103 protein-coding genes (1 of these 103 running past the window's edge) are annotated in these 114,290 nt (G+C 63.2%); 60 read left to right on the top strand and 43 right to left on the bottom strand.

Annotation, left to right across the window (positions count from 1 at the left end):
* The 5 genes from G3N94_RS02935 to G3N94_RS02915 form a co-directional block, all read left to right on the top strand.
* A protein-coding gene (locus tag G3N94_RS02935) for a DUF1330 domain-containing protein (RefSeq protein WP_346778635.1) crosses the window boundary here: on the top strand, nt 1-106 show its end. The gene continues 131 nt to the left of window position 1, outside the view; 106 of the gene's 237 nt are visible here — the last part of the coding sequence; the start codon falls outside the window, past its left edge; its stop codon occupies nt 104-106.
* Between the two features lie 219 nt (nt 107-325).
* Nucleotides 326-997, top strand: a complete 672-nt coding sequence (gene nthA, locus G3N94_RS02930) for a nitrile hydratase subunit alpha (RefSeq protein ID WP_205790585.1) — start codon at nt 326-328, stop codon at nt 995-997.
* On the top strand, nt 994-1,665 hold the full coding sequence (gene nthB, locus G3N94_RS02925; RefSeq protein WP_205790584.1) for a nitrile hydratase subunit beta: 672 nt from the start codon (nt 994-996) through the stop codon (nt 1,663-1,665). The genes nthA and nthB overlap by 4 nt, the downstream gene beginning before the upstream one ends.
* 1 nt (nt 1,666) lies before the next feature.
* On the top strand, nt 1,667-2,035 hold the full coding sequence (locus G3N94_RS02920) for a nitrile hydratase accessory protein (protein ID WP_205790583.1): 369 nt from the start codon (nt 1,667-1,669) through the stop codon (nt 2,033-2,035).
* A 237-nt stretch (nt 2,036-2,272) separates the two neighbouring features.
* Nucleotides 2,273-3,133 (top strand): PhzF family phenazine biosynthesis protein, encoded by an 861-nt coding sequence (locus tag G3N94_RS02915; protein WP_205790582.1) that lies wholly within the window; start codon nt 2,273-2,275, stop codon nt 3,131-3,133.
* Nucleotides 3,134-3,166: 33 nt separating this feature from the next.
* On the opposite strand, the gene G3N94_RS02910 is transcribed toward G3N94_RS02915, so the two are convergent.
* Complete coding sequence (locus tag G3N94_RS02910) at nt 3,167-4,483, bottom strand: diguanylate cyclase (protein ID WP_205790581.1); 1,317 nt, start codon at nt 4,481-4,483, stop codon at nt 3,167-3,169.
* Nucleotides 4,484-4,820: 337 nt separating this feature from the next.
* On the opposite strand from G3N94_RS02910, the gene G3N94_RS02905 reads away from it, so the two are divergent.
* Together G3N94_RS02905 and G3N94_RS02900 are read left to right on the top strand one after the other, a co-directional pair.
* Complete coding sequence (locus tag G3N94_RS02905) at nt 4,821-5,009, top strand: hypothetical protein (protein ID WP_205790626.1); 189 nt, start codon at nt 4,821-4,823, stop codon at nt 5,007-5,009.
* Nucleotides 5,010-5,279: 270 nt separating this feature from the next.
* Nucleotides 5,280-5,585 carry a panthothenate synthetase gene (locus G3N94_RS02900; RefSeq protein ID WP_205790580.1) on the top strand — a complete coding sequence of 102 codons (306 nt, stop codon included), beginning with the start codon at nt 5,280-5,282 and terminating at the stop codon, nt 5,583-5,585.
* Nucleotides 5,586-5,662: 77 nt separating this feature from the next.
* On the opposite strand, the gene G3N94_RS02895 is transcribed toward G3N94_RS02900, so the two are convergent.
* Nucleotides 5,663-6,286, bottom strand: a complete 624-nt coding sequence (locus tag G3N94_RS02895; RefSeq protein WP_205790579.1) for an ABC transporter ATP-binding protein — start codon at nt 6,284-6,286, stop codon at nt 5,663-5,665.
* A gap of 304 nt (nt 6,287-6,590) precedes the next feature.
* Complete coding sequence (gene glyA, locus G3N94_RS02890; RefSeq protein ID WP_205790578.1) at nt 6,591-7,838, bottom strand: serine hydroxymethyltransferase; 1,248 nt, start codon at nt 7,836-7,838, stop codon at nt 6,591-6,593.
* Nucleotides 7,839-8,546: 708 nt separating this feature from the next.
* Here glyA (G3N94_RS02890) and G3N94_RS02885 point away from each other — a divergent pair.
* From G3N94_RS02885 to G3N94_RS02845, 9 genes are all read left to right on the top strand, one after another.
* Nucleotides 8,547-9,836, top strand: a complete 1,290-nt coding sequence (locus G3N94_RS02885; RefSeq protein ID WP_205790577.1) for a glycine betaine/L-proline ABC transporter ATP-binding protein — start codon at nt 8,547-8,549, stop codon at nt 9,834-9,836.
* Nucleotides 9,833-10,714 carry a proline/glycine betaine ABC transporter permease gene (locus tag G3N94_RS02880; RefSeq protein WP_205790576.1) on the top strand — a complete coding sequence of 294 codons (882 nt, stop codon included), beginning with the start codon at nt 9,833-9,835 and terminating at the stop codon, nt 10,712-10,714. Before G3N94_RS02885 ends, G3N94_RS02880 begins: the two co-directional genes overlap by 4 nt.
* A 196-nt stretch (nt 10,715-10,910) precedes the next feature.
* Nucleotides 10,911-11,792, top strand: coding sequence for a glycine betaine ABC transporter substrate-binding protein (locus tag G3N94_RS02875; protein ID WP_205790575.1), 882 nt, complete (start codon nt 10,911-10,913; stop codon nt 11,790-11,792).
* Between the two features lie 24 nt (nt 11,793-11,816).
* Complete coding sequence (gene glyA / locus G3N94_RS02870; protein ID WP_205790574.1) at nt 11,817-13,112, top strand: serine hydroxymethyltransferase; 1,296 nt, start codon at nt 11,817-11,819, stop codon at nt 13,110-13,112.
* 191 nt (nt 13,113-13,303) lie between these two features.
* Entirely contained in the window at nt 13,304-14,191 is an 888-nt protein-coding gene (locus G3N94_RS02865) for a dihydrodipicolinate synthase family protein (protein ID WP_205790573.1), read from the top strand.
* 6 nt (nt 14,192-14,197) lie between these two features.
* Nucleotides 14,198-15,529, top strand: a complete 1,332-nt coding sequence (locus G3N94_RS02860; protein ID WP_205790572.1) for an FAD-binding oxidoreductase — start codon at nt 14,198-14,200, stop codon at nt 15,527-15,529.
* Between the two features lie 16 nt (nt 15,530-15,545).
* Nucleotides 15,546-17,039 (top strand): aldehyde dehydrogenase, encoded by a 1,494-nt coding sequence (locus G3N94_RS02855; RefSeq protein WP_205790571.1) that lies wholly within the window; start codon nt 15,546-15,548, stop codon nt 17,037-17,039.
* Nucleotides 17,040-17,240: 201 nt separating this feature from the next.
* Nucleotides 17,241-18,242: a LysR substrate-binding domain-containing protein gene (locus tag G3N94_RS02850; RefSeq protein WP_205790570.1), complete on the top strand. Its 1,002-nt coding sequence runs from the start codon at nt 17,241-17,243 to the stop codon at nt 18,240-18,242.
* A 92-nt stretch (nt 18,243-18,334) separates the two neighbouring features.
* The gene (locus G3N94_RS02845; RefSeq protein ID WP_205790569.1) at nt 18,335-19,369 is read left to right on the top strand and encodes a GlxA family transcriptional regulator; all 1,035 of its coding nucleotides are present in this window, start codon (nt 18,335-18,337) and stop codon (nt 19,367-19,369) included.
* A 45-nt stretch (nt 19,370-19,414) separates the two neighbouring features.
* Here the strand turns inward: G3N94_RS02845 and G3N94_RS02840 are convergent, their stop codons facing one another.
* Entirely contained in the window at nt 19,415-20,005 is a 591-nt protein-coding gene (locus G3N94_RS02840; protein ID WP_205790568.1) for a dimethylsulfonioproprionate lyase family protein, read from the bottom strand.
* Nucleotides 20,006-20,385: 380 nt separating this feature from the next.
* Here G3N94_RS02840 and G3N94_RS02835 point away from each other — a divergent pair, with 380 nt between their 5' ends.
* Together G3N94_RS02835 and G3N94_RS02830 are read left to right on the top strand one after the other, a co-directional pair.
* Nucleotides 20,386-21,438 carry a proline racemase family protein gene (locus G3N94_RS02835; RefSeq protein WP_205790567.1) on the top strand — a complete coding sequence of 351 codons (1,053 nt, stop codon included), beginning with the start codon at nt 20,386-20,388 and terminating at the stop codon, nt 21,436-21,438.
* A 79-nt stretch (nt 21,439-21,517) separates the two neighbouring features.
* Nucleotides 21,518-22,489: an Ldh family oxidoreductase gene (locus G3N94_RS02830; protein ID WP_205790566.1), complete on the top strand. Its 972-nt coding sequence runs from the start codon at nt 21,518-21,520 to the stop codon at nt 22,487-22,489.
* A 107-nt stretch (nt 22,490-22,596) separates the two neighbouring features.
* On the opposite strand, the gene G3N94_RS02825 is transcribed toward G3N94_RS02830, so the two are convergent.
* The 3 genes from G3N94_RS02825 to G3N94_RS02815 all read right to left on the bottom strand — a co-directional run bounded on the left by G3N94_RS02825 (nt 22,597) and on the right by G3N94_RS02815 (nt 25,991).
* On the bottom strand, nt 22,597-23,523 hold the full coding sequence (locus G3N94_RS02825) for a DMT family transporter (protein ID WP_241021537.1): 927 nt from the start codon (nt 23,521-23,523) through the stop codon (nt 22,597-22,599).
* A 53-nt stretch (nt 23,524-23,576) separates the two neighbouring features.
* The gene (locus G3N94_RS02820) at nt 23,577-24,818 is read right to left on the bottom strand and encodes a Xaa-Pro peptidase family protein (RefSeq protein ID WP_205790564.1); all 1,242 of its coding nucleotides are present in this window, start codon (nt 24,816-24,818) and stop codon (nt 23,577-23,579) included.
* 252 nt (nt 24,819-25,070) lie between these two features.
* The gene (locus G3N94_RS02815) at nt 25,071-25,991 is read right to left on the bottom strand and encodes a LysR substrate-binding domain-containing protein (protein ID WP_205790563.1); all 921 of its coding nucleotides are present in this window, start codon (nt 25,989-25,991) and stop codon (nt 25,071-25,073) included.
* A gap of 222 nt (nt 25,992-26,213) precedes the next feature.
* Here G3N94_RS02815 and G3N94_RS02810 point away from each other — a divergent pair, with 222 nt between their 5' ends.
* From G3N94_RS02810 to G3N94_RS02800, 3 genes are all read left to right on the top strand, one after another.
* Nucleotides 26,214-27,473, top strand: coding sequence for an aromatic ring-hydroxylating dioxygenase subunit alpha (locus G3N94_RS02810; protein ID WP_205790562.1), 1,260 nt, complete (start codon nt 26,214-26,216; stop codon nt 27,471-27,473).
* Between the two features lie 8 nt (nt 27,474-27,481).
* Nucleotides 27,482-28,633 (top strand): hybrid-cluster NAD(P)-dependent oxidoreductase, encoded by a 1,152-nt coding sequence (locus tag G3N94_RS02805; RefSeq protein WP_205790561.1) that lies wholly within the window; start codon nt 27,482-27,484, stop codon nt 28,631-28,633.
* Between the two features lie 145 nt (nt 28,634-28,778).
* Nucleotides 28,779-29,708: a GlxA family transcriptional regulator gene (locus G3N94_RS02800; RefSeq protein WP_205790560.1), complete on the top strand. Its 930-nt coding sequence runs from the start codon at nt 28,779-28,781 to the stop codon at nt 29,706-29,708.
* A 97-nt stretch (nt 29,709-29,805) separates the two neighbouring features.
* Here G3N94_RS02800 and G3N94_RS02795 read toward each other — a convergent pair whose 3' ends face one another.
* Nucleotides 29,806-30,870: an ABC transporter substrate-binding protein gene (locus G3N94_RS02795; protein WP_205790559.1), complete on the bottom strand. Its 1,065-nt coding sequence runs from the start codon at nt 30,868-30,870 to the stop codon at nt 29,806-29,808.
* 249 nt (nt 30,871-31,119) lie between these two features.
* Here G3N94_RS02795 and G3N94_RS02790 point away from each other — a divergent pair, with 249 nt between their 5' ends.
* Together G3N94_RS02790 and G3N94_RS02785 are read left to right on the top strand one after the other, a co-directional pair.
* Nucleotides 31,120-31,923: an N-formylglutamate amidohydrolase gene (locus tag G3N94_RS02790; RefSeq protein ID WP_205790558.1), complete on the top strand. Its 804-nt coding sequence runs from the start codon at nt 31,120-31,122 to the stop codon at nt 31,921-31,923.
* A gap of 80 nt (nt 31,924-32,003) precedes the next feature.
* Nucleotides 32,004-33,014: a LysR family transcriptional regulator gene (locus tag G3N94_RS02785; RefSeq protein ID WP_205790625.1), complete on the top strand. Its 1,011-nt coding sequence runs from the start codon at nt 32,004-32,006 to the stop codon at nt 33,012-33,014.
* Here G3N94_RS02785 and G3N94_RS02780 read toward each other — a convergent pair.
* Nucleotides 32,993-33,700, bottom strand: a complete 708-nt coding sequence (locus tag G3N94_RS02780) for a TetR family transcriptional regulator C-terminal domain-containing protein (RefSeq protein WP_205790557.1) — start codon at nt 33,698-33,700, stop codon at nt 32,993-32,995. The two genes, G3N94_RS02785 and G3N94_RS02780, sit on opposite strands and share 22 nt — an antisense overlap.
* A 416-nt stretch (nt 33,701-34,116) precedes the next feature.
* Here G3N94_RS02780 and G3N94_RS02775 point away from each other — a divergent pair, with 416 nt between their 5' ends.
* The 8 genes from G3N94_RS02775 (at nt 34,117) to hutG (ending at nt 45,328) form a co-directional block, all read left to right on the top strand.
* On the top strand, nt 34,117-35,265 hold the full coding sequence (locus G3N94_RS02775) for a branched-chain amino acid ABC transporter substrate-binding protein (RefSeq protein ID WP_205790556.1): 1,149 nt from the start codon (nt 34,117-34,119) through the stop codon (nt 35,263-35,265).
* Between the two features lie 46 nt (nt 35,266-35,311).
* Nucleotides 35,312-35,458 (top strand): hypothetical protein, encoded by a 147-nt coding sequence (locus G3N94_RS02770; protein WP_205790555.1) that lies wholly within the window; start codon nt 35,312-35,314, stop codon nt 35,456-35,458.
* Between the two features lie 12 nt (nt 35,459-35,470).
* Nucleotides 35,471-37,081, top strand: coding sequence for an L-glutamate gamma-semialdehyde dehydrogenase (gene pruA / locus G3N94_RS02765; RefSeq protein WP_205790554.1), 1,611 nt, complete (start codon nt 35,471-35,473; stop codon nt 37,079-37,081).
* Between the two features lie 77 nt (nt 37,082-37,158).
* Nucleotides 37,159-38,232: an ABC transporter ATP-binding protein gene (locus tag G3N94_RS02760; protein WP_205790553.1), complete on the top strand. Its 1,074-nt coding sequence runs from the start codon at nt 37,159-37,161 to the stop codon at nt 38,230-38,232.
* A gap of 215 nt (nt 38,233-38,447) precedes the next feature.
* The gene (locus G3N94_RS02755) at nt 38,448-39,749 is read left to right on the top strand and encodes an ABC transporter permease (protein WP_241021527.1); all 1,302 of its coding nucleotides are present in this window, start codon (nt 38,448-38,450) and stop codon (nt 39,747-39,749) included.
* A 4-nt stretch (nt 39,750-39,753) separates the two neighbouring features.
* Nucleotides 39,754-40,584 carry an ABC transporter permease gene (locus G3N94_RS02750; RefSeq protein ID WP_205790552.1) on the top strand — a complete coding sequence of 277 codons (831 nt, stop codon included), beginning with the start codon at nt 39,754-39,756 and terminating at the stop codon, nt 40,582-40,584.
* A gap of 86 nt (nt 40,585-40,670) precedes the next feature.
* A complete protein-coding gene (gene putA / locus G3N94_RS02745) occupies nt 40,671-44,414 on the top strand; it encodes a bifunctional proline dehydrogenase/L-glutamate gamma-semialdehyde dehydrogenase PutA (protein ID WP_205790551.1) in 3,744 nt (1,247 codons plus the stop codon).
* 110 nt (nt 44,415-44,524) lie between these two features.
* Nucleotides 44,525-45,328: an N-formylglutamate deformylase gene (gene hutG, locus G3N94_RS02740; protein WP_205790550.1), complete on the top strand. Its 804-nt coding sequence runs from the start codon at nt 44,525-44,527 to the stop codon at nt 45,326-45,328.
* Between the two features lie 71 nt (nt 45,329-45,399).
* Here hutG and G3N94_RS02735 read toward each other — a convergent pair whose 3' ends face one another.
* From G3N94_RS02735 to G3N94_RS02715, 5 genes are all read right to left on the bottom strand, one after another.
* Nucleotides 45,400-46,641 carry an RNA-guided endonuclease TnpB family protein gene (locus tag G3N94_RS02735; protein ID WP_205790549.1) on the bottom strand — a complete coding sequence of 414 codons (1,242 nt, stop codon included), beginning with the start codon at nt 46,639-46,641 and terminating at the stop codon, nt 45,400-45,402.
* Between the two features lie 226 nt (nt 46,642-46,867).
* Nucleotides 46,868-47,797, bottom strand: coding sequence for an electron transfer flavoprotein subunit alpha/FixB family protein (locus G3N94_RS02730; protein WP_205790548.1), 930 nt, complete (start codon nt 47,795-47,797; stop codon nt 46,868-46,870).
* Complete coding sequence (locus G3N94_RS02725) at nt 47,798-48,547, bottom strand: electron transfer flavoprotein subunit beta/FixA family protein (RefSeq protein ID WP_205790547.1); 750 nt, start codon at nt 48,545-48,547, stop codon at nt 47,798-47,800.
* Nucleotides 48,548-48,563: 16 nt separating this feature from the next.
* Complete coding sequence (locus G3N94_RS02720; RefSeq protein WP_241021526.1) at nt 48,564-49,172, bottom strand: HutD family protein; 609 nt, start codon at nt 49,170-49,172, stop codon at nt 48,564-48,566.
* Nucleotides 49,173-49,179: 7 nt separating this feature from the next.
* Nucleotides 49,180-50,367 (bottom strand): FAD-binding oxidoreductase, encoded by a 1,188-nt coding sequence (locus G3N94_RS02715; RefSeq protein WP_205790546.1) that lies wholly within the window; start codon nt 50,365-50,367, stop codon nt 49,180-49,182.
* Nucleotides 50,368-50,773: 406 nt separating this feature from the next.
* Here G3N94_RS02715 and G3N94_RS02710 point away from each other — a divergent pair, with 406 nt between their 5' ends.
* Both G3N94_RS02710 and G3N94_RS02705 read left to right on the top strand, forming a co-directional pair.
* Nucleotides 50,774-52,447, top strand: a complete 1,674-nt coding sequence (locus G3N94_RS02710; protein WP_205790622.1) for an electron transfer flavoprotein-ubiquinone oxidoreductase — start codon at nt 50,774-50,776, stop codon at nt 52,445-52,447.
* A gap of 768 nt (nt 52,448-53,215) precedes the next feature.
* Nucleotides 53,216-53,629: a DoxX family protein gene (locus tag G3N94_RS02705; RefSeq protein ID WP_205790545.1), complete on the top strand. Its 414-nt coding sequence runs from the start codon at nt 53,216-53,218 to the stop codon at nt 53,627-53,629.
* Nucleotides 53,630-53,936: 307 nt separating this feature from the next.
* Here G3N94_RS02705 and G3N94_RS02700 read toward each other — a convergent pair whose 3' ends face one another.
* From G3N94_RS02700 to G3N94_RS02675, 6 genes are all read right to left on the bottom strand, one after another.
* Entirely contained in the window at nt 53,937-54,080 is a 144-nt protein-coding gene (locus G3N94_RS02700; protein WP_205790544.1) for a hypothetical protein, read from the bottom strand.
* A gap of 31 nt (nt 54,081-54,111) precedes the next feature.
* Nucleotides 54,112-54,438, bottom strand: a complete 327-nt coding sequence (locus G3N94_RS02695; protein ID WP_205790543.1) for an H-NS histone family protein — start codon at nt 54,436-54,438, stop codon at nt 54,112-54,114.
* A 560-nt stretch (nt 54,439-54,998) separates the two neighbouring features.
* Nucleotides 54,999-55,820: a TlpA disulfide reductase family protein gene (locus G3N94_RS02690; RefSeq protein WP_205790542.1), complete on the bottom strand. Its 822-nt coding sequence runs from the start codon at nt 55,818-55,820 to the stop codon at nt 54,999-55,001.
* 37 nt (nt 55,821-55,857) lie between these two features.
* A complete protein-coding gene (locus tag G3N94_RS02685; RefSeq protein WP_205790541.1) occupies nt 55,858-56,727 on the bottom strand; it encodes a mechanosensitive ion channel family protein in 870 nt (289 codons plus the stop codon).
* 86 nt (nt 56,728-56,813) lie between these two features.
* Nucleotides 56,814-57,938, bottom strand: a complete 1,125-nt coding sequence (locus tag G3N94_RS02680; RefSeq protein ID WP_205790540.1) for a succinylglutamate desuccinylase/aspartoacylase family protein — start codon at nt 57,936-57,938, stop codon at nt 56,814-56,816.
* 46 nt (nt 57,939-57,984) lie between these two features.
* Nucleotides 57,985-59,130, bottom strand: a complete 1,146-nt coding sequence (locus G3N94_RS02675) for a succinylglutamate desuccinylase/aspartoacylase family protein (RefSeq protein WP_205790539.1) — start codon at nt 59,128-59,130, stop codon at nt 57,985-57,987.
* Nucleotides 59,131-59,531: 401 nt separating this feature from the next.
* Between G3N94_RS02675 and G3N94_RS02670 the strand changes: the two genes are divergently transcribed.
* Nucleotides 59,532-60,656, top strand: coding sequence for an aminotransferase (locus tag G3N94_RS02670; protein ID WP_205790538.1), 1,125 nt, complete (start codon nt 59,532-59,534; stop codon nt 60,654-60,656).
* A 195-nt stretch (nt 60,657-60,851) separates the two neighbouring features.
* Here the strand turns inward: G3N94_RS02670 and G3N94_RS02665 are convergent, their stop codons facing one another.
* Entirely contained in the window at nt 60,852-61,856 is a 1,005-nt protein-coding gene (locus tag G3N94_RS02665; RefSeq protein ID WP_205790537.1) for a succinylglutamate desuccinylase/aspartoacylase family protein, read from the bottom strand.
* Between the two features lie 271 nt (nt 61,857-62,127).
* On the opposite strand from G3N94_RS02665, the gene G3N94_RS02660 reads away from it, so the two are divergent.
* The 4 genes from G3N94_RS02660 to G3N94_RS02645 are packed head-to-tail and all read left to right on the top strand — an operon-like array spanning nt 62,128 to nt 65,609.
* Entirely contained in the window at nt 62,128-62,934 is an 807-nt protein-coding gene (locus G3N94_RS02660; protein WP_241021525.1) for an ABC transporter substrate-binding protein, read from the top strand.
* 52 nt (nt 62,935-62,986) lie between these two features.
* Nucleotides 62,987-63,694 carry a PAS domain-containing protein gene (locus G3N94_RS02655; RefSeq protein WP_205790536.1) on the top strand — a complete coding sequence of 236 codons (708 nt, stop codon included), beginning with the start codon at nt 62,987-62,989 and terminating at the stop codon, nt 63,692-63,694.
* Nucleotides 63,695-63,702: 8 nt separating this feature from the next.
* Nucleotides 63,703-64,662, top strand: coding sequence for a threonine/serine dehydratase (locus G3N94_RS02650; protein ID WP_241021524.1), 960 nt, complete (start codon nt 63,703-63,705; stop codon nt 64,660-64,662).
* Nucleotides 64,659-65,609 (top strand): ornithine cyclodeaminase family protein, encoded by a 951-nt coding sequence (locus G3N94_RS02645; protein ID WP_205790534.1) that lies wholly within the window; start codon nt 64,659-64,661, stop codon nt 65,607-65,609. Before G3N94_RS02650 ends, G3N94_RS02645 begins: the two co-directional genes overlap by 4 nt.
* Nucleotides 65,610-65,625: 16 nt before the next feature.
* Here G3N94_RS02645 and G3N94_RS02640 read toward each other — a convergent pair whose 3' ends face one another.
* Both G3N94_RS02640 and fusA read right to left on the bottom strand, forming a co-directional pair.
* Nucleotides 65,626-66,090 carry a YbhB/YbcL family Raf kinase inhibitor-like protein gene (locus G3N94_RS02640; protein ID WP_241021534.1) on the bottom strand — a complete coding sequence of 155 codons (465 nt, stop codon included), beginning with the start codon at nt 66,088-66,090 and terminating at the stop codon, nt 65,626-65,628.
* Nucleotides 66,091-66,193: 103 nt separating this feature from the next.
* Entirely contained in the window at nt 66,194-68,242 is a 2,049-nt protein-coding gene (fusA, locus tag G3N94_RS02635; RefSeq protein WP_205790532.1) for an elongation factor G, read from the bottom strand.
* A 397-nt stretch (nt 68,243-68,639) separates the two neighbouring features.
* On the opposite strand from fusA, the gene G3N94_RS02630 reads away from it, so the two are divergent.
* Complete coding sequence (locus G3N94_RS02630) at nt 68,640-70,331, top strand: AMP-binding protein (protein WP_205790531.1); 1,692 nt, start codon at nt 68,640-68,642, stop codon at nt 70,329-70,331.
* Between the two features lie 71 nt (nt 70,332-70,402).
* On the opposite strand, the gene G3N94_RS02625 is transcribed toward G3N94_RS02630, so the two are convergent.
* Nucleotides 70,403-70,822 (bottom strand): DUF1810 domain-containing protein, encoded by a 420-nt coding sequence (locus tag G3N94_RS02625; protein WP_205790530.1) that lies wholly within the window; start codon nt 70,820-70,822, stop codon nt 70,403-70,405.
* Nucleotides 70,823-71,150: 328 nt separating this feature from the next.
* On the opposite strand from G3N94_RS02625, the gene G3N94_RS02620 reads away from it, so the two are divergent.
* On the top strand, nt 71,151-73,910 hold the full coding sequence (locus G3N94_RS02620) for a UPF0182 family protein (protein WP_205790529.1): 2,760 nt from the start codon (nt 71,151-71,153) through the stop codon (nt 73,908-73,910).
* Nucleotides 73,911-73,973: 63 nt separating this feature from the next.
* Here the strand turns inward: G3N94_RS02620 and G3N94_RS02615 are convergent, their stop codons facing one another.
* Together G3N94_RS02615 and G3N94_RS02610 are read right to left on the bottom strand one after the other, a co-directional pair.
* Entirely contained in the window at nt 73,974-74,429 is a 456-nt protein-coding gene (locus G3N94_RS02615; protein WP_205790528.1) for a CHRD domain-containing protein, read from the bottom strand.
* Nucleotides 74,430-74,507: 78 nt separating this feature from the next.
* A complete protein-coding gene (locus G3N94_RS02610; protein WP_205790527.1) occupies nt 74,508-74,810 on the bottom strand; it encodes an acylphosphatase in 303 nt (100 codons plus the stop codon).
* A 126-nt stretch (nt 74,811-74,936) separates the two neighbouring features.
* Between G3N94_RS02610 and G3N94_RS02605 the strand changes: the two genes are divergently transcribed.
* The 3 genes from G3N94_RS02605 to glnA all read left to right on the top strand — a co-directional run bounded on the left by G3N94_RS02605 (nt 74,937) and on the right by glnA (nt 77,511).
* Nucleotides 74,937-75,536, top strand: coding sequence for a short chain dehydrogenase (locus tag G3N94_RS02605; protein WP_205790526.1), 600 nt, complete (start codon nt 74,937-74,939; stop codon nt 75,534-75,536).
* Nucleotides 75,537-75,709: 173 nt separating this feature from the next.
* The gene (locus tag G3N94_RS02600; RefSeq protein WP_205790525.1) at nt 75,710-75,913 is read left to right on the top strand and encodes a hypothetical protein; all 204 of its coding nucleotides are present in this window, start codon (nt 75,710-75,712) and stop codon (nt 75,911-75,913) included.
* Between the two features lie 92 nt (nt 75,914-76,005).
* Complete coding sequence (gene glnA / locus G3N94_RS02595) at nt 76,006-77,511, top strand: type I glutamate--ammonia ligase (protein ID WP_205790524.1); 1,506 nt, start codon at nt 76,006-76,008, stop codon at nt 77,509-77,511.
* Here glnA and arcC read toward each other — a convergent pair.
* The 6 genes from arcC to G3N94_RS02565 form a co-directional block, all read right to left on the bottom strand.
* The gene (gene arcC / locus G3N94_RS02590; RefSeq protein ID WP_205790523.1) at nt 77,496-78,449 is read right to left on the bottom strand and encodes a carbamate kinase; all 954 of its coding nucleotides are present in this window, start codon (nt 78,447-78,449) and stop codon (nt 77,496-77,498) included. The two genes, glnA and arcC, sit on opposite strands and share 16 nt — an antisense overlap.
* 59 nt (nt 78,450-78,508) lie before the next feature.
* Nucleotides 78,509-79,519, bottom strand: coding sequence for an ornithine carbamoyltransferase (locus G3N94_RS02585; RefSeq protein ID WP_205790522.1), 1,011 nt, complete (start codon nt 79,517-79,519; stop codon nt 78,509-78,511).
* 56 nt (nt 79,520-79,575) lie between these two features.
* Nucleotides 79,576-80,832 carry an arginine deiminase gene (gene arcA / locus G3N94_RS02580; RefSeq protein ID WP_205790521.1) on the bottom strand — a complete coding sequence of 419 codons (1,257 nt, stop codon included), beginning with the start codon at nt 80,830-80,832 and terminating at the stop codon, nt 79,576-79,578.
* A gap of 17 nt (nt 80,833-80,849) precedes the next feature.
* Nucleotides 80,850-82,313, bottom strand: coding sequence for an arginine-ornithine antiporter (gene arcD, locus G3N94_RS02575; RefSeq protein WP_205790520.1), 1,464 nt, complete (start codon nt 82,311-82,313; stop codon nt 80,850-80,852).
* 157 nt (nt 82,314-82,470) lie between these two features.
* On the bottom strand, nt 82,471-82,803 hold the full coding sequence (locus G3N94_RS02570) for an RNA-binding protein (protein ID WP_205790620.1): 333 nt from the start codon (nt 82,801-82,803) through the stop codon (nt 82,471-82,473).
* 479 nt (nt 82,804-83,282) lie between these two features.
* Nucleotides 83,283-83,555, bottom strand: coding sequence for a hypothetical protein (locus G3N94_RS02565; protein ID WP_205790519.1), 273 nt, complete (start codon nt 83,553-83,555; stop codon nt 83,283-83,285).
* Nucleotides 83,556-83,884: 329 nt separating this feature from the next.
* On the opposite strand from G3N94_RS02565, the gene amrS reads away from it, so the two are divergent.
* The 3 genes from amrS to G3N94_RS02550 all read left to right on the top strand — a co-directional run bounded on the left by amrS (nt 83,885) and on the right by G3N94_RS02550 (nt 86,028).
* On the top strand, nt 83,885-85,054 hold the full coding sequence (gene amrS / locus G3N94_RS02560; protein ID WP_346778632.1) for an AmmeMemoRadiSam system radical SAM enzyme: 1,170 nt from the start codon (nt 83,885-83,887) through the stop codon (nt 85,052-85,054).
* Nucleotides 85,055-85,056: 2 nt separating this feature from the next.
* The gene (locus G3N94_RS02555) at nt 85,057-85,416 is read left to right on the top strand and encodes an MTH938/NDUFAF3 family protein (RefSeq protein WP_346778634.1); all 360 of its coding nucleotides are present in this window, start codon (nt 85,057-85,059) and stop codon (nt 85,414-85,416) included.
* A gap of 177 nt (nt 85,417-85,593) precedes the next feature.
* Nucleotides 85,594-86,028 carry a hypothetical protein gene (locus tag G3N94_RS02550; RefSeq protein ID WP_205790617.1) on the top strand — a complete coding sequence of 145 codons (435 nt, stop codon included), beginning with the start codon at nt 85,594-85,596 and terminating at the stop codon, nt 86,026-86,028.
* A 61-nt stretch (nt 86,029-86,089) separates the two neighbouring features.
* Here the strand turns inward: G3N94_RS02550 and G3N94_RS02545 are convergent, their stop codons facing one another.
* Nucleotides 86,090-86,728: a hypothetical protein gene (locus G3N94_RS02545; protein ID WP_205790518.1), complete on the bottom strand. Its 639-nt coding sequence runs from the start codon at nt 86,726-86,728 to the stop codon at nt 86,090-86,092.
* A gap of 346 nt (nt 86,729-87,074) precedes the next feature.
* Here G3N94_RS02545 and G3N94_RS02540 point away from each other — a divergent pair, with 346 nt between their 5' ends.
* Both G3N94_RS02540 and G3N94_RS02535 read left to right on the top strand, forming a co-directional pair.
* Nucleotides 87,075-87,428, top strand: coding sequence for a cupin domain-containing protein (locus tag G3N94_RS02540; protein ID WP_205790517.1), 354 nt, complete (start codon nt 87,075-87,077; stop codon nt 87,426-87,428).
* A 47-nt stretch (nt 87,429-87,475) separates the two neighbouring features.
* Complete coding sequence (locus tag G3N94_RS02535) at nt 87,476-88,375, top strand: DUF4922 domain-containing protein (RefSeq protein ID WP_205790616.1); 900 nt, start codon at nt 87,476-87,478, stop codon at nt 88,373-88,375.
* Nucleotides 88,376-88,402: 27 nt separating this feature from the next.
* Here G3N94_RS02535 and G3N94_RS42130 read toward each other — a convergent pair whose 3' ends face one another.
* Complete coding sequence (locus G3N94_RS42130; protein ID WP_346778631.1) at nt 88,403-88,699, bottom strand: hypothetical protein; 297 nt, start codon at nt 88,697-88,699, stop codon at nt 88,403-88,405.
* 472 nt (nt 88,700-89,171) lie between these two features.
* Nucleotides 89,172-89,759 carry a hypothetical protein gene (locus tag G3N94_RS02525; RefSeq protein WP_241021521.1) on the bottom strand — a complete coding sequence of 196 codons (588 nt, stop codon included), beginning with the start codon at nt 89,757-89,759 and terminating at the stop codon, nt 89,172-89,174.
* Nucleotides 89,760-90,688: 929 nt separating this feature from the next.
* On the opposite strand from G3N94_RS02525, the gene G3N94_RS02520 reads away from it, so the two are divergent.
* Nucleotides 90,689-91,984, top strand: a complete 1,296-nt coding sequence (locus tag G3N94_RS02520; protein WP_205790514.1) for an NAD(P)-binding domain-containing protein — start codon at nt 90,689-90,691, stop codon at nt 91,982-91,984.
* Here G3N94_RS02520 and G3N94_RS02515 read toward each other — a convergent pair.
* Nucleotides 91,978-92,505 carry a hypothetical protein gene (locus G3N94_RS02515; RefSeq protein ID WP_205790513.1) on the bottom strand — a complete coding sequence of 176 codons (528 nt, stop codon included), beginning with the start codon at nt 92,503-92,505 and terminating at the stop codon, nt 91,978-91,980. The two genes, G3N94_RS02520 and G3N94_RS02515, sit on opposite strands and share 7 nt — an antisense overlap.
* 85 nt (nt 92,506-92,590) lie before the next feature.
* Nucleotides 92,591-93,442: a class I SAM-dependent methyltransferase gene (locus G3N94_RS02510; protein ID WP_205790615.1), complete on the bottom strand. Its 852-nt coding sequence runs from the start codon at nt 93,440-93,442 to the stop codon at nt 92,591-92,593.
* 85 nt (nt 93,443-93,527) lie between these two features.
* Here G3N94_RS02510 and G3N94_RS02505 point away from each other — a divergent pair, with 85 nt between their 5' ends.
* A complete protein-coding gene (locus tag G3N94_RS02505; protein WP_205790512.1) occupies nt 93,528-94,496 on the top strand; it encodes a LysR family transcriptional regulator in 969 nt (322 codons plus the stop codon).
* Between the two features lie 66 nt (nt 94,497-94,562).
* Here G3N94_RS02505 and G3N94_RS02500 read toward each other — a convergent pair whose 3' ends face one another.
* The gene (locus G3N94_RS02500; protein WP_205790614.1) at nt 94,563-95,333 is read right to left on the bottom strand and encodes an alpha/beta hydrolase; all 771 of its coding nucleotides are present in this window, start codon (nt 95,331-95,333) and stop codon (nt 94,563-94,565) included.
* A 169-nt stretch (nt 95,334-95,502) separates the two neighbouring features.
* On the opposite strand from G3N94_RS02500, the gene G3N94_RS02495 reads away from it, so the two are divergent.
* Nucleotides 95,503-96,108, top strand: a complete 606-nt coding sequence (locus G3N94_RS02495) for a TetR/AcrR family transcriptional regulator (RefSeq protein ID WP_205790511.1) — start codon at nt 95,503-95,505, stop codon at nt 96,106-96,108.
* 122 nt (nt 96,109-96,230) lie between these two features.
* Here G3N94_RS02495 and G3N94_RS02490 read toward each other — a convergent pair whose 3' ends face one another.
* Complete coding sequence (locus tag G3N94_RS02490) at nt 96,231-96,686, bottom strand: GNAT family N-acetyltransferase (protein WP_205790510.1); 456 nt, start codon at nt 96,684-96,686, stop codon at nt 96,231-96,233.
* Between the two features lie 268 nt (nt 96,687-96,954).
* Nucleotides 96,955-99,540, bottom strand: coding sequence for a bifunctional aconitate hydratase 2/2-methylisocitrate dehydratase (gene acnB, locus G3N94_RS02485; protein WP_205790509.1), 2,586 nt, complete (start codon nt 99,538-99,540; stop codon nt 96,955-96,957).
* A gap of 472 nt (nt 99,541-100,012) precedes the next feature.
* On the opposite strand from acnB, the gene G3N94_RS02480 reads away from it, so the two are divergent.
* Nucleotides 100,013-100,702 (top strand): isochorismatase family cysteine hydrolase, encoded by a 690-nt coding sequence (locus G3N94_RS02480; RefSeq protein ID WP_205790613.1) that lies wholly within the window; start codon nt 100,013-100,015, stop codon nt 100,700-100,702.
* 24 nt (nt 100,703-100,726) lie between these two features.
* Here the strand turns inward: G3N94_RS02480 and G3N94_RS02475 are convergent, their stop codons facing one another.
* Together G3N94_RS02475 and G3N94_RS02470 are read right to left on the bottom strand one after the other, a co-directional pair.
* Nucleotides 100,727-101,194: a YaiI/YqxD family protein gene (locus G3N94_RS02475; protein WP_205790508.1), complete on the bottom strand. Its 468-nt coding sequence runs from the start codon at nt 101,192-101,194 to the stop codon at nt 100,727-100,729.
* Between the two features lie 134 nt (nt 101,195-101,328).
* Entirely contained in the window at nt 101,329-102,315 is a 987-nt protein-coding gene (locus G3N94_RS02470; RefSeq protein ID WP_205790507.1) for a helix-turn-helix domain-containing protein, read from the bottom strand.
* 86 nt (nt 102,316-102,401) lie between these two features.
* On the opposite strand from G3N94_RS02470, the gene G3N94_RS02465 reads away from it, so the two are divergent.
* Nucleotides 102,402-103,601, top strand: a complete 1,200-nt coding sequence (locus G3N94_RS02465; protein WP_241021520.1) for a DJ-1/PfpI family protein — start codon at nt 102,402-102,404, stop codon at nt 103,599-103,601.
* 46 nt (nt 103,602-103,647) lie between these two features.
* On the opposite strand, the gene G3N94_RS02460 is transcribed toward G3N94_RS02465, so the two are convergent.
* The gene (locus G3N94_RS02460) at nt 103,648-104,010 is read right to left on the bottom strand and encodes a hypothetical protein (protein WP_205790506.1); all 363 of its coding nucleotides are present in this window, start codon (nt 104,008-104,010) and stop codon (nt 103,648-103,650) included.
* A 694-nt stretch (nt 104,011-104,704) separates the two neighbouring features.
* Between G3N94_RS02460 and G3N94_RS02455 the strand changes: the two genes are divergently transcribed.
* From G3N94_RS02455 to G3N94_RS02425, 7 genes are read left to right on the top strand one after another with little or no spacing between them, the layout of a single operon-like run.
* Nucleotides 104,705-105,970, top strand: coding sequence for a toxic anion resistance protein (locus G3N94_RS02455; protein WP_205790505.1), 1,266 nt, complete (start codon nt 104,705-104,707; stop codon nt 105,968-105,970).
* A gap of 17 nt (nt 105,971-105,987) precedes the next feature.
* Nucleotides 105,988-107,271, top strand: a complete 1,284-nt coding sequence (locus G3N94_RS02450; protein WP_205790504.1) for a VWA domain-containing protein — start codon at nt 105,988-105,990, stop codon at nt 107,269-107,271.
* Nucleotides 107,272-107,284: 13 nt separating this feature from the next.
* Nucleotides 107,285-108,103: an FHA domain-containing protein gene (locus tag G3N94_RS02445; protein WP_205790503.1), complete on the top strand. Its 819-nt coding sequence runs from the start codon at nt 107,285-107,287 to the stop codon at nt 108,101-108,103.
* Between the two features lie 44 nt (nt 108,104-108,147).
* Entirely contained in the window at nt 108,148-109,512 is a 1,365-nt protein-coding gene (locus tag G3N94_RS02440; protein WP_205790502.1) for an MCP four helix bundle domain-containing protein, read from the top strand.
* Nucleotides 109,509-110,693: a hypothetical protein gene (locus tag G3N94_RS02435; protein WP_205790501.1), complete on the top strand. Its 1,185-nt coding sequence runs from the start codon at nt 109,509-109,511 to the stop codon at nt 110,691-110,693. Before G3N94_RS02440 ends, G3N94_RS02435 begins: the two co-directional genes overlap by 4 nt.
* A 33-nt stretch (nt 110,694-110,726) precedes the next feature.
* The gene (locus tag G3N94_RS02430; RefSeq protein ID WP_205790500.1) at nt 110,727-112,958 is read left to right on the top strand and encodes a serine/threonine-protein kinase; all 2,232 of its coding nucleotides are present in this window, start codon (nt 110,727-110,729) and stop codon (nt 112,956-112,958) included.
* Nucleotides 112,959-112,988: 30 nt separating this feature from the next.
* Nucleotides 112,989-113,990, top strand: a complete 1,002-nt coding sequence (locus G3N94_RS02425; RefSeq protein ID WP_277398497.1) for a protein phosphatase 2C domain-containing protein — start codon at nt 112,989-112,991, stop codon at nt 113,988-113,990.
* Nucleotides 113,991-114,290 lie beyond the last annotated feature (300 nt).

The following is a 114,290-nucleotide window of genomic DNA, read 5'->3' as shown; positions in this document are numbered from 1 at the left end:
TGCAGAAGCCAAGCGCTTCTACGAGAGCCCCGCATACGAAGCGGCCAAGGCACTCCGCGCCGGGGTAGCGACCGGAACCTTTGTTATTCTCGAAGGAACTTCATAACTCTGACCCCGAAGCGCTCGAACACTGGACCCCTCGTTTTGATCTGGTGCGACGCATGTTCACAGGCGAGCGACTCTTGCGCCTCGGAAATTCGGGCGTCGGCTCCGCTCTTGGAAACGGCCATTCGTTGCTTTGCTCCGCGCCCCGCATCCGGCGTTTGCATTTGCGCGATTCGCCAACCATACTGGATTCGATTCATCTCCTCCGGGACGAGCGTCGATGAGCCACGACGATCATCATGAAGACGAGCCGGCCCGGCACCACGCTGGCGCTCACGATCACGAGGGCAGCGCGTTGTCGGAGATGGACTTGCGCGTGCGCGCGCTCGAATCCCTTCTGATAGAAAAGGGGTATGTCGATCCCGCTGCGCTCGACATCCTCATCGAGACATACGAGCACAAGGTCGGGCCGCACAACGGCGCGCGCGTCGTAGCAAGGGCCTGGAGCGATCCTGCGTACAGGCAATGGCTTCTCGACGACGCCACTGCAGCAATTGCATCGCTCGGCTACACGGGCCGGCAGGGCGAACACATGGTGGCTCTGGAGAACACACCGGCCGTGCACAACATGGTGGTTTGTACCCTGTGCTCGTGCTATCCGTGGCCTGTGCTCGGGCTGCCGCCTGTCTGGTACAAATCGGCGCCATACCGGTCGCGCGCGGTCATCGACCCGCGCGGGGTATTGAAGGAATTCGGCTTCGACCTGCCACCCGACGTGGAAATTCGCGTGTGGGATTCCACCGCCGAGGTCCGTTATCTGGTGTTGCCAATGCGTCCGCCCGGTACCGACGGCATGAGCGAGAACACGCTCGCTGAACTCGTCACGCGCGATTCGATGATCGGCACCGGGTTGCCGAAGACGCCTGACGCCGGGAAACAGGATTCCATATGAACGGTGCACAGGACCTTGGAGGCATGCAGGCCTTCGGCCCGGTCCAGCCCGAGGCCGATGAGCCACCATTTCATGCCAACTGGCAACGTCGCGTGTTCGCGCTGACGCTCGCCATGGGCGCGACCGGCAAATGGAATATCGACATGTCCCGCGCCGCTCGCGAGAGCCTTCCGCCAGCACAATACCTCGCGAGCAGTTACTACGAGATCTGGTTCGAGGGCCTCAGGAAACTGCTGCTGGCGAGCGGCCTCGCTACTGCAGAAGAAATCGATACTGGCGCGTCGATGGCCGCTTCGGCACCCATTCCACGCGTGTTGACGGCCGATCAGGTGTCCACCGCGCTTTCGCGAGGCAGTCCGGTCGATCGGCCGGCACCCGGCGAAGCACGCTTTGCGATCGGCGACGTCGTGCAGACCCGTCAGTTGCATCCGCTCACGCACACCCGGCTGCCGCGATATTGCCGCGGCAAACGCGGCCAGATCGTCGCGCGGCATGGCGCGCATGTCTGCCCCGACACCAACGCAACAGGCCAGGGCGAACAACCTCAATGGCTGTATACCGTGCGCTTCGACGCTGCCGAGCTGTGGGGTGCGGATACGACCGCGTCGTCGGTATGCGTCGACTGCTGGGAACCGTATCTCGAGACCCCGGACGCGCAGGCAGGCTGACATGACTTCGGCCGAAAAACCCCTGTCCGAATATCACCTCAGCATGCCGGAAACGACGCGCGAAGATGCCGAGCCCGCCTTCGGCGCACCTTGGCAGGCAGCGGCCTTCGCGATGACGCTTGCGCTGCACGAGCGCGGTCTGTTCACGTGGACCGAATGGGCGGCATATCTGAACCGCGCGATCCTGGACGCGCAAGCGTCTGGTGACCCGGACCGCGGCGACACGTACTACGCGCATTGGCTGACGGCGCTCGAACGGATCGCAACGGCGAAGGGGTGGGTGACGACGGACGCGTTGTCGAATTGCCGGAACGCATGGGATGAGGCTGCCCGCCGAACACCGCACGGCACGCCGATCCAACTGCGGTGAGCGCGGTCTGTGCCGAGACTGGCACACCTCGCCACCGACCGCATCCACACATACTGGTGTGACTGGCACCTGCGATCCAGAACCGATCGGCAGCGGAGCGCATGCATCGGACGGAAACCGGCCAAAAGCAGGCTGCAATCATTCAGCCGTAAATCGGCGACAATCTACGCCTCGCTGCGAACGGCCTTTCGACACTCCCTGAACGTTCGTTGATCGTCAATCCAACACGGGATTCAAATGACCACGTATGCCTTCCGCCTGTTGAACGTATTCGCCGAATCGACGTTTGGCGGCAACCCGCTTTGTGTGTTCGAAGATGCACGCGGCATGGACGAAGCAACCATGCAGGCACTGGCCGTTCAGTTCAACCTGTCCGAAACGACATTTGTGTTGCCATCGGACCGCGCGCAGGCGCGCGTACGTATTTTCACGCCGGGTTATGAGATGGCCTTTGCGGGCCATCCCACACTCGGTACGGCTCATGTCGTGCGAGACCTGCTTGATGCAGGCAACGATCTCGCACTTGAATTCAAGGCAGGCGTTGTCAACGTCAATGCATGCGATGACGTGTGGACGTTCACCGCGCCGCATGTGGGCATGCCGAAAACAGCCGCTTGCGAGTTGTCCGATGCCAGAACTGCGGCGCTGCTAGGACTGACAAAGGACGATTTGCTCGCGCCACCGATCTGGGTCGACACCGGCGCGGATCAATTACTGGTCGCACTCAAGGACACTGCTGCCGTGCGCCGCGCGCGGCCCGATAGTGCATGTCTCGATATCTGGCCGCAAAGCAGTCTCGGTCGCAAGACGGCCTATGTGTTCGCGTTCGACTCCGAACGCCCGGGGAAGGTGGTCTCCCGCTATTTCTTCGCGAAGCAGGGGGGCGGCATTTCGGAGGATCCGGGTACCGGGTCGGCCTGTGCGAATTTGGGTGGTTGGCTGCTTGCCACCAACCAGAAACTGCCTGCCGTCCTTCAGGTCGAGCAGGGCGAAGCGGTCGGCCGGCCTTGTCTGCTTCGGCTGTCGGTCAGCGCAAATGGCGAAATCGGCGTTGGCGGCCGCGTGATAGAACTCGGACGCGGCGTAATCAACGTTTAGAAACGTTGATGCGGGCCGACGCAACGGGGTTCTTCAGCGATTCTCAAGACCATCACCGGATGTGGAGACGTAATTCCCCATCCCTGAGATGCCCATGCTTCGTGCCCGGCTTTCGCCCTGAAAATGGCGGTCGGCCACGACGCGGTCGAGGCTCACAACGTTCGCAGGCCGCTGGCGCTCATAAAAGTGGTAACGGCAACGCCCGGCTTGCTTCGCGACATACATCGCGCTGTCGGCCCCCGCCAGCAAGTCGTGCGGATCTGCGATCCGATCGGGATACGTTGCAATTCCGATGGTGACGCCAATAGGAAAACGCCCGTTGTGCATCTTTCGACCGAGATCCTGTGCCACTGCAACGAGTCGCTTCGCGATGGTGTGAAGCTCGTCGTCCGAATCGATGCCTGGAAGGACGACGACGAATTCGTCTCCACCTATCCTGGCCAGGCAGTCGTTTTCCCGAACACACATCGCGAAAGTGGTGCCGGCCGCGCGGAGGACATCGTCCCCGGCCGCATGTCCGAGTGCGTCGTTGACCGATTTGAACCCGTCAAGGTCCAGGTACATCAATCCGATCCGGCGCGCGTCTATCGTCGCTGATTCGCACTTTGCCTGGAGGTAAGTCAGCAAGCCGCGGCGGTTGGCCAGTCCGGTCAGCGCGTCCTGGGTCGACGCGGCATCGAGCGCGGCCACGTGAGAGGAGATTGCAGACATCGCTCGGCGCTGCAGACGAGCTGTCACCAACAGCAACGCGACGAAAAGCAGGCCGAAAGCCGAAAACGCTGCTCCCGTCTTCATCAGGCGCCAATTGAGATCGACGAACGCGTCCTCTCGCAGGTTGAACCAATGGCTGATCAGCACGGCCATGTCCGCACGGAAGCGGTCCATCACGTGTTGGCCCACGTTGGTACGTACGACGGCGAGCGCAGCGTCGCGGCTTACTTCATCACGCAGTGCGATCGTCTGCGCCATTTCAGCGAGCTTCCCGTCCCGGTCGCGCATCAATTGTTCAAGCACGGGTTCACTTGCGGTTTCGTTTGCCAGCGCGCTCTGAAGCGCTGCGGACGCGGTCACCGCCCGCCTTGTGCCTTGCCGATATGGTTCCAGGTACATGGGATCGTCGGTGAGCAGATAGCCTCGCAGACCGGTTTCGGCGTCTCTTAACGCAGCCAGAAGGTCACGCGCGGCTGGCAACACGGTCGTTGACCGACGCACGGTCGCGACGTCTTGCAATGCACCATGCATTTCGAGGCCCACGATGCTACCCATGACCGACAAGCCGGTCATGACGAACAGCACCAGGTTGCGAAAGCGCTTGCGTTCGGCAAGCGCTGCCTTTGCAATTGTCTTCATTGGACGCAACGGGCTCCCTATCGTTGACGAAAATTCAAAGGAGTGCAACCGATGTGACCGGCTCGAAAATGTTCGCTCGCAATATGGGAGATCTTGTTTCTCGCGCTACGGTATCGACCATCCACTCGTCGATACCCGGCCGCAACGCGGCGCGCATCTGCAACCAATCCTATGACGAGATTGCTCTGTCTACAACCCGCCAGCGGTCAGTGCCTGCTGAAGCCCGTGTAGTCGCTTTCGATTTTGCGTGTAGGGGCTTTCCGACAAGCGAACGGCGCGCAACCGTTCCGGCCTGCTAGACTGAAAGTTCCCCCAGCAAACGATGGAGGGAGACATGATGTCTTCCGTCTACGTCGTGAAGACCGGTGAGCAGTTCCTTTGCACCGCCGAGGACGGCGACGTCGGGATGGCCCCTGCGATTGAAGATGCCACGTCCTTTCTTTCGTATGAGGAAGCGGAAAAAGCAGCGAACGAGCACGCCGATCCCGGATACGAAATCGTGGCCGTCTGCGTCACCAGACGCTGACGCGGAGCCGGCGAGGATAGTCTTCGCAAGTCGCTTACGACTGTGCGCTCCGCCGCGCAGACGATCGTTGGCTAAACGATCGACAGGCGATATTGCGTGGTGATCAAGTGGGCGGCCCGCCCGCACGAGAATCGGTGTCACAAGACTGCCGGCGTTCAACAGGCAAATCGGATAGTCGTCTGCACAAGTGTTGCCGAGCCCGCTACAGCAACTTCGGCGACCTATCATGCTTGAAGAGTTCTTTCAGGGCCTTGAACAAGGAGAACGCCCATGCGCATGCTTCTCAACATACGAATCCCCCACGAGCCGTTCAATGCTTTCGTGCGCGACGGCACCATCGGGGACGTGATCGCGAAGATACTCGAAGAGACGAAACCCGAAGCCGCCTATTTTACGGAGCAAAGCGGAGGACGCGGCGCCGTCCTCGTGATCAACCTCGATGAGCCGTCGCAGATTCCCGCGTTTGCCGAGCCATGGTTTCTGACGTTCAACGCCGATTGCGAGTTTCGCGTTGTGATGGTGCCGGAAGATCTTCAGAAAGCCGGGTTGGCGATGCTCGGATCGAAGTGGAAATAGCAGCAGGCGCGCTGCATGCCGCGGAGCCAGGCCTTGGTAATGGGCCGACTATCGCAATAGCCGACTAAACTTGCGCGCTACGCATCGGTTCCAAGATCGGCAAAATTGATCGTTCTTGCGCCGCAGCCTTGCGCAAGCTTGGGATCGTAACTGGAGAAAAACACCACCCGATCTTGAGCCAAGGTTCTGAACAGGTCCATGAGGACGCCGCGCGACGCGGCGTCGAGCCCGCTGCCTGGTTCGTCCGCAATGACGACCGAGGATTCCCCCAGTGTGGTCGCGGTCAGGAATATCTTCTTGCGTGTGCCAAGCGACATCTGCTCGAAGCGTTTGTCGAGATGCGGCGCCAGCCCGAAACGATCCGCAAGTTCGAGCGTGCGGCTGTCGACCACGGTCTTTTTGGTCGAGGCGACGAGCTCGAGGAACTCGCGCCCTGTCTGGAGCGGATACGCCATGCAGTCGTCAGGGACATAGGCGAGCGCTGACTTTGCGTCGAGCGGCGCGTTACGGAGCGAATGTCCGTTAATCCAGACATCACCTTCATCGGCATCGATTGCCCCGGCGAGGATGCCGAGCAAGGTCGATTTGCCACTACCGCTCTCATCACACAGCGCCACGCATCCCGGCTGGAACCGGTGATTCAACCGCTGGAAGATGACGCGCTCGCCGTAGCGTTTGCTGATATTTTCAATTCGAAGCATCGAGAATTCCGTCATACGTAGATTTGCCATGCGACGACGATCCAGATCGCGGTGACTATTGCGCAGGGCAACACGGAATGTGTCGGTGCATAACGATGCGGCAGACGCAGCAGCATTTTCCCATCCCCGTAATACATCGGCGCAGACCCGCATGGTCGAAGCGGTATCCTGCCATGTCGGCGGAGGTGCCACAACTATGCATGCGTCCCGCCGCGGCGGTCGGATGACCGCCGGGCGACGGATTCAATGGGGACGCACAGGGAGTCGGTCCGAATGGCGCAAGCCGATCCGGCCCATTCGAAAATCAGCGATAGACGGGGAAACGCTGGGTCAGCTCGGCTACTTGCGCGCGCACGCGCTCGATCGTCGCCGCATCTTCCGGGGCCTCGAGCACATCGGCGATCAGGTTGCCGACCCGCTCCGCTTCGGCCGTGCCGAAACCGCGCGTCGTCATCGCCGGCGAGCCGAGACGCACGCCGCTCGTCACGAACGGCTTTTCCGGATCGTTCGGGATCGCGTTTTTGTTGACCGTGATGTGCGCGGCGCCGAGCGCGGCTTCCGCTGCCTTGCCGGTGATGTGCTTCGCACGCAGGTCGACCAGCATCACGTGGCTTTCGGTACGGCCCGACACGATACGCAGGCCACGCTTGACCAGCGTTTCCGCCAGCACGCGCGCGTTGTCGACCACCTTCTGCTGGTAGGCCTTGAATTCCGGCGACAGCGCTTCCTTGAACGCGACGGCCTTCGCGGCGATCACGTGCATCAGCGGACCGCCCTGGATGCCCGGGAAGATCGCCGAGTTGATCTGCTTCTCGTACTCGGCCTTCATCAGGATCACGCCGCCGCGCGGGCCGCGCAGGCTCTTGTGCGTGGTGGTCGTGACGAAATCGGCGTGCGGCACCGGGTTCGGGTAGACGCCCGCGGCGATCAGGCCCGCGTAGTGCGCCATGTCGACCATCAGGTACGCGCCGACCGACTTCGCGATCTTCGCGAGACGCTCGAAATCGATCTTCAGCGCGAACGCCGATGCACCCGCAATGATCAGCTTCGGCTTGTGCTCGTTGGCCAGCGCCTCGGTCTTCTCGTAGTCGATGTCTTCGGCCTCGTTCAGCCCATAGCTGACGACGTTGAACCACTTGCCCGACATGTTCACGGGCGAGCCGTGCGTCAGGTGGCCGCCGTGCGCGAGGCTCATGCCCATGATCGTGTCGCCCGGCTTGAGCATCGCGAAGAACACGCCCTGGTTCGCCTGCGAACCTGAGTTCGGCTGGACGTTCGCGGCTTCGGCGCCGAACAGTGCCTTCACGCGGTCGATCGCGAGCTGCTCGACGATGTCGACGTATTCGCAGCCGCCGTAGTAGCGCTTGCCCGGATACCCCTCGGCGTACTTGTTCGTGAGCTGCGAGCCCTGCGCGGCCATCACGGCCGGGCTCGTGTAGTTTTCCGAGGCGATCAGCTCGATGTGATCTTCCTGGCGGCGGTTTTCCTGCTCGATCGCTGCAAACACTTCGGGATCGACGTTTTCGACGGTACTGGTGGCACGAATGAACATGTCGCTTTCCAAGGGTGAGTGAAGAGGTGTCTTGTCGGACGGGATTCGCACCGGGTCGCGAGCGACGCGGCGTCCCACAGCATTATTTGAAAAGACACGCGCCGATTCCGCTAGAACGATTGCGACAAATCAATAGGATGTCGCGTGCTTGCTCGCCAGCAGCGCCGTCTGAGCCTTCGCTTCCCGCCAATCGCGCAGGCAGTCAATGCCCGTTTGTGTGTCTTCCTCAGGACTTTCCCTTAAAGCTTGCTTTCTGGCCGGTGCCCCGGTTCGTTCCAGAGCAGGCCGGCTGCCGACGCATTTTTCATCGCGGAGCGCCGCCGGTATTGGCGTTGCGCGCCGGCCGCTTCCTCCGTCGATGCGCCGGCAGTCGCGGCATGCGTCGCATGCATTACCAAAGGTATGGGAAAGGATGGAGAAAATGTAGCTGGATGTCGCAATTTGGCTTGATACGCTGCAATCAATGCATTAACCACCTGAGGAAGGCGAATCGAAGCCCGAATATTCCAATATTCGTGCGGCGACCGGCTATTTATACGGTATCGCGGCTGCCAGCGTTTGATTTCGACGCAAGCTCCGTGAAAACCGCCGTAATAGCCGAAGGACGATTCTGCTGGCGAACGCAACCCGGACCGCCAACCGTGAATGTCTGCAAACGCAGAAGGCCGCGGGCTTCATTTTCCTGAAACTGCCAGCTGGGAAGACAGAATGACCCCGAATCTGACCTATGCGCCACACGACGTGATAGCGGCGGGCGCGATCAACACGGGCGCCGCGGCGTCGGTGGTGAGGCCCGTTGCCGCGTCCGGAACCGACATTCTGACGGTCAAGAACCTGTCGAAGATATTTGGCGCGAAGCCCGAACGCGCGGCCGAGCTGATGAGGCAGGGGCGCGGGCGCAACGAGATCTTCGCCGAGACCGGCAACATGGTCGCCGTCAACGACGTGAGCCTGAGCGTCAAGGCCGGCGAAATCTTCGTGATCATGGGGCTGTCTGGTTCCGGGAAATCGACGCTCGTTCGCTTGCTCAACCGGCTGATCGAGCCGACGTCCGGCCAGGTCATTCTCGAAGGCCGCGACATCGCGCCGATGTCGACGCCGGAGCTGCGCGCCGTCCGCCGGCAGAAGATGGCGATGGTGTTCCAGTCGTTCGCGCTGCTGCCGAACCGCACGGTGCTCGACAACATCGCATACGGGCTCGAAGTGGCCGGCATCAAGAAGGCCGAGCGGTACGACATCGCGCGCACCGCGCTGAAGCGTGTCGGTCTCGGATCATACGAGAAGCTGCTGCCGAGCGAACTTTCCGGCGGCATGCAGCAACGGGTGGGCCTGGCGCGCGCGCTTGCGGTGAACCCGTCGGTGCTTCTGATGGACGAAGCGTTCTCCGCGCTCGACCCGCTGATTCGATTCGAGATGCAGAACGAGCTGCTGCGCCTTCAAAAGGAAGAGCAGCGCACGATCGTCTTCATTTCCCACGACATCGAGGAAGCCGTCAAGATCGGCGGCCGGATCGGCATCATGAAGGACGGTTGCCTGATTCAGGTCGGCACGCCGGCCGAGCTCATCCAGTCGCCGGCGGACGAGTACGTGCGGGACTTCTTCCGCAACGTCGACGTGTCGCGCTTCCTGAAGGCTTCCAGCCTGATGACCGGGGTCGACCGCGGGCTGATTTCATGCGATGCGGGCACACCGTCCGAGCGTTACCTCAATCAGCTGATCGACAGCGGCGCCGAATGCGGCTACGTCTGCGACGAAACCGGCCGGTATCTGGGTTGCGTGACGGCGGCGACGCTGCACAAATCGGGCAGTCGTCCGATTCGGGAGGCCTTTCTCCACGACGTCGATCGCGTGTCGACGGAAACGGACCTGCATCAGCTTGCGGCGATCGCACTGAACCAGCAGCACGATGTACCCGTCACGGATGCGGCCGGCAGGTTCGCAGGCGTCGTGTCGTGCCGGACGATACTCAAACAGGTGATGGAACGGAGGTCGGCATGAACGCGTCGGTTATCGGGAAGTTCGCAGAAAGTGTCGTCAACTTCCTTTTTCAACATTTCCGCGGCGGTTTCGACGCGTTCTCGGCCGGACTCGGCGCGGTGGTGAAGCTGCTGGAAGACGGGCTCGCCGCGATCCCGTTCGTCGCGATGCTCGTGATCCTGATCGGGCTCGCATTGTGGCGTCGTGGCGTCGTGTTTTCGATCTTCGTCGGCTTTGCGCTGCTCGTGATCCACTACATGGGCTTGTGGGCGCAGACGGTGTCCACATTGGCGCTCGTCACGGCCGCGACGTTCTTCAGTCTGGTGATCGGCGTGCCGCTCGGGATCTGGGGCGCCCGGAACAACCGGGTCGGCATGGTGCTGCGTTCGTTGCTCGATTTCATGCAGACGATGCCCGCCTTCGTTTACCTGATTCCGGCCGTCATTCTGTTCGGGCTGGGCCGTGTTCCGGCGGTGATTGCCACGATCGTGTTCGCGATGCCGCCGGTCGTACGCCTGACCACGCTCGGGATTCGGCAGGTGCGCGAGGAGCTGATGGAGGCCGGGCGCTCGTTCGGCAGCACCGATTGGCAGCTTCTGTGGAAGATCCAGTTGCCGAACGCATTGCCGTCCATCATGGCCGGTGTGAACCAGACGATCATGATGGCCCTTTCGATGGTGGTGGTCGCATCGATGATCGGCGCAGGCGGCCTTGGCGAGTATGTGCTGAGCGGCATCCAGCGTCTCGATATCGGGATCGGCTTCGAAGGCGGCCTCGGAGTCGTGTTGCTGGCCATCGTGCTAGATCGTCTGACGGAGAGCTTCGGCGTGAAGGCGAAGAAATCGAGGCCGGCCGCGCGGGCGAGGAAGTCGGGCGCGAGCGGCACCGCGCAGACCTGACAGATCCTTCGGCGACGATCGCAGGCATTCGTGCCAGACGCGATCGACCGAGGTGTTCGAGGTGCGGATCGGCACTGCGCAATCAGTGCCGTTGCGAAAGCGAATAAAGCAGTACGGCAGTACGCGGGGACCAGACACGCTACGTCAAGGCGTCCGTCATCGTTCAAGGTTTTAGTTGATTGAAAAGGAGTACTAGATGAATAGCAATGCGTACAAATCGCTTCTGGCGAAACTGGCGGTGTCGGCAGTCGTTGCATTCGGCGTCGGCGTCGGGCCGGCCGCATCTGCCGAGCCGATCAAGATTGCGGTGACGAATTGGGCGGACGTGCTGGCGGTCGCCAATGTCGCCAAATACGTGCTGGAGAACAATCTCAAGCAGCCCGTCCAGTTCGTGCAGGCCGATATCGGCATCCAGTACCAGGGCGTCGCGCGTGGCGATCTGGACATCATGGTGGGCGGCTGGCTGCCGGTCACGCACGGAACGTACTACGCGAAGTACAAGAACGACCTGGATGATGTCGGCGTCATCTATACGGGTGGCAAGAATGGCTGGGCGGTGCCGGCCTACATCCCGGAGGCCCAACTGTCGTCGGTTGCCGATCTGAACAAGCCCGAGGTCAAGAGCAAGCTGAACGGGACGATCCAGGGCATCGAGCCGGGCGGCGGCCTGATGCAGGCGTCCGAGAAGACCGTCAAGGCCTACAGCCTCGACGGGTACAACCTGCAGGCGTCGAGCGAGGCCGGGATGCTGGCGGGCGTGTCGCGCGCCTATCAATCGAAGCAGTGGATCGTCGCGACGGCCTGGAGCCCGCATTGGCTGTTCCAGAAGTGGCAGATGCGCTATCTGAAGGATCCGAAGGGGACGCTGGGTGGCGAGGAGCAGGTTCACGCGTTCGCGTCGAAGCAGTTCGCCGGCAAGTTTCCGCGCGCTGACGTGTTCTTCAAGCACTTCAAGCTGACGCTCGCCGATGTCGAGTCGATCGAGTTCGAAGGCAACACCACGAACGACTACGCGACGGCGGCAAAGAAGTTCGTCGACGCGCATCCGGACAAGGTGAAGGCCTGGCTGCAGCAGTGATGACCTGCCCATCGGAGTGACCAAGTGAACGACAACTCGCGCTTTTTTTCGGAACCGCTGCAGAGCCGCGACCCCGTCATCGCGTCGGAGATCGCGCTGGAGGTGCGTCGCCAGCAAACCCGGATCGAGTTGATTGCGTCCGAAAACATCGCATCCGCCGCGGTGATGGAAGCACAAGGTACCGTGCTGACCAACAAGTACGCGGAGGGCTACCCGTCCAGACGGTATTACGGCGGCTGCGATCACGTCGATCGGATCGAGGCGCTGGCGATCGACCGCGCACGCGCGCTGTTCGAAGCGGAATACGCGAACGTACAGCCGCATTCGGGCGCCCAGGCGAACGGCGCGGTGATGCTCGCGCTGCTGAATCCCGGCGACACTGTGATGGGCATGTCGCTCGACGCCGGCGGTCATCTGACGCACGGTGCGCGTCCGGCATTGTCGGGGAAATGGTTCAACGCCGTGCAGTACGGCGTGAGTGCGGATACGCTGCGCATCGATTACGACGAGGTTCGCCGGCTGGCCGAGCAGCATCGTCCGAAGCTCATCATTGCGGGCTGTTCGGCCTACCCGCGTGCGCTCGATTTTGCTGCATTCCGTGACATCGCGGACGGCGTCGGCGCGATGCTGATGGCGGACATCGCGCACATCGCGGGCATCGTCGCCGCGGGAAGGCACCAGAATCCGATCCGGTATGCGGATGTCGTGACGTCCACCACGCACAAGACGCTTCGCGGGCCGCGCGGCGGCTTCATCCTGGCGAACAGCAGCGACATTGCGAGGAAAATCGACTCGGCCGTGTTTCCGGGCTTGCAAGGCGGGCCGCTGATGCACGTGATCGCGGGCAAGGCGGTTGCGTTCGGCGAAGCGCTGCGTCCGGAGTTCACGGCCTATATCGATCAGATGCTGCGCAACGCGCAGACGCTCGGCAATGTGCTGAAGGCCGGTGGGCTGAGCCTGGTCACGGGCGGCACCGACAACCACCTGCTGCTGGTCGACCTGCGTGCCAGGCACATCACTGGCATGCAGGCCGAAAAGGCATTGGAACGGGCGGGCATCACGTGCGACAAGAACGGCATTCCGTTCGACACGGAAAACCCGACCGTCACGTCCGGCATCCGGCTCGGTACACCGGCCGGCACCACGCGCGGGTTCGGTACGGCCCAGTTCGAGCAGATCGGCGAGATGATTCTCGAAGTGCTGTCGGCGCTCGAACGCGATCCGAACGGAGACGAGAAGGTCGAGCGTGCGGTTCGAAGCCGTGTGCGCGACCTGTGCAGCCTGTATCCGATCCATGCACACGCGGAGGCGTACGCCTAGGTCACGGTGCCCGGGAGATCGCCAGGAATCGATGAAATCGCGTGCCGATCCATTCAGGGCGCGATCGCAATCGCGATTCGCGTCGAAAGTTTTGTTGTCCGGAACGTCAGTCGTATGCTTACTTCATCAGCCGAACACGGTCGTGAAAGCGAGCAGAGATCCTGACCCACTTATTGAAGAGAGGAATCGAAATGAGCTTCGAGGGCGTACATACACCGCTGGTCACCCCGTTCAGCGCAGACGGCGAAATCGACCATGAACTGCTCGGCCGGCATGCGGCCGACCTGGCTGGCCGCGTGTCCGGTCTCGGTATCGGCGGCACCACCGGCGAATACTACGCGCTGAGTTTCGAAGAGCGTGTGCGGACGTTCAATACCGTCGCCGAAGCGGCAGGCGGCAAGACGTTCCTGACGGCCGGCATCAACGCGACGACGACGAAGGAGGTGCTTCGCCTGGGCCAGGAGGCCAAGCGGGCCGGCCTGTCGGCGTTGCTGGTGGCCGCACCGTACTACGCGCAGCCGACGCAGGAAGAACTGCTGACCCATTTGCAGAAGGTCGACGATGCGCTCGACATGCCGATCATGCTGTACAACTTCCCGGCGCGCACGGGCACGGCCATCGGCGACGACGTTCTCGCGACCCTGCTCGAGCGGCCGAATTTCGTCGCGATGAAGGAGAGCACAGGCGATATCGCGCATCTGCACCACCTTGCCACGCACTTCGGCGACAGGCTGGTGCTGAGCTGCGGGATGGACGACCAGGCACTCGAGTTCTTTGCGTGGGGGGCGAAAAGCTGGGTTGGCGGCGCTTCGAACTTCCTGCCCGAAGCCCACACCGCGCTGTACGACGCGTGCGTCAAGCAGGGCGATTTCGCAACGGGCCGCAAGCTGATGGCGCAGCTTCTGCCGGTGCTCGAACTGCTCGAGCGCAGCGGGAAATTCATTCAATACGTGCGTTGCGGCTGCGAACTGGCAGGGCTGCCCGTTGGTCCGGCGCGCGCGCCGCTCGGCGCGCTGTCGGACGAAGAGCGCAGCGCCTTCGCGCAGCTCGTGAAGCCGCTGTTCCGCCAGGCTCAGTGACACGACATGGCCTCGAATCTGGAATTTGCGCGGTTTCCCGCACCTGACGGCGTCAACGGCTGGTGGGAAATCCTGCCGCCGCCTGCGCCGGCCGACACGGTGTCGTCCGAGTGTCGATACGACTGGGTCGTCGTGGGGGGCGGCATTACCGGACTGTGCGCCGCGCGGCGGCTGGCCGAGCTTGCGCCCGGCGCGTCGATCGCACTCGTCGAAGCGGATCGCATCGGACGGACGACAGCCGGACGGAATTCCGGATTCTTCGTCGATCTGCCGCACGACATCAGCAGTGAAAGCTACTCGCGCAGTGTGGAAGAGGACAAGGCCGACGTTCGATTCCAGCGGCACGGGATCGACTACGTGCGCTCGATCGTGCGTCGGCACGACATCGATTGCGATTGGCGAGACGACGGCAAGTTTCATGCGTCGGTCAACAGCAAGGGCGAGGCAGCGCTCCAGCATTTTGCAGACGGCCTCGCGCGGATCGACGAAGCGTTCGAATGGCTCGACGGTCCGGCGATTCGTGCGGTGACCGGAACCGATTTCTATCGCGGCGCACTGTTCACGCCCGGTTGCAGCACGGTGCAGCCGGCCGCGCTGATGCGCGGCCTGGCGGCGACGCTGCCGAAGAATGTGAAGGTGTTCGAACTGAGCGCCGTGACGGAAATCGAGCATCGCGGCGATACCAGGGTGCTGCATTTCGCGCGCGGCAAGATCGTCGCGAAGCAGGTCGTGCTGTGCACGAACGCGTATGCGGCGACGTTCGGTCGGCATCCGAACGGCTTGCTGCCCGTTTATACGTTCGCGTCGATGACGCGCGAGTTGAACGCGGACGAAATCAAACGGCTCGGCGGAACGCGATCGTGGTCGCTGATTCCGGCTGACCCGATGGGCACGACCGTGCGCCGGCTGGTGACGGACCGCATCTGCGTGCGCAACCACTTTGCGTTCCGGCCGGGGCTCGAAGTGTCGCCGGCCGATCTGGCGAAGGCGAAGAGCCTGCATCAGCGATCGTTCGATCGGCGCTTTCCGATGCTGAACGGCGTCGAACTCGAATACACGTGGGGTGGGCCGTTGTGCCTGTCCGCGAACAACGGTGCGTTGTTCGGGCGCCGCGATGACGGCATCTTCGAAGCGGTCGGGTGCAACGGCCTGGGCCTGAGCAGGGGATCCGCGTCCGGCAAGCTCATCGCCGAGTATGCGCTGGGTGACTCGAACGAGCTCGTGCGGCAACGGCTGAACCAGCCGCACCCGCGTGCGCTGCCCGTGCGGCCGATCGTCGACATGGCGGTATCGGCCGCGATCTGGGCGAAGGAATTTTCGGCGGGGGCCGAGCTTTGAATTGAGAGGACAGGACATGACGACTTATCAGGAATGGAAACAGAAGGCCGCAGCGTTGGCGCTCGACGGACGCGCGTTCATCGCCGGGCGGCGATGCCCGGCTGCTTCGAACGAGACGTTCCATACGCTCGACCCGGCATCGGGCAAGGTGCTGGCCGACGTGGCGAGATGCGACGAACGGGACGTGAATCGCGCGGTCGAGGCGGCCCGGGACGCGTTTGATTCCGGCGTGTGGTCGAAGGCCGCGCCCGCGCATCGGAAAGCGGTGCTGCTGCGACTCGCGCAACTGATCGACGAGCACACGGAGGAGCTGGCGCTGCTCGAAGCGCTCGAGGCCGGCAAGCCGATCGGCGAATGTCTCGGGCTCGATATTCCCGAGTCGGCGGCCTGCATACGCTGGCATGCCGAAGTGACCGACAAGCGCTATGACGCGCTGTCCCCGTCGGGATCGGGTGTCGTCAGCATGATCACCCGCGAGCCGATCGGCGTCGTCGGCGCCGTGCTGCCGTGGAATTTTCCGGCACTGATGCTCGCATGGAAGATCGGCCCGGCGCTGTCCGTCGGCAACAGCGTGATCGTGAAGCCGGCCGAGCAGACGTCGCTGTCGACGTTGCGGATCGCCGATCTCGCGCTCGAAGCCGGCCTGCCCGCGGGGGTGTTCAGCGTCGTCACCGGCTTCGGCGAAAGCGCGGGGCAGGCGCTGGGACGTCATCCCGACGTCGATCTCATCGCGTTCACCGGGTCGACCGCCACCGGAAAGCGTTTCCTGCACTACTCGGCGGATACGAACCTGAAGCGTGTGGTGCTCGAGTGCGGCGGCAAGAATCCGCAGGTCATTCTTCCCGATGTCGCGAATCTCGATGCGGTGGCCGAGCAGGCGGTGGCGGCTGCGTTCTGGAACATGGGGGAGAACTGCAGCGCCGGTTCCCGGATCCTCGTTCCGTCGCACCGGAAGGCGGAACTGCTGGAGAAAATCCTGGCGGTGCTCGCCGGCTGGAAAACCGGCGACCCGCTCGACCCGGACGTGAAGCTCGGCGCGCTGATCGAGGCAAAGCACCATGAAAAGGTGTTGGCGCATATCGAGAAGGCGAAGGAGGAAGGCGCTCGCGTCGTGTGTGGCGGACACGCGACGCTCACGGAGACCGGCGGGTGGTTCGTCGAGCCGACGATCTTCGATCAGGTGACGCCTGACATGAGCATCGCGCGCGAAGAGGTGTTCGGGCCGGTCGTCTGCATCATCGAGTACGAGGATGTCGATGACGCGGTTCGAATCGCCAACGACACGTGCTACGGGCTTGCCGCTTCGCTGTGGACGGATAACGTGAACAGCGCACACAAGATCGCGGCCCGCATCCGCGCGGGGACGGTGACGGTCAACTGCTTCGGCGAAGGGGATCTGTCGACGCCGTTCGGCGGCTTCAAGCAGTCGGGCTTCGGCGGGCGCGACAAGTCCGTTTATGCGCACGACCAGTATTGCGAGTTGAAGACGACCTGGCTGAAGCTCGATTGAAGTTGATGTGACGCACGCCAGCCCCGTCTGTCTGCGGGGCTCGCGGCGCTTGCCATCCGGCACGCGGGCTCGCACACTCGTTTCATCCGGGCCTCTGTTGGGGTTCGTGGCACGATAGCGGGATTTCTGCCGGCAGCGTGAGCGCGATGACGAACTGCGCGTTCGCGTGCGTTGCGCGTGTCCGTTTTGAGAGTAAAACCCATGTCGAAGAAGCAGCTATTTACAGACAGACTCCTCGCCCAGATGCCGTCGCTCCGGGCGCTGAGGTGCTTCGTGACGGCGGCGCGATACGAGAGCTTCACGCAGGCCGCGGAGGTGCTGTGCGTGACCCAGGCGGCAATCAGCAGACAAATCAAGGAGCTCGAGGATTCCCTCGACGTCGCGCTGTTCGAGCGTACGGGCAGGCATATCGCGCTGACCGATGCCGGGCGCATCCTGTACAACGCGTCGTATCTGTCGATCATGAACATCGCGGAAGCGGCGGAGGCCGTACGCCGCACGGACAAGCACGCGTTGACGATCTGCGTGTCGCATACGTTTTCCGCGCTGTGGCTGTCGTCCAGGCTGCCGGCGTTCCGCGACAGATTTCCGGATATCCGGATGCACGTGATGGTCACCGAGCACTTCATGGAGCTGGACGAGCTGATGGAGCCCGATATCATCATCACGAAGAATCCGCCGCGCGAGGCCGAGTTCGAGGTCGAGCCGCTGTTCCATGACATCGTCTACCCGGTCTGCAGTCCGTCGTTCCACGATCGGCATTTTCGCGGCAGGACGCTGAAACCGCTGGACCTGCTGTCGCAACCGACGCTGAACCTGTCGTTGCTGGGCCGTGCGCAGGTGTGCGAGCACGTGGACTGGCGCGTGTGGCGAAACTGGTTTCAGCAGGGCGACGGCACCGATATGCTGGTCGAGAACAGGAATCTGGAGAGCAACGATTACCGGCTCCTCGTCGCGCAGGCCGAAGCCGGCGAGGGGACGCTGCTTGGCTGGCATCACCTCGTGCATCGCCAGGTCGAGCAGGGGAGCCTGATGCGGCCGGTGCCGGATGTGATCGTGTTTCGTGACCGTCATCACTATCTGATTACCCACAAGAACGCACGGTCGCGCCCGGAGTATCGGCAGTTTCGTGACTGGCTCGACGAGGAGGTCGGCACGATGATGCGCGGCTGGCTCGACGTCGGAGTCGACGTCGCCAGATAGCGGGCGATGAAGTCGAATGCGCGAGGCGCCGCCCGGTCCGTCGAATGCTCGTCGTTCCCGAATGTTTGAAATGCATAGACGCAGGCCGTCCCATGGTTAGCCACTCGATCGACGCCAACGCAGCAGCTTCGCGACCGCTCCGCTTCGGCATCGTGCTGTTGCCCAACTTCACCCTGACCGCATTCTCGGGTTTCGTCGACCTTCTCAGGCTGGCGAGCGACGAGGGCGACATGAGCAGACCGGTTCGTTGCTCGTGGACCATCGTTGGCGAAAATCTCGTTCCGGTCCGTGCGAGCTGCGGAATCCAGATCACGCCGTGGACGACATTCGAAGAAGCGGAGGCGTTCGACTACGTCGTGATCGTGGGCGGGCTGCTGCATTCGGGGCAGCCGGCGAGCGACGCGACCTTGGCGTTCATACGCACGATGGCCAGCACGTCGGCCACGCTCGTGGGCGTCTGCACGGGCGCGTTCGCGCTCGTCCGGGCCGGCGTGATGAGCGGATATCGAATCTGCGTGAGCTGGTTTCACTATTGGGATTTCGTCGAGCGCTTCTCGAGCATCGACGAGCGCAACCTCGTCGCGGACCGGCTTTTCGTCGTCGACAGAAGGCGCATCACCTGCTCCGGCGGGCGCGCATCGATCGACGTGGCCGCTGCGATCCTGCTTCGCCATTTTGACGCGACGATCGTCCGGAAGGCGCTCCGCATCCTGCTGGTGGACGATGCGCAGAAAGGGAATGCGCCGCAACCGCATCCTCCGGGGCTCGAGCCCGCTACGCATCCGAAGGTCAGGCGGGCGATTCTGTTGATGGAGCAGCACATCGGCCAGCCGCTGAGCCAGATCGAGCTGGCCCGACGGCTCGAAGTGTCGGTGCGGCAGCTCGAACGTCTGTTCGCGACGGAAACCGGCAAGTCGCCTCGCGCATACGCGAGACAGATTCGCATACGAATGGCGTCGTGGCTGCTGACGAGTTCCGATCGCACAGTGGCCGATATCGCGACGTCCTGTGGGTTTTCGGATGCGTCGCACCTCGGTCGCGAGTTCAGGAAGGAATTCGGAGAGTCGCCGAACGCGTATCGCGCGGCACGGCTGCCGAATGCCGCGGAGACGGTGCTGGTCGGCTAGTTTCGCGCCGGCGAGGATCGATGTGCGTTCGCCGGTGACGCGCGGTCAGCTCAGGAGGCACCACATTGCGAGAAGCGGGACGCTTCCAGACCGCATCGCATGCACGACATTGGGCGTGTTATGCAGCCCGCCGCCGATTCCCGGATCGAACCAGTCTCCATCCCGTTGCCGAAATTCGCCCGCAGACAGCAGCACGTATGCCTCTTCCGGGCGATGCTGATGATCGGGGTACCGGGTAAAAGGAGCAAGCAACGAAAACCCGAGCTGAACGTCGTAACGGCTTTCCATGCCGCCGGGTCCGACGATTACCCCATGCACGTGCTTGTCGACATAATTCGCACTGCCATTCAATCCAGACGTTCGCTGTTGCCAGCCCAGTGACGGTTCGAGGGCCTTGATCGCGCGTGCAGCGGCACCCAGATCGGATGAGTCGTCAAGAAGGGGCGCAAGCGCTGTGTCGAGGAGGTCGCAGGCCGGGTGCCGTTTCGTTGCACGCATGCCATCGCTGGATGGATGCTCGAGGCGATCGAACACCTTCGCAGCGACCATTCGGGCAGCATCCGGCAGCCGCGGCGACTGAAACAGGACTTTGGCAATGCCGATGAATTCTTCGAGGCTTTCAGGTCGGTTGTACATAGTGCTCCGGAAATGCAGTGACGGCCGCCGCGGGATGTGCGACGCGTTGGAGATGATTTGCCTTCCCGTGAATGTCGCTGCGCGTTCACGGGCTTTCCCTCCGCTCGAATCATACGCCAGGAGTGTCATGTCCGAAGCGTCCGTTCCTCGGAGTACTTACGTCAGTTGCCTAAGCGGCGCTTATGATCAGCACAACGCGGGCTAAATCAGATCGGTCAGTTCTTCGACCGGAGTATGTTGCCTCATCGGATCGATGAGCATAACCAGGATGGCTTAGGGCTGTTTAGTCGCAAGCGCGGCGTTGTCGCAGTGCACGGAGACGCTTGCGCAACGTCGAGAACGATCATTTTCGGTAAAGAACGTAGGAACACAGGAAGATCATGACTTTCAAGCGCACTTTCCATGCCGTCGAGACTCACTCGGGTGAGCCGATGCGCGTGATCACCGGTGGCGTTCCCCATATCCCGGGCAACACGGTCTACGAGCAAATGAAGTGGCTCGAGAAGAACGACGATCAGATCCGCATGCTGATGCTTCGGGAGCCGCGCGGCTATCCTCCGCTCTGCTGCAATCTGGTGGTACCGGCAAAACATCCGGATGCGGTGGCGGGCTATATCATCATGGAGCAGGTCGAATATCCGGTGATGAGCGGCGGCAACACGATTTCGGTTGCGACCGTGCTGCTGGAAACCGGGATGATTCCGATGCAGGAGCCGGTGACGGAGTTTCAGCTGGAAGCGCCTGCGGGGCTGATCGGCATCAGGGCCGAGTGCAGCAACGGCAAGGTCACGTCGGTCACCTTCAGAAACGTGCCGGCGTTTGCCGCCCACATCGAGAAGGTCATCGACGTGCCTCATCTCGGCAGGGTCACGGTGGACGTGGGTTGGGGAGGCATGTTCTACGTGATTGCCGATGTTCGCCAGTTCAAGGGTCTCGAGCTGAAGGCCGAGCACGGTCGCGAAATTACCCGAGTCTCTGCGCTGATCCTGAAGGCGGCGCAAGAGCAGTTGCCCGTCGAGCACCCGCATTATCCGGGGTATGGCATCACGATTGCTCAGCTGTCCGGTCCGACCGGGAATCCGAATGCGGACTGGAAGAACGTGGTCACGGTTGCCAGCGGGGAAATCGACTTCGGCAATCCGGCGACTTGGACAGGTGCCATCGACCGGTGCCCCTGCGGAACAGGTACGTCCGCGAAGATGGCCACCCTTCATGCCAAGGGCCAGCTGGACCTGAACCAGCCATTTCGGCACGAAGGCGTGCTGGGAACCGTGTTTACGGGCAATCTCGTCGAGCGGGCCAGCATCGGCGACATCCAGGCTGTCGTGCCGACGATCTCCGGCCGCTCGTGGATCTATGGCTACAACACCTATGTGCTCGATCCCGACGACCCGTTCGTCAACGGCTTTACGATGGGCGACATCTGGGCATGACATAGGACAGGCTGGCATGCGGACGACACGGGCACATTGAAACGGCTCGGGTCGTCCACTGCATTTGGGGGACGAGACGATGAAATACGAGCGTGAAGCAGCGCGACATGTGGCGTTCGACGCAATCAAGGCGGTTGGCGCGAACGATGCGATCGCGCATTCGCTCGCCGAGGCAGTGATATCGGCTGAACTGGCCGGCAGCAAGGCGGTCGGTTTTGCCCACCTTCCGGATTATCTGGACGGATTCGCCAAGGGCAGAATTGCAGCGAGCGCCGAGCCGAAGGTGAGCTTTCCGGCCCCGGCCGCCGTACGGGTCGACGCACGCGGTGGGATTGCGCAACGGGCATACGATCGCGTGTTCGACGAGCTCGTCGACCGGGCGAAGACTTACGGTGTCGTCACGCTGGCCGTGTCGAACAGCTTCACTGTCGGTGAGCTTGGCTACTACACGCGCAGGCTGGCGGAGTCGGGCCTGGTCGCGCTCGGAACCTGCAACGCGACGGCGCAGATGACCACGTTGGAGAGCGGCAAGGCCGTGTATGGAACGAATCCGGTATCGTTCGCCGCTCCGGTCGACAACGAGCGGCCTTTCGTGATCGACCAGGCCTCCAGCGCGACCGCATTCGTCAATGTTCGCAAGGCTGCGGAAACGGGCGAAGCGATACCCGAGGGCTGGGCGGTGGACGGGCAAGGCGTGCCGACCACGGATGCGCGCGCGGCCATAAACGGCCTGCTATTGCCGTTCGGAGGCGCACGCGGCGCCAACATTGCGATGATGATGGAGATCCTGGCGGCGGGCGTGACCGGAGCCAACTGGTCGATGGACGCGCCGCATTACGCACAAGGGAGCGAGACGCCTGGCGTCGGGCTTTTCCTCGTGGCCGTGAAGGCGGATGTATTCGCCGACGATTTCGAAGCCCGCCTGGCCGCGCAGATCGCAAGGCTGGGGCAAGCCGGCGTGCGCATTCCGGGCAGTCACATCAAGGTGCGCGAGATCGACGTCCCGGATGACGTCATGAACAAGGTCCGTTCGTTTGGATCGGGCGGCTGAGCCGGAGGCCGCCCCGGCTGGCAGGGCTGGCACGGCGACCGAACGCGGGCGGTAGTCATCTCCGTTGCGCTGCAACCATGTCGACACTGAATGCCCGGTCGTCGAAGTCACTCGACTGGTGCAGCGCCCTCGATAAATCGCGACTGCTGCCGCGTGCGGTATTGGCGACCCGCCTCCAGCATGGCGATGCTGCCGAGAATGAGGACGGCAGCCATGACCTCGACCGGTCCTGCTTCTTCACCGGTGCTCCACCCTATGAGCAGCGCGACCACGGGCGTGATGTAAACGGCGCCTGCAGCCGCCACGGCGCCGAGTTTCTGCAACAGGTAGTAATAGAGAATAAACGACGAGCCAGTGCCGAGCAGCCCGAGTCCGATCACGATCCCTGCCGTCGCGCGTCCGTCCTCGAATATCCGCTCGATGCCATGGACGTTGGTCAGTGCGACAAGCATCAGCAACGCAAGGCCCATCTGCCAGATCACGATGGCCAGAGGAGCGAGGTGGGTCGGCGAAAGGAAACGTCGAGCGTAGATGTACGAAAATCCGAAGAGTGCTGATCCCGACATCATCCATGCGACGCCAACCAGGCTGATGGAGTCGCCATGGCTCATGCCGGCCCACGGTCGCGCGATCAGCGTGATGCCTGCCATGCCCAGCGCGACACCATATTGCGTCAGGCGGTTCATCTTTTCGTTGCGCAGGAAAAGGCCTGATGCCAATGACGTGAAGATGGTCGACGACCCGCCCAGCACCCCGGCAATGCCGGACGGGAGCAGCGTCGTTCCTTGTGCCATTGCGAAGTAAGGGAACGCCGTGGCCAGCGCGGCCATCACGGCGAAATGATGCAGGTAACGTATCTGGCCGACCCGGATTGCGCCTTTATGCCACGCGAGAACGGCTAGAGGCGCGAAACCGAACAGGACGCGCAGCAGCGATATCTGAGCCGGGCTGATGAAAGCCGCGGCCCATTTCATATAGATGAAATTGGATCCCCAGAACACGCCGAGGAGGACGAAGGCACAATAGGTTCGCATCAAGATGGATCCGGTCCGGCTTTGCCTGCAATTGCCCAATCGCTGGAAGGAGCCTAGAGCCAATCCGTCTCGAACGGGAACGTCGAAAGCGGCATGCAGCCGGCTTCCGTCAGCAGCACCTGTTGTTCGAGCTTCACACCTTCTTCGCCGCCTTCCGCGCCGATATAGCTTTCGACGCACAGGGTCATCCCGTTTTCGAATCTGCCGTCGTAGCCGCCGCTTTCCCAGTCGATGTCATACGCGACCGACGGATATTCATCCACCATGCCGATGCCATGTGCGATACAGCTGTACCGATTTTTCCGGTACGCGTCCGGCATCTTCCAACTGCGCTCGGCGAACTCGCGAAAGCTCATGCCCGGGCGCAGCAGTTCCATATTGGTATTCAACTGCTCGTATGCCGCTGCATAGAGCCGGCGTTGGTTGTCGGTGGGGCGAACGTGGCCGACTGTCCAGGTCCGCGAAATATCGGCGCAGTATCCAAAGGGACCCACGAGATCGGTGTCGAACGCGATCAGTTCGCCCTGCTTCATGATCCTTGCGCTGCATTCCTGCATCCACGGGTTCGTGCGCGGCCCGGACGCGAGCAGACGTGTCTCGATCCATTCGCCGCCGAGCCGGATGTTCTCGTAGTGCAGGTGCGCCCACAGGTCCTGCTCGCTCATCCCCGGCGTCAGCACGTTATGCATGCGCTGGATGCCCTGTTCGCAGACGTCGATGGACGCCCTGATCAGCACGAGTTCGTCGTCGGACTTGACCGCTCGCGCGTGTTCCATCAATGCTTGCCCGTCCACTATTTCGACGCCGTGTTCCTGTAGCGCCTGCGCGCCGTCGGGATCGAGTCTATCGACCGCGATGCGCATCTCGGATGCCGCGTGCTGGCGTAGCAGGTCCGCCACTTCCCGGGCCCATTGCCTGGCTTTGCGTGTCGATTCCGGTCCCGAGCTGAAGTAATTCCAGCATGTCGCGCCGCGAAGCTCGATATCTAGCGTGTTGCCGTTCCACACGTGTTCGCAGTTGTGGAACTCGAAACCGACGACGGGTCCGTGCGCAAAAACGATCACATAGCGAGTCGGATTGCGTCCCGTCCAGACCTGCATGTTGGACGTATCGGTCGCGTAGCGAATGTTGACGGGATCGTACAAAACGATCGCAGGGCATTGCCGCGAAACAAGCGCCTTCCTGACCTGCTCGATACGATAGGCGCGTACACGCTCCATCAGAAAGTCCGGAAAGCCGGGACTCCCGTTCGTTTGCATCGTGGTTGCGGCATGAAGCGTACTGACAGCCGACATTGCTCCTCCAGTTCGTTGGTATGGACGGTGCGCCATGCCGGATCCGTTGCGTGCAGTGTGCCCGGAAGCTCTGCCGCACAGGCCTGGCGTCAGCGTACGTTTCAGGCCAGTATCGAAAGAACGAAAAGGCGGGTCAACGGACTATATTTTCCAGGTCGCATTACATTAAGTTATGGGAACGAAACCGTAGGCAACGAAGGCAACGCGACGCAGGTCGATCCACGATGGGTGTGGAAGGTCAAGCGGCGGGGCTCAGCGAACCGGGAGGTCCTCGCGCAACCAGTCGATCAACTGGTTGACTGCAGGCGTGATGGAGCGGCCGTGAGGAACGACGACGAAATAGGCGTCGCTCATCTTGCAGGATGCGACCGACAGTCGGACCAGCTCACCGTTCGCCAGCAGGTCGTGTACCATCCGGCTCCAGCCAAGTGCGACGCCTTGCCCGTATCGCGCCGCCTGGACGGCGTCGGTGTAGAGGCTGCAGCGAAGCACGTAGTTCAATCGGCTCGGACGGTGCCCAACCGAGTGGAACCATGAGTCCCAGCCCATCCATCCCTCGTAAGTCGAATCGGATTCGACGAGCGGCAGCGCGGCGAGCGCCGCGAGCGATTGCGGCATGCCGTTTTCCTCGAGGAACTGCGGCGAGCAGACGGGAAATACTTCCTCGTCGAACAAGAAGATCGACGTGCCGTCAGCCCATTCGCCGTCGCCATAGCGGACCGCGACATCGACCTCGACATGCCGGAGATCGGCCGTGAACATCTGGGTGGTCAGCCGCAGCTGCAACGGGGGATTCGATTGCTTGAGCTTGGGAAGCCGCGGCAGCAACCGGAATTGCGCGAACGGTGCGGTCGACGCGAGGACGAGTTCCTGCTGCTCGGCGCCGGTCGACAGGCGATCGAATACGCCAGCGATTTTCTGCATGGATTCGGCAACCGTCAGGTACAGCATTTCACCCTCGCTCGTCAGCGAGATCGAGCGATGCAAGCGATGAAAGAGACGGACATTCAGCGTTTCTTCAAGGAACCGTACTTGCCGGCTCACGGCCGCCTGCGTCACACCCAGTTCGGTCGCGGCAAGCGTAAAGCTTGCCAGGCGCGCGACCGCTTCGAACTCGACCAGTGCCGTCAACGACGGGACGATGCGTCGATACCCTTTTGTTCGTTTTGTCATGTTCATCAGGTTTGTGCCATGCGGGTGCAGGCTCGAGGTCGGATGGAGCTGGATTGCTTCCGGATCGCTTGAATCAGGGTAAATCAGGAGCGGGTAAAGGTCGCATAACTTAAAGTAATGCGAAGCAGAAAATAAGGCGCGTTGACGCTACGAATGGTCACTCCAATACTTCCGGCAACGCTCGATAAAAGCATTGCGAAAATCAACCTGTTGGAGGAGTACATGTCTGCGATCCCGCTCAAGACCCATCGCGAGTTGCTCGACAGCCGCAAGCCCGGCCACGGGATGCCGGCCGGGCTGTTTGGCCGTCAGGACGTGTTCGAGACGGACGTCGAAGTTTTCTTCGAGAAGCTGTGGATCTTCGTTGCCGTGACGGCCGACGTCCCGGAACCCGGCGACGTATACGCAGTGGATATCGGCAAGTCGTCCGTCCTGATCGTGCGCGACGACGACGAGAACATCCGCGCTTACCGGAACGTCTGCCGGCATCGCGGCGCACGCCTGATGAAGGGCGGCGCCAAGGCGACCGTCGGCATGGTGGTGTGTCCGTATCACCAGTGGACGTACGACCTGGACGGCAGCCTGAAACATGCGACCCACATGGGTAAGAAATTCGACACGAAATGCCGAAGCCTGATCCCGGTGCACGTCAAGGTGGTCGGCGCGCATGTGTTCGTTTGCCTCGCCGACGAGGCGCCGGAGGATTTCTCGACGCTCGAGACGGTGATGGCGCCGCGCTTCGCGCCGCACGACATGCCGCGCACGAAGATCGCGCACGAGATGACGATCGTCGAGAACGGCAACTGGAAACTCGTGATCGAGAACAATCGCGAGTGCTACCACTGCGGCGGGACGCATCCCGAGCTCACGCAGTCGTTCCTTGCGCACGACTTCGGCTTCTGCCCGGACGGGCAGAGCGAGGAATCGCTGCGCGAGTACGACGAATACCTGGCGCACAATGCCGCCCGCAACGAAGAGTGGGAAGGGGCAGGCTATATCTGCGAGGCGTTCGAGTCGCTCGACGAGAGCGTCGACACGAACTTCCGTTCGCAGCGGCTCGTCATTGCCGGTGCCTGTGAATCGCAGACGATGGATACGAAGGTGGCGAGCACGAAGCTGCTTGGCGGCCTGGCGCGTCGCGATCTGGGCGATGTCCATATGTGGACCCATCACTCGTGGACCCACGTGATGAGCGATCACGCGGTGGTTGCGTACATTCTGCCGCTCGCGCCGGACAAGACGGTGGTGCGTACCGTGTGGCTGGTGCATCAGGATGCGGTCGAAGGTGTCGACTACGACCTGAAGACGCTGACGGAAGTGTGGGATGCCACGACGCGTCAGGATGCGGATCTGGTTGCAATCACGCATAGCGGAACGCAGGACCCCGGCTATGTTCCCGGCCCGTACTCGACCTACACGGAAGCCGCGCTCGACCAGTTTGCACGCTGGTACGACGCGCGCCTGAAAGTTCACGGTATCTGAGTTTCATCATGACAGTCAGAGAGAATCTCTACGCAATCGAACCGGCCGCGCAAGCAAGGGATCGGTTCTCGGACCCTGGCACCTGGGAGCGCGCGGATCCGCAATGGTCGAGCAGCGAACGCAAGACGCTGGTGTGCTGCAGGGTGCGGGCGGAAACGCACGACGTCCGGACATTCGTCTTCTGTGCGAAAGACGGACAGCCCTTCGGCTTCGAGCCCGGCCAGTTCATCACCGTATCGGCCGACATTGACGGCGCGCCGGTCAGCCGCTGCTACACGATCTCGTCACCGCCGACGCGGCCGTACACGTTGTCCATCACGGTCAAGCGGACGCCCGGCGGGATCATGTCGAACTGGTTGCACGACAACATGGGGCCCGGGGTCGAGCTGAATGCGTTCGGTCCGTCCGGCATCTTCACGCCGGCATCCGCGCCTGCCGTGAAAATGCTCTACCTGTCCGCCGGCTCGGGCGTGACGCCGCTGATGTCAATGACGCGCGCGGCGATCGATCTGGGCCTGAACCGCGATATCGTGTTCGTTCACAGTGCGAGAACGCCGGACGACATCATCTTTCGCGGCGAGTTGAACCGGTTGCGGGAGGACGCGAACAATCTCCAGGTGATTCACGTGTGCGAAGCGCACGGGTCGGAGGCCGGTTGGAGCGGGCCGATCGGCAGGCTGAGCGTCGAACTCCTGCGCCAGTACGTCCCGGACTATCGCGATCGCGAGGTGTTCACATGCGGCCCTTCGGGCTATATGAACGCCGTCAAGGACATTCTGGTTCGGGGCGGCCACAATCCCGCCCGCTACCATCAGGAAAGCTTCAACTTTGCCGAAACGGTGGAGCCGCTTGCGGACGTTGCCGATGCATCCAGTAATGCGGAGCACGTGGCTAATGGCACCTATACGGTGCGTCTGGCAAAGTCCGGAAAGACGTTCGCGATGAATGGCACGGAGACGGTGCTCACAGCCGCGCGAAAGGCCGGTGTTGCATTGCCGTCTTCGTGCAGCCAGGGCATTTGCGGCACGTGCAAGACCGCGGTGCTGGAAGGTACCGTCGACATGCATCACAACGGCGGCATTCGTCAGCGGGAAATCGACAAGGGCCTCCGTCTGATGTGCTGCAGCCGGCCTACGTCGGATCTCGTACTGGATCTGTAGTCCGCGCCGGACCTTCGGTTCCCGGTTTCGCGCCTCCGGTCGGGCGGCGTCCCGGCCACGTGGGCCCGTTCACTTCCCTCGCGTTGCTATCGTGCACGACGTCTCGCTCGTCCCGGATTCGAAACCACGCCATTTCGGGTTTCTCATGCTTCCGTCGTATTCGATGATCGCGTTCACGAATGCACTGGAAGCGCTGCGCATCGCCAATTACGTGGACCGTATCGAGCACTATCGCTGGACGGTCTTCTCCGTCGACGGCGTCCCAGTCGAAGCCAGCAATGGCATCGAGCTCCGGCCCGTGCAGGCGCTGGATCCATCCGGCGATCTGCCGGATGTGATGATCGTATGTGGAGGCACGCACGTCCGGGAGACGGTGGACGCGCGGCTACAGCAGGCGCTTGTCGCGCTCGCGAGCCGCGGGATCGCACTGGGTTCGCTGTGCAGCGGTGCGTATGCGCTGATGTCGGCCGGTTTGCTCGACAATTACCGTTGTGCGGTGCACTGGGCGAATTTGTTCAGCCTGCGCGACGAGTTTCCGGACGTTCGGATTACGCATGATCTTTTCGTGGTCGATCGCGATCGCATCACATGTACCGGCGGCACCGCCCCGCTGGACATGATGCTCAATCTGATGTCGAAGCATCTCGGCGCGCATCTGGTCGTACGCGTGTCGCAACATCTGATTCTGGCGAGGCTTCGGGGCGCAAGCGAACACCCGCCGATACCGGTTGGCGCGCGTCTCGAGTCGACGCGCGCGGAGCTGGTGGAGGCGGTGAAGCTGATGGAGGCGAACATCGAGGAGCCGCTTTCATGCGACGAAATTGCCCGGCTCGTCGGACTGTCGGCGCGCCAGATGCAACGTGTTTTCAAGCAATATCTGAACACGTCTCCGCGCGAGTACTACCTGACCGTTCGCCTGAAGCACGCTCAAGGATTATTGCGCACCGACAACGATTTCGTCGGAAACGTATCGATGCGTTGCGGATTCCCGTCGGCATGCAGTTTCAGCAAGGCGTACCGAAGGGCGTTCGGCCATGCGCCGATTGCCGAGCGTCGCATGCCACGCGAAGCATAGACAGTCATCGCGCTCGAATCGGCATGATTGTCGCGACGGCAGGCAAGGGCAGCGCGTCATCCGACGCATGGCCCCGCCCCGCGGTCGCCTCGCGTGCTTACTTCTGGCCGAGCCAGACTGCAAACTTCTGGTTCAGATCGTCGGAATGATCGGCCCAGAATGCGATGTTGGTGTCGATCGCGTTCTTCTGGTTCTGCGGCGCGGTCGGCAGGTAAGGCGCGACCTTCGGATCGACCAGCTTGACCGACGACTGACGCAGCGGCCCGAGTGCCGTGGCCGACGCGAGTTTCGCAAGGGATTCGGTCGAAGTCGAATGGCGGATGAAGTCCTGCGCCGCCTTCAGGTTCTTCGACCCCTTCACGATCGCATAGCCCTCGATGTTCTTGACTTCGCCATCCCACAGGAATCCGAACGGCTTTTTGTCCTGCGTCGCGGCGACGTAGATCCGGTTGTTATAGGCGCTCGTCATCGTCACCTCGCCGTCGGCCAGCAGCTGCGGCGGCTGCGCGCCGGTTTCCCACCAGACGATCGACGACTTGATCGTATCCAGCTTCTTGAATGCGCGCTTCAGGCCGTCGGGCGTCGCGAGCGTCTTGTAGACATCGGCGGCGGGGACGCCGTCGGCGAGCAGCGCCCACTCGAGCGCGGCTTCCGGAGACTTGCGCAGCCCACGCTTGCCCGGGAATCGCTTGAGATCGAAGAAATCGGCGATTTTCGTCGGTTCCGCGCCTTTGAACGCGTTCTTGTTGTACGTGATCACCGTGGACCATGCGATGTTGCCGACCATGCAGTCCGACAGACCGCCAGGCATGAAGTCGGCCTTGGCCGCGGCGCCCGTCGAGGCTGCCGGCAGGGAAGCGGGGTTGATCTTTTCGAGCAGACCTTCGTCGCAGGCGCGCGTCGCGTCGGCGAGCTGCATGTCGACCACGTCCCACGTGACGTTCTTCGTCTCGACCTGGCTTCGGATCTGGGCGATACCGCCGTTGTACGTATCGATCTTGACCTTGGTTCCCGATTGCGACGCAAACGGACGTACTGCGGTTGCGTTTTGCGCGTCCTGATACGAACCGCCCCAGGTCGAGAAAATGAGTTCGGATGCCGTGGCAGGCAGGGTCGCCATCCCGATCGCGACGAGCGCCAACGCCTTCAAAGAGTGATTCATTCAATACCTCACCAAGAAATGTGCAGATGTCTGCGCGAGCCCGCATTCCGGTCGCGAAGTCATCTTGGGGTGGACGAAATTGGACCGATTCTTCCCAACGGGCGCTTATGCATAGATAAAGCCGCGCTTACGATATCGCGCCGACCCGTCGCGACGCGTACCGTTGACCGACGCGCGAACATCACGATGCGTGTCACCCGGCTCAGTTCGACATGACACGCGTGCGGACACGAAATCGAGGGCGACGCCATGCACGATGAGGCCGGTGGTCAGATCTATCGCGGCGACGGGCCGATACTGGTTGCGGCGCCGCATGTCGGGACGGCGATTCCGGAGGAGTTGACGGCGCTGCGCGCGTGGCAGGCCGTACGGAAGACGCGGGTGGATCCGGGCGGCACACGACTTCAGGAGGCCGCCGTGGCGCGCGGGATTTCGTGCATTGCCGCGCGCATGCATCCGTGTGTGATCGACGTCAACATGGTCGCCGACCGTCCATCCGCTGCGTCCGAGCTCGGCCGCAGCGCCCTGTGCCGGCCTCATTCCCCATTGGGGGAAAGTCTTTACAGCGGCGTGGCCGAGCCGTCCGAAGGCGAAGTCATGCGGCGTGTACGAAAGTACTGGACGCCCTATCACGAGACACTTGCGACCGAGTTGAAGCGATTGCGCGACATTCATGACGACGTGCTGCTCGTCGTGTCGCACGCCAGCTCGCGGCTTTCGCCGTATCAGCGTCAATCCGGCGCTGCCGATTGCAATGTGGGAACGAACCGCGGTCGCTCGTGCGACAAGCTCCTCGTCAGCACACTGACGAAGTCGGTGCGGAGCGGCGGGCGCTCATGGGTCGTCAACGGAAAGCTGGCGGATTCGTTCGCGGCCCAGCACTACGGCATGCCGGCAGCCGGCATTCACGTCGTGGAACTGGAGGTGGCCGGCAAGTGGCGGGAGGATTGCGAGGCCATACGTGTCGGCGAGTCGACCGCCAGCGAATTTGGCGTGCTGCTCGGCAATCTGCTGGACGCGCTGTCGACGTTGACGAATGCCGATGGCGCTTGACGCGTGAATCGCGAGATCGATTCGTTCCGGCGAGGACTTCAGGCGGACAGCCTGCCGTGCTACAGTCATCTGTCACTTTGATGCCGATCATGAAAGAAAGCGGACCTGAACGGTATCCCGATTGGGATCTCCTTGCCAGTTGGCTGGCGGTCGTGGAAGCCGGTTCCATCTCCGACGCTGCCGATCGACTGAACATCTCGCAAGCGGGCGTGTCGCAGCGTATCAAAGCGCTGGAGACGCTGCTCGACACCACGCTTCTCGACCGCGCGACCCGGCCAGCACGGCCGACCGCGGCCGGTCAACGGTTGTTCGAGCACGCCGCATCGCTGCTGCAGAGTGCGGACCAGATGGTGGAGAGCGTGCGGAACGTGTCGCGGGCCAAGCGCGTCGTCGTCCGGCTCGGGTGCGTGGACTCCTTTGCGGCGACGATCGGCCCGATCATCATCAAGGCGCTTTCGGGGGCGTCACATCAGATCCGGCTTTGGTCCGGCATCACGCCGGCGCTCGATGCGCAACTGGAAGCCCGTCAGCTGGACGTTGCCGTGACGACGAGCGGCACCACTCCGGCGTTGGGCATTCGCAAGCAAAAGCTGTTTTCCGAACCGTACTTTGTCGTACTGCCCAAAGGCTTCGAAATCGATCGCTTGACGACGCTGACCGAATTGGCCAGGCACCTTCAGTTCATTCGCTACAGTGCGAGATCGGTCATCGGCCAGCACGTCGATGCGTATCTGGCCGCGCATGGCGAGCACATCGAGCGATCGTGCGAATTCGATGCAACGGATCCGGCGCTGAGCCTCGTGGCCGCCGGGCTCGGCTTCGCGATCACCACGCCGCTTTGCGTGTGGCAATCGCGGCACTATGTTCCGGAGATAAGCGTCGTGCCGCTCACGGAATTTTCGCGGCACGGCCGGCCGTATGCGGGCTTGAGTCGTTCGTTCTACCTGTCATACCGCGAGAACGAGCTCGGCCATCTGCCTGCCGACCTTTACGACCTGCTTCGCCGCGCGTATGAGCGGCAAGTGTCCCGCGATATCGCGAGGACGCTGTCGCTGAAGCCGGAAGACGTCTATCTGCCCGAAGCCGATTGATGCCCGGGCTCGCCGGATCCGTCCGGCGTCTGCCGCCGCGGCGCGCGGCGCATGTTCAGTCGCCAGATCTGTCCGGTCGCATCGTCGATCATGCCGTGGAATACCCCGATCACTTCATCGATCGTGATGGTGCTGGCTACCCGGTGCTCGATCCAGAGCCCGTGCACCAGCGCCATCGCCTGAATGGCCCAGATCGTTGCCATGGTCCTGTCGCACCCGGCATTTCGAAGGTCGTGGATGAAGTTTGACCGCAGGCGCCGGGAAAAAGCGGTGCAGAGCCGCCGCACTTCGTCGTCGTGCGCGGACGAACTCCACATGTGCGGCCAGACGTTGGCCGCGCCGGGGCTCAAGACTTCGTCGCTGAAGCACATGTCCGCCGTGAATTTCATGCGCTCTATCGGGTCGGCAATGCCTCGCCGCCCGGCCGTGAGTTGCTCGCGCACGCGCCTGATCAGATACACGAAGGTCTTGTAGACCAGGTTGTTCTTGTTCTCGAAATGGTGGTGCACCAACCCGACCGAAACGCGGGCGTACTCGCTGACTTTGCGGATGGTCAGGTTCTCCAGCCCGACTTGCCCGACGACTTCGAGTGTCGAGTCGATCAGCTTCAGGCGCATGCCCTCGTATTGCGCGGATTCTTCCTTGCGGCCTTCGTAAACGGTTCCGCCGCGGCTGCCGTCTTCCATGATCGTGCTCCGTTCCTTCCAGATTGAGTGCTGCTTGCCGTCATCCCGTGCGGAGCAGTGAAGGGTTCGCCCGATGATAGCGCTGATTGCTTGTGGCTGAACAAGCGTTCATGGCGATCGGGCTGCGGGCGACGAGTCCCATGTCTCGCTGATTGAACAAATGTTCACATTTTCGGATCGTCCAGCAGCGAGAACTTGGCTCGAAACGGTGAGTTATCGGTGTTAATACGCATGTTATCAGCGGCGTTTTATTTTTGATATCGACCGGATCGGCTATATAGTGAATCGAGCCTGCATGACACTGAACAATTGTTCAGTGAAATGTGGGCCGGGTGCAACTCTTTTATTTGGGGGCGGGTAACGCGCTGGTCCATTACAGCGATTGACCAGTTCCCTCTATCGACGGGACTGAACCAATGCTCAGCTTTTCACACAGGGCGCTTGCCACCGGCCTGAGCGCCATCGCGTTGTCCGTCGCCTGCGGCGCGACCTACGGACAACAGGTCGTCAAGATCGGCGTGTCCAGTCCGCTCACCGGGCAGAGTGCGGCGAGCGGCAAGGACATCGAGAACGGCGTGCGCCTCGCGATCGAGGAGGCGAATGCGCAGCACGTCAAGCTGGGCGGCCAGGAAGTCCGCTTCGAACTCGATGCGGTCGACGACCAGGGCGACCCGCGCATCGGCGTGCAGGTCGCGCAAAAGCTCGTCGACGACGGCGTGGTCGCGGTCGTCGGGTACTACAACTCCGGCGTGGCGCTGCCGTCCGCGCCGATTTTCGCGAAAGCGGGCATTCCGCTGATCGATCCCGCGGCGACCAATCCGGCCATTACCCGCCAGGGGTTGAAGACGGTCTTCCGCATCATTGCGACCGACGCGCAGAATTCCGGCAATGCCGGCAAGTACGCGGTGACCGTCACGAAGGCGCAGCGCATCGCGGTGATGGACGACCGGACCGCGTTCGGCCAGGGCGCCGTCGAGGAATTCAAGAAGGCCGTCGGCGCAGCTGGCGGCAAGATTGCGTTGTCGGAATTCACCAACGACAAGGCCGTCGAGTTCAACGCGCAGCTCACGAACGTGAAGGCGGCGCAGGCGGACCTGCTGTATTTCGGCGGCCTTGACGTTCAGGCCGGGCTCATCACGAAACGGATGCGGCAACTCGGCATGCGCACCCAGTTCGTCGGCAGTGGCGGCATCGCCGATCGCATCTTCATCAACGACGCGGGGCCGGCCGCGGAGGGCGCGATGGCGTGGGAATACGGGCGCCCGATCGACACGCTGCCGCAAGGCAAGGCGTTCATCCAGAAATACAAGAGTCGGTTCGGCTCCGACATGCTGACCTATGCGCCGTTTGCATACGACTGCGCATGGGTGGCGATCAACGCGATGAAGCAGGCCAATTCCGCGAAACCCGCCGACTTCCTGCCCGCGCTGCGCGAAACGCACTACGAAGGCATTACCGGAAAGATCGCATTCGACGCGAACGGCGACCTCAAGAATCCGACCTCGACGCTCTATCAGGTGAAGGGCGGCCGCTGGGTCCCGGTCACGACGATCGGAGCCGAGTAGGGCATCGGCCTTCCATAACGATGTCCGATTCTTTGCATAAGTCGGGATGAAGAAACGCGGGGCTTTTTTGGCAGCCACTACTCTCGAAACTGAAGTGACCGATCCGGGAAAAGCTGCCGAAAACCGCACCGAACACGGGGCAAACCCGATGGCTGATGCGGAATCCGCGATCGGTTTTATCGAAACGATTTGACAAGGAGTGAGCGTGAGTTCAGGTGCACAATTTCCGCTGCCGGCCAATGAACCGGAAGTATCGTTCCGCCCGGGAACCGAAGCTGCAGACGCACTGAGCAAGGCCCTCGGGCAACGCGAAGTCGTCGACATCCCGACTGTCATCGGCGGGAAGAAATATTTCTCGAACGACACGGTCGAGGTACGCGCGCCGCACGATCATCAACGCGTGCTGGCCCGCATCCACCGCCCGACCGAAGCGCAGGTTTCGGAAGCCATCGCGAGCTCGAAATCGGTGGCGCGCGACTGGGCGAGCCTGACGCACGCCAGCCGCGCGACGATTCTGCATCGGGCTGCCGAAATCATCGCGACGCGTCTGCGCGTAAAGATCAACGCGGCGACGATGCTGGGCCAGAGCAAGACGATCGATCAGGCCGAGCCGGACAGCGCTTGCGAGCTCATCGACTTCCTGCGCTTCAATGCGTTCAATGCGCAACGCGTGTACGCCGAACAGCCGCTGTCGGTGCCGACCGCGGTCAACCGCGCCGACTGGCGACCGCTCGAAGGCTTCGTATATGCGGTCTCGCCGTTCAACTTCACGGCCATCGGCGGCAACCTGACGACCGCGCCGGCGATCATGGGCAATACGGTGCTCTGGAAGCCGTCCGAAAAGTCGGCGCTCGCGAATTACATTTTCTACGAAGCGCTCGAGGAGGCAGGCCTTCCGCCGGGCGTCATCAACTTCGTGCCCGGCGACGCCGAGATGACGACACGCGTCGCGCTTGCTTCGCGCGATCTGGCAGGTATTCATTTCACGGGCTCGTCGGCGGTGTTCCAGTCGCTGTGGAAGGGCGTTGCGTCGAAGATCGATGCATTCCGCACGATTCCGCGTCTCGTCGGTGAAACGGGCGGCAAGGATTTCGTGTTGGCGCATGCGTCGGCGAACCCGTCCGAAGTGGCGATCGCGCTCATCCGCGGCGCGTTCGAGTACCAGGGCCAGAAGTGCAGCGCGGCATCGCGCGCCTATATTCCGGGCAGCCTGTGGCCGGCGGTGAGCAACGAACTGCGCGAGCGCCTGGCGGAACTCAAGGTCGGCGATGTCGCCGACGCGAACACCTTCATGGGTGCGGTGATTTCGCAGGCGTCTTACCAGAAGCTCGCACGCGTGATCGGTGCCGCCAAGGAAGACAGCTCGGTGACCGTGGTTTCGGGAGGCAAGACCTGGTCGGATCCCGGCTACTTCGTCGAGCCGACCGTCCTGCAAGTGTCGGATCCGAAGCATGCGCTGATGACGGAAGAGCTTTTCGGCCCGGTCCTGTCGGTCTTCGTCTACGACGACAACGCGTGGGCGGACACGCTCGAGCTCATCGATGCGACGAGCCCCTACGCGCTGACCGGTTCGATCTTCAGCACCGACCGCTTCGCGCTGCACCAGGCGGAAGCCACGTTGATCAACGCCGCGGGCAACCTGTACCTGAACGACAAGCCGACCGGCGCGATGATCGGCCAGCAACCGTTCGGCGGCGGTCGGGCGAGCGGCACGAACGACAAGGCGGGCTCGTATCTGAACCTGCTGCGCTGGGCGTCGCCGCGGGTGGTCAAGGAAACGTACCTGCCGCCGCGCGAGTGGCGGTTCGGCGCATAAGCCCGGGTAAGGGTTTCCGCGAAGCATGGGATCAGAGTAAGCGCTGAAGCGCTAACTCTGATCGACAGGAGAATACGATGTCGACGATTGTCTCATTCAAGAACGTCCAGAAGACTTACGACGGCGAAACGCTGGTCGTGAAGAATCTCAACCTCGAGATCGAGCAGGGCGAATTTCTCACGATGCTGGGGCCGTCCGGGTCGGGCAAGACGACCTGCCTGATGATGCTCGCGGGCTTCGAAACCGCCACGCACGGCGAGATTCTCCTCCAGGGGAAACCGATCAACCGGATTCCGCCGGAGCGACGCAACATCGGCATGGTGTTTCAGAGCTATGCACTGTTTCCGCACAAGTCGGTCGCGGAGAACCTCGCGTTTCCGTTGAAGGTCCGGAAGGTCTCCAGAAGCGATATCGACACAAAGGTGATGCGGGCGCTGCGGATGGTGAACATGGAGAAGTTCGCGAACCGTATGCCGGCGCAGTTGTCCGGCGGCCAGCAGCAGCGCATTGCTGTCGCACGCGCACTGGTATTCGAGCCCGCACTGGTGCTGATGGACGAGCCGCTCGGTGCGCTCGACAAACAGCTGCGCGAGCAGATGCAGTACGAAATCAAGCAGATTCATGAGCAGAGCGGACTGACCGTCGTCTACGTCACCCATGACCAGGGCGAAGCGATGACGATGTCTGACCGGATCGCGGTGTTCAACAACGGGATCATCCAGCAACTCGCATCGCCGTCCGAGCTCTACGAGAAGCCGGAAAACGCGTTCGTTGCCCGCTTCATCGGCGAGAGCAACGAGCTCAACGGGGTCGTGTCTTCGCTCGACCATCCGCGCTGTGTCGTTCATCTCGATGGCGGCCAGGCGATCCATGCAAGCGCGAACGGCGGGATCCAGCTGTCGGGCAACACCAGTGTGTCGTTGCGTCCGGAGCGTATCGCGGTGGGTGAGCACGCGCGCAGGTGCGACAACGTGTTCAACGCAGGCGTCAAGGATCTGATCTATTACGGTGACCACCTGCGCATCGTCATGCAGGTTTGCGGCCGGAGCGACTTCATCGTGAAGCTGCCCAACGACGGCGCTGCGCGCAACCTGAGGATAGGCGACTCCGTCGATATCGGCTGGATGGCCGACGCGTGTCGAGCACTGTAGTGTCGATGTAGCAGGGCCGGCGTCTCGCCGGAACACCGGAGCAATTCAGCGTGGAGACCGCGAAGCGAACCGGAGTTGATTATTTGGATTCCTGATCGTTGTCGTTCGGGTGGACCGAGCCGACGACCTGAACCGGAAACTTGCGCACTGGTCGGGGCGCAAGTAACAGGATTGACCACTGTTCATACCAGGAGGCGCGGTCGCTACCGCCGAACATGATGATTCTTCCCAGTGACATGACGGTACTGACGCACAAGATCGAGAACGTTGCCGTTCCCGATTCGAAGGCGCTCAAAGCCAGGTTGCGCAGGACCGAACGTGCGGGGCAGATCAAGGCGATGCTCCTGATGTTTCCGCTGCTCGCCTTCCTGCTGGTGACGTTCCTGGTTCCCATCGGCAGCTTGCTGCTGAAAAGCCTGCGCGACCCGACTGTGTCGCAGGAACTGCCGCATACCGCGGCCATGCTGCGCGAATGGGAACCGAAGGCCGGCAAGCTGCCGGACGAGCAACTGTATGCGACGTTCGGGAAGGAACTGGTCGCGAGCCGGGCAGGCGAGGGGCTCAGCCGCATCGCGTCCCGCCTGAACTACGACGAAACCGGGATGCGCGGCCTGCTGATGAAGACTGCCCGGCATCTGGCGGACGAGACGGGTGAGACGGGTGAGACGGGTGGCGCGTGGCGCGCGCGGATGGCGGCGATCGATCCTCGCTGGGACGAGCTTCGCACGTGGTCGACCATCAAGTATGCAGCGTCACCCTGGACGTTCGGCTATTACCTGAAGGCGCTCGACTTCAAGCGCGACGAAACGGGCGAGATCGTCCGTCAGTCACCGGGCGAGCGGCTGTATATCGGCGTGTTTCTGCGTACGGCCTGGGTCAGTATCGCGGTGAGCCTGCTGTGCCTGCTGTTCGGCTATCCGGTCGCCTACTTCCTGGCCAATATTCCGGCGCGATACAGCAACGTCCTCATGATCATGGTGCTGTTGCCGTTCTGGACGTCGATCCTCGTGCGCACGACCGCGTGGGTCGTCGTGCTGCAGACCAACGGTGTCCTCAACGACTGGCTGATCCGGCTCGGCCTCACCGATACGGCGCTGCCGCTGATCTACAACCGCTTCGGGGTGCTGGTCGCGATGACGCACATCCTGCTGCCATACGCGATCCTGTCGCTCTACAGCGTGATGAAGGGCGTGCCGAATCTGTACATGAAGGCGGCGCGCTCGCTCGGGGCCGGCCCGATCCGCTCGTTCTTCCAGGTGTACTTCCCGCAGACGCTGCCCGGCGTCGGTGCGGCCGGCATGCTGACCTTCATCCTCGCGGTCGGCTACTACATCACGCCCGCGATCGTCGGCGGCCCGGAAGACCAGCTGGCGAGCTACTACATCGCGAACCATGTGAATTCGACATTGAACTGGGGGCTCGCCAGTGCGTTGGCCACGATCCTGCTGGCAGGCGTGCTGATCGTGTACGGGATGTTCGTTCGACTGACCGGCGGTGCCGGCGTGAAGCTGGGGTGAAGCCATGTTCAATTTTCCTGCATACGTGACGATCTGGGGGCGCGCGGGACGCTACGCGCACGTCGCGATCTCGCTGCTCGTGCTGCTGTTCCTGGTGCTCCCGGTACTGGTCGTGATGCCGCTGTCGTTCAATTCGCAGCCGTACTTCACGTATCCGATGCCCGGCTTCAGCTTCCGCTGGTACGCGGAGTTCTTCGACAGCGCCGAATGGATGTTCGCGCTTCGCAACACGCTGATCGTCGGCGTCAGCTCGACGCTGCTCGCGAGCCTGCTGGGCGTGCTGGCGTCGCTCGGCCTCATGCATCCGCGACTGAAAGGCAAGTCGTTCATCACCGGCGTGCTGGTCTCGCCGATGATCGTGCCGGTCATCATCACCGCGGTCGGCGTGTATTTCGCATTCAGCCCGCTCGGACTGACCAGCAGCCTGCTCGGCCTGACGTTCGCGCACGCGGCACTCGGCGTGCCGTTCGTCGTCGTGACGGTGACCGCCACGCTGGCGGGTTTCAACGAGACCTTGACGCGCGCCGGACGCAGCCTGGGCGCATCGCCAATGCGCGTGTTCTGGCAAGTCAAGCTGCCGATCATCGCACCGGGCGTCGTGTCGGGCGCGCTGTTCGCATTCGCGACGTCGTTCGACGAGATCGTCGTGGCGCTGTTTCTGACGGGCCCGGACCAGCGGACGATCCCTCGGCAGATGTGGGCCGGCATCCGCGAGCAACTGAGCCCGACCATCCTCGCCGTTGCAACGGTGCTCGTTGTCGTTTCGACGCTGCTTCTCGTCACGCTCGAATGGCTACGGCGCCGCACCGAACGGCTGCGCGGGCATGCCGGGTGAGTATCGCGAGTTTCCACGCAAGCGAAACACAATAAATTGTCGAAGCAATGAGTGGGTCTATCAAAATGCTGACGGAATTCAAAGCAATGCAAACGGTCTCGACTGAATTGAGCGCGCTGCGTCGTAAAATCGTCGACGCTTCCTCCCTCGACGAGCAGGTTGTCGTTCAGGCGCTGATGCAGGAAGCAAGAATGGACGGTCCTGCGCTCGCGAAGGCGCAAGCGCTCGCGGGCAAGCTGGCACAGGGCGTTCGCGATGCGCGAATCGACGCGGGTGGCGTCGATCTGCTCACGCAGGAATTCTCGCTCGACAGCCGCGAGGGGATCGCGCTGATGTGTCTCGCCGAAGCGATGCTGCGCATTCCGGATACGGAAACGCGAAACCAGCTGATTCGCGACAAGATCGTCGACGCGGACTGGCGCGCGCATCTCGGCAAATCGCCGTCGTTCTTCGTCAATGCGACCGCGTGGGGCCTGCTGATTACCGGGAAGCTGCTGAAGAAGCCGGACGACGCCGCGCTGACCGAGGCGCTGATGAGCGTGCTCAGAAAAGGCGGTGAGACCGTGGTGCGAGCGGGGGTTGCCTACGCGATGCGGATGCTCGGCAAGCAGTTCGTCACGGGGCAGACGATCGAGGAGGCCATCGGGGTGGCGAAAGGCCACGAAGCCAGCGGGTATCGCTATACGTACGACATGCTTGGCGAAGCCGCACTGACCGACGAAGATGCGCTCGCGTATTTCGATTCATACAAGCATGCGATCGAAGCCATCGGGAAGGACGCTGGCGAGCAGGGGCCGATCGAAGGCCCGGGTGTATCGGTGAAGATTTCGGGCCTGCACGCACGCTATGAACTGCCACAGCGTGAACGTGTCATCGCGGAGTTGTACCCGCGGCTGCTGCAACTTGCAGAACTCGCCAAGCGTTACCAGATCGGTTTTCACCTCGATCAGGAAGAATCGGCGCGCTTCGACCTGACGCTCGAGATGCTCGAGCGGCTTTGCCGCGAACCGAGCCTGCGCGGGTGGAACGGTATCGGCATTTCGCTCCAGGCATACCAGAAGCGCGGGCGCGCGGTGGCCGACTGGATCATCGCGCTCGCCCGCGCGACCGGCCGGCGCATCAACATCCGCCTCGTGAAGGGCGCCTACTGGGATACCGAGATCAAGCTCGCGCAGGATGCGGGTGCGGCCGGGTACCCGGTTTTCACGCGCAAGGTACATTCCGACGTCAGCTATATTGCCTGCGCGAAGGCGTTGCTTGCCGCGCCCGACGCGATCTTCCCGCAGTTCGCGACCCACAATGCGTTCTCGCTTGCGGCGGCGTACACGCTGGGCGGGGACCAGGAATTCGAGTTCCAGTGCCTGCACGGGATGGGCGAAACCGTCTACGACCAGGTCGTCGGCAAATCCAGGCTCGGGCGAGCATGCCGCATCTACGCGCCTGTCGGGCCGCACGCGACGTTGCTTGCCTATCTCGTTCGGCGCCTGCTCGAGAATGGCGCCAACTCGTCGTTCGTGAACCAGATCGTCGACGAGGCGGTCAGCATCGACGACATCGTCGAAGATCCGGTCGCGCGCGCGGCGCGCACCGGCGGCCGGCCGCATGCCGGCATCGTCGCGCCGACGGGCGTGCTGCCGGGGCGCGTCAACGCCGGAGCGCTGAGTTTCAGCCAATCGACGGAATTCGACGCGGCCATTGCGGACCTGCGCGGTAATCGGCTGGGTGCACAGTCCATCGTCGCCGGCGAACAGGAAACCCAGTCCGAGGCGACTGCGCTGGTTTTCAGCGCAAGCGATTCGTCCGACGTCATCGGCAGCGTGACCGCGTGCCGGCCGGACGCAATCGCATCGGCGCTTGCCGCGGCTGAGCAGGCGGCCGCCGCCTGGCGTCGGCAATCCGTCGGCGATCGCGCGGCGTGTCTCGATGCGGCGGCCGACCGAATCGAGCAGACCGCGTGCCGGCTCGGTGCGCTGCTGGTGCTGGAAAGCGGTGCAACCCTGGCGGAAGCGGCCGACGAGATTCGCAAGTCCGTCAACCTCTGTCGTCTGTACGCATACCAGCTGAGAACGGACAGTCGCCTCGAATCGGCGGAACCGTTCGGTACGGTCGTGAGCCTCACGCCGTCGGCTTCGCCGCTGGCCACCACGGTCGGTCAGATCGCAGCCGCGGTCGCGGCCGGCAATACCGTGATTGCCAAGCCGTCGTCATCGGCCGGTTCGCTGGTCGCCCATGCGGCAGTTCGACTGTTCCTGGAGGCAGGCATTCCCGACGGCGTCGTCCAGCTCCTGCTGGGCTCGGGACACGAAGTCGGACGCGCGCTTGTCGCCGACCGCCGCGTTGCGGCCGTTCTTTTTGCGGGCACGTCCCGTGTGGCGAAGGCGATCGCATTGCAGCTCGCACAGGCGTCGAGTTCCGCGAAGCTCGTCACGATCGTCGGTAGCGTGAATGCGCTGGTCGTGGACAGTTCGGCGTTGCCTGAACAGGTCATATCCGACGCGATGGTGTCGGCTTTCAAGCATGCCGGACAACTCGCGTCGTCGTTGCGCATCCTGTGCCTGCAGGACTCCACGGCCGAGATCGTGCTGCGGATGCTCGCGGGGATGCTGAGCGAGCGGCGCGTCGGCGATCCGCTGGAGTCGGCGACGGACATCGGGCCGGTGGCGACGCGCAAGCTTCACGACCAGCTGGATACCTACCTCGCACAAATGGCGCGCCGAGGATTCAAGGTCACCCGTGCCCGTGTATCGGACGGCTGCGCGAAAGGCCAGTTCGTTGCGCCTGCAATCGTCGACCTGGGTACGCTCGACGCGTTGTCGGGTGTTGATCTTGCGATCGCCGGCCCCGTCCTGCACGTCGTCCGTTGGAAGACCGGCGAAATGGACCGACTGATGGACAGCCTCAACGCAATCGGCTGCGGCGTAATCGGGCTGCATACCCGCATCAACGAGGCCGCCGGCAAACTGCTGTCGCTTTCGACCGCCAACAGCGTGTGCGTCAATCGCGCGATGCACAGTGCGTTTGTCGGCATGCAGCCTTTCGGCGGCGTGAATGCGTCGGGAACGGGGCCGATGATGGGCGGTCCGCTGACCCTGCTTGCGCTCACCCGGCAGATTCCCAATGCCTATGCGGGAGCGAACGGGCCGTTCGCTCCGTCGTCCAGGCTGAATAGCGAAAAGTTCTACGAGTTTCCGGTGCAGACCGGTGACGGTCGATTCGTGACGCGGCAGGCCGCGCTTCAGCAAGCGAAACAGGCGAGCAGAGCTCGGGTCGATGCGCTGTTCTCACTGGCTTCGGAGCGGCGCCTGGCCGCGGCCGACGTCATAGCGGATGCGAGCATGAAGCTTGCCCGCCTGATTTCCGACTCGCTTCCGATCGGCCTGCCGGCACTGACGGGCGAAGAGAATACGACGGAGGTTCTCGCCCGCGGCCAGGTACTCTGCGCGGGTGCGTCGATGAGCAGCGTGATCGTGCAGGCCATCGCGGCGACGGCGTTCGGCAACGAGGTGATATTGCTGAAGTCGTCGATTGCCGGCGAAGTGGCTGCACGTCTCGTCGGACACTGCCGGATCGTCGACTCGGACGACGTGCAGCGTGTCGTTCACGGCGACATTGCCGGCGTTCGCCCGGCCGTCGTGCTGGTCGATGGCGACGACGCGCAGTCGGCGTCGATTCGTGCTGCCGCGGCGGAGATTGGCGCCGTCATTCTCGCGCCGGACGTTCACGGCATGTACGATTGGACCCGCCTCGTTCGCGAACGCGTGACGACCGTCAATGCGAGCGCCGCCGGCGGAAATACGCAGCTCATGGTGTTGAGCGAGGATTTCGCGTAGCCGATCGCTGCTCACATCCATTCGGCGTTTGACTAACGCCGATTTCCGGTCAGTCGATCGACGTGTCCAGCCGGAAGTCGATCGAGCATGGCCTCCATGGAGATTCCATCTTGACCGACGCCGTATTCCACTTTCATCAGGGGGAACTGCCGCTCCTGATCTCGATTCCGCATCTCGGTACCGAAATCCCGCCGCAGATCCGAAGTCAATTGACCGACGTCGCGGAACACGTCGCAGACACCGACTGGCATCTGGACCGGCTCTATGCGTTCGCGAAGAACGCGGGGGCGTCGATGCTGGCGGCACGCGTGTCCCGCTACGTGATCGACCTGAACCGGCCGGCCAGCGGCGAAAGCCTGTATCCGGGACAGACGACGACCGCCCTGTGTCCGACCGAGACGTTTCACGGCGAGCCGCTCTACGCGAACGGTGCCGTGCCCGGCGAGGCCGAAATCACGCGGCGCCTGGATGTGTACTGGCAGCCGTATCACGCGCGGCTGCGCGCCGAGCTGGACCGCCTGAAGGCGGTGCACGGCGCGGTGCTGCTATGGGAAGCGCACTCGATCGCGAGCGTCCTGCCGCGGCTGTTCGACGGCAAGCTGCCGGACCTGAACCTGGGCACGAACTCGGGAGCGAGTTGCGATGCGCGCATTCTCGACGCGGTGACCGGCACGCTCGATCGTCAGCCGTTCACCTGGGTGGCGAACGGACGTTTCAAAGGCGGATACATCACGCGCGAATATGGCCGGCCGGCTGACGGCATCCATGCGATCCAGCTCGAGATGTGCCAATCAACCTACATGGACGAGACGCCGCCGTTCGACTATCGGCCGGACCTCGCCGATCAGGTCAAGCCGGTCGTGGAGCGTATGGTGCGTGCTGCAGTCGACGCGTTGCGTACCGACGATCGTTAATTGACATCCTTCTCCCCCTCTCGCTGACGCTCGCCGGCCCAAGGCCGGGAAGGGGGAGAATTCCTACTGCGCTACGTGATGTTCCACGTAGTCGCGTCGGCGGGTTCCCGCTTCACCGAGTGGCCTGACTGCGCCATCTCTCCACGGGCTATCCGGGCATCGTCCTGCCCTTCCAACAGTTGCAATCCTCGTGTGAGGACATTCATTGCGCCGACCACGTCGGCGTGCGCTTGGTAGCCGCAAGCAACGCAGGCGAACTGCGCCTGTGTCCTGCGATTGTCCGCGCTCACGCATCTGCACGCGGGACAGGTCCGACTCGTGTTCTGCGGCGGCACGGCGATCAGCCAGCCGCCGTTCCACGCCAGCTTGTACTCCAGTTGGCGGCGGAACTCGAACCAGCCCTGGTCGAGGATGCGCTGGTTCAGGCCAGACTTGGCCTTCACATTCTTCCCCGGCGCTTCGACACTGCCCGCCGCTGACCTGGACAGGTTGCGCACCTGCAAGTCCTCGATACTCACCATCGCGTGGCTCTTGCTGATCGTGGTCGTGGCCTTGTGCAGGTAGTCGCGGCGAGCGTTGCCGATGCGGGCATGGATGCGCTGGACGTGGGCCTTCGCTTTTCTCCAGTTCTTCGAGAATTTGACCTTGCGGCTCATTGCGCGCTGGTAGCGACGCAGCCGCATCTCATGCTTCTTGAAGCTGTTCAGCGGCACGAGGAACGCGCCGTCGCTCATCGTCGCGAAGCGGGCGATGCCCACGTCGATGCCAATGGCGCTGGTCGCCAGTGGCACAGGCGGCTCGACTGCGCGTGCGGTCTGGATTGACACGAACCATTTGTCGCTGGCCTGGCTCACGGTGACGTTCTTCAGCGTACCGAGCACGTCCCGGCTCTTGCGATAGCGCAGCCAGCCGAGCTTGGGCAGGAAAATACGGCGGTTGGCCTGGTCCAGCTTGATCTGCTTCGGATCAGGGTAGCGAAAGCTCTCGCGCCGGCCCTTCTTCTTGAAGCGCGGGAAGTTGGCCCGCTTCGCGAAGAAATTGCTATAGGCCCGTTCCAAATCCTTCAGCGATTGTTGCAGCGGATGCGTCGGCGCCGCTTTGAGCCACGGCGTTTCCGTGCTGTTGCGCCACCCGGTGAGCTGCTGGCACAGCCCGGCATAGCCCAGCTTCTTCTCGCCCCGCTCGTAGCGCGCTTTCTGCAACGCCAGCGCCTGGTTGAACACGAAGCGACACGCTCCGGCGAAGCGGCGCATGTCGCGCGCCTGTTCGCCGGTCGGCATCAGTTCAAATTTGAAAGCCTGGAAACGTTGCATAGGCTGAGCGTATCAGCCACCACTTACGCGTTGTCAAGGACGCCTTCGGCGTCCGCGCTTTCCTTCTCCGGCCCGAAGTCCGGAGCTTGCCGCGCTTCCTGGTCATGCCACTCGCGGGGCAACTGCCGCCGCTTTCTTGCAAGCTGAAAAAAACCGCCATCACGGAGATCCGGTGATGGCGGCAAACTCGGGAGCCGGCCCGGCTACCCGTGTATCGAAGCGGCGATCAGAGCCCGTTCGTCAGTTGCGGGATGACGTCGAAGAGGTCGCCGACGAGACCGTAGTCGGCCACGCCGAAGATCGGTGCATCCGCGTCCTTGTTGATGGCCACGATGATCTTCGAATCCTTCATGCCGGCCAGATGCTGGATGGCGCCCGAAATCCCGACCGCGATATAGAGCTCCGGTGCGACGATCTTGCCGGTCTGGCCGACCTGCCAGTCGTTCGGCGCGTAGCCGGAATCGACTGCCGCACGCGATGCGCCGACTGCCGCGCCGAGTTTTTCCGCCAGCGGGTCGAGCAGCGCAAAATTCTCCGCGCTACCGAGGCCGCGCCCCCCGGCGACGACGACACGCGCGGCGGTCAGTTCCGGCCGGTCGCTGCTCGCTACTTCGCGGCGGACGAACGTCGACAACCCGGTATCCGCGACCGCAGGCGCCGTCTCGATCGGAGCGCTGCCGCCGTGCGTCGGTGCCGCATCGAACGCAGTGGTGCGAATGGTGGCGACCTTCACCGGATCGCGCGACTGCACGGTGGCGATCGCGTTGCCCGCGTAGATCGGGCGCTGGAACGTGTCCGCGGAATCGATCGCGATTACGTCGGAAATTTGCGCGGCGTCGAGCTTGGCCGCGACGCGCGGCGCGACGTTCTTGCCTGCGGCAGTGGCGGGGAAGAGGATGTGCGTGTAGTCGCCCGCGAGTGCCAGGATCTGCGCGGCCACGTTTTCCGCGAGTCCGTCGGCGAAGTGCGGCGCTTCCACGTGGATGACCTTGTCGACGCCGGCGACCTGGCTCGTCGCTTGCGCCACCGGCTGCGCCGCGTTGCCAACGACGAGCACATGAACGCCGTTCGACAGCGTGCGGGCCGCGGCAATGGTATGAAGTGTCGAGCTCTTCAGTTGAGCATTGTCGTGTTCGGCAATAACAAGCGTCGTCATTCAAATCACCTTGGCTTCGGATTTCAGTTTCTCGATCAGCGTTGCAACGTCAGGGAGTCGCACGCCGGCCTTGCGAACGGGCGGTTCGACGACCTTCAGCGTCTTCAGCCGCGGCGACGGGTCCACGCCGAGCGCAGCCGGCGTGACGGTGTCGAGCGGCTTTTTCTTTGCTTTCATGATGCTGGGGAGCGTGACGTAGCGCGGCTCGTTCAGCCGCAGGTCGGTCGTCACGATGGCCGGCAGCTTCAGCGAGATCACTTCGAGGCCGCCGTCGACCTCGCGCGTCACCGTCGCGATGCCGTCGCCGATCTCGATGTGGCTGGCGAACGTGGCCTGCGGCCAGTCGAGCAGGGCAGCCAGCAATTGACCGGTCTGCCCGGCGTCGTCGTCGATCGCCTGCTTGCCGAGGATGACGAGCTGCGGCTGCTCGTTGTCGATGACGGCCTTCAGCAGTTTCGCGACAGCCAGCGGCTGGAGTTCCGCGTCCGTCTCGACGAGCACGCCACGATCGGCGCCGATCGCGAGCGCCGTGCGCAGCGTTTCCTGCGACTGCGCGACGCCGCACGACACGGCGACGACCTCGGTCGCGTTGCCGGCTTCCTTCAGCCGCGTAGCGGCCTCCACGGCGATTTCGTCGAACGGGTTCATCGACATCTTGACGTTGCCGATTTCCACACCCGTGTGGTCGGACTTCACGCGCACCTTGACGTTGTAGTCCACCACGCGTTTCACGGCTGCAATAACTTTCAATTCACACACCTTTTCGTTACGTTTCAGTGAAGTCGGGCGCCAGGATGGGCTGGATGGTCACGAGCGCCACTAACGACGCCGTGCCGGTTTCTCCGGCACACGCGGCCCGGGGAAAGAGCCGCAGCGTGCGGGCGTGGTGTTCCGACACCAGCACGTTTCCTGGCAACAGCTCGCTCCGGTTCGCATCGGGACCTTCAGCGAAACCGCATCCGCCGCCCAGCGCGACGACGATCGCCGGAGATCCCGGGGCGATGGCGATCGGCTCGTCGACCAACCGGACGTTCGCCCGATATCGACGCTTCGCGGTGATCGCGTTGAGCGCGACCGACGGACCATCGACCAGCGTGGCGCCCCAGTCCGCGTCTCCGTCGTATTCCGTGACGAGCATCGGCCGTAGCGGTACGACCGCTTCGTTGTTCCGCAACACGACGCCTCGCCCGCTCAGGATGAGCGACACTCGCGACATGCCGGGAAATCGCGAGTAAGGGCCATCACGCTCGATGGACGCGAGACTGACGCGCCAATGGGAGACGCCGGTTGCGATCGTCCGCGTTGTGCCACCGCCATTCCGCCATGGCTCGGTCGGAATGGATTCGATCGGATACACGTCGATCAGCGACACCATTGCGTCCTCAGGACACCGCGCCGAGACCATACTTGCCGCTCAGCAATTCGCCGGTGGCGAAGCGCTCGATCGAGTACGGCTTCAGCGACACTTCGGTCTGCAGCCCGAGTGCTTCCTGCGCGAGCACAAGGCCGACGGTCGGCGACAGCTTGAAGCCATGCCCGGAAAAGCCGTAGCCGACCACCAGGCCTTCGATGCCCGGAAGCTTGCCGAGCACGGGGTTCCAGTCCGGGGTGACGTCGTATACGCCGGTCCACGACGACGCGATGCCGGCGGTTTCGTAGGCCGGGAAGCGCTCGGCAACCTGGGCGCCGACATCGACGATGTAGTCCATCGGGATATCTCCCTGCTCGACGTCCGCCGCATTGAGTTTTTCGCCGACGACCCCTTCGCTGACGAGCATCTGGTTTCCGCCGTAGCTGCGGCAGTACAGCATGCCGGGCGATGCGAGATCCTTGAAGACGGGCATCGAGAACGTGTACTTGGCAGCATCGCACTCGAGCGCGAGCACGGCATGCCGCTCGGGCATGATCGGCAGCGTTTTGCCGGTCCAGCCGGCGAGTTCCGGCGTCCAGATGTTCTGCGTGCTGATGACCATCGACGTCTTGAATTCGCCGATATCGGTCGACACGCCGACGACCTTGCCGTTCTCGATCAGCACCTTGTTGACGTTGACGTTTTCCTTCACGGTGACGCCGCCGCGACGTGCGGCACGCGCGAAGCTCGTCGCCACGAGATAGGCGTCGGCGAAGCCGGCTTCCGGCTCGTAGCCGATCAGCGCGCAGTCGTCGAAGCGGGCGATCGGAAGCAGTTCGGCGGCCTGCTTCTGGTTGAGGAATTCGAGCGGAATGCCTTGTTCCTTCTGCTGGTCGAGCGATGCGCGCAGCGGTTCGAGCTTGTCGCCTTCCGCCGCGACGATCATGTAGCCGCATTTGACGAGACCGCACGATGCTTCGTCGTCGCCGAGATATTCGGGGAACGTATTGAAGACGTGCCACGACTTGCGGGCAAGCTCGACGTTCTCCTTGACGGAGTAGTGCGTACGCAGGATGCCTGAGGACTGCGAGGTCGTGCCCGCGCCGATCGTGCCCCGGTCCAGAACGAGCACGTTCCTGGCGCCGAGCTTTGACAGGTGGAACGCCACGGAGCTGCCGATCACGCCAGCACCGATTACGACGACGTCATACGAGTTCATGATTCCGTTTCCTTCTGGTCAGGGTGTGAGCGAGTCTGACTCGGAAAAAAACGGACCCCAGCAATATAAGCATGGGCAATTTTTAGCAAAAGCAGACGCTTGCGGGCGCCCGGCCTTGGCGCGCGACTGCAGCGCCGTCCGGTCGGAACTGGCGCCGAGCTGGGGTCGCGTCGCGCAGGCGGAGTTCGATGCGTCGCCGGGAACGCCGAACAGACGAATCCAACCCGTCGTTGTGCGGAACATAAGCGCGCGTTATGTCGCGCGCCATCGATTTTTCAATCGCTAGGATTCGTTCGACGCCGGACCCGAAACGTTGCACGGACGCAGCGCTCGGTACTTCATTGCGACGGCGGTCGGCAACGCGCAGGGCATTCCGCCCATCCGGACACTTTGGCATTTTCTTCACATGAACACACAGACGCTCGTCGAGCAATTCGGCCCTCGTGAATCCATGGAATACGACGTCGTCATCGTCGGTGGTGGTCCGGCAGGACTGTCGGCCGCGATACGGCTCAAGCAGCTGGCCCGGGAGCAGCGCGTGGAGGTCAGCGTTTGCGTACTGGAAAAAGGCTCGGAAATTGGCGCGCATACGCTCTCCGGCGCAGTAATGGACCCGCGAGCGCTACAGGAACTGCTGCCGGATTGGCGCGAGAAGGGGGCGCCGCTCGATGTGGCGGTAACCGAAGACCGTTTCCTGTTCCTGTCCGAAACCGGGGCCAGGCAGGTCCCGAACTGGCTGCTGCCCGACAACTTCAGGAATCACGGCAACTACGTCGTCAGCCTGGGGAACGTCACGCGTTGGCTTGGCCAGCGAGCCGAGGAACTGGGCGTAGAGATTTTTGCCGGTTTCCCTGCGGCCGAAGTTCTGTACGGGGAGCGTGGTGAAGTGAAGGGTGTGGCGACTGCAAACATGGGCATCGGCAGGGACGGCCAGCCGACCGGCAATTTCCAGCTCGGGATCGCGCTGCATGCGAAGTACACGCTCTTTGCCGAAGGCGCGCGAGGGCATCTCGGCCGTCAGTTGATGGATCGTTTCAAGCTGTGTGAGGGCATCGACCCGCAGGTGTATGGTTTGGGCATCAAGGAGTTGTGGGAAATCGACCCGGCGATGCACAAGCCGGGCCTCGTCATTCACACCGCCGGCTGGCCGCTCGACAACGATACATATGGCGGGTCGTTCCTTTATCACCTCGACAACAATCAGGTGGTCGTCGGCTTTGTCGTCGGCCTCGGTTACTCGAATCCCTACCTGTCGCCGTTCGAGGAGTTTCAGCGATACAAGACGCACCCTGCGATCCGGACATTCCTCGCGAACGGCAAGCGCGTATCGTACGGCGCTCGGGCGATTACCGCGGGCGGATTGATGTCCCTGCCGAAGCTGATCTTCCCGGGAGGCGCACTGATCGGCTGCGAAGCAGGCCTCCTCAACGCATCCCGAATCAAGGGCAGCCACGCCGCCATTGCAAGCGGCAAGATGGCGGCGGAGGCCGTTTGCGATGCGCTGCAGGCCGGGCGTCGGGGCGACGAGCTGATCGCGTATCCGGCGGCGTTCGAGCGTTCATGGCTGAAGGAGGAATTGCACCGTGCCCGCAACTTCAAGCAATGGATGAGCAAAGGGCTCCGTGTGGGGACGTTCATGGTGGGCCTCGAGCAGAAACTGCTCGGCGGCCGCGTGCCATGGACGTTGCACCACAAGCACGCCGACCACGAGACGCTGAAGCCCGCGGCCGTGTGCAAGGAGATCGTGTATCCGAAGCCCGACGGGAAGTTGACGTTCGACCGCTTGTCCTCGGTGTTCCTGTCGAACACGAATCACGACGAAAACCAGCCCGCTCACTTGACGCTGAAGAATGCGGCTGTCCCGGTTCGCGTGAATCTCGCGCAATACGCGGGGCCGGAAGCGAGGTTTTGTCCTGCTGGTGTGTACGAGTTCGTGGCGAAGGCGGATGGGACGGACGGCCTCGTCATCAATGCGCAGAACTGCGTGCACTGCAAGACGTGCGACATCAAGGACCCGACGCAAAATGTCGTATGGGTGCCTCCTGAAGGCGGAGGCGGTCCGAACTATCCGAATATGTAATCGGCATCGGGCGCGTGTTGGCGGTGGCTCGGCGCAGAAGCACACCGCCGCCGCACGTCGCCTGCATGCCAGGCGGCGCTTACTTGATGACCTTGCGCCAGAACACCAGGTATGCGGCCGACGAGGATGCGATAAGCAAAATTGCCCACAACGGAGCCAGACTGACCAAAACGGAGATGACGGGTAGCATTTGGAGTCCTCACGAACGTGATAATGATGTTCAACACACTCTTGCTTCACTCGGAATCGATGGCCCGGCCGAGCACTGTGTTCCGTCTAAAGATGTGTAAATGCTACTTCTTTAAACGGCGGCCTTAGTGTGGTGTCCTGTCGCACCGCGGATGCGTCAAACGGGCGCGGGCCCCACGCGTATCAGACGCACGCGCTGAAACGATGGCCGACCTCTATCCGTAAATGATCGCCGGGCAGGTGATCGCCCCACCGAACTGGCTGATCCAACCCACCGATTTCCGCGCCATCCGACCGCAGTTCCGGCAAGATCCATGGGAATTGTCCACCAATATGTGACAGCCATTCCGTTTCTGGCGGATTGATGATTCCTGTTGAGACAGTAGACTGCACATGTGCTTCGCCAGATCCGATCCGGCACCCGCGCCAGGCGGCGCAACCGGATCGAATCGTCGGCAGCGGGCTGTTCCGGTCCGTGACCCGAACGCGCGAAGGGTAGTCCGTCGGTGTACGCGTTCCGTCGAATCGGGCAGCGCTCACGGCCGGACGCGTGAATCCGTCAAATCGAAGGGGCTTGCTATGCGTTACGTTTCGCTGGAATCGAAGAAGGACGAGCTGCTGCTCGTGGCTCGCGTGCTGTTGATGGTGCTGTTCATGCTGTTCGGCTGGCAGAAGCTGATGGGCTTCTCGGGCACCGTCGCCTACATGGCGTCGACCGGATCGCCGTCGCCCGAGCTGTCGGCGGTGATCGCGGTGGGGGCCGAACTGATCGGCGGCGTGCTGATCGCGATCGGCTTCTATACCCGGCCGCTCGCGCTGGCGCTCGGCGTGTACACGCTGGCCACCGGGTTCATTGGCCACCGCTACTGGGCGATGCACGGGATGGACCAGTACATCGCGATGATCAACTTCTACAAGAACGTCAGCATCGTGGGCGGCTTCCTGCTGCTCGCGCTGACGGGGCCGGGGAAGTACTCGCTCGACAGGAAGTAAGGTCTGGCGCGTCGCGCAACGTGCGACGCGAAGAGCCCGGTACGCGATTGCGTGCCGGGCTTTTTGCTGTCTGAAGGCCCGGTTGCCCGCTAGCGAAGTGTAACGCCAGCGCGCCCGATGCGGAAACGGCGGGTTTCAAGCGAAAGTGGCGTCGAGCGTCGAAGCGAAGTGCGCAGTGTCACGTTTTGATTGCATCGTGACAAATGGTTGTGTGCGCAACTATCATCGCGTGAATAGTGCCGCCACGTATCAGCAATGCGTTGCGAAGCGGAGACGTTCGAGCCCGCTGACAGGCGGGCCATCGCACTCAACGTTCGGGGCGATCCGAATCGGCTTCGCGAAGCGCGCGCGTGAACAGCACGAGGGTGAGCGCGATCAGCCCGCAGATGATCGCGAGGACGACGGTCGGGTCCAGTGCGGCAAACCAGCTGACGGCTTGTTGCAGTTCCATCGCGCGTCACCATCGATTGGTGGTTCGGGGGTCAGTCGGATGTCTCGGGCCAGAACAGCTGCGGCGTGCGGTCGACGAGGTACGCATCGAGTACCTTGCCTTCGAGCCATTTGGGGCGCCGGCCATGCCCGGACCACGAGCGACCGGACGACGGGTCGTAATACTTCGCGGGCGCCTGCCGCTTTCTCGGCGTCACATACCCGAGTGCAATCAGGACTTCCTGTTGCGAGATGTCGTAGAACTCGACCTGTTTCTTGAATTCAGTCAGAACAGCTTGTTTCTCGGCTTTCTTGGCATCGGCCAGAAGCTGTTCGGTTTCGCGCAACTGGGCCTGGAGATCTTGAAGGGTAGTGCTCACCATCGATTCGTCGACTGAAGAGAGAGGTAAAGGAAAAACTGACAGTTTCCGTATCTGCAAGTTCTGGATATCTAACCGCGGAGACCGGTGCACGACCGTCCCGCTTGTCGGTTCGGACTGAGATTATGCCTTGGTTGTCCCGCAGCGCAATCCGCAATACACCGGTGTCGTCAGCGGGTTCGTTGCGCCGCATGTCAATGGTGCCGCCACGAACACTCAATGAGACAACACAACGACAGAATTTAACAATATGTCTTTCGGATAACAGGTACGCATGACCGATGCACGGGATCCGACACCACGGCGGCCGATCGGGCAGACGCGAAGGTCGTCAGATCGGGGCCGATTCGCGTGAACCGCAACCGGGTGTTTCGGCACGCATCGGCACGCAGCGCATTGCATCGACTCCGCGTACACCACGCAACGGTGCCAAATTACCTGATCTGGACGCGGAATTGTTGCTGATTTGTCGGTTTTTGCGCATAAATTGGCAATTCCGGCCGATTGAAGTATCGGCAATGCATTATTTTCCTGTTGCCGAACAAGATAGATGTGGACTGTTACGGGCTGGAATGATTTTTCAGCGAATCCTTGAGACGCGCGGCGGTGATTTCACCCATATGCGACTCGACGAGCTTGCCGTTCGCATCGAAGAACAGCGTCGTCGGCAGCCCGCGTGAACCGAACAGGTGCATCGCAGAGAGCGACGGGTCGAGCAGCACGTGGCCGAACGTCAGGCCTTGCTGCGCGAGGAACGCTTGCACCGTTGGCGCGTTCTCGCCCTGGTTGATCATCAGGAACGTGACGCCGGGGTATTCCGCCTGCGCTTGCGCCAGGATCGGCATCTCGCGCCGGCACGGCGGGCACCACGTTGCCCACAGGTTCACGACGACGGGTTTGCCGGTATAGCGGCTCAGCGCGACAGGAACCGTATCGATCGTATGAAGCTGCAGCGCGGACAATGGCGGCGCGGTGCGCTGAAGCAAGGCGAGCCCACCTTGCGCGGCGCCCCACGCCAGCATGCCGACGGTCATTCCGGCCAGCAGCGGCCGGCGCAGCCCGGGCATCCGACGCGACTTCCACCACGCGAACGCAACGGCGACCGGCACGCCGACCCACCAGTAGAAGCCGCCGTCACCGAGGGCGATGATGGACTTCGGCGCGGCGGCATACTCGGGCCACCAGCGCGCGATATAGCCGACGCGGGCCGCGATCAGGCCTGCGAACAGCGCGTCGAGAAACAGGCCGGCGGCGGTTTTCTGCTGGCTGCTTTGCTGGTCGCGCTGCTGGCCTCGCTGCATCCAGCCCGTGACGAGCCACGCGAGCAGCGCGGCGATGGCTACTGCAACAACATGCACTGAAAAAGGACCGACACTCGTCATGGATTACCGCCGGCATGTAGAGCGAGCAGCGCTGCCGTTACGCCAGCGTGCGCGCGTTGTTTGGCCGACGCTCCGCGTCATGCACGATGTGCAGTTCCCGCGTGCGGATCGGCAGCGCGCAGTCGGCGTCGGCGAGCGCCTTGCGCACCTGACGCGCAAGGCGCCAGCGCATCGCCCAGAACTTGTCCGTATGTGTCCACACACGCATGTTCGCGATCGCGGTGCTGTCGTCGAAGCGCATCACCATCACGTCCGGCGCCGGATCCTGAAGCGCGTCGGGATCGGCGATGGCCAGCGCGCGCAGTGTGTCGAGCGCACGATCGAGATCGTCGCGTACGGACACTTCGACTTCGAGGTCCAGACGGCGCGTCGGATTGCGCGTGTAGTTGCGGATCGAGCTGCCCCACAGCGAGCTGTTGGGAACGTATTCGCAGATGCCGTCCGGCTTGGTCAGGCGCGTCATGAACAGACCGACTTCGTCGACGGTGCCGGCGACGCCCGAGCCGCCGTCGATGTAATCGCCAACCTTGAACGGCCGGAGCAGCAGCAGCATGATGCCGGCCGCGATGTTCTGCATCGTGCCTTGCAGCGCGAGCCCGATCGCGAGGCCGGCGGCGCCGAGCACCGCCACGATGCTCGCGGTTTCGACGCCGAGCTGCGACAGCGTGCCGACGATCGCGACGATGCGGATGCCCCATACGGCGACGTCGCAGAGAATCGGCCGCAGCGTTTCGTCGACGCGTTCCTTGTTCGCGAGAATGCGGTTCAGGCCGTTGCCGACGCGTTTAGACAGCCACCAGCCGGCCACCAGCAGCGCAAGGCCGGCAGAGAGCCTGATCGAGAATGTGGAGAGGGCGTTCCACAGGAAGGTCCAGCGTTCCGGATGAAGGTGTTCGAAGCTTGGCACTTGTGGTGTGGTGTGGTGTTGCGTCCATGACTGCGATGCCGACGCCACTATATCAAATGGATTGTTGGTCACTTGTTCACGCGTGCTTAATCCGGTAAAAGTCCCCCGGTGATGCGTCCCGGAACTTTGTCCTGGCCCGCGATCATGGCAATCCGCTGGCCGGCAAGTACGAAGTGGACATGCATTCGGGCGACGAGAATTCCGTCAATGCTCGATCGCACCACCGTGCGGGACTCGGCCTGGCCGTCCGTCAAGCCTGTTATCACGCCGATTTCCGCTCCTCTGGTGACGAAAGTGCCGACGGGAACGCTCCATGTCGCGATCCCTGTTCGCGTCGCCTTCAGGTGATCGACCGCCTCGAGGGCCGATATCGCAGGTGGCTCGTGTCGCACCGGTTGCTGGCCGTCGACGACAAAGCCCTCGATTCGCAGGAAGTCGACAAGTGCGCCCGCATCGCGAACTGCGAGTATGTCGGACACATCTCGCTGGCCCCGCAATTCGACGACCGCGGCGAAACCCTGCCGTGATCCGCTTCGCAACCCGCATTGTCGTAGAGCAGACCATGCATCGTGGAACGACTGGTCGAAAGTGCCGCCACCGGCGCTGTCCTCGAGAAGCAACACGGGCGCTTTCAGGCATCGGGATAGCGAGACCGCACGTCGTTCGTGCGCCCAGTTGCCGTACACGTGCATCACCGCGGTTTTGTCGCAGTGCAGATCCAGAACCATGTCATGCGCAAATGCACGCCACAACAAGATCTTCTTCAGATACTCGACAGGATCGCTCCCCTGTTCAGCCGGTTTTGCCATTTCCATCAACCGGTATTTCGCGTCGTCGCGATTCGTCGGGCAGTTTCCGGCCTTGAACTGCTGCACAACCTCCGAACCGATATCGGGGAAGCGGCGATCGAAATTGCCGCTGCCGGCACAGTCAAAACGACCGGTCAGCGTCCCGCCGACGAACTGCTGCATGCCGATGGGATTTGCCCATGTCATGACAGTGACGCGTCCCGTCAATGCCCGGGCGAACTCAAGGGACTCCAGCATCGTCAAGAGATGCTGGATCACGAGAAGTCCCGGTACTTCTCCGGCATGCAAGGCCGCCTGGAGATAGATGGAACGTTCCGCATCCTTCGGGCCGAACGTGTACTCGCGCAGCGTCATCCGCATCCCGGGCGAGATATCGGGAAGAGGTAGATCCAGGGTGTCCATGTTTCGGCTTTGGCCTCCGATGAGTGGGATGCGTATCGACGAACGGTCAGAAATCCAGCAGCAAATTGCCGGGATCGCGTTCGATGAGAGGCGAGTTGCCGGCGATCAGTGCCGCGCGTTGTCCCGGACGCACGAGCTTCTGGAGCTGACGCACGACCATCACGCCGTCAATCGGACTGACGATCGGAACTCTCGAATTGATCTCGTGGCTGTCGAGGCGAACGATCTCGGCAAACGTCTCGCCCGCGGCAATCCGGTCCCCGGGTGCGCGCCGATACACGATCACACCGGCACAAGGGCAACGGACATGGGCAGCGCCTTCCAGCGGAAGCGCTTCGGGTGACGTGATTCCGGCGGAATCCTCGAACTGATCGGGCAAAGACACGACACCTTCTGATTCGGCGAAGCGCAGCAATCTTCTGGCATCGGTCAACGCGAGTTCATCGTTGACGTCCGACTGGCCGCGCAACTCGATCGTCGCGGAAAAGCCGCTCGCCTCGCAATCGAATATGCCGGCCCGCTGCAGTTCGCCCCACGCGCTCGAATGACTCTGATCGAACGCGCCGCCCCCGGCTCGAGCCGGTTCCAGCAGAACGACCGGGGCGTCGACCAACTGCGCAATCTTCATTGCGCGTTCACGCTGGAGCGTTGATGCATAGACGTGGGCGATGGCATCGGTGTCGCAGTGAAGGTCGATGACGATGTCATGCTCGATCGCCAGCCTGGTCAATTCAAGCTTCATCGCGGCAGCAGGGCTCAGTGCGTTGCCGCCGTCCAACAGGCCGCGAAAGAAACGCTTCCACTGGGAACGTGTGAGCCTTGATGCATCGTTTTCGCGCAAACGCTGTTCGACGGCTCGCCCGAGTGCCGGGAAGTTCCTGTTGAAGTTCTCGCCGTTCTCGAAATCGAAACGTCCGACCACAGGGCCAAAGAGCCGCTGCGACAGACCGATCGGGTTGGAAAACGGTACGACCGTGACGCAACCGTTGATTCGCCCGGCCCGATCCAGCGCATGCAGCGCCTGGAGCATGTGTTGCAGGACGAGCAGGCCGGGATGCTCGTCTGCATGCAGGCCGGCGTGGAAATAGATGCTGCGACCGTGATCGAGATTGCCGAACTGGTGCGTCGTCAGGCTGAGCGTAACACCCGGTGCCGGCGACGGCAGGGGAACTTCGGTGCGTCGATATGTCATGCGTGGTCTCCTCAAGTGTGGTTCGGCGCCGTGGGAGCGTGGTCCCGAAGAAGCGCTCGTTCGGCGGTTCCAGGCAATAGCCGGGCTCCATGACGGAAATTGGATTTTTCAGTCTACTATGGACATTTAAGTTTAGGAAGCGGATACTTTGTACAGGTTGTCCCGCAGGGATGTCGGGTCGTCATGGAATTCGCGATCTGACAACAGGCGGAAGCTGCCTGCAGCCGGGATGTCGTGCCGGACGAGCCGAGGGGAGACGGTACGTAGCGCAGGCAGTCGGCTCACCCATTCAAACGAGACACGTCGCCAGGCAGTTGTCTGGACGAGGTGCCCGCATACTCGCTTTCTACACGCGCGGCCGATGGCAGACCGCGCAATCCATATCAAAGGAACGGACTGACATGAAAATCAAGGAATTCGGTGTCGAGCGCTGGATGGATCTTTATGAGCACCACTGCACATACAACCTTGCGGAAACGTGTGTCGAATCGCTGACCGTCGACCAGCTTCTCACCCTGACCGGTCGTCAGGAGTCGGTACTCGACGATCTGCGGCCCATGAAGCTGACGTACGGCGCGATTGAAGGGACATCTCGACTGCGCGAGGCGATCGCTCGCACGTATTCGAAGCAGTCGGCACCAAACGTCATCGTCACGCACGGCGCAATCGGCGGGAACGCATTGATCTACGAAACACTCGTCGAACCCGGCGACGCCGTCGTCTCGGTCATGCCGACTTATCAGCAGCACTACTCGATTCCGGAGAGCTATGGCGCGAATGTCAAGGTCCTGAAGCTTCGCGAAGAGAACGGCTTCTTGCCGGATCTCGACGAACTGGAGTCGCTCGTCGACGGGAAAACGCGACTCATCGCCATCAACAACCCGAACAACCCGACGGGATCGCTGATGGACGAAGCGTACCTGGGCAAGATCGCAGATATCGCTCGTCGTTGCGGCGCCTATGTCCTCTGCGACGAGGTGTATCGCGGCACGGATCAGGAGGGGAGCGGGTATAGCGCATCGATCGTGGACATCTACGAAAAAGGCATCAGCACGGCCAGCATGTCGAAGACCTATTCGCTCGCAGGATTGCGTCTCGGCTGGATCGCCGGCCCGACCGACCTGATTCAGGCGGTCGCCGTGCATCGCGACTACAACACCATCAGCGTAGGGATGATCGACGATTACTTTGCAACCCTGGCGCTCGAGCATCGCGATGCGATCATGAAGCGCAATCTCGATATCGTCCGCACCAATCTCGCCATCCTCGAGGCGTGGGTCGATCAGGAACCCGCGATTTCCTGGATCAAGCCGAAGTCGGGAACGACCGCTCTCCTGAAATATGCGTACGACATGCCGTCGCGTGAGTTTTGCGTTGAATTGCTGGACGCGACGGGCGTGATGTTCACGCCGGGGAGCGCCCTCGAGATGGAAGGGTACATTCGGATCGGTTATGCAAACCACCGGGATGTTCTCGCGAAGGGGCTGGCGCGCGTGTCGGATTTCCTGCGGACGAAGGCAAGCTGACGATCGCCGGTATCGATCCGCTCGGGTGGGCTGTTGCAGCGCCCGAGCGGCGCGACCATCATGCGGTTGGCGGCGTCGAAGCGGTGCCGAATCAGTCATTCGAGCCCGCGCATTTCCCTCAAGTGCTTGTAGACAGTAGCACGTCCCACATCGTGAGTAACGGTGTGAGCGTAGTCGTACGGGACGGTACGCTGGTCAATCCCCATGCGCGCACGGGGCCAACGGTACGGCGATGACCGCAACGGTATCGTCGCGCCGCACGAGTGCCTGGCCGTTCAGACAAAGCAGTACGCCATCCCGCGGTGCATGAACGGGGGCAGGTGGTGTCGTCCGGTCCATGTAATGTTGAACCCCCAGGACGTCTCCCTGCCGAACCGTTTCTCCAGGCTCGACCATTGGTTCGAAGAGCGCCGTATCGTCGGCCAGCACGGTGTATTCGGCGCCGGGCACGTGGAGCAGGCGAGAGGTAGGCACCGGAGTTCGACTGTCCGCCTGACGGAAGTGTCCGAGATGCCGCAGCAGTCGATGCAGCCCGTCATGTGTCAGCTGGATCGTTTCCGGTGTGACCAACGCACTTCCGCCTAGTTCGCTTGCAAGCATCAGCTTTCCGGCGCGTTCCACGACATCGTCGATCATGACGTCGGCATGATCCTCACGCAGCACGACCGTGAAGGGGGCGTCGAAGCTCCTCGCCGCCTCGACGAACACGGCCGTGCGTGATGCGTCGGATTGCTCGTGAACGAACATGCACGGATGAAAGCGCAGCGTGCGGCCACCGGAATGCAGGTCGACCACGTGGTCAATGCGCGGAACGAGTTCGTACGAAATGAAATGGGCAAGGCGCTGCGTGACCGAGCCTCTCTCGTTGCCCGGAAACTCCCGATTCAGGTTGCAGTTGTCCAGCGGAGACAGGCGAGTTCCGGCCAATACAGCAGGCAGATTCAACGACGGGATGATGACGACCGAGCCCGCGATCTCGCGTGCATCGAGCGTGTGTGCGAGCTTCGATAGCGCAATCTGACCTTCGTATTCGTCGCCATGACTTCCACCAAGCAGCAGCGTCGACGGTCCGACGCCGTTCCGGAGAAAGAAGACCGGGATGCGCAGATTTTGCCAGGCGCTCGTGTTGGTGGAGCTCGGCAGTTCCAGGTAGGTCGCCTGGCGTCCGTCGAGCTGCCAGTCGATATTCAGTCGAGTCATAGACAAACCTCGTGGGGTTTCAGGATTTCGTCGCGTGACGGCGACGTCGGATCCAGCGGCTCGTTCCCCCGGTTTCGAGGGGCGAGGACATGGTTTACATGGAGCGCATCTGTCTTGATGGATCATAAAATCCAGTTTAGACTAAAAAGTACATGACGATCAATCGGCGTCGATGGCAAGGTGGTCGGGCATTCCGATCTCTTTCCTGAAGACGCGACGCGCCCGCTGGGTCGATCGTTTCATGGACCTAACCCGGTGTGAGGAGACAGCGATGAGGAAGCACGGAGTTCGCGCGGTGTTCGCGGTTACGCTTGCGGCGATGGCGATGGCGATGGCGATGTGGGGAGAAGGGGCCCATGCGGAAGGCATCAAGACCATTCGGTTCGGCCTGGAAGCCGCCTATCCTCCGTTCGAATCGAAGGCCACGTCCGGACAGCTTCAGGGCTTCGATATCGACCTCGGGAATGCACTCTGCGCACAACTGAAGGCGAGATGCGTGTGGGTGGAGAACGCGTTCGACGGCTTGATCCCCGCATTGCATGCCCGCAAGTTCGACGCAATCGATTCGGCCATGAACATCAACGCGAAACGGGCCGAACAAGTGGATTTCACGGTGCCGTTGTATCTGACTCCGGCCCAGCTCGTCGCCCGCAAGGGCAGCAAGCTGCTGCCGACGCCCGAGGCACTCGCGGGGCATAGCGTCGGCGTGCTGCAGGGGTCGATCCAGGAACAGTATGCGAAGCAGATGTGGGCGTCGAAGCATGTGAACGTCCAGAGCTATCAGACCCAGGACGAGGCGTATGCGGACCTCGTGATGGGGCGTATCGATGCAACGTTCGTGGACGCGACGTCGGCGAGCCTCGGGTTCCTGAGCAAGCCGAACGGAAAGGATTTCGCATTCGCCGGGAACCCCGTCAATGATGCGAAAATCATCGGCACGGGTGTCGGCATTGCGGTGCGCAAGGGCGACAACCCGCTTCGCGAGGCACTCAATGGTGCATTTGCCGAACTCAAGCGCAACGGCACCTATCAGCAGCTTCTGAAAAAGTATTTTACGGTGGACCTGGCCGTGCATTGACCGGCGACGGACGTGTACTGCGTCAGGTCTGCATCGATTCGGAAAAACAGACATGAGCAGAGCACAAACTCCCGCCAACGGATCCACTGGCAAGACGAGCGATCGGACCAGGACGAGCGTGACGAAGCGCGGCAAACGACAGGCGGGTACGGGGCAGGTTGCCCCGCACCGCGCGGTTGCCGATGCGATCGCGCTGCTGTTCCAGCCTTATACGGAAGTCGTGCTTCACGACCTCTCGACGCAAACGGTCGCATACGTTGCGAACAATTTGTCCAAGCGGGAGGTCGGCGACGATTCGGCGCTCGAGGAAATCGGTTTTGACGAGCGGGAGAATGTGATCGGCCCCTACGAAAAGCTGGGCTGGGATGGCCGAAAGATCCGCTCGATCAGTGCGGTGTTGCGGACCGAGGCGGGTGAGCCCGTCGGTGTCATGTGCATCAATTTTCACCAGGCTGCTCTCGATCAGGCAAAGCAGGCACTCGAATTGTTGCTGTCGAGCGCAGTGCTGCAGCCGCAACCGGAGAAGCTGTTCCGTGACGATTGGCAGGATCGTGTGAATGTCTTCCTCGATCACTGGTTGCAGGAGCGCAAGCTCGCGTTGTCGATGCTGACACGGGAGCATAAACGCGAGCTCGTTGCCGCCTTGTATGCAGAAGGTGCGTTCAATGGAAAGAGCGCCGCGAACTATGTCGCAAAGGTCCTTGCGTTAGGGCGCGCGACGATTTTCAACTATCTGAAAGAGCTAAGAGGTGAAGGGTGACAGAAGATTTGTTTCACCGGATCGAGGAAGCGCATCGCGCGATTCGTCCGCAGGTGGCAGTGACGCCGCTGACGTTCAGCCCGATGCTGTCCGCGATTTCCGGGTGCCAGGTATATCTGAAGTGCGAGCACCTGCAGCACACCGGCTCGTTCAAGTTTCGCGGTGCCACGAACAAGGTGCGGCTCCTTGATCCGCAGACGCGGCGAAACGGTGTCCTGACCGTGTCGAGCGGAAACCATGGTCAGGGCGTGGCACTTGCGGGCAAGCTCGCGGGTGTGCCGGTCACGGTCTACGCCGCGAGCACGGCATCTCCCGTCAAGCTCGAGGCCATCCGTGCGCTCGGAGCGGAGGTCATTGCCCTTGATGACTCGAATCTCGGCGTCGAACTGGAAGCCGCTCGCCAGGCGAAACTGAAGGAGATGAAGTTCGTTTCCCCTTACAACGACCTCGATGTGATCGCCGGTCAAGGCACGATCGGTATCGAGATACATGAGCAGGCGCGCGCGGAAAACGCGAAGCTTGCCGCGGTATTTGCGTCGGTGGGCGGAGGGGGGCTGATTTCCGGCGTCGGTACGGCAATCCGCCGCCTGATTCCGGAAGCAGCAGTCGTGGGGTGCTGGCCGGCCAATTCGACGGCACTCTACAGCTCGTTGAAGGCGGGGAAGATTGTCGAGAGCGAAGAGCTCGACACGATTTCGGATGGCACGGCCGGAGGGATCGAACCAGACAGCATCACGTTCGACATCGGACGGAACGTGATTTCGGACACGAGTCTCGTCACCGAAGAAGAAATCAAGGCAGCAATGAAGCTGGTCGCGCAGACCGACCGCTGGATGGTGGAGGGCGCGGCGGGCGTCGCGTTGGCGTCGATGCTGAAGCTCGCGCCCGGCTACCAGGGACGTGCGGTGGCAGTGATTCTTTGTGGCCGGAACATCATGCTGGAAAAATTCATCGAGGCGGTGAAATGAAGATCTGGAGCAAAGAAGAGATCGTCGCGCGATTCGACGCCGATCGCGCGGTGCGGATGATCGAGAAAGGGTTCATCGCCTACTCGCGGAAAGCGGTGCTCGTTCCGCCGATTCAGAACTTCTATTTCGCGGCGGCCAACGGTGACTGCTGCATCAAGTCGGCGTATGTCGAAGGTGCGGAGACTTTCGCGGTCAAGGTATCTGCCGGCTTCTACAACAATCCCGCATCAGGTCTGCCTACGAACAGCGGCCTCGTGATGATCTTCTCGGCAAAGACGGGCGAGCCCGTCGGCTTGCTGCAGGACGGGGGATGGCTGACGTCGGTTCGCACGGCGATCGCCGGCCAGCTTGCCGCTCGAGTATTGGCGCCGCGAAATGTGCGCGGTATCGGCATCATCGGGACGGGTGATCAGGCTCGATTCCAGCTCGAATACCTGAAGCCCGTTACGACCTGCCGCGAAGTCCACGCCTGGGGGCCGGACGCCGAACAGGGCGAGCGCTTCGTGGCAGATATGTCAGCGCAAGGTTTCAACGTCAGGTTTCACGATACCCCGGAACCGGTTGCGCGAAACGCGAACCTCATTGTGACGGCGACGCCATCGCGCGAAGCCCTGCTGAAGTCCGAATGGATCTCCGCGGGGACTCACATCACCGCTGTCGGCGCCGACGGCCCTGGTAAGCAGGAGCTGGATGCAGAGATTGTAGCGAGAGCGGGCGTTATCGTCGTCGATTCGATCGAGCAATGTAGTAAGTATGGGGAAATCTCGCATGCGCTGTCAGACGGGCAGATCACCCCGGACGTGTTGCGGGAACTCGGTGACGTGCTTGGGCAGGGAGGCCGCGCGCGCGACGATTCCGACGAAATTCAAATTACCGTTGCGGACTTGACGGGCGTCGCGGTGCAAGACGCTCAGATCGCTGACAGTATCGTCAGCCACCGCAACTGAGATCAACGTTCGCGCATCAGCTCCGGAACATGCCGACCAGTTCGGTGTGCGCGACCACATGCCCCTGCATCGCCTTCTCCAGCGCCGCCTTGGTCGGCTGGTGAAGATCGGGCAGCACCGTATCGAGCGCATACAGCTTGTGGAAATAGCGGTGACGGCCGACCGGCGGGCATGGGCCGCCATAGGCCGTGTGCTGGAAGTCGTTGACGCCTTGCAGCGTGCCCGCCGGCAGCGCGTTCGCCGCAACGCCCTCCGGCAGACCGGCGGCCGTCGGCGGGATGTTGTAGACGACCCAGTGGACCCATGTCATCCGCGGTGCGGCGGGGTCGGGCGCGTCGGGGTCGTCGACGATCAGCACGAGGCTTTTCGCATTCGCCGGCACGCCGGACCACGCGAGCGGCGGCGATACGTCCGCGCCCTTGCAGGTGTAACGCTTCGGAATCTCGCCTCCCGCCTGGAAGGCTTGCGAGGTCAGTATCATCGCGCGCTCCTCTGCGCCGGCCTGCGCCGCGATGCCGACGGCGCAGGGCAGCAGGATCAGGATGGAAGATGCGAGGCGGCGCATGGGACGGGTTCCGTCGGACTCATTCCGCGCTGTCGCCCCGGCTCTTGTGCTGCGCCGCCAGCCGCTCCTGCTGAGCGGGGGGCACCGGATCGTAGTGGCTCAGCTGGATGCTGTAGTTGCCGTGTCCGCCCGCGATCGCGTTCAGGCGCGACTGGTATTCGTTGAGCTCGGCGAGCGGCACCTTGCCGGTGATGACCATCGTATCGCCGCCCACCGTGCGCGTGCCGTGCACCTGCCCGCGCCGCGCGGACAGGTCGCCGATCAGGTCGCCCATCGCCGCTTCCGGCGCCGTCACCTCGATGTCGACGATCGGCTCGAGCACGATCGGCCGCGCTTTCAGCACCGCGTCGATGAATGCCTTGCGCCCGGCCGTAACGAACGCCACTTCCTTCGAGTCGACCGGATGGCTCTTGCCGTCGAACACGGTGACGCGCACGTCCTGCATCGGAAAGCCGGCCAGCGGCCCGCTGTCGATCACCTGCTGGATGCCTTTCTCCACCGCGGGAATGAACTGCGAAGGGATCGCACCGCCCTTGACCGCATCGATGAACTCGAACCCGTCGCCGCGCGGCAACGGCTCCACGCGCAGCATGACCTCGCCGAACTGGCCGGCGCCACCGGTCTGCTTCTTGTGGCGGTGGTGGCCTTCGGCCTTGCCGCCGATGGTTTCGCGCCATGCAATCGTCGGCGGCCGCGTCACCACGTCGAGTTTGTACTGGTCGGTGAGCCGTTCGAGCATGTAGCGCAGGTGCAGCTCGCCGAGCCCGCGCACGACGGTCTCATTGGTGCCAGCCGGGTGGCCGATCGTCAGGCAAGGGTCTTCGGCCGCGAGCTTCTGCAGCACCTCCCACAGACGCTGTTCGTTGCCGCGGCGCGCCGGTTCGATCGCGAGACCATAGATCGGCGTCGGGAATTCGAGCGGCGTCAGGTGGATGTTGCCGTCTTCCGGCGCATCGTGCAGCACGGCATCGAAGTCGATGTCGTCGGCCTTCGCGACCGCGCAGATGTCGCCGGGGCCGGCTCGCTGGACTTCCAGGTGTTCCTTGCCCTGCAGCATCAGCAGATGCGCGACCTTGAACGGCTGGCGACCGTCGCCGACATAGAGCTGGCTGTCGCGCCTGACCGTGCCCTGATGAATGCGGAACACGGCCAGCTTGCCGAGGTAAGGGTCGCTCACGATCTTGAATACGTGCGCGAGCACGTGCTTGTCGGCATCGGGCTCGGCCTTCACCGTTTCCACGCGTCCGTCCACTTCGCGGTAGAAGAGCGGCGGATTGCCTTCGGTGACGTTCGGCAGCAGGCGCACGAACACGTCGAGCAACTGCGCGACGCCGGCGCCGGTGGCGGCCGACGTGAAGCAGACGGGCACCAGGTGGCCTTCGCGCAATGCGCGCTCGAACGGCTCGTGCAGTTGTTCCGGACGGATCGCCTCGCCCTGCTCGAGATACAGCTCCATCAACGCGGGGTCCAGTTCGATCACCTGATCGATCAGCGCGTTGTGCGCGGCTTCGACGGAATGGAAATCGGCTTCGCCCGCGGGGTTGAAAAAGCAGTCGACCACGTCGTTGCCACCGTGTGCGGGCAGGTTGATCGGCAGGCAGGTCTTGCCGAACAGCTCCTGGATCTGCGCGAGCAGCCCGGGCAGATCGATCTTTTCCGCGTCGATGCCGTTCACGATGATCATCCGGCACAGATTGCGTTGCTGCGCATACGCCATCATCCGGCGGGTCTTCATTTCGATGCCGGTGCGCGCGTTGATCACGATGGCCACCGTTTCGACCGCGGGCAGCGTGCTGAGCGACATGCCGGTGAAATCGGGATAGCCCGGCGTATCGAGCAGGTAGATGCGGGTGTCCTGATAGTGGAGGTGGGTGACGGCGGAGCTGAGCGAGTGGTGATATTTGCGCTCGAGCGCGTCGAAATCGCATAGCGCCGTGCCGCGACTGACGCTGCCGGCCGCATGAATCGCGCCGCCCTGGTACAACAACGCTTCGGCAAGGGATGTCTTGCCGCCTCCGGCGTGGCCGACCAGCGCGATCGTCCGGATGGCTTCGGGATGGTAATCCATGGCCGCCATCGTCCAGTAGTGGTTGTTCGGCCATTATTGGCGAAAATCGGGCGGTCTGCCAGACGCGCGGGTGAAGCCGAGCGGCAGCGCGGTGCGTGTAACGTGTGCCCGGCTACGTCGATGCGATCGATCGTGACGCGGGGCCGCTTTGCTGCGGCGCGGAATTGCGATGGCGACGAGCCATTCTTCAGGCGGTTTGCTTCGCGAGACGCCGCGCACGCGCCGGGCACAAAACGCGTCACGCGACGTTGCATTGGCGATACATTTCGCGCGGTTTTTCCGCGCCCGAATGTAAGGCAATCGTTCGGCTTGCCGCCGGATCGCCCGTCGCCGGAGCGGGTATGCGACTTGCGTGCGATGTCGGCGCCAGGTATGCAACCCGCGAGCGATGTCATCAATGACCATTCCGGATAGCGCGATCCTGCTGGACCGCTTCCTCAAATGGGAAGCCGAGCGACGTGACGACGTATATCTCACGCAGCCGTATCCGGATGGCGCCGTCGTCGACTACACGTGGGGGATGGTTGGCGATCAGGCGCGGCGCGCGGCCGCTTACCTTGCGTCGCTCGATCTTCCGGCAGGCAGCCGCATCGCGCTGCTCGGCAAGAACAGCGCGCACTGGATCATGGCCGATCTCGCGATCATGCTCGCGGGCATGGTCAGCGTGCCGTTGTATCCGACATTCAGTGCGGAATCCGTACGGTTTGTGCTCGCCCACAGCGATGTGAAGCTGTTGATACTCGGCAAGCTCGATGGTGTCAGCGACAACTGGCCGAACATCCGTACGCAACTCCCGCCAGACCTGCCGATGCTCGGCCTGCCGCTCTCGCCGCGCGGCGCCTTTCCGCAGTGGCAGGAGATCACGGCGGCGCATGCGCCGCTCGTCGATGCGCGACGGCCGTCACGCGACGAACTGTGCACGATCGTCTACACATCGGGTTCGACCGGCGAACCGAAAGGCGTGATGCATTCCCACGGCAGCATGGCCGTGCTGTTCCCGACGATCCAGCAAATCGACGGGTTCAACCTCACGTCGGACGAGCGCGGATTTTCCTATCTGCCGCTGGCGCACATGGCCGAGCGCGCCGTCGTCGAGGCCGCGTCGCTCGGGTTCGGGTTCCGGGTGTTCTTTGCTAATTCGCTGGCAACGTTCGCCGACGACCTGAAGCGTGCGCGGCCGACCCTCTTCCTGTCGGTGCCGCGCTTGTGGAACAAGTTCCACCTTCGCGTCTGCGAAAAAATCCCCGCGCCGCTGCAGCCGCGCCTGTTTGCGCTGCCGTGGGTCGGCGCGCGGATCAAGCACAGGATACGGTGCGAACTCGGGCTCGATCAGGCGCGCATCGTGGTGACCGGCACCGCGCCGATGCCGCCGCATCTGATGCAGTGGTATCGCAGCATCGGGCTGGAATTGCTCGACGGCTACGGGATGAGCGAATGCGCGCTCCTGTACGTGAACCGTCCGGGGCATGTGCGCGCCGGCACGGTCGGCCAGCCGCAACCCGGCGTCGACGCGCGCATTGCCGAGAATGGCGAACTCGAAATCAGAAGCGCCGGGCAGATGCTCGGCTACTACCGGCTGCCCGAGCTCACTGCGGCGCAGACCACGCCGGACGGCTTCTTGCGCACGGGCGATCTCGGCAGGATCGATGCGGATGGCTTCCTCACGATCACCGGACGGGTCAAGGACATCTTCAAGACTGCAAAAGGAAAATACGTCGCACCGCAGCCGATCGAGCAGAAGCTGCTCGGCCTGGCCGGCGTCGAAGCGGCATGTGTGGCGGGCGCGGGTCGTGCGATGCCGTTCGCGTTGCTGCAACTGTCGGCCGAGACGTACGACGCGATCGCGGCAGGAACGCTCGATCGCGCGGTGCTGACCGCAGAGATCGATGCGCTGCGCGAACGCATCAATGCCGCCGTCGAATCCCACGAACGATTGCAATATGTCGTCGTGGTCGGCGAAGCATGGACCGTCGACAACGCGATGCTCACGCCGACACTGAAGATTCGGCGAAGCGCAATCGAGGCGCACTACATGCCGCACGCCGACGCATGGGAGAAGCTGGGGAAGGCGGTTGTCTGGGAGAGCTGACGCGTCAATTCAACCGCATCGAGTCGCTTGCGCGACACCGATGCGACGCGAACGATCGTTACACGCCGCAGCTAGATCCGCGCGAGCGTATCGTGATCGGCTTCGCCGCCGAAGTACTTGTCGAGCGCCTCGATGAATACCGCGTTGTCGCGGGTCGCCTGCGCGAACAGCGTGACCGACGACCGGAATTTCAGGTAATCCGGATAGCCGAAAATCTCCTGGATCGAGCGGCCGTCGACATGGTTGACGAGCCGCGTGCACGCGCGCAGCCGTTCGCCGAGCACCGGATGCCGAAGATATGCGTCGGCTTCGTCCAGTGACGCGATCGCATAGCGTTGCGCCATCGCGCTGTCTCCGAGCCCTTCGATCTGCGGAAATACGAACCACATCCAGTGGCTTCGCTTGTGCCCGCTCTTCAGCTCGTCGCAGACCTGCGCATACACGGGATCCTGTGCGTCGACAAAGCGCTGCAGGTCATGGGGATCGTCCATGTCGCCCTCCGTCCGTCCCGCCGTCGGTTCCGGCGCGGCAAGCCGCACCCGTGACCATTGTGATCCGCGGCCGAAGCGCGTGCAAACGGTCCCCAAAACCGTGAACGCGCGCTGTGTCGCATCACGTTCCGGCGCGTCGAGCACGGAATCCGTCGCGTGTCATCCGCTCATTTCGCTTGTTCGGCGCGTTCCCGGATAACGCCTGATGGCCGTTCGCCGGCGACAGGCGTAGCATGAAGAATCCGGCCAGCCGCGATCCTGGCGGATCGGCAGTGCACAACCGTCCGGTCGCAGCCGCTGCGCGTGACGCGCCGGCAAAGGAACCTCGATGCGCCCGCAACCGACCTCCGCGCCGCGCCTGAGACGCTATGCGATCGTGGCCGCGATCGTCATCGCCCTCCTGATCGCCGTCGGACGCGTGACCGGCGTGCTGGTCGACTGGCTATGGTTCTCGTCGGTCGGCTACGCGGGAGTTTTCTGGACGATCCTGCTCACGAGGGTGCTGCTGTTCGTCGTCGTGTTCGTCGTGTCGGCGGCGACGATCGGCGCATCGGGCCTGCTCGCGCATCGCTACGCGACGCCCGCGTTCATCTGGCAAGTGGAAACCGAGCCGCCGACGCGTGCGGACGAAGTGATCAGGGTGATCGCCGAAAAGTTCGCGGCGCAAATTCCATGGCGCCTGGTCGTCGGCGTGGCCGCCGGTTTCCTCGCGTTCGTGATCGCCGGCAACGCGATGTCGCACTGGGACATCGCGTTGCGCTTTCTGCATCAGGTGCCGTTCGGCCAGCGCGATCCGATCTTCGGCAACGACATCGGCTTCTACGTGTTCTCGCTGCCGGTCCTGCTCACGATCAGGAACTGGCTGCTGCAACTGCTGATCAGCTGCGCGGTCGTCGCGGGCGGCGTCTACTGGGTGCGCGGCGACATCGTGCGCCGGTTGCCGAAGCGGTTCTCGTCCGCTGCCGCGACGCACGGCGTCGTGCTGCTCGCGCTCTTCTTCCTGCTGAAGGCATGGTCGTGGTGGCTCAGCCGCTATCTGCTGCTCTACGACAACAACGGCGTCGTGGTCGGCGCCGGCTATACCGACGTCCACGTCGTGCTGCCGGTGCGATGGCTGCTCATCGGCCTGGCGATCGCGGCGGCCGCCGCGCTGGCGGCCAACCTGCGCCGGCCCGGCTATCGGTTGCCGGCCGCCGCCGCGCTGCTGGTGTTCGGCAGTTCGTTCGCGCTCGGCATTGTCTATCCCGCGCTGTTCCAGCGCTTCTACGTGAAGCCGAGCGAGCTGCAGCTGGAGACGCCTTATATCGCGCACAACATCGCGCTGACGCGGCAGGCCTACGGCCTCGCGCAGATTGCGGTGCTGCCGTTCTCGGCCGAGCAGGGGCTGACGCTCCCGTCGCTGCAGGCGAATCGCGCGACCATCGACAACATCCGGCTGTGGGACGTGCAGCCGCTGATGGATACCTACGCGCAGTTGCAGGAGATCCGCACCTACTACAAGTTCTTCGCGGTCGACATCGACCGCTATCCGCTCGCATCCGGCTACCGGCAGGTGCTGCTGTCGGCGCGCGAACTGGAGCCGTCGATGCTCGCGGGGAACGCGCGGACCTGGGTGAACCTGCATCTGCTGTTCACGCACGGCAGCGGCGTCGTGATGTCGCCCGTCACCGAGAAATCCACGGAAGGCCTGCCGTCGTTGTATCTGCGGGACATTCCGCCCGTCGCCGACGGCGGGCCGGCGATCAGCGAACCGCGGCTCTATTTTGGAGAGGGCGAGCAGGGCTATGTGATCGTGAAGGGCAGCGTGCCCGAATTCGACTACCCGAAAGGGGACGGCAACATCTACACGACCTATCGCGGGCGCGATGGCGTCGCGATCGGCGGCGTTGCGCGGCGCAGCCTGTTCGCGTGGCAGTTCGACGATCCCAACATCCTGCTGACCCATTACGTCACGCAGGACAGCCGGATCCTGTTTCATCGCAACATCCGCGACCGGATCCGCACGATAGCGCCGTTCCTGACGCTCGACCGCGATCCGTATCTCGTCGTGAGTAACGGGCGCCTGTTCTGGATGCAGGATGCGTACACGACGAGCCACTGGTTCCCGTACGCGCCGCCGGGCGTCGACGACGGCAGCAATTACATCCGCAACGCGGTCAAGATCGTGGTCGACGCATACCAAGGCACGGTCGATTTCTATGTCAGCGATCCGGCCGATCCGATCGTGCGGGCCTACCAGCGGATCTTTCCGGGCATGTTCAAGCCGCTCGCCGCGATGCCGCCAGACCTTCGGCAGCATATCCGCTACCCGGAGGACCTGTTCCTGATCCAGGCGAACCTCTACCGCGCGTACCACATGGATGCACCGGAAGTGTTCTACAACCGCGAGGATCTGTGGCAATTTCCGCGCTCGCTGAGCGACATCGACGGTGGCGATGCGTCCGGCACGCAGATGCCGCCGTACTACACGATGATGCGCCTGCCGGGCGACGCGCGCGCCGAGTTCGTGCTGATGCTGCCGATGGTGCCGAGCCAGCGCGAGAACATGATCGCGTGGCTGGCGGCGCGTTGCGATCCGCCCGAGTACGGCAAGCTGATCGTCTATGCGTTCCCGAAGGAAAAGCTCGTCTACGGGCCGTTCCAGATCGAGGCGCGGATCCAGCAGAGCACCGAGATCTCGCAGCAGATCTCGCTGTGGAACCAGATGGGCTCGCGCGTGATCCGCGGCCATCTCGTCGTCGTGCCGATCGAGAACTCGATCCTCTATGTTTCTCCGCTCTATCTGCGCGCGGCGTCCGGGCAGCTCCCGGAATTGAAGCGCGTGATCGCTGCGTATGGCGACCGCGTCGTGATGGAGGACACATTGAGCGAGGCCCTTGCGGCGCTGTTCAAGGAGACGGCGACGGCGAAGGCGGCCGCGCCGGCGCCGGGCGCGGCAGACGCGCGCGCCCGCGACGCGCTCGCGCATTACGACCGCGCGATCGAACGGCTGAAGGCGGGCGACTGGGCCGGGTTCGGCGCGGAGCTCGACGCGCTGCGGCCGCTGCTCGAGTCGATGGGGGGCAGCCATGCCGGAACGCGAAAGTGAGCGGCACGCGTCGAATGCGCAGCCCGCTATCTCTGAACGCCGGATGTCAGCTGCCTTTCAGTTTCACTTCGGCGGCACCACCTGGCCGCGGATTTCACCGTCCGGGTGATCCTTGGTGTGCACGTTGATATACAGGTTGCCGGTCAGCAGCGCCTGCGCGTTGGCCGGCGACAGCGTCGCCTGGCCGGTGAGCGGGCTCTCGGCCGACATCGCGCCTTTCTGCGACAGCCAGACCACCGGCGACGCATTCGTGCCGGCCGGAGCCGGGCCGTGGAAGTGCGCCATTGTGGCGGCGCCCGACAGGCCGCTGAACGTGACGTTCCATTTGACGACGCGGGTGTCCGGATCGTAGGTCAGGTCGGCGTTGCCGGTGCCCTGGGTCTGGACGGGCGGGACTTCCTGCGAGCCCGCGAGCGGCACGGAAAACGTCATCGGTGCCGCCTGCGCCAGCGTCATCGAGCCCGCGCATGCGAGCCCGGCGAGTAGCAAGGAGGCCTGGCGTAACATGGAAGTAACCATCTGCTTGTCTCCTGTCCGGTCGGTTCCGCGCGCCGGACGGCGGCCATCTGGCGTCGTCGCGTTGCGCAGCGTGGTGCGCTACAGCGTGGGCAACCGCTCGAATGCGTCGAAACGGGCAAACGGCGGCGCCACCTCCGTCATCTCCAGCTTCTCGACGAGCGCGGCGGACATGCCGTCGCGCATCCAGTCGCACATGTCGGCAAGCTGCGCCGGGGCGCCCTGAAGCATCGCCTCGACGGAGCCGTCCATCCGATTGCGCACCCAGCCCGTCACGTTCAGCACGCGTGCGTGCCGCACACAGGCCTCGCGGTACCCGACGCCCTGAACCCGTCCGCTCACGCGGACGAGCCGGGTCTCGAGCAATCGATCGTTCACGCTCATACGACGTTCCCCGACGTGCCGGAACAACGTTGCCCCGTCAATGGGCGAACCGGCATGCTCGCATTGCATCTGCCCGGGCGCAGCGACAGAATGGAAGTTCGTCCACCTGTGAGTATAGGAGGATGTATGCGCATCCTGGTCGTCGGAGCGACAGGGCTCCTCGGGAAGGAAATCGTCGACCTGTTGTCGGCGGAACACGACGTGATCGGCGCGAGCCGCAAAGGGTCGACCCTCGCGGTGGACATCTCGGACAAGGCGTCGATCGCCGCGATGTACGAGCATGCGGCGCCGCTCGATGCGGTGGTCTGCGTGGCCGGTACCGCGAGGTTCGCGCCACTCGACACACTTGCCGACGGCGACTTCGCGTTCAGCCTCGCGAACAAGCTGATGGGGCAGGTGAACCTGGTGCGCTGCGGCATCGCGAGCATCACGCCGGGCGGGTCGATCACGTTGACGAGCGGGCTGCTCGCCCAGCACCCGATGCCGGGCAGCGCCGCGGTGAGCATCGTCAATGCCGGCGTCGAAGCGTTCGCCCGAGCGGCGGCGCTCGAGCTGAAAGGCCGGCTGCGCGTGAATGTCGTGAGTCCGGGGTGGGTCGCCGAAACGCTTCAGGCAATGGGGCGCGATCCGAGTGGCGGCGTGCACGCAGCGGTCGTCGCGCAGGCGTTCCGCAAGTGCGTGGTGGAAGACATTACCGGGCAGGTCGTGTCCGCGACGCACGGTTGACGCCTAAAATCAATGTGCATGCAATCCGGTCCCGGCGCGACGCGCGGCGTTGTCACGCTCGTGGCGCGCGCATGCGTCCGCCACGTTTCAAGCGCAACCGGAATGGCGGCGGCCGCCCGGTGTGCCGGTTCATCTGAATGTTCGAGTCGTTCACTCTTTGTCGGGAGATCGCCATGAATGCAGAAACCAGCGGCAACCTGCGCGCTTTCGTGCAAACCGCGGAGCACGCGGGCGCGTTTGTCTGGGTCATCTCGGTCATCGATTTCGATGAGCAGAATGTCAGGCGCGCGTTCGTGTCGGACGAAACGTTCGGCACGGCGGCCGCAGCCAGGGATGCAGGCGAGGCCCGCCTGGCCGGCATGAGGAAGGATTACTGACTGACCGCCGGTGCGCGCGGATCCGTGTTGCTGTCGCGCACTGACCAACCCAGGCTGGATCATCGGCAAAGGGCCAGAAGAGGAGAACGTCCATGCCCAATGCACCTGCAACACCCCGGTCGCCTCCCGGCGTATCGGTCGATGCGGGCAGCTATCGCGTCGTCCGTCCCGCAAGCGTGAACGACGTCATCGATCAGGTGCACGCGAACAATATCCAGATCGTCGACCTGAAGTTCACCGATCTGCCCGGACTCTGGCAACACTTCTCGATCACGCTCCCCGAGGTTCACGAAGGCCTGTTCGAAGCCGGAATCGGTTTCGACGGTTCGTCGATTCGCGGCTTCCAGGAGATCCACGAGTCGGACATGCTGCTGAGGCCGGACCCCGCCACCGCGTTCATCGATCCGGTCTGCAGCACGCCGACGCTGTCGCTGATCTGCGACGTCGTCGATCCCGTGTTGCGGCAACCGTATTCGCGCGATCCGCGCTATGTCGCGAAAAAGGCCGAGGCCTATCTCGTGCAGACCGGCATCGCGACGACCTGCTATTTCGGGCCCGAACTCGAGTTCTTCATTTTCGACTCGATCCGCTTCGGACAGGATCAGCACAGCGGCTACTACTACGTCGAATCGGCCGAGGGCGACTGGGCCACGGGCCGCGACGAAGGCGCGTACGGCGGCGGCAATCTCGGCTACAAGGCTCGCTACAAGGAAGGCTATTTTCCGGTGCCGCCGCAGGACACGCTGCAGGAAATCCGATCCGAGATCGCGCTGACGCTGCAGCAGGCGGGCGTACAGGTCGAGGTGCACCACCACGAAGTGGCGACCGCCGGGCAGAACGAGATCGACATGCGGTTCGCGACGCTCACGCGGATGGCCGACAACGTGATGATCTACAAGTACATCTGCAAGAACGTCGCGCGCCGGCACGGCAAAGTTGCAACCTTCATGCCGAAGCCGCTGTTCGCCGACAACGCGAGCGGCATGCACTGTCACCAGAGCCTGTGGGACGACGAACGCAATCTGTTCTACGACGCGCTCGGATGGGCGCTGACGTCGGACCTGTGCCGCTGGTACATCGGCGGCCTGTTGCGGCATGCGCCGGCGCTGATGGCGTTCTGCGCGCCGACGACGAACTCGTACAAGCGGCTGGTGCCCGGCTACGAGGCGCCGGTGAATCTGGCGATGTCGCAGCGCAACCGGTCCGCCGCGGCGCGCATCCCGATGTATTCGGATGCGCCGAACGCACGGCGTGTCGAGTTTCGCTGTCCCGATCCGTCCGCGAATGCGTATCTCGCGTTTGCCGCGATGCTGATGGCCGGTCTCGACGGCATTGAAAACCGGATCGATCCCGGCGATCCGCTCGACCGGAACATCTACGATCTGCCGCCGGAAGAGGCGCGCAACATCCGGCAGGTGCCGGATTCGCTCGATGCCGCGCTGCAGGCGCTCGAAGCCGACAACGCGTTCCTGCGCAAAGGCGACGTGTTCAGCGACGACCTGATCCGGACCTGGATCGATTACAAGCGCACGCGGGAAGTCGATGCGGTCAGGCTGCGGCCGCATCCGTGGGAGTTCTATCTTTACTTCGATATCTGATATTGCGGCTTCCGATACCGAATCCCGTCGACCTTCGTGCTGACGCGCGTGCCGGCGCGGCCTTCTGCGATCGCGACGATGTCCGCGAGCGAGCCGATCACTGCGTCCTGCCCGGTCTCGCGCGCGAACTCGGTCGCCGCCTGGACTTTCGGCCCCATCGAGCCGGCCGCGAAGCCGAGGCGCTCCAGTTCGTCCGGATGCGCGGCCTCGATCAGCGACTGCGTCGGCTTGCCCCAGTCGATATACGCGCCGTCGACGTCGGTCGCGATCACGAGCAGGTCCGCGTGCAATTCGCGCCCGAGCAGCGCCGCGCACAGATCCTTGTCGATCACCGCCTCGACGCCCGTGAGCTTGCCGTTCGCGTCGTAGCGCGTCGGAATGCCGCCGCCGCCCGCGCAGATCACGATCGTGCCGCGTTCGAGCAGCCACTTGATCGGCCGGATTTCGAAGATGCGGCGCGGCCGCGGGCTCGGCACCACGCGGCGGAACTGGTCGCCGTCCGGCGCGATGCGCCAGCCATTTTCCTGCGCGAGCCGTTCGGCCTCCTCGCGCGCGTAGACGGGGCCGATCGGCTTGGTCGGATGATCGAACGCCGGATCGGCCGGATCGACCTCGACCTGCGTGAGCAGCGTCGCGAACGGCGCGTCCGGCGGCAGCAGGTTGCCCATTTCCTGTTCGATCAGGTAGCCGATCATTCCTTCCGTCTGCGCGCCGAGCACGTCGAGCGGGTACGGCGCGACTGCGGTGTAGGCCGCGCCCTGCAGCGCGAGCAGGCCGACCTGCGGCCCGTTGCCGTGCGCGATCACGAGTTCGTTGCCGGGCGCGATCTGCGCCATCTGCGCGACCGCGATCTTCACGTTCTCGCGCTGCTGGGTCTCGGTCATCGGCTGATTGCGCTGCAGGAGCGCATTGCCGCCCAATGCGATGACGATACGCATCGTGTTTCTCCTTGAAGGTGCTCACGGCGCGCGATCGCGCACCGTGCGCGTGGAACGCGTCAGATGCCGCCGAGTGTTGACACGAGCACCGCCTTGATCGTGTGCATGCGGTTTTCCGCCTGCTCGAACGCGATGCAGCGCGGGGATTCGAACACCTCGTCGGTAACTTCGATGCCGTCCTTCAGATGCGGATAGCGTTCGGCGATCTGCTTGCCGACCTTCGTGTCGCAGTTGTGGAACGCGGGCAGGCAATGCATGAAGCGCGTGCGCGGGTTGCCGGTCGATTCGATCAGCTTGCGGTTCACCTGGTAGGGGAGTAGCGCCTTGATCCGCTCGTCCCACGCTTCGACCGGCTCGCCCATCGACACCCACACGTCCGTGTGGATGAAATCGACGCCCTTGACCGCTTCGAGCGGGTCTTCGGTCAGCGTGATGCGCGCACCGCTTTCGGCCGCGAACGCGTCGCACTGCGCGACGAGCTCGGCGGATGGCCACAGCGACTTCGGCGCGCCGATCCGCACGTCCATCCCGAGCTTCGCGCCGATCAGCAGCAGCGAGTTGCCCATGTTGTTGCGCGCGTCGCCGAGATACGCATAGCTGATGTCGTGCAGCGGCTTGTCGCTGTGCTCGCGCATCGTCAGCACGTCGGCGAGCATCTGCGTCGGGTGGTATTCGTCGGTGAGGCCGTTGAACACCGGCACGCCCGCATGATGGGCGAGCTCTTCGACGATCTCCTGGCTGAAGCCGCGGTACTCGATCGCGTCGTACATCCGGCCGAGCACGCGCGCGGTGTCCTTCATGCTTTCCTTGTGGCCGATCTGCGACGACGTCGGGTCGATATACGTGACGTTCGCGCCCTGGTCGTATGCGGCGACCTCGAACGCGCAGCGCGTGCGGGTCGACGTCTTTTCGAAGATCAGCGCGATGTTCTTGCGCACGAGGCGCGGCTGCTCGGTGCCGCTGTACTTCGCGCGCTTCAGGTCGCGCGCGAGATCGATCAGGTAGCGCAGCTCACGCGTGTTGTGGTGGATCAGGCTCAGCAGGTTGCGATTGTGCAGGTTGAAGCTCATGTGGTTTCTCCACTCGGTGTCGGGGGGCGCGGCGCCGGGGCGCCGCGATGCATGTGTCAGTAGTCGATCGGATCGCGCAGGACCGGGCAGGTCATGCAGTGGCCGCCGCCGCGGCCGCGCCCGAGTTCGCTCGAGCTGATCGTGATCACCTCGATGCCCGCCTTGCGCAGCAGCGTGTTCGTATACGTGTTGCGGTCGTAGCCGATCACGACGCCCGGCTCGACGCACACCATGTTGTTGCCGTCGTCCCATTGCTCGCGCTCGGCCGCGAAATCGTTGCCGCCGGTCTCGACCACGCGCAGCGCGTTGAGTCCGAGCGCCTGTGCGACGACGTCGACGAACGGCTGGTCCTCGCGCACGATGTCGATGCCGTCATGTGCGTTGTCGCTCGGGCGCAGTGTGAACGGCACGATCCGGTTCACGACTTCCGGGAAGATCGTCACGAGGTCGCGGTCGCAGAAGCTGAACACGGTGTCGAGGTGCATCGACGCGCGCGAGTTCGGCATGCCGGCGACGATCACGCGCTCGGCCGCGCCCTTCGCGAACAGCGACTGCGCGAGCTGGCCGATCGCCTGGTGCGACGTGCGCTCGCCCATCCCGACGAGCACGACGCCGCGGCCGATCGGCATCACGTCGCCGCCTTCGAGCGTCGCCATCCCGTGATCGCGGTCGGGGTCGCCGTACCAGATGTCGAACTGCGCGTCGGCGAACGCCGGATGGAACTTGTAGATCGCCGTGACGAGCAGCGTTTCCTGCCGGCGCGCGGGCCAGTGCATCGGGTTCAGCGTGACACCGCCGTAGATCCAGCACGACGTGTCGCGCGTGAACATCATGTTCGGCAGCGGCGGCAGCGCGAACGACGACTTGCCGAGATAGTCGCGGAACAGCGTGAGCACCTGCGAGCGCCCGGCGCCCGGGATGTCGCTCGCCGCGACGCCGCCGATCAGGAATTCGGCGAGCGTGCGCGGCTCGAGGCTTTCGAGCCACGCGCGCACCTCGCCGACGAGGCCGATGCCGATGCTGTCCGGCGTGAGCTTGCGATCGAGGATCCACTTCAGCGCGGCCGGGTTCTTGACGGTCTCGGTCAGCAGGTTGTGCATCTCCAGCACTTCGACGCCGCGTTCGCGCATCTTCGACACGAAGTCGAAGTGGTCGCGCTTCGCCTGGTTCACCCACATCACGTCGTCGAACAGCAGGTCGTCGCAATTGCTCGGCGTGAGGCGCTGATGCGCGAGTCCGGGCGAGCACACGAGCACCTTGCGCAGCTTGCCGGCTTCGGAATGGACACCGACTTGAGGAACGGTATGGGTCATGTTGGTTGCCTTTTCGGTCAGAGGGTGAGGAGCCCGCTATGGAGCGCGTAGGCCGCCGCGAGCGCAGCGACGGTGACCGCCGCGAAGATCAGCCTTTCGGCGGCGGTGAAGACCGGCTTGCCGAGCTCGCGCTTCGCCTTCGCGAAGAACAGCGCGCCCGGTGCGTAGAGCAGTGCGGACAGCAGCAGGTACTTGATGCCGCCCGCATACAGCAGCCACACCGCATAGATCACGGCGAGTGCGGCGACGAAACCGTCGTTGCGGCGCTGACGCGGGTCGGCTTCATAGGTCTCGCCGCGCACCGCGAGCAGCAGCGCGTAGGCGGCCGACCAGAAGTACGGAATCAGGATCATCGACGTCGCGAGATAGATCAGCGACAGATAGGTGCTTTGCGAGAACAGCGTGATCAGCAGGAACACCTGGACCATCACGTTGGTGATCCAGAGCGCGTTCGCCGGCACGTGGTTCGCGTTCTCCTTGCGCAGGAACGCGGGCATCGTGTGGTCCTTCGCGGCCGAGAACAGGATTTCCGCGCAGAGCAGCACCCAGGACAGCAGCGCGCCGACGAGCGACACGACGAGGCCGACGCTGATCAGGATCGCGCCCCAGTGACCGACGACATGCTCGAGCACGGCCGCCATCGACGGGTTCTGCAGCTTCGCGAGCTGCGGCTGCGTCATGATGCCGAGCGACAGCACGTTGACGAGCACCAGCATGAGCAGCACGCCGACAAAGCCGATCACGGTCGCGCGGCCGACGTCGCTGCGTTTTTCCGCGCGTGCCGAGAAGATGCTCGCGCCTTCGATGCCGATGAACACCCACACGGTGACGAGCATCATGCTGCGCACCTGGGTCATCACCGAGCCGAGCGACGGATGCGCGTGGCCCCAGATGTCGGTGCGGAACACGTCGAGCTTGAACGCGAACACGCAGATCAGGATGAACAGCGCGAGCGGGACGATCTTCGCGATGGTCGTGACGAGGTTGATGAACGCCGCTTCCTTGATCCCGCGCAGCACGAGGAAGTGCACGGCCCACAGCAGCACCGACGCGCCCGCGATCGCGGCGGGCGTATTGCCTTCGCCGAACACGGGGAAGAAGTAGCCGAGCGTCGAGAACAGCAGTACGAAGTAACCGACGTTGCCGAGCCACGCGCTGATCCAGTAGCCCCACGCGGACGAGAAGCCCATGTAGTCGCCGAAGCCGGCCTGCGCGTAAGCGTAGACGCCGCCGTCGAGCTGCGGCTTGCGGTTCGCGAGGGTCTGGAACACGAATGCGAGCGTGAGCATCCCGATCGCGGTGATTGCCCAGCCGATCAGGATCGCGCCGGCCTCCGCGGTCGCGGCCATGTTCTGCGGCAGCGAGAAGATGCCGCCGCCGATCATCGACCCGACCACGAGCGCAGTCAGCGCGCCGAGCCGGAGTTTGTGCGCGGCGGCGGGTGTGGCCGCGGCGTCTTGATCTTGAGTCACTTCAGCCATGATGTTTCCTCGCTTCGCGTTCGCGCAAAACACGCGGCGTGCACGCGGCCATCGCGCTGCCACCGGCGTGGCGGAGCGCGGCGTTTTGCCGCTGGCATGCGCGGTCCGGCGGAACGCGCGTTGTTGGAAATCCGAAGAGGTGGGCCCGTGTCGGGCGCTAGCGGCGGAGCGTCGTCATCGGTGCGCTCCGTGCGGGTTGTGTCCGGGCTTCGCGTTGACGCCGCGCCTCGGCGGCGTCAACGCGGTCCCAGAACGAAAAGAGCCAGATGCCGAGCCGGCGACGCTTCCAGTACATGCCGTCCAGGCGTCGGCGGATTTCCGCGAGCACGCTCCAGTTCGCGCCGTCGACGTCGATCAGCGCGCCGGGCCTCAAGCCCGTCTGGCCGATGAACTGGATATCGGTGAACTGCTGGCCGGTGTACCGGGATAGAAAGTCCTGAAGCTCTTCTCTCGTGACTTCAGGCTGGAGATTTTCGACAAAGATTCTCATCGCGCTTCCCGCCTTATTGTTCAGTTTTGCTGTCGATCGCTCGTGACGACCGAATTTGCGCGTGCTCAGGAATCGAGCCGTTTTTGCCGATTCCCGCATGCGAAACGTGCCGATCAAACCCACACTGAATTCGTCGAATTCCGCGTTTGAAGTTGATTTCGTCAGATCAATTGTTCCCGATGGCCTACCAAATGGAAACAATTAAGCAGGCACTTCATGTCATGGATCAAAGAACGCGGGAAGCTCGCCGGACGGCGGGTAATCGGTGCGAAGCGAGAGGTGGCGCGAGGGGCAAGTGGGCGTACGACGCGGCGCGCGCAGTGCATCCGGCCGTTTGATCGACCGGCATCACTGATTCGCTACGTCAGCGACGGCGTGGCTGGTTTGCGGTCAGCGCAATGTGTATGCGCCGGACCGCCTGTCGCGACATCGTCTCGCAAGCGGCCCGCCTTTCCACGCCGTACGCCGGATTTCAAGCGTTATCGGCCGCGATACGACGCGCACGACGATCCGGCCCCGCAAGACCGGTCGCGAGCGCCGCTTGACGAGGTTCCCGTCTCGGGAACGCCGCCATAAGACATGTCCGTGACCGCCTGCGCTGATGCGTTGGCGTTGTCTTCCATCATCTTTCGACCGCTATCCTGCACTGTCTCGTGCATGTAAGCCGGCACCTCCCGCCCACCCTTGGCGGTCGAGAGGCCAGCCGCGAGAAGCAAAGCACCGACTGCGATCAACGTCAGACCTGATTTCATTTCGCGACTCCTTGGACACAGAGCCAGTTGCCCGAGTCCTTCTCTCGGGCAATTCGCTGATCCGAATGCCTGCTCGCGAAACTGTGCGAATCGCATGCCGGTTCGCGTGATGGGCGCGAGCGGGAGTACGCGGACACCTCCGCTGTTCGGCGGGTTGCCCGGAGTTGTTCTTCAACTGCTGGCGAATAGCGCGCGCGATATGGGGCGGCACAGGGCGGGTGCGCCTGCGGGTGTCGGGCTGTGGCCCTGCAAGCCCGTGCGCAGAGAAGGCACGCTCTGCAATTTGTGTTATATGCCGCCGACACCGGAGTTCAACGATCGCGTTCGGCGTGTGCGTTGCCCGGCGAATACCGAAGTGGGCAGCGCTTCCGATCGGGTCGATAATGATCGTGGAGTGCCGACGCATCCGGCGCTTCATCGATATGAAGGAATCCTTCTTCCCGGGCCGATACTGGCACTTCCTGGACGACGGGCGCATCGAGTGCGACCTGTGTCCGCGCAACTGCCGCCTGCATGAAGGGCAGCGCGGCGCGTGTTTCGTGCGCCAGCGGATCGACGACCGCATGATACTGACCACCTATGGCCGCTCGTCGGGGTTTTGTGTCGATCCGATCGAAAAGAAGCCGCTCAACCATTTCTACCCCGGTACCAGCGTGCTCTCGTTCGGGACGGCGGGCTGCAACCTGGCCTGCAAGTTTTGCCAGAACTGGGACATCAGCAAGTCGCGCGACATGGATACGCTCGCCGACGCTGCGACCCCGGACGCGATCGCCGAAGCGGCGGATGCGTATGGCTGCAAGAGCGTTGCTTTTACGTACAACGACCCGGTGATCTTTGCCGAATACGCGATGGACGTGGCAGACAGCTGCCACGCCCGCGGCATCATGACGGTGGCCGTGACGGCAGGGTATATGGGGCCGCAGGCGCGACGCGATTTTTACGCGACCATGGATGCCGCCAACGTCGATCTGAAGGCGTTTACCGAAGATTTCTATGTCAGGGTCACGGGCGGCCACCTGGCGCCGGTGCTGGAGACGCTTCAATATCTGCGGCACGAAACCGGCGTCTGGCTGGAAATTACGACCTTGCTGATCCCCGGCAAGAACGATAGCGACGCGGAAATCCGCGCGGAAGCGCAGTGGATCAGGAACGCGCTCGGTGACGACGTGCCGCTGCATTTCACTGCATTCCATCCCGATTACCGGATGACCGACGTCGCCCCCACGCCGCCCGCCACGCTCACCCGCGCACGCGCGATCGCGCTTTCGGAGGGGCTGCGTCATGTCTACACGGGAAACGTTCACGACGTCGACGGCGACACCACGTTCTGTTCCGGATGTGGTCGCGCGCTCATCGTGCGCGACTGGTATCGAATCGAGCGTTATCGGCTGACGGACGACGGTGTCTGTCCCACGTGCCGCACACCGGTGGCCGGCCGGTTCGAACGATACGGTGCATCGTTCGGCCGAAGGCGGATCCCGATCCGCGTCGGCGTTTGAGCGTGGAGGCGACCATGCGCTTCGAAGCATTTTCCTTCGGTTCCATCCGCATAGACGGTGTGACTTACCTGCATGATGTCGTGATCGACCGCGGACAGGTTCGCAAACGCAAGAAGAAGCCGTCCAAGGCGTTCCGCGAAACGTTCGGACATACGCCGCTGTCGATGGCCGAGGACATTCCGTGGAACTGCCGGCGCCTCGTGATCGGCACGGGCACCGGTGCGTTGCCGGTGATGGATCAGGTGAAGCGGGAGGCCGAGCGCCGCAATGTCGAACTGGTCATCGTGCCGACGGAGGAAGCGATTGCGCGACTGAAGGAGCACACGCGGGAAACCAATGCGATTCTGCATGTCACGTGCTAAAAGGACCTGCTTCCGCTAATAACGGGCCGGTGCTGGCCCCCAGGACGCTTTTCGTGCGCAGGCGGTCTCGCCCGAGCGTGCGGCCCGATGCGACCGGCCATGTATTCTGCCGGATGGAATGCCTTCCGCATTCATGGCAAAGTCCCATCGAATCCCTGCGACAGCGAGGCAAACATCGTGGCAGACACTTGGCAATTTCAGCTCAGGATCGCAGTATCGGCGGAGCTTGGCGCAACGTTGCGCGGTGACCCCGCGTGCACGTCGTTCGGGCCGCTTCGCGATGTGCTGCGAAATCACAACGCATCGTTGAAGTGCCAGTTCGACGCTTTCGCTGACTATGTGAGCGAAGCAGAACGATGCGGCCCGGAAAAGTACCCGCTGTATGAATGGACGCGGGAGACGATCGCGAATCCGGAGAAAAAGTCCCGATACCTGCGGTCCTTCACCGTCTATGTCGACGGTGAGGAAGTCTACGAAAGGGAGATCGCCGATCCGCTGGAATCGGAGCTGCTCGCGCTGGTCGGCCATGACGGAATCGAGCGCGTGGTCAGGTTCGACACCAATCCGGCAAACAATCCTCAACCGCCTGCGCGACGGTCGAGCGACGCGTGACGGTGGCCGTAGGCGTTCACGTTGCCACCGGGCAGCGGGTTCGACACGTCAGGCCGTCATCCTAAGGCCACGCGATTTCTGCGAGGCAGTCGGTCACGCTCCGCTTGTCGTCGTCGGCGGCGCCGTCGTTCGGAACGAACACTTGCGTCGCGGGTGACGGCGGATAGCTGATGTTGTTGTCGCTCGCGCTGCACTGCGCGCTTTGCCCGGGGCCGATGACGATCTCGGAGCCGACCTTCAGGCGGCATTGCGTGACCCGATCGAGACGGCTCCAACTCGGACAGATCTCGTTCTTCGCGCGATAGGTGTCGGTCGGCCCGGCCGGCGGGTTGAAGCTCCACCAGTTTCCGTACTGGCTCCACGTCTTGCTCGAATCCCATACCCGGTAGACGGTAAGCGGTTGTGTGACCTTGAATACGTTCCCCTCGCACAACCCGCCTTTATCCGTCTGCCCGACTGCTCGGCCGAGCAACGTGGGATTGCTGGTCTGCTCGAGCCCGTAGGGCGGCTCGATGGTTCCGACGCATCGGTTTTGCGCAGGGTTCGACGACGCGGTGCTGTCTGGTGCCGGCGTCAGCGACGTGCAGCCGGCGACGGCGAATGCGGCAACCCAGAGCGTCCATTTTTGCCACGAGATGCGATCGATCGATCGCACAAGCCAATAGCGGAATCCCGGAATCGATCGAGCAACGTTGTTCATGATTCTATGAACCTCCGGTCGCAGACGAAAGGAAGGTGCTCGTCTCAATCGTAGGATGAAATTCGGCGGATCGGGAAATGAATCTGATGAAACGGGGGCTGTCTTGCCGTCTTCGTTTCACCGTGCCGCGACACTTTGCCGATTTATGAAACTAAGCCTGCTGTTGTTTCGGATTCCATTCGATCGTGGCGCGCGAGCTTGCTGAAAACGCAGGCTGTCCGTAAACTCGATCGATGCGATTCAGGCACCGGACGTTGATCGATGCACGCCGTTTGCAGACGCGCGGTATCGGGGTTTCGCGGCTGCCGGCGTCAGTTTCTTTCTCGAAGCAGGGGGTGGGCCGTTCATGCTGACCAATCTGTTCGCGGAATATCCTCGCGCCGTTGATCAGGCGGAACGAGAGACGTTTGAAGATCTGCTCCGCAGGCCGTTTTTACGGATTGAACGCATCATTTCGACCGGCCAGGCCAGTCCCCCGGGGTTCTGGTACTGTCAGCCCCACGGCGAATGGGTCGTCGTGCTGAAAGGTTCCGCAAGCTTGTTGTTCGAGAATGAGCCAACGGCACGCGTGTTGCATCCTGGCGACTTCGTCGACATCCCGGCGCATTGCCGCCACCGGGTCGAGTGGACCGATCCTGGCACGCCGACGGTCTGGCTGGCGGTCCATTACGGCGCGTCAGGCGAAGACGTCGCCGGTTGAGTGCGCCTGCCGGAGAATTCATGCTGCGGTGGCAGCGAAAACGGACCATGCGCCCTTCACCTGTTCAGCCCGGCACGCTTTGGCCGACCATCGTGCAGCGAACGACGCACGCGCTGCAACGACGCGCGTTGTTCCCGATCGAAACCGTCCAGTCGTCGATCGAGGACGGCGGCGTGAGGTTTCTGGTCCGCCAGGTGTCGAGCCTGGCTCGCAAGGACCAAGCAAAAACACGCGGCACCGGCAGTGCCGGTGGCAATCCGTTCCTGCCGTACGACCCTGATCTGTTTGTCGCGGATATCTCCGATACCCATGTGGCGTTGCTCAACAAGTTCAACGTCATCGAGCATCACCTGCTGATCGTCACCCGCTGCTTCGAGCCGCAGGAGTCGTTGTTGACCGTCGCGGACTTCGCCGCGCTGCTCGCTTGCATGGCGGAGTTCGAGAGTGTGGGTTTCTACAATGGCGGCGCAGGCGCTGGCGCGAGCCAGCCCCACAAGCACCTGCAGCTCGTGCCGCTGCCGTTCGCCGACGGTGGTCCGGCGTTGCCGATCGGCCCGTTGCTGGAGTCGGCGCGAATCGCCGGTGTCATTGGCACGGTCCCTGGTCTCGATTTTGCACACGCGTTTGCGCCACTCGATGTGCTTGCGGCACCCACGCATCAGACGGCATGCACCGCGTGCGAGCGCTATCGTGCATTGCTCGATACGGTCGGCATACAGGCTGTCGATGGAGATGGCGGGTTGCGCCAATCGGCACCGTACAACCTGCTGGTGATGTCCGCGGGGATGCTGCTGGTGCCGAGATCCGCCGAAATCGTCGAAGGCATCCCGGTCAATGCTTTGGGGTTCGCCGGCTCGTTGTTTGTCCGGGATGACGCGCAAATGCGAACCGTTGAGCACGTGGGCCCAATGAGTCTCCTGCGGCGAGCGGCAGGAGTCGCGGAATAGGGGGCGCAGGCGGCGAACGACGCGCGTTCAACGGCGCTCGGTAATCGGGCCCTCGGCATCCACGCGTCCGACGGCACCGGCAGGGCCGCCGACGGTGATCGGGCCGTGCGCTTCCAGATCGCCGTGTACGATCAGCGGGCCATGCACTGTGAGCGGGCCATGAAACGTGTTTTCTCCGCGGCGCCTGCGTACGGCGGGATCGTCGGGCGGAATCCGTTCAATCCAGGCCGCCGTGATCGGACCGCGCGCGTAGATGTCACCGGCCACCGTCAGCGAGTCATCGACGGTCACCGGCCCGAGGACGACGAGCGACCCGGTGATCACGAGCGGCCCTGTGACAACGGGCTGCGCATACGCCGACGCGCAAAACGCGAATGACGCGAGCAGAACCGCGCCTGCCGCGGTATCCCGCGCCAGTCTCGATGCGATGCTCAGTCCGCCCCTCGTATTGCAGCGTTTCACACTGTCTCCTGGTCGGCGCAATCGGCGCAATCGGCGCGAGCGGCGCGAGCGTCGGTTGTCTGCTGATTCCGGACAGCCGGTTGCCGCTCAAGCAGCCACCTACGGTACTTTTCAGTCTAGGCAGGGAGGTGACGAACACAAGCGGCAGCGGCCGATGCAACAGAGAAAGTGACTGGCGAATTGACGTCCGCTGCCCGCCGAGGCGCGGCCGTTTGAGCGAGCGCTTGCCCGCACCTGAAAATTCGGGATCCCACGCTCGCCAAAGCGCGGATTGTGCGACGACGGGATGCGTACTGCTGCGAGCGCGCAGTACGCATCCGTCGGGTGTCGGCGATCAATAGGCCGCGACCTTTTCGGTGTTGCGCCGTTCAAGGGGCGCCCGGGATTTCGCCAGCGCCGTGATCAACAACATGGTGGCGATTCCGCCGGCAATCAGCGCCGGGTAAGCTGCCAGGATCTGGACCAACGAGTACTTCCAGCTCAACGGCCGCCCGACGCCCAGCATTGCCGCATAGAACCACGAGACTGCGGAAACCACGCCCGCGAAAATGGCAACCATGCGTCGTTCGAAGGAGAGCTTCAGCAGGGACCCCGCTTTCTCCAATGCCGGGAGGACCATGGAGTGCAAAGCGATGCCGTTGAAGGTCAGCAGCGCGACGATGCCGATCTTGGCCTGCAGTTTGGGATTGTGGAGATACGTGAGACCCTGGGTCCGCATATCGAACGCAATGATCGCAATGCCGGTGATCCAGAGCACCGTCAGCGCCAACGTGACGGTGCGCTGCAGACTGGGCAGGTGGACCTGGGCAAGATCGGCACGTGCGTCGGAATTCAAAAGCCGCTTGACCATCGCGATGTCACTGGTCAGCACGAGACCAATCGCGACACAGCAGGCTATGAGATGAACAAAGACGATTCCCATTCTTACGAATTCCATTTTCTGTCCTTTTTCGCGCGTTGCGCAAAGTCAAGTTATACCGTCGCAAATCAGGGCGATGCCGCGCAATACATTAGGACTGCGACGCAAACATCAAAATTCGAAGACGAATCCCTCTGTCAAGCCGGCTCCAGTCCGGCATGACAGGAACAACTCGGCGAGCCCATTACGGCGCGTCGGATCCTATCGGGCTGCATGTCGTCGAATCGAAACCCGTTGCGAGTTCGACCGCTTGATCAAGTCCGCATGGCGCGCAGACTTGCATTGTCGGATGGCTGGCCATCCAGGTACCCGGCATGTCGTGATATGCAGAATGAAACATCGCCCAACTGCCGGATGCCGCCGGACGACAGGCAAAATTTACGGTAGGAGGCCTCATCGAATCAACCCGACTTGTTACGAAATGCAAAGACGGTTACGTGCGATGAATGGGGTAGACAAAGGGGGCCGACCCTGGCGCGGTTCCCGCGAGCAGGCGGGCAGCGTAATGTCACGATTTCGATTCGGGCGCGGATCGACGCGTCACGACCTTTACATTTTCGCGAGAATCGCTGAAAGGGTCGCAGGCAACAATGCACGTTGTGCAATTTTCATATGTGGAATAGAGAAATTTGGCCGCTCGGAATGGCATCGCACATCTATTTTTCAGACGAATAGATTTCGCGAATTGCGCGCCGGGCATTGTGGGCGATCGCGGAATGAGGAATCGCGCGGCGCCGGCTTTGAGCGTGAAGGCTTGCGGTGAGGTGAGCCGCGTTCTAACGTTCTCTCAAAAGCGATGCGTCAGCCGCACACCGGACACTCAAACGATTTCTTCGATATGCCGAGTTGCCACGCGTTGCCGCTGTGGCATCCAGGCAAGCTCAACGTGCCTGACTTGCAATCATCCAGTGGGGGACGGGAGGCGCGGTCGCATGGAAAGCATCGAGACTGTCGTAATCGGCGCAGGCCAGGCCGGCCTTGCGCTGAGCTGGCATCTGAGTCAGCGCCGCTGCGAACATCTGGTGCTCGAGCGAGCGCGCATCGCCGAGCGCTGGCACTCGCAGCGCTGGGACTCGCTGTATTTCCAGTTCCCGAATTGGAGCATCGAACTGCCGGGCCAGCCGCCATACACAGGAGGTCCGCCCGACGCCTTCGCGCATCGCAGCGAGGTCTGGCGATTTCTCGAGCACTATGCGGCAGCGATTCGTGCGCCGGTGCGTTGCAACACGGAGGTAACGACACTGCGTCGAGAGGGTGACCGATCGACGAGATTCCGGCTCGTCACGCCGCAGCGCGAGCTGCGAGCGCGCAACGTGGTCGTTGCCACAGGCCCGTATCAATATGGGTGCGTCCCGCTTCTGCAGCGAGGCCTTCCCCCTGAGGTCATGCAGATCCACGCCGGCGACTATCGCAATCCGGACCGGCTGCCCGAAGGCGCCGTGCTCGTGATTGGCTCGGGTGCGTCGGGGTGCCAGATCGCCGACGAGTTGCTCGACGCTGGACGGCGCACCTACCTCAGCGTTGGCCGGCATCAACGTTCGCCGCGACGCTATCGGGGCCGCGATGCATTCTGGTGGCGTCGCGAGCTTGGCCTGCTCGACGAGACCGCTGCCGAGCTGCCCCCGGAATGCCGGATGCCAGCGGCGTTGCTGACCGGGGTGCACGGCGGTTACGACGTCGACCTGCGCCAGTCAGCCGCGCGTGGCCTGTCTCTTCTCGGGCATCTCCAGAAGACCTGTGATGGGCGGTTGCATTTCGCTGACGACCTGGAGACCCATCTGCGCGGCGGCGATCGAAGCCTGGAAGCGTTCGTGGCGAGGATCGATGCGCATGTCGCGCGAACCGATGGCCTCGACGTCGAGCCAGCCCCCGACAAGCCCCGTGTTCCTGCCCGGACGGTGTTTCATTCGCCACCGCAGCTCGATGCGCGCGCGGATCGCATTGGCAGCGTGATCTGGGCCACCGGCTACCGCTTCGACTTCGGGTGGATCAAGGTGCCCGAGGTGTTCGACGCGGCCGGCGCGCCCGTTCACAGACGCGGCATCACCGAAGTGCCGGGGCTGTACTTCCTTGGCCTGCCATGGCTCTACAAGCGAAAATCGACTTTCCTGATGGGCGTCGGGGAGGACGCGGCACATATCGCCGCGACCATCGCTGACGAGTCGCGCCAACGACGGCCGGGTGATACGTCGTCACCGGGTGCGGCCGACGGACGGAACGATCAATAGCTCGGCGCCGCCTTGGGCTGACGACGCAGCATCAGATAGAAGGCGACCACATGCGTAATCGCCAGCACCGGCACGTAGATGATCGGAATCACATACATGGCGCCCAGCTCTCCCGCACGCGAAGGAAGATCGGCCAGGGTAGCGTGGTAGTAGTCGACGATGAGGTCGGTTGCGCCCACGACATTGAACGCGACGACGAACAACCAGAACAGCGCGCGCATTCGTGCCTCCATTTGTGCCCGCATTTGTGCGATGAATAGCGCGAGCATCGCCAGCACGCCCGTTGCGAAGTCGCCATATGCAGCGAACACGGCGAAGCTCGCCGGCAGTTGGGCACCGACAACGCCCGGCAGGATGAAGACCAGCCCGAAGAATCGGAAACTGTGCAACGTGGCAATCACGCGTTGCGCTTCGAACGCGTCCATCGACTTGAGCCTGGGCCACGCGTAAGCGCGAAAGCAGAGCAGCCACGCGACATACCCCAGAACGAGATGCAACCGAAAAATGAGCGCCGGTGACATGTTGCCTCCTGTCAGGTGTTGAGCTCGCTGCGCCAGGCGGGGCGCAGCGGGACGAGACCAGCGGAAACGGGTGCTGCGGTCGTTATCAGCGGTTTTCCAGGTGAGCTCGAGTGTTCGTGGGTAAGGCCTCGAACACCGCGGTGAGGATGCCGACCCGGTCTTCCATGAGATTTCGCCCCAGGTTGGCCAACAGCTGCGCGAAGTCCGGCCCCATCACGACGCCGAGATTGGGCGACGGCGGCGGCCCGGACGCACGCAGCTGGACGATCCAGTCCTTCGCGGCCTCGGTGTCGTTTTGCCATGCCAGCGTGCGGAAACCGGCTTGTTCGATCGCCTCGCGCGTCGCATCGGCGGTCAGCAGAAAGCTGGTTGCCGGCGTTCGCGCCCACGGAACGGGATAGTACGGTTCGCTGCCGTTTGCGACGACGTCGAACGTCGCAAACCTGCCGCCAGGCTTCAGCACGCGCTGGATCTCCCGGTAAAGCCGTGCGCGCTCGGCGATGTTCATCGCGACGTGTTGCAGCAACACGGCGTCGAAATGGTCGCCGTCGAACGGAAGATCCAGCGCGCTGGCGGCATGGAACGATACCTGTTCGCTCTGCCCGGTGCGCCGCGTGAGATAGCGTGCGGCATCCACGAACGGTTCGCTGAGGTCGATGCCGGTCACGCGGCAGCCATAGGTTGCAGCCAGAAAACGGGCCGGCCCGCCGACGCCCGAACCCACGTCCAGTACCGACATGTCGGCGGTGATCGCCGCCAATTCGGCAAGCTCGGCAGTGGCAGCAAGACCGCGGGTGTGAAACTGGTCGAGCGCGCCCAGTTGCTGCGGTGCGAGCGGCTGATCGTCCGGCCCAAGGGGCGCGAGCACGCTCTTCAGCCGCTCGGTGAGGCCGGTCGCGCGATAGTGGTCGCGCACGCCATCAAGTGCATCAGTCATTGCAAGTTCCTCCACGCGTGATTTGCAGGTGACAGGTGTACCATCGTCTCGCGCGAGCGACTATTCATCACAATGTTGACAGGCTATGAAGCAGAACTTCACAGTCAGGCAGGGCGCACTCGATGGCGTGGAGGTGTTCCTGTGCGTTGCGCAGCATCGCAGTTTTCGCAGGGCAGCCGCGGAACTCGGTGTGACGCCGTCGGCCATCAGTCAGGCGGTGCGTGCACTCGAAGCGCGCATCGGCGCAGCGCTGTTCATACGCACCACGCGCAGCGTCGGCCTGACCGAAGCCGGCGAACGCTTTCTTTCGCGCGCCAAGCCTGCGTTCGAGGAGCTTGTCGCCGCCAGCGAGGTCGCGCGCGGACTCGGCCAGCGGCCCGCAGGACTGTTGCGCCTCTCGGTGCCGCGCGCGGTCGTCCCGATCCTGCTGGAGCCATTGATCGCCTCCTTCTGCAAGGCCAATCCCGAGGTCGAGGTGGAGATTGCCGCAAACGAGAAGCTGATCGATCTTGCGGCGGAAGGCTTCGACGCCGGCATCCGGCTCGGCCAGTTCGTCGCCGCCGACATGGTCGCGGTACCGTTGACACCCCCGTTCCGTCTCATCGTCGTCGGTAGTCCTGCCTACTTCGCTGCACGCAGCCGACCCACGCACATCGACGATCTGCGCCAGCACGCGTGCTTGCGATGGCGTCGCTCCAGCGGCGCGCTCGCGCCATGGTCATTCAACGACGATGGCGAGGCCATTGAGATCGCCGTATCCGGCCCCTTCATCGCCAACGACTTTCCCACCCTGCTTGGCGCGGCGATCGAAGGCATCGGCCTTGCCCAGCTACCTGAGCCGGTTGCCTCTGAAGGGTTGAGAACCGGAAAACTGGTGCATGTGCTGGAGCCGTTCGCGCCGGTGAAACCGGGCGTGTTTCTCTACTATCCAAGCCGCCGGCAGGTCATGCCGAAGCTGCGCGCGTTCATCGATCATGTGAAGAGCCGCGCGGCAGGCGGTGGCAAGGTGCAGGTACACGATGACGACAAGCGTGCGGGTGCGCGGAAACGGTGACGGCCTGCGCGAGTAATACGAGCCGCCTCGACCAATACGAGGGCCGAAGGCGGCAGGTCACGGTCGTCATTCCTTGCCGGACTGTGCTGCAGCTTGCTCGATCAGCTTCGCGATTTCGGCCGGGTGCGACATGTAGGCGACATGGCTCGAGTTGATCTCGATCGTCTTGCTGCCGGCGCGCTGGGTCATGAAGCGTTCCAGATCGGGATTGATCGCGCGGTCCGCGCTCGCCACGACAGCCCAGCTCGGCTTCGTTCTCCACGCGGCATGCGTGATCGGAACGCCGAACGATTGCGCGGCGGGCGTGACTTGCGAGATGGCCATGAAGCTGGCTTCGGCGGCGGGCAGATCGGCGGCGAAATCCTCATGGAAATTGGCCGGATCGATGTAAAGATGGCCGTCGTCAGTCGCCTTGATGGCCTTGGTCGCGGGCGGCATCTTTTTGGTCAGCTCGAGCGGGGTCTCGCCCGTGTCTGGCTGGAACGCGGCCACGTAGACGAGACCCGCGACCTTGCCGTCGTTGCCGGCCTCGGTCACCACCGCGCCGCCGTAGCTGTGGCCGACGAGGATGCTGGGACCGTCCTGCGCATCGACAACGCGGGTGGTGGCCTTCACGTCGTCGTCGAATGACGTTTCCGGTTCCTGCACCACGGCGACCTTGTAGCCGTCGCGCGTGAGAATCTTCGACACGGCCTGCCAGCCCGAGCCGTCGGCGAAGTACCCGTGGACGAGGACGATGTTCTTGACCGGCGCGGCCGTGGCAGCCTGCGAGCCGAGCGCGGCGGCGGAAAGGGCAACGGCGGCGGCGATGCGGGTAACGTATGAGGAAGTCTTCATTTTCGTGCTCCAGAGTGTGAGGTAACCGGGGACTCGACAGGACATCGCCTGTTCGATGACAGCCATCCTACTAGTAGGATGGCTGGAATGCAAGAAGATCCTCGAGGCTGGAATTTGGGCCTCGCCACGCGTAGACTGTCGACAAATCAACCGACTAGATGGTAGGCAAATGACAGTAACAGGCAACCTCACGGCCAACAGGATCATTGCAGCGGGACGGCAACTCATCATGCGTCGCGGCTATAGCGGGTTCAGCTATGCCGACGTTGCCGAGGCGATCGACATCCGCAAGGCGAGCATTCACCACCACTTTCCCGCTAAGACAGATCTCGTGATCGCCGTGTTGAACGAGTGGCGGGACGCGTTTGACGCGGACATGGCGGCGCTTCAGGCGAGCGGCGCCGACGCCATTGCGCAGTTGCGCGCCTACATCGGCCATTGGGAGCGCTGCATTGCGGACGACAGTGCGCCGTTCTGCGTAGCGGGCATGCTTGGCGCCGAACTCCCTGCGCTGCCTGACGAAGTGGCACAAGTGGTGAAAACGTTCTTCGACAACCTTGCTTCGTGGCTCGAGCAGGTGCTCGCGACGGGGGTGAAGGACGGCCTCATCAAACTGGATGCGTCGGTTCAGACGGAGGCTGCGACGCTCGTGTCGCTGGTCTACGGTGCGATGCTTGCTACGCGGGCTTATGGCAACGTCGCGCTATTCAAGAGCGTTACCGAGGGCGCGGTGGAAAGACTGGTGAAGCCGCGCAAACGCACACGATCCACCTGACGTACCGGGAGTGTACATCGTTATCCTGACCATTATCGGGCGAGCAGGAAAGCACCGGGCCCTCGAAGTGCGCCTGATCGGACCTTGCCGGCTGTTATCGCGCGTCCGCGCGTAACCAGGCGTCAGGCCGCGATGTGCTTTTGCATGAACACACTCAGCGGGTCGTTCGCGTAATCGCCGAACGGTCCCCGGCGCTCATAGCCGGCTGACGCATACAGCGCCAGCGCCTCTGGTTGGTACGGTCCGGTTTCGAGCTTGAGCAACTTGCAGCCGGAACCTGTTGCCCGCGACTCGAGCAGAGCCAGGAGTTTCCTGGCGATGCCTTGCCCGCGTCCGCGAGGGTTGACGTACATGCGTTTGAGTTCGCCGAATTCAGGGTAGAGGACGATCGCTCCGCAGCCGATTGCGTGGCCCGTACCATCCCTCGCAACGGCAAACAGGACATTGGGTTGCTTCAATGACGCGAGGTCGAGCGCGTGTCGGCTCTCTGGTGGGTACAGCGAGTCCTGGTAAGCGTCCAGCTCGGCAATGAGGGCGATCACGTCAGGCTGATCGGGTGATTCGAACGCGATAGTCATGGCTGAAGAAGGGCGGGGCGAAATGGATGTTGAAGTATCCCGGGCGTTGGAGATTTGCGTTAAGCGAGCGAACGGGGCGCGATCGTTTTACGTCATCCTCGAACTGTATATCAGCCGTGGCGGCGTTTAGCGACGTTCCTTTTCGAAAGCCTGCCAAGCGGCTCCCTCCAGCGCTGCACAAAAAAAATGGCGCCGCAGGCATTCATCCTGCGGCGCCATTCCGTGCGGTGCTGCGACGCGAACAACACGCCGCAGCCCGACAGCCCGATTACATCTGCACGGTGTCGGCCACTTCCTTGAAGTCCTGGATCTGGTCGAAGTTCATGTACTTGTAGATCTTGTCGCCGTTGGCGTTGATCACGCCGATGTCGGCCATGTACTCGTCCTTGGTCGGGATCTTGCCCAGACGCGAGCAGATCGCTGCCAGTTCCGCGGAGCCGAGGTACACGTTCGTGTTCTTGCCCAGGCGGTTCGGGAAGTTGCGGGTCGACGTCGACATGACCGTCGCGCCTTCGCGCACCTGTGCCTGGTTGCCCATGCACAGCGAGCAGCCCGGCATTTCGGTGCGTGCACCGGCCGTGCCGAACACGCCGTAGTGGCCTTCCTCGGTCAGCTGCTTCTGGTCCATCTTGGTCGGCGGCGCGACCCACAGCTTGACCGGGATGTCGCGCTTGCCTTCCAGCAGCTTCGACGCGGCGCGGAAGTGGCCGATGTTGGTCATGCACGAGCCGATGAACACTTCGTCGATCTTCGCACCGGCGACGTCGGACAGCGTCTTCACGTCGTCCGGATCGTTCGGGCACGCGACGATCGGCTCGTGGATGTCGGCCAGGTCGATCTCGATGACAGCCGCGTACTCGGCGTCGGCATCCGGCGACAGCAGTTGCGGGTCGGCCAGCCACTGCTCCATCGCCTGGATGCGGCGCTGCAGGCTGCGCGGGTCCTGGTAGCCCTCGGCGATCATCCACTTCAGCAGCGTGATGTTGCTGTTCAGGTATTCGATGATCGGTTCCTTGTTCAGGTGCACCGAGCAACCGGCGGCCGAGCGCTCGGCCGATGCATCCGACAGTTCGAATGCTTGCTCGACCTTCAGGTCGGGCAGGCCTTCGATTTCGAGAATGCGGCCCGAGAAGATGTTCTTCTTGCCTTGCTTGGCCACCGTCAGCATGCCTTGCTTGATCGCGTACAGCGGAATCGCGTTGACCAGGTCACGCAGCGTCACGCCCGGCTGCATCTTGCCCTTGAAGCGGACCAGCACCGATTCCGGCATGTCCAGCGGCATCGTGCCGGTAGCGGCCGCGAACGCGACCAGGCCCGAACCCGCCGGGAAGCTGATGCCGATCGGGAAGCGCGTGTGCGAATCGCCGCCGGTGCCGACGGTGTCGGGCAGCAGCATGCGGTTCAGCCACGAGTGGATCACGCCGTCGCCCGGGCGCAGCGCGATGCCGCCACGGGTGCTGATGAAGTTCGGCAGCGTCTGGTGCGTCTTCACGTCCACCGGCTTCGGATAAGCGGCCGTGTGGCAGAACGACTGCATCACGAGGTCGGCCGAGAAGCCGAGGCACGCGAGGTCCTTCAGTTCGTCGCGGGTCATCGGGCCGGTGGTGTCCTGTGAGCCCACCGAGGTCATCTTCGGTTCGCAGTACGTGCCCGGACGGATGCCCTGGCCTGCCGGCAGGCCGCACGCGCGGCCGACCATCTTCTGTGCGAGCGAGAAGCCCTTGCCGCTGTCGGCCGGCTGATGCGGCAGGCGGAACAGCGTCGACGGGGCCAGGCCCAGCGCTTCACGCGCCTTGGCGGTCAGGCCACGGCCGATGATCAGCGGAATGCGGCCGCCGGCGCGCACTTCGTCGAACAGCACGTCGGACTTGACCTGGAACTCGGCGATCACTGCGCCGTCCTTCAGCGCCTTGCCTTCGTACGGGCGCAGTTCGACCACGTCGCCCATTTCCATCTGCGACACATCGAGTTCGATCGGCAGCGCGCCGGCGTCTTCCATCGTGTTGTAGAAGATCGGGGCGATCTTGCCGCCCAGGCACACGCCGCCGAAGCGCTTGTTCGGGACGAACGGGATGTCTTCACCCGTGAACCACAGCACCGAGTTGGTGGCCGACTTGCGCGAGGAGCCGGTGCCGACCACGTCGCCCACGTACGCGACCAGGTGACCCTTTTCCTTCAGCGACTCGATGAACTTGACCGGGCCACGCTTGCCGTCTTCTTCCGGGGTGATGCCGGGGCGCGCGTTCTTCAGCATCGCCAGCGCGTGCATCGGGATGTCCGGGCGGGTGGTGGCGTCCGGAGCCGGCGACAGGTCGTCGGTGTTGGTTTCGCCCGTCACCTTGAAGACGGTGATGGTCAGGCTTTGCGGCACTTCCGGACGGCTGGTGAACCATTCGGCGTCGGCCCAGCTTTGCAGCACGGCCTGGGCGTGCGCGTTGCCCTTGTCGGCCAGTTCCTTGACGTCGTGGAACTGGTCGAACATCAGCAGCGTTTTCTTCAGCGCGTCGGCTGCCGTGGCGGCGACGGCTTCATCGGACAGCAGCTCGATCAGCGGCTGGATGTTGTAGCCGCCCAGCATCGTGCCGAGCAGTTCGGTCGCGCGCTCACGCGAGATCAGCGGGCTGGCGGTCTCGCCTTTGGCCACGGCGGCCAGGAAGCCGGCTTTCACGCGGGCGGCTTCGTCCACACCGGCGGGCACGCGGTGGGTGATCAGGTCGAGCAGCGTCTGCTCTTCGCCGGCCGGCGGATTCGCCAGCAATTCCACCAGTTCGGCGGTCTGCTGAGCCGTCAGCGGCAGGGGGGGAATACCGAGCGCGGCGCGAGCGGCCACGTGAGCACGAAAGTTTTCTAGCATGGGGGACCTGCTGAGATTGGCGTTTCAGGGGGAAGGCCTTTCGGGCACTCCGAGGCTGTTCCAGGCACTGCTTTGATCGCGATTCTAGTCGCAATGCTCTGGAACGTCAAATGTCTTATGTCTTATATAAGAGTTGGAAAACACACAATGGGAATCATTGCTGGAAGGGGCCGTCGTGTCTTTCGTCCGGAATCTGGCGGTTTGCCCGAGAGCCTTGTTGTTTCGGGTGTTTCGGACCATCCTGGTCGACCTGATGTGGCGGCCAGCATTCAGGTCGTGCGGGGCATGAAGTACTATTCCACGGCGGCGAAGTGTCGTGTTGGCAACAGGATGCTTCGCTGCGTTCCATGTTCTCGGGTCGTGAATGAACCGCGTATCGACGTCAAGGAGAGGCGTAAATGGAAGAAATAGCGTTGCCTGCGGCTATCGGGTGGCATCCGTCACGGCTCGGGAAAACGTATCAGGTGACGCAATGACAACCAGCGTGAATTCCGCGGGCAGCGGGAGCGACGGAACCGGCAGCGCGTCCGGTCAGCGTGTGGATCCGCAGATTCCGGTAATCGTGCCGGCGAAAACCGCGCTTGTCGTCATGCATTACCAGACCGACATTCTCGGACTCTTCCCATCGGTCGCACCGGCTTTGCTCGCCAATACGCGCAAACTATGCGACGCAGCGCGGGCCAAAGGCATCGGCGTCTATTTCGCCAACCTTCGGTTCAGTCCCGGCTATCCGGAGGTCAGCCCGTTGAACAAGAACGGGCAGGGAATCAAGCGGCTTGGTCTGTTCGTCGACGACCGGACCTCGCCGGAATTGGGCCCGCAGGCCAATGAGCCGCTCATCGTCGCGCATCGCGCCAGCGTGTTCTTCGGGACCGATCTGGAAGCGCGACTTTCCGCACAAGGTGTCGATTCGCTGATCATGGTCGGCATTGCGTCGACCGGTGTCGTGTTGTCGTCGGTCGCGTACGCGAGCGATGCGGACTTCCGCCTGTATACGGTCAAGGATTGCTGTTACGACCCGGATCAGGTGGTACATGAGCATCTGTTCTCCACCGCATTCGATTCGCGCACAACGGTGCTGTCGCTGGCGGATGCGCTGCTGCTGCTCGCCCGGGCATTCGACGCCCGCTCCGACGCAAACCCGGACCGGTCGACTGGCTGATGGCCCGCCGGCAGCGCAGGCCGTTCAAACAGCTCCCCCGGGCCGCGTGCCGTGACGTGCGAGGAACCGATCGAGTTGGGCCGCGAATGCCTTGCTGTCCCGCGCACTATAGGGCGCCGGCCCTCCCGTATCGATGCCCGTGCTGCGAAGTTGATCGAGCATTGCACGCATCGCGAGGCGTTCCTCGATATTCTCACGGCTAAACCAGCTTCCGCGCGGGTCAAGCGCATGAGCGCCCTTGTCGAGGACAGCGGCGGCAAGTGGGATGTCAGCGGTAATCACGAGGTCGCCGGCACTGACCAGCTCGACGATGCGCGCATCGGCGGAATCGAAACCGGCCGGTACCTGGAGTGCCTTGATAAAAGGAGACGGCGGCGTGCGCAAATACTGGTTCGCGACCAGGGTCACGTGTACTTCAGCGCGACGCGCGGCCCGAAACAACATGTCCTTGATCACAACGGGACAAGCGTCAGCATCAACCAGCACTTGCATGGCAGCATTTCCAATACACAGAAAAAGAAATTTTATATCACTGTCGGCGGTCGCCTTGCGGCAACGGGCGCCAGAAGGAAATTGAGGGGCGACACGCAAATTCGCCGACAACGCCAGGATGCGCTGACCGCGCGTCACGATCCGAACCGTCCCCGGTAGAAGCCAGGCGTGGCGCCGACGTGCTTGAGAAAGGCTCGGTGCAGGGAATCGAGACTGCCGAAGCCGGCACGCTCGGCGATTCGCGCAAGGGGCCAATCGGATGTTTCAAGCAGCGCCTTGGCGCGATCGACACGGGCGGCTTCGACAAAGTGTCCCGGCGTGCAACCGGCCTCCTTCCGAAACACTCGCGATAGCGTCCGCTCGCTCATGCCCGCGCGGTCGGCAAGCGCGGGGCCGCTGAGGTCGCCTGTAGGATCGTCGATGATGCTGGTAATGAGCGCACGCAACCGCGGCGTCGCGTTCGCGTGGATCTTGAGCCCGGCACTGAATTGCGATTGACCGCCTGGCCGTCGCATGAAGAGAACGAGCTCGCGCGCGACCGCCAGGGCGACGGCAGGGCCACAATCCGCCTCGACGAACGACAGGCACAAGTCGATCCCCGCGGTGACGCCTGCGGACGTGTAAAAGGGCGGCTCTGCAACGAAGATCGCATCAGGCTCGACCTGAATGGCTGGCCTGAGGGCCTGCAACAACGAACAGGCGTTCCAGTGTGTCGTCGCGCGACGGCCATCGAGAAATCCTCCGGCGGCCAGCACGAAAGCGCCGGTGCAAACGCTGGCGATTCGGCGCGTGCGTGTCGCTCGCGCTCTCAACCACGGCAAGACGCCTTCCTCGGTGGCGGCCTGACGCAGCGCCGCCTCGCTGCCACCTGCAATGACGATCGTGTCGATGTCGTCGGGCAGGTCTTCGAGTGCAACCGCCCCGGCGAGCCGCAACCCCGCGTGGGTCGCGATCTCGCCTCGCGTATGCGAGGCCAGCGTCACGCTGTATGGCATGACGGCACGCCCGCTGTGGTGATTCGCGACAGCGAACACCTCCATCGGTCCGACAACATCGAGCGACTGAACGCCGTCGAAACCAATGACTGCAATTTCGCGCGTCCCGCTGTTCAAGTGAGGCATGGCAAAAAGTGCGACTGGATTGTCCTTTCAGACATCGCATGATGCGTGTAATTTTGGCCGCAGACAACTGGAGAAAGAGCTCGCTCATGCGCCATCCCTTCGTGACCGTGACCGCAATGCTGGCGTTGGTGTTGTTTGCGCTGGTGTCGCGGGCGGCATGGTCGGCCGCGGCGACCGATCCCGTCGCGGTCAATCCTGAAAGTACCCGCGACTCGCGGCTCATGGTGCCGCCGCCCAAAGCCGGACGGACGCGCCCGCTGATCGTCGTGCTGGCCGACAATGCCGGGACGGAGACCACCGATTTCGTCATTCCGTACGGGGTGTTCAAGGAGTCCCGCGCGGCCGATGTACTGGCGGTATCGACCGAACCGGGCACGATCAACCTGATGCCCGCGCTGCAGGTGCTACCGGATATGAGCATCGCGCAATTCGATGCGTCGACCCCTGATGGGGCGGACATTGTGGTCGTGCCGGCCATGCACCGGCCGGATAACCCGTTGTTGCTGGCGTGGGTGCGCGCGCAGGTCGCGAAGGGGGCGCTCGTCGTTTCGATCTGTGATGGCGCGTGGATTCTGGCGAACGCCGGCCTTCTGCAGGATCGGATGGCGACGTCCCACTGGTATTCACTTGGGCGGCTGGCAAAGCAGTACCCCGGCACGACATGGATGCGGAACCGCCGCTATGTTCAGGACCGCGGTGTCATGACGACAAGCGGAGTGACGGCTTCGATTCCGGCATCGCTCGCCCTTGTCGAAGCGTTTGCGGGCCGGACCGTCGCTGATGCGACGGCTCGTCGTCTGCGGGTGAGCAGTTGGGGTGCCGAACACGACAGCGAACCGTTCAGGCTGACAACGGGGCGCATTGCGGTCGCCGCGGCGAACTTCCTGGCATTCTGGAGGCACGAGACCGTCGAAATCGCAGTCCAGGATGGCTTCGACGAAATTGCCGTCGCACTTGTGGCCGACGTTTGGTCGAGGACCTACCGCTCCGAAGCAGTTGCAACGGGCGCATCCAGGATGGTCCGCTCGCGGCGCGGCTTGCTGCTGGTGCCCGCCGCCGCCGCGGGCGAGGCTCGGCATGTCGTGACGCCACGCGCAGATGCGGCGGCGAATGCCGTGGATATTGCGCTGGATGATGTGGCGAATCGGTATGGAATCAAGACAGCCGACTTTGTCGCACTTCAACTCGAATATCCGGGGAAATCATTCGCCTTTCGCAGTTCAGCTGGAAGCAATTCGCGCCAGCGTTTCCTTTCCGCCGATCCAGGCGCAAAGGACGCGTTGTAAAACGACGCCTCACTGTCTATGTCAACCATGGTTGAACCCATGTTTTTCACGGTGATGTAGACATGGTCCTTGTATAGGAGCCACCTTCCGCCATCAACGCATCCTGTGCATGATCAGTGCCGAGCTCCGAGTCGGCGGATTCCGCGTACCTGCTGCTGACGGAGTGCTCGAGGTCAAGATTTGCGGGGTGAAGTCGGATGACTTTCTGGTCGGGGGGGGGGGCGGCGCAGACCGTGAATGTCGACGGGGATGAGCGGGCGTCGATGACGGGGAGATCGAGTTCGCTAAAGCGATCTTCAACGACAGCATCGACAATGTCTTTCACGACTACAACATGGATCAGAAAGGCAATCAGTTTGCCGAATAATTCGTGATCCGTATCGTGAAGAACTGCAAGGCCATCAATCACCGCGGGTATGTTGGAACACCTGAAAGACTCGACTGGGTGCTTGCTCGGTTATTGATGGATCCGTGGAATGCGGAGAATCTCCCGAAATAGCGCAATAGACGCCTTCTCACCGAGGATGTATGGCGCCTGCGATATTTGCTCCACCATGGACGGATCCGAAGCATGAAGACAATTTTCTGAAGCGGCGCGATTGGATTCGTATCGTGCTGGCTATTTGTCCCCCACGCGATGGCCACGTCGCATGGCCCCATCCGCCTGCATATGCCGCCAAAGACGCTGGACGCCAACAAATACTATCGCTTCTCGATTATTCCGGCTGGGGACGACGCCGGTCCCGTGTATGGCGCGACATTTTGCGTGCTCAAGCAACCCGACGGACGTGTCCGTGTTGCGGCGCCGGGGAAAGGGCAGAACACGTGCGCATCGGTGGGCTTCTGATCGGTGCAGAGGTAGAGGCATTGGGGCCAGCGTGCTTGACTGAACACAAGATACGGTATGCACCGCGCCGAAGATTAAAAATTTACGGAATTTTTATTTACAAAATAATTTCAATTCCAGTCAATTTCATTGCGCAATAGTCAGTGGTGCAGATAGCGGGTAGTATCGTGAAACGATGGTTCTGTCGGAAATTGCAGGTGCGATGTCGGAGGCGAGCTGATGCAGCCGGATGCGACATTAATGGCTTTGTCATGAAATGACCGCGGCGTGGTCTCGGCCCATTCGTCGCAAGAGAAAATGTCAAATGCGGTCAAAACCAATAAGCGAGAGAACAATGACCGAACGGCAGGTTAATGTCATCAATGCGGTGCCCGTGCCGGCAGAAACGTCGCTGATTCCGGCTTTGAAATTCGAGCTTCGTCCCGAGCAGCAAATGGACTTGAGCAAGCTGACCGGCGAGCAGGTGGCGCGCGTCAATCAGATCGTGTCGAGCGTGTCCTTCAACGACACCAACAGCCTGGTCTCCTTCGGCGCGGACGCCCAGCGCGAGCTGAGCCAGCATCTCGACGCGTTGCTTGAAGGCATCCGCACAAGCGAGACGGGGCGCGCCGGCGAAGTGACGATCGCGCTCGCGACCACGATCAAGGATCTCAACCTGCCCAAGGTGAAGGCCGAAGTGGAGAGCGGCGGCGTCGCCGATCACCTCGGCAAGCTGCCGATCGTGGGCGGCTGGTTTTCCGCGCTTCGCGCGCTTCAGCAAAACCACAAGAAGATCACCGAGCACCTCGCGGCGATCGAGCAAAAGGCCCAGGGACAGCTCGAAACACTGCGGGCGATGAATGACAAGCTCGACCGGCTCGTGGATGGCAGCATTGCCCATATCAGGAATCTAGAGCTCTATATGGCCGCGGGGCAGATCCTCATCAAGCGCGCGAGACTCGAGTTCGAACAGCGTCGCGCGGCGGCCGAGGCTTCTCGCGATGTGATCGAGATTGCCCGACTGCGGGATTTCGCCGAGCAGGTCAACGCGTTCGAGACGCGCATCGTCCGTATCCATCTCGCGCACAGCCGCTCGATCACGTCGGTGCCGGAAATCCGCGCGTCGCAGGCTGCCGCGTTGATCGAGATGAACAATCTGATGGACGGCCTACTGTTCGACTTGCCGGAGTTGAAGCGCGCGATCCTGCGTGTCGCCTCGCTCGAGCGCACGATGCAGGCGTCGAAAGACGCCCAGGCGCGCCGCGAGCTGACCCGGCAGCTTGGCAACATCGCCGGCGATCAGTTGCAGGACGCTTATCTGCACGCGAAAGAAAGCCAGGGCGATTTCGCGGCCGACGTGGCGGCGCTGTCGCAATCGGCCGACAAGCTGCTCCAGACGATCGAGCTCGGCCGGCGCATCGACGCTGCCAACGTTGCGAAGCGCGAGCAGGCGATCGCCGATCTGGCGAGCGTCAACAGCAAATTCAAGGACGGCCTGCTCGAGGCCGGCAATCGCTTCGTCTCCAGCACGACGAACAGCTAATTCAACGCGGAGGTGACGTGTTCAGCATTCAGGGATTTTTCAACCCCTATCTCCCGGCCGGTCAGACGCGGCTCGATTCCGTGTTGACCATCACGTCCAGCATGGAGGCTTCCGCAGCGCCGTCGGGCCGCAAGGTGGTGGGCTTCGTGCTCGACGTGTCCGGCTCGATGCACGGCGAAAAGCTCGCGCAGGCCAAGCTCGCGGCGCGCCGCGGCATCGACATGCTGGGCGAGGACATGGGTTTCTTTGTCGTGTCGTTCTCGGGTACGGCCAACGTGGTCGTCGCGGCCTGCCAGGCAACGCACGAGAACAAGGAGAGTGCGCATCGCGCGGTGCAGGCGCTCAGCGCCAGCGGTTCGACTGCGATGTCGCGCGGGCTCAAGCTGGCGCTCGCACAGGTGCAGCGCAGCGGCGCGGCGATCGCAAGCGTCTACTTCCAGACCGATGGCGACAACGACGAGCATGACAACGAGCATTTGCCCGCAGTCATCGCGCAGTGCCAGGGCGTGTTTCAGTGCGATTGCCGCGGCATCGGCACCGACTGGAAACCCGAGCAGTTGCGTCGTATTGCATCGGCGCTGCTTGGCACGGCCGATGCCGTGATCGATCCCGCGGGCCTCGACGAAGACTTTCGGGCATTCCTGTCGCGCTCGATGTCAAAGGGTATCGCCGGCGCGGTGCTGCGCATCTGGTCGCCGAAGGTCGTCAAGGTGGCGACGGTCAAGCAGATGAGCCCCGATATTCTCGACCTCATGCCGCTCGCGAAGCGCGTCGACGACAAGACGCTCGACATTCCGCTCGGCGCGTGGGCGGCGGAAACCCGCGATTACCAGCTCGCGTTCGAGCTGCCCGCAGGCTCGCTCGGCGATGAAATGCTCGCGTGCCGGGCCGCGGTTGTCTATCAGGGCCCGGAAGGGGAAACCAGGGTCGGCTGCGATCCGATCGCCGTGAGGTGGTCGAACGACGACGCCCTGACCACGCGCATCAGCAAGGAAGTGGCGCACTACACGGGGCAGTCGGAGCTGGCCGAATCGATCCAGGGCGGCCTCGAGGCAAAGGCGGCGGGCGACGAGGAACGCGCGACGCGTCTGCTCGGACGCGCGGCGCAAATCGCGGCGCAATCGGGCAACGAAGAGGTTACGCGGCGCCTCAGGAAGGTCGTCGACGTAGTCGATGCCGGTGCGGGCACGGTCCGTCTCAAGCGCGCCGACAAGGGGGCCGAGATGGAGCTGGAGCTGGGCGGCACGCGAACGGTGCGGCGCCGGGCCGGCGCAGCACAGCCGATCGAAAGCCAACCCTGAGAATGTGCTTGCCATGAACGAGATTTGTCCCAAGGGGCATGTATCCACCGATCCGGAGTTCTGCTCGGAATGCGGCGTGTCGATGAAACCGGGCTCGGCGGTGGCCGGTATCGCGGGCGGATTCGACGCGCCGGCGGCCGCGGGCAGCGAAACCTGCCCCGACTGCATGACGCCTCGCCGTCCGGGTGCACGGTACTGCGAAATGTGCCGCTACGACTTCAGCACGCGCATGTCATTCGCCGGGCTGGCGCCTTCGACGCCTTCAGCCGCGTCGCTGCAAGCGAGTGTCCCGGACACTGGCGATGCGATTACTGTCCCGGCCGCACCGCGTTCGTCGGCAGCAGCGGCCTCGCCCGCTGCCGTTAACGCGAATTCCGCCGGCGTCGGCCGATCCTTTGCTGAAACGGCTGCCGGCACGCCGGCACCCGGCGATGCACCTGAGCCGGACGCGTACGCATTGGCCGTCCCGCGGTTGAAGCTGCGCATCGTCGTCGATCCTGTGCTGTACACCGAGCCGGCGCCCGACCTGCGGTGCCCCACCGATACGCCGGAGAAGGTCTTTCACCTCGATCTCGACGAGAACACGCTGGGCCGTCAGTACGAAGGCAAAGGCATTCATCCCGAGATCGTGATCCACGACCCCGGCATCTCGCGTCGCCATCTCAAGTTCGTCCGCGGCTCGGCCGGCGCGTACTCGGTGCTCGAGCTCGGCTCCTCCAACGGCACGCTGATGAACCGCGCCGCGCTCGAACCGGGTGTCGAGACGCCTTTGACGCCGGGTGACGAGCTCACCCTCGGCATGTGGACGCGGATTTTCGTGGAAGCGCGCTGAAGCCGGGACGGCGAGAGACCCGAACAACCAGGAGAAAATCAGACATGTCGACCACGCAAGCGCCGGCCGGTGCCGGCGTCGTCCTGCCGCAGGCGGACATTGTCCGCGTGCCGGGCCGGTTGCGAATCCGCGGGACCATCATCGTGGTGCTGTCCCTTCTCGTCGCAGTGATCGGCTGGTGCACGTATCGCTCGTACGCGAGCGTCGTGCAGACGATCGGCAAGGACTCGGAGCCATCGATCGTCGCGGCCGAGAACATCCGCAGCACGCTCGGGAACGCACACGCTGCGCTCGTCAACGTCTTTCTGACGGGCGAGGGCGCCGATGGCGCGAGCGCGCGCGAATACCGCAAGTCGCTCACGCAGGCAAACGACTATCTTGTCGCCGCCGCGCAGAACATCACCTATGGCGACGAGGAGCGGCGTCCGATCCTCGACATCCTCAATCAACTGTCCGACTACCAGAGCCTGGTCGGCATGGCGCTCGCCCAGGGCGGCAACGTGCAGGTGCTGCACAAGGCGGACGACCTGATGCGCGAGCACATTGCGCCGGCCGCCGATGCGCTCGCCCAGGCAAACTTCAGGCATCTCGATGCGGCTTATACCGATGGCCGGTCCGCCGCGCATCGATGGCTGGCCGTTTTCGGCGCGGCGTCGCTCGTGTTGCTCGTCGTGCTGCTCGATACGCAGCGCTACGTCTACGCGAGCTTCAGGCGGCTCGTCAATCCGGCGATGGCGGCCGGCTCGCTGCTGTTCGTGCTGGCCGTGGCGCTCTTCGCCTACAAGGCCGGTCACGTCATGTCCGGCATGCGCACGGCGAAAGAAGATGCGTTCGATTCCGTCTATGCACTGTCGCAAGCACAGGCCGTCGCGTACGCGGCGAATGCGCAGGAAAGCGTCTATCTGATCACGCCGCAAAAGGATGCCCAAGGTCGCCAGACCGCGCTGTTTCGCGACGACGCGAACAAGCTGTTTTCGGCGAATATCGCGAACGTTCCGCAATTGCCGCCCGATCTGAAACGGTTGCAGGGCCACGGGTTGCTCGGCAACGAACTCGCGAACATCACCTTCGACGGTGAGGATGCCGCCGCGAAGGCGGCCCTGGCCGGCTGGCTCGAATACGTCCGCATCGACGAGCAGATCCGCGCGCTCGAAGCGGCTGGCCGGCACAACGACGCGGTCGCGCTGTGCGTCGGCACGCGGCCCGGCGAGTCGGACTGGGCGTTCGATCGCTTCGTGAAGGCGTTGCTGGTGACGATGAACATCAACCAGACGCAGTTCGATCTCGCCGTCGCACGCGCGTTCGACGACGTGCGCTGGCTGTGGATTCTGCTCGTCGCGGTGCTGCTGTGCCCGCTCGCCGGCGCGCTGGCGGGATTGCAGCAGCGCCTTGCGGAGTTCCGCGAGTGAGCGACGTCGACGATCGGGTCGCCGTCTGGCAGGCGCGGGTCGCGGCCGTCGCGGCGAACATCAATGCGCTGTCGAGCGCCGAGAGCACGATGCGGATCCGCATTCGCGCCCGCGAAGGACACTATGCGGGCTTGACCAAGCAGCGCGCGGACGATGCGCTCAAGCGCCTCGGGGCGCTCTCCGACGACTATTTGCTGCTCGCGCGGGTGGTCGACGACGCGCACGTGGCCCAGCACAACGGGCTGTTCGTCACGCGCGAGACGCGCCGGGAAAGAGTAAGCGCGCTGCTCGAGGGCGAATCCATCGTCCGGCCTTCCGAGGCGGTGCCGCTCAACAGTCGCACGCTGCTCGATTCCGCGCTCGGGCATGCTGCGATGACGCCCGCCGCGCTGCTCGCGCGGATGCAAAAAGACTTCGAGGCAGCACGCGATGCGCTTGCCGACATCGACGGCGCGGAGACGGCGGCCCAGGCCGAACTGGCGCGCCTTCACAGCGAATATGCGAGCCTCGACGCGCGCGCGACTCGCATCAAGGTCAGCGCGGAAAGGCCGTCGTTCGTCGAGTTGCAAGGGCTGCAGGCGGACCCGCTGAGCGCACGCGCCGGAATGGCATCGATCGGGCGCGGGTTAACCGCGTGGGCGTCGCTGCTCGAGCGGATCGAGCGTGCACAAGCTCAGGCATCCGAAGGACTGGCACGTGCCAAGGCGACGCTCGCCGAGCTGCGCGGGTTGACCGCCGCGCATCAGGCCCAGCTGCAGCAGGTGACGATGCTGTTGGGCGCGCAAAGCGCGCTGTCGCTGCAGCACGCGCCGGCCGACCAGCTCGCGATGCTCGCGAGCTGGTGCGACACGCTCGACAGCAGCCTGAAGGCCGGGCAATGGGACGCGGTGAATGTCGGCTTGAGCCGCATCGAGGTCGCGCTTCACGAGGCGCTCGAGCGCGGCAGGGCCGGGCTCGCGGAAGCGCAGGCGAGGTGCGCGGAGGTCGACGAGATCAAAGGGCAGTTCACCGCCCTGAAGGCGAAGGAGCATGCGCTGTCGGCCCAACGCGCGCGCGCGATCGACACCGATGCGTTGCGCGAGCGGATCGCCCAGGCGCTGTCGGCGAGGCCCGTCGACGTGGCCGAGGCGCGCTCGAGCCTCAGGGCGTACCAGAGCCTGCTGCTGACGCTGAGCCACTGAAGATCACGAGCAGGGAACAACAGGAGTCGTTATATGGCGGAGTCTTGCACCTATTGCGGCGGCGCGGTCGTCGACGGCGTGTGTGAGGATTGCGGCAAGCCGGCGAAGGCCGTGTCGCTGATCGCCGCGGGCGCGGGCGGCATCGATGCCGATCCGGCGGCGTCGGCGCCGGCCGACAGCACCACGACGGGACGCACGCGCAGCTCGACGCGCTTCACGATCAACTACCCGACGCGCGGCACCGGCAAGAACGCGACGCGGCCCACGCGCCGCCGCGCCGGCGTGTCCACGCATACGAGCACACGTCGCAACTCGCTCGGCGGCGGGCTGATCTCGCTGCCGGACCTGCCGAGCCAGGACCCGCTGAAGCTGCTGATGCGGACGCCCGAGGTGCCGCCGCACAAGCGGCACTGTCCGAAATGCGACGCGCAGGTGAACCGCAGCAAGGGATTCTGCCCGGCTTGCGGCACGCCGTACGACTTCGAGCCACATCTGAAGACGGGCGACGTCATCGCCGGCAAGTACGAAGTGAAGGGCGCGATTGCGTTCGGCGGACTGGGCTGGATCTACCTGGGATTCGATCAGGTGCTCTCGCGCTGGGTCGTGCTCAAGGGCTTGCTGAATGCCAACGACGAAGCCAGCGCCGCGGCGGCGGTCGCAGAGCGGCGCTACCTCGCGGCCGTCAAGCATCCGAAGATCGTCGGCATCTACGACTTCGTGAACCACGGCGCCGAGGGCTTCATCATCATGGAGTACGTAGGCGGGCAAACCGTGCACAGCCTGCGCAAGGCGCGCGGGCCACTGCCCGTGACGGAGGCCATCGCCTATATCCTCGGCATTCTTCCGGCCTTCGCCTATCTGCATGGCCAGGGGCTCGTGTACTGCGACTTCAAGCCCGACAACGTGATGATCGAGGGCGGGGACGTCAAGCTGATCGACATGGGCGCCGTGCGCAAGATTGGCGATCCCGACGGCGATATCTATGCGACGGTCGGCTTCGCGGCGCCCGAGGCGGATACCGATCCCATCGCCGTATCGGACCTGTATACGCTCGGCCGAGCGCTGGCCGTGCTGATTATGGATTTCAAGTTCACGTCGACGTGCGAGCATGCGTTGCCGTCGCCGGACGAGTTCGACGTGCTCGCACAAAACGAGTCGCTCTACCGCTTCCTGCTGCGCGCGACGCATACCGATCCGGACGAGCGCTTCCAGAGCGCCGACGAGATGGCCGAGCAACTGTTCGGCGTTCTCCGCGAGATCGTCGCGCTGCAGTCGGGGCCGAAGCCGGCCGACAGCAAGGTCTTTACGGGCGACCGGATCATGGAGCCGAGCATCGAGCGGCTGGTGGCGCAGCCCGATCCGCTGAGCCTGCCGGCGTTGCGCGTCAATCTCGAGGATCGCGCCGCCAACGAGGTGATCCGCGTGTTGAGCCTGATGGACGGCGAGCAGCAGGTCAACGAGTTCCAGGCGCTCGTGGCCAAGTATGGCGATCGCGCCACCGAGCCGAAGCTGCGCCTCGTCGAGGTGCTGATCGGCAACGAAGGCCTGCTTGGCGACGAGCGTGCCGCGCTGATCGCCGCGACGCTCGATGCATTGGAGGCCGCCGATCCGTTCGACTGGCGACCGAGCTGGTATCGCGGGCTCTGGCGGCTGGTACAGGGCGACGGCGCGCAGGCGATGACGCTTTTCGAGCGCTGCTACTTCGAGATGCCCGGCGAGCTCGCGCCGCGTCTGGCAATGGGCGTCGCCGCCGAAGTCGCGGGGCAGTTCGAGCAGGCGTTGCCGTACTACGACCGCGTGGGCCAGGTCGATCCGTCCTACGTGAGTGCCCACGCCGGCGCCGCGCGGTGCCATGCCAGGGCAGGCCGCCTGCACGAGTCTGTCGCGATGCTCGGCCGCGTGCCGGGCAATCATGCGATGCATGCCCGGACCCAGCTCGTCGTGGGTGAAATGCTGCTGACCTATCCGGCCCTCGTCGACAGCACGCTGCTGCAACGGGCCGAAGCCGCGGTGGGCCAGGCGCTGAGCGCGGGCGGCCATGCGTACCAGATCGCCGCGCGCTTGCTGTCGCTCGCGGTGGCGCGCATCCGCGACATCACGTGGCCCGGCGGCGCGACCTTCCTCGGCGTGCCGTTTTCGGAGGCGGCACTGCGCCTCGGCGCAGAGGCGCAATACCGCCGCGCCGCACGCGAGGCGAGTTCGCAGCCCGAGCGCTTCCACTGGATCGGCGAGGCCAACCGCGTGCGGCCCGTCACGCTGTTCTGAACGCAAGAGACGGAAGGGGGCACAAAGGATATGTCAACGGAACGTTGCGGGAAGTGCGGCGAACCCCTCGCGCCCGGATTCGCGTTCTGCGAGGCCTGCGGAACGCGCGTCGGCGAGACGGATCGGCCGGATCACCACACGTCACCGCCGGGCGCTGGCGGTGCGCAGGGCGGGCCCGGAACCGGAACGAACCTGCGCTGCCAGTGCGGTTGCGCGGATTTCGACGCAGACGGCTTTTGCACGTTGTGCGGCCGGAAGCGCTTGGTGCTGGAGGCAGCCGACGTCGCGACACTCGGCAATTGCGCCGCGACGGCGACGCATCGCGGGCGCCGTCATCCCGATAACCAGGATGCGGTCGGGATGATCGCGGTGCCCGGCGGCGTGGCGCTGGCGGTCGCCGACGGCGTGTCGACGTCGTGGCACGCGCGCCAGGCCGCCGATACCGCGGTGAGTGTCGCGCTTGCCGCGCTGCGCGACGCGCGGGGCGGGCGCACGATTGGCCGCTTGTCGGACGCGCTGAAGCAGGCGCACCAGGCCATCTGCAGGCTGGACACCGCCGCAATCGACCCCGAGCTGGCGGAGCCGCAGGCTACGCTGGTGCTCGCGCTGATCGAAGGCGATCGCCTCAGCTACGCGTGGGTGGGCGACTCCCGCCTATATCTGCTTGCCGGTGGCGAGAGGGTGCTGTTGACCGAAGACGATTCGTGGCTCAATGAGCAGACCAAGGCGGGCGTGCCTTTACAGGCTGCGATGAAGGACGCGAACGCGCACTGCATCACGCAGTGCCTCGGCATGCGCGATGCCGAGCCGGTGATTCACAGCGGCGAGCGCTTGCTGAGCCCGGATAGCTGGTTGCTGCTGTGCTCCGACGGTCTCTGGAACTATCTCACCGAGCCCGGCGAGCTGTGGGCGCAACTCGACGAAGGACGAGGCGCAGCGCCGCTGTCGAGCCGATGCGTGCGCCTCGTCGACCACGCGAACGCCGCGGGCGGCCAGGACAATATCAGCGTCGCGCTTTATCGGCCGCTCTGAAGCGCGCTGTTCACGAATTGGTGCTTGCGTGACCGTATGCGGCGACGACGGCCCCATCTTTGCGGACGCCGTTCAGCGGGCCGAAAAAAAATTTACAGAAACGCTTGACGGCCTCACGGGAGGCCGCCATAATTCGCCTCCCTGTTGATGACAGGGCAGCAAAAAAAAGCTGCAAACGCTCTTTAAAAATTAACAGCCGATAAGTGTGGGCGCTTGATGACAGCGAGCCCGGTCCTCGGATCGGGATAGCAAAAGTATCAAGAGTCTCACACTAAAGTAAGTCAGGTTTATGAAGCAATT

Origin of the sequence: Burkholderia sp. Ac-20353 (assembly GCF_017104785.1) — a bacterium.
GTDB lineage: Bacteria > Pseudomonadota > Gammaproteobacteria > Burkholderiales > Burkholderiaceae > Burkholderia.
The sequence above is the reverse complement of the archived record's forward strand: the minus strand, read 5'-3'. Positions and strand labels throughout refer to the sequence as shown.

What these genes read in the sequence shown, in the direction of transcription:
- nthA (WP_205790585.1), top strand. Translation starts at nt 326, where the DNA reads ATGAGCCACGACGATCATCATGAAGACGAGCCGGCCCGGCACCACGCT.
- nthB (WP_205790584.1), top strand. Translation starts at nt 994, where the DNA reads ATGAACGGTGCACAGGACCTTGGAGGCATGCAGGCCTTCGGCCCGGTC.
- G3N94_RS02920 (WP_205790583.1), top strand. Translation starts at nt 1,667, where the DNA reads ATGACTTCGGCCGAAAAACCCCTGTCCGAATATCACCTCAGCATGCCG.
- G3N94_RS02915 (WP_205790582.1), top strand. Translation starts at nt 2,273, where the DNA reads ATGACCACGTATGCCTTCCGCCTGTTGAACGTATTCGCCGAATCGACG.
- G3N94_RS02910 (WP_205790581.1), bottom strand. Translation starts at nt 4,483, where the DNA reads ATGAAGACAATTGCAAAGGCAGCGCTTGCCGAACGCAAGCGCTTTCGC.
- G3N94_RS02905 (WP_205790626.1), top strand. Translation starts at nt 4,821, where the DNA reads ATGTCTTCCGTCTACGTCGTGAAGACCGGTGAGCAGTTCCTTTGCACC.
- G3N94_RS02900 (WP_205790580.1), top strand. Translation starts at nt 5,280, where the DNA reads ATGCGCATGCTTCTCAACATACGAATCCCCCACGAGCCGTTCAATGCT.
- G3N94_RS02895 (WP_205790579.1), bottom strand. Translation starts at nt 6,286, where the DNA reads ATGCTTCGAATTGAAAATATCAGCAAACGCTACGGCGAGCGCGTCATC.
- glyA (WP_205790578.1), bottom strand. Translation starts at nt 7,838, where the DNA reads ATGTTCATTCGTGCCACCAGTACCGTCGAAAACGTCGATCCCGAAGTG.
- G3N94_RS02885 (WP_205790577.1), top strand. Translation starts at nt 8,547, where the DNA reads ATGACCCCGAATCTGACCTATGCGCCACACGACGTGATAGCGGCGGGC.
- G3N94_RS02880 (WP_205790576.1), top strand. Translation starts at nt 9,833, where the DNA reads ATGAACGCGTCGGTTATCGGGAAGTTCGCAGAAAGTGTCGTCAACTTC.
- G3N94_RS02875 (WP_205790575.1), top strand. Translation starts at nt 10,911, where the DNA reads ATGAATAGCAATGCGTACAAATCGCTTCTGGCGAAACTGGCGGTGTCG.
- G3N94_RS02865 (WP_205790573.1), top strand. Translation starts at nt 13,304, where the DNA reads ATGAGCTTCGAGGGCGTACATACACCGCTGGTCACCCCGTTCAGCGCA.
- G3N94_RS02860 (WP_205790572.1), top strand. Translation starts at nt 14,198, where the DNA reads ATGGCCTCGAATCTGGAATTTGCGCGGTTTCCCGCACCTGACGGCGTC.
- G3N94_RS02855 (WP_205790571.1), top strand. Translation starts at nt 15,546, where the DNA reads ATGACGACTTATCAGGAATGGAAACAGAAGGCCGCAGCGTTGGCGCTC.
- G3N94_RS02850 (WP_205790570.1), top strand. Translation starts at nt 17,241, where the DNA reads ATGTCGAAGAAGCAGCTATTTACAGACAGACTCCTCGCCCAGATGCCG.
- G3N94_RS02845 (WP_205790569.1), top strand. Translation starts at nt 18,335, where the DNA reads ATGGTTAGCCACTCGATCGACGCCAACGCAGCAGCTTCGCGACCGCTC.
- G3N94_RS02840 (WP_205790568.1), bottom strand. Translation starts at nt 20,005, where the DNA reads ATGTACAACCGACCTGAAAGCCTCGAAGAATTCATCGGCATTGCCAAA.
- G3N94_RS02835 (WP_205790567.1), top strand. Translation starts at nt 20,386, where the DNA reads ATGACTTTCAAGCGCACTTTCCATGCCGTCGAGACTCACTCGGGTGAG.
- G3N94_RS02830 (WP_205790566.1), top strand. Translation starts at nt 21,518, where the DNA reads ATGAAATACGAGCGTGAAGCAGCGCGACATGTGGCGTTCGACGCAATC.
- G3N94_RS02825 (WP_241021537.1), bottom strand. Translation starts at nt 23,523, where the DNA reads ATGCGAACCTATTGTGCCTTCGTCCTCCTCGGCGTGTTCTGGGGATCC.
- G3N94_RS02820 (WP_205790564.1), bottom strand. Translation starts at nt 24,818, where the DNA reads ATGTCGGCTGTCAGTACGCTTCATGCCGCAACCACGATGCAAACGAAC.
- G3N94_RS02815 (WP_205790563.1), bottom strand. Translation starts at nt 25,991, where the DNA reads ATGACAAAACGAACAAAAGGGTATCGACGCATCGTCCCGTCGTTGACG.
- G3N94_RS02810 (WP_205790562.1), top strand. Translation starts at nt 26,214, where the DNA reads ATGTCTGCGATCCCGCTCAAGACCCATCGCGAGTTGCTCGACAGCCGC.
- G3N94_RS02805 (WP_205790561.1), top strand. Translation starts at nt 27,482, where the DNA reads ATGACAGTCAGAGAGAATCTCTACGCAATCGAACCGGCCGCGCAAGCA.
- G3N94_RS02800 (WP_205790560.1), top strand. Translation starts at nt 28,779, where the DNA reads ATGCTTCCGTCGTATTCGATGATCGCGTTCACGAATGCACTGGAAGCG.
- G3N94_RS02795 (WP_205790559.1), bottom strand. Translation starts at nt 30,870, where the DNA reads ATGAATCACTCTTTGAAGGCGTTGGCGCTCGTCGCGATCGGGATGGCG.
- G3N94_RS02790 (WP_205790558.1), top strand. Translation starts at nt 31,120, where the DNA reads ATGCACGATGAGGCCGGTGGTCAGATCTATCGCGGCGACGGGCCGATA.
- G3N94_RS02785 (WP_205790625.1), top strand. Translation starts at nt 32,004, where the DNA reads ATGCCGATCATGAAAGAAAGCGGACCTGAACGGTATCCCGATTGGGAT.
- G3N94_RS02780 (WP_205790557.1), bottom strand. Translation starts at nt 33,700, where the DNA reads ATGGAAGACGGCAGCCGCGGCGGAACCGTTTACGAAGGCCGCAAGGAA.
- G3N94_RS02775 (WP_205790556.1), top strand. Translation starts at nt 34,117, where the DNA reads ATGCTCAGCTTTTCACACAGGGCGCTTGCCACCGGCCTGAGCGCCATC.
- G3N94_RS02770 (WP_205790555.1), top strand. Translation starts at nt 35,312, where the DNA reads ATGAAGAAACGCGGGGCTTTTTTGGCAGCCACTACTCTCGAAACTGAA.
- G3N94_RS02760 (WP_205790553.1), top strand. Translation starts at nt 37,159, where the DNA reads ATGTCGACGATTGTCTCATTCAAGAACGTCCAGAAGACTTACGACGGC.
- G3N94_RS02755 (WP_241021527.1), top strand. Translation starts at nt 38,448, where the DNA reads ATGATGATTCTTCCCAGTGACATGACGGTACTGACGCACAAGATCGAG.
- G3N94_RS02750 (WP_205790552.1), top strand. Translation starts at nt 39,754, where the DNA reads ATGTTCAATTTTCCTGCATACGTGACGATCTGGGGGCGCGCGGGACGC.
- putA (WP_205790551.1), top strand. Translation starts at nt 40,671, where the DNA reads ATGCAAACGGTCTCGACTGAATTGAGCGCGCTGCGTCGTAAAATCGTC.
- G3N94_RS02735 (WP_205790549.1), bottom strand. Translation starts at nt 46,641, where the DNA reads ATGCAACGTTTCCAGGCTTTCAAATTTGAACTGATGCCGACCGGCGAA.
- G3N94_RS02730 (WP_205790548.1), bottom strand. Translation starts at nt 47,797, where the DNA reads ATGACGACGCTTGTTATTGCCGAACACGACAATGCTCAACTGAAGAGC.
- G3N94_RS02720 (WP_241021526.1), bottom strand. Translation starts at nt 49,172, where the DNA reads ATGGTGTCGCTGATCGACGTGTATCCGATCGAATCCATTCCGACCGAG.
- G3N94_RS02715 (WP_205790546.1), bottom strand. Translation starts at nt 50,367, where the DNA reads ATGAACTCGTATGACGTCGTCGTAATCGGTGCTGGCGTGATCGGCAGC.
- G3N94_RS02710 (WP_205790622.1), top strand. Translation starts at nt 50,774, where the DNA reads ATGAACACACAGACGCTCGTCGAGCAATTCGGCCCTCGTGAATCCATG.
- G3N94_RS02705 (WP_205790545.1), top strand. Translation starts at nt 53,216, where the DNA reads ATGCGTTACGTTTCGCTGGAATCGAAGAAGGACGAGCTGCTGCTCGTG.
- G3N94_RS02700 (WP_205790544.1), bottom strand. Translation starts at nt 54,080, where the DNA reads ATGGAACTGCAACAAGCCGTCAGCTGGTTTGCCGCACTGGACCCGACC.
- G3N94_RS02690 (WP_205790542.1), bottom strand. Translation starts at nt 55,820, where the DNA reads ATGACGAGTGTCGGTCCTTTTTCAGTGCATGTTGTTGCAGTAGCCATC.
- G3N94_RS02680 (WP_205790540.1), bottom strand. Translation starts at nt 57,938, where the DNA reads ATGGACACCCTGGATCTACCTCTTCCCGATATCTCGCCCGGGATGCGG.
- G3N94_RS02675 (WP_205790539.1), bottom strand. Translation starts at nt 59,130, where the DNA reads ATGACATATCGACGCACCGAAGTTCCCCTGCCGTCGCCGGCACCGGGT.
- G3N94_RS02670 (WP_205790538.1), top strand. Translation starts at nt 59,532, where the DNA reads ATGAAAATCAAGGAATTCGGTGTCGAGCGCTGGATGGATCTTTATGAG.
- G3N94_RS02665 (WP_205790537.1), bottom strand. Translation starts at nt 61,856, where the DNA reads ATGACTCGACTGAATATCGACTGGCAGCTCGACGGACGCCAGGCGACC.
- G3N94_RS02660 (WP_241021525.1), top strand. Translation starts at nt 62,128, where the DNA reads ATGAGGAAGCACGGAGTTCGCGCGGTGTTCGCGGTTACGCTTGCGGCG.
- G3N94_RS02655 (WP_205790536.1), top strand. Translation starts at nt 62,987, where the DNA reads ATGAGCAGAGCACAAACTCCCGCCAACGGATCCACTGGCAAGACGAGC.
- G3N94_RS02645 (WP_205790534.1), top strand. Translation starts at nt 64,659, where the DNA reads ATGAAGATCTGGAGCAAAGAAGAGATCGTCGCGCGATTCGACGCCGAT.
- G3N94_RS02640 (WP_241021534.1), bottom strand. Translation starts at nt 66,090, where the DNA reads ATGATACTGACCTCGCAAGCCTTCCAGGCGGGAGGCGAGATTCCGAAG.
- fusA (WP_205790532.1), bottom strand. Translation starts at nt 68,242, where the DNA reads ATGGATTACCATCCCGAAGCCATCCGGACGATCGCGCTGGTCGGCCAC.
- G3N94_RS02630 (WP_205790531.1), top strand. Translation starts at nt 68,640, where the DNA reads ATGACCATTCCGGATAGCGCGATCCTGCTGGACCGCTTCCTCAAATGG.
- G3N94_RS02625 (WP_205790530.1), bottom strand. Translation starts at nt 70,822, where the DNA reads ATGGACGATCCCCATGACCTGCAGCGCTTTGTCGACGCACAGGATCCC.
- G3N94_RS02620 (WP_205790529.1), top strand. Translation starts at nt 71,151, where the DNA reads ATGCGCCCGCAACCGACCTCCGCGCCGCGCCTGAGACGCTATGCGATC.
- G3N94_RS02615 (WP_205790528.1), bottom strand. Translation starts at nt 74,429, where the DNA reads ATGGTTACTTCCATGTTACGCCAGGCCTCCTTGCTACTCGCCGGGCTC.
- G3N94_RS02610 (WP_205790527.1), bottom strand. Translation starts at nt 74,810, where the DNA reads ATGAGCGTGAACGATCGATTGCTCGAGACCCGGCTCGTCCGCGTGAGC.
- G3N94_RS02605 (WP_205790526.1), top strand. Translation starts at nt 74,937, where the DNA reads ATGCGCATCCTGGTCGTCGGAGCGACAGGGCTCCTCGGGAAGGAAATC.
- G3N94_RS02600 (WP_205790525.1), top strand. Translation starts at nt 75,710, where the DNA reads ATGAATGCAGAAACCAGCGGCAACCTGCGCGCTTTCGTGCAAACCGCG.
- glnA (WP_205790524.1), top strand. Translation starts at nt 76,006, where the DNA reads ATGCCCAATGCACCTGCAACACCCCGGTCGCCTCCCGGCGTATCGGTC.
- arcC (WP_205790523.1), bottom strand. Translation starts at nt 78,449, where the DNA reads ATGCGTATCGTCATCGCATTGGGCGGCAATGCGCTCCTGCAGCGCAAT.
- G3N94_RS02585 (WP_205790522.1), bottom strand. Translation starts at nt 79,519, where the DNA reads ATGAGCTTCAACCTGCACAATCGCAACCTGCTGAGCCTGATCCACCAC.
- arcA (WP_205790521.1), bottom strand. Translation starts at nt 80,832, where the DNA reads ATGACCCATACCGTTCCTCAAGTCGGTGTCCATTCCGAAGCCGGCAAG.
- arcD (WP_205790520.1), bottom strand. Translation starts at nt 82,313, where the DNA reads ATGGCTGAAGTGACTCAAGATCAAGACGCCGCGGCCACACCCGCCGCC.
- G3N94_RS02570 (WP_205790620.1), bottom strand. Translation starts at nt 82,803, where the DNA reads ATGAGAATCTTTGTCGAAAATCTCCAGCCTGAAGTCACGAGAGAAGAG.
- G3N94_RS02565 (WP_205790519.1), bottom strand. Translation starts at nt 83,555, where the DNA reads ATGAAATCAGGTCTGACGTTGATCGCAGTCGGTGCTTTGCTTCTCGCG.
- G3N94_RS02545 (WP_205790518.1), bottom strand. Translation starts at nt 86,728, where the DNA reads ATGAACAACGTTGCTCGATCGATTCCGGGATTCCGCTATTGGCTTGTG.
- G3N94_RS02540 (WP_205790517.1), top strand. Translation starts at nt 87,075, where the DNA reads ATGCTGACCAATCTGTTCGCGGAATATCCTCGCGCCGTTGATCAGGCG.
- G3N94_RS02535 (WP_205790616.1), top strand. Translation starts at nt 87,476, where the DNA reads ATGCGCCCTTCACCTGTTCAGCCCGGCACGCTTTGGCCGACCATCGTG.
- G3N94_RS02525 (WP_241021521.1), bottom strand. Translation starts at nt 89,759, where the DNA reads ATGGGAATCGTCTTTGTTCATCTCATAGCCTGCTGTGTCGCGATTGGT.
- G3N94_RS02520 (WP_205790514.1), top strand. Translation starts at nt 90,689, where the DNA reads ATGGAAAGCATCGAGACTGTCGTAATCGGCGCAGGCCAGGCCGGCCTT.
- G3N94_RS02515 (WP_205790513.1), bottom strand. Translation starts at nt 92,505, where the DNA reads ATGTCACCGGCGCTCATTTTTCGGTTGCATCTCGTTCTGGGGTATGTC.
- G3N94_RS02510 (WP_205790615.1), bottom strand. Translation starts at nt 93,442, where the DNA reads ATGACTGATGCACTTGATGGCGTGCGCGACCACTATCGCGCGACCGGC.
- G3N94_RS02505 (WP_205790512.1), top strand. Translation starts at nt 93,528, where the DNA reads ATGAAGCAGAACTTCACAGTCAGGCAGGGCGCACTCGATGGCGTGGAG.
- G3N94_RS02500 (WP_205790614.1), bottom strand. Translation starts at nt 95,333, where the DNA reads ATGAAGACTTCCTCATACGTTACCCGCATCGCCGCCGCCGTTGCCCTT.
- G3N94_RS02495 (WP_205790511.1), top strand. Translation starts at nt 95,503, where the DNA reads ATGACAGTAACAGGCAACCTCACGGCCAACAGGATCATTGCAGCGGGA.
- G3N94_RS02490 (WP_205790510.1), bottom strand. Translation starts at nt 96,686, where the DNA reads ATGACTATCGCGTTCGAATCACCCGATCAGCCTGACGTGATCGCCCTC.
- acnB (WP_205790509.1), bottom strand. Translation starts at nt 99,540, where the DNA reads ATGCTAGAAAACTTTCGTGCTCACGTGGCCGCTCGCGCCGCGCTCGGT.
- G3N94_RS02480 (WP_205790613.1), top strand. Translation starts at nt 100,013, where the DNA reads ATGACAACCAGCGTGAATTCCGCGGGCAGCGGGAGCGACGGAACCGGC.
- G3N94_RS02475 (WP_205790508.1), bottom strand. Translation starts at nt 101,194, where the DNA reads ATGCAAGTGCTGGTTGATGCTGACGCTTGTCCCGTTGTGATCAAGGAC.
- G3N94_RS02470 (WP_205790507.1), bottom strand. Translation starts at nt 102,315, where the DNA reads ATGCCTCACTTGAACAGCGGGACGCGCGAAATTGCAGTCATTGGTTTC.
- G3N94_RS02465 (WP_241021520.1), top strand. Translation starts at nt 102,402, where the DNA reads ATGCGCCATCCCTTCGTGACCGTGACCGCAATGCTGGCGTTGGTGTTG.
- G3N94_RS02455 (WP_205790505.1), top strand. Translation starts at nt 104,705, where the DNA reads ATGACCGCGGCGTGGTCTCGGCCCATTCGTCGCAAGAGAAAATGTCAA.
- G3N94_RS02445 (WP_205790503.1), top strand. Translation starts at nt 107,285, where the DNA reads ATGAACGAGATTTGTCCCAAGGGGCATGTATCCACCGATCCGGAGTTC.
- G3N94_RS02440 (WP_205790502.1), top strand. Translation starts at nt 108,148, where the DNA reads ATGTCGACCACGCAAGCGCCGGCCGGTGCCGGCGTCGTCCTGCCGCAG.
- G3N94_RS02430 (WP_205790500.1), top strand. Translation starts at nt 110,727, where the DNA reads ATGGCGGAGTCTTGCACCTATTGCGGCGGCGCGGTCGTCGACGGCGTG.
- G3N94_RS02425 (WP_277398497.1), top strand. Translation starts at nt 112,989, where the DNA reads ATGTCAACGGAACGTTGCGGGAAGTGCGGCGAACCCCTCGCGCCCGGA.